The sequence below is a fragment of the Acidovorax sp. GW823-FHT02H02 genome (genome assembly GCF_058797075.1).
Window position 1 is genome coordinate 54,914 of record NZ_JBXAJH010000011.1, and the last position, 108,155, is coordinate 163,068.

A 108,155-nucleotide genomic window follows, 5' to 3' on the forward strand; every position below is an offset into this window, starting at 1 on the left:
AGCTCGTTGCGCCGGGCTTCATTGATCTTGCGCTCAAGGTCTTCACGCTGCTTCAGGAGTTCTTTGTAGCTGGACATGGTGTGTGATTAAAGGTAATTGCGAAGGAGCCTGCATTATAGGAATAATGCGCGGATTTGTGCACGCCGATTCGCATTGGGGCTGATTTCACCCGTACTTTCCAACACGGGCACGGCACTGGATATTCAATTCCGTTCCAACTGTTGATCGGGTTGCGCGAGCACCTTATCAATACGCTTGCCATCCAGGTCCAGGATTTCGAATATCCACCCGGCGCAGGCAATACGCTCTGCAACCGCCGGCAAATGGCCTGATTCGGCCATCAAAAGACCTGCCAGGGTGTTATAGCGGCCGCGGTCTTCTTCCGGCAAATCCCGAATATCGAGCCGTGCCTTGAGTTCCGTCACGGGCATCAAACCATCCAGGAGCCACGTACCATCGTCGCGCAGGGTTGCCCAGGCATCGGCCGATGCGCCCGGCTGCAGCTCACCGGTAATGGCTTCCAGCAAATCACGCGGCGTCATGATGCCCTGCACCACGCCATATTCATCCACCACAAAGACCATGCGGCCCGACCGGGCGCGGAACTGTTCGAGCAACTCCATGCCGCTCAGGGTCTCGGGCACGAAGGATGCAGGCTGCGCATAAGACTCCACGGTTCCGGACGCCTCGGGGCCCAGTTCCAGCATGCGCGCCACGCTGATCACGCCCACCACCTCGTCGAGGGAGGCGCGGCACACCGGGTACCAGGAATGGGCGCCATGCTCGCCGCCCGTGCCCGCCATGCGCAGGCCTTCGAGCACTGTCAGACCGGCATCGAGCCATTGCACATCGGTGCGCGGCACCATCAGCGAGGTCAGAGGCCGGTCGTCGAGACGGAACACGTTCTGCACCATCTGGTGCTCGTGGTGCTCGATCACCCCCGCATCGCGCCCCTCCTCCAGGCTGGCGGCAATTTCCTCCTCGGTCACCATCCGGCCGGCATCGTTGTTCACCCGCAGCAGCTTGAGCACCCCCTGGGTGGACAGCGACAGCAGCCGCACGAAAGGCTTGGCGCCCTGGGCCACCCAGGTCATGGGACGCGCCACGAAACGCGCAACGGTTTCAGGGTAAAGCTGGCCAATGCGCTTGGGCACCAGCTCACCAAACACAATGGTGATGAAGGTGATCACCGTCACCACGATGGCCGTGGCACTCACGCTGGCAGCGCTTTCCGGCACCCCCAGCGTCTGCAGCCACAGGCCCAGGTCGTAGCTGAAAGCGGCCTCGCCAATAATGCCGTTGAGCATGCCGATGGAGGTAATGCCCACCTGCACCGAAGACAGGAACTGCGTGGGGTTGTCGAGCAAGGTCAGGGCCGCGTGCGCGCCCTTGTCGCCGCCTTCTGCCATGGCAACGAGCCGGGATTTGCGACTGGACGCCAAGGCCAGTTCCGACATGGCGAACACGCCATTGAGCAGTGTCAGCAGCGCGATCAGCAGAAAATCCATGAATCAAAAGGTAAGAAGAACACCATGGCACTTTACTGTATTGGCGATATCCAGGGTTGCGACCGCGCATTGGGGCGCCTGCTGGATCTGATCGATTTTTCGGCGAGCCGCGACACCGCCTTCCTGCTGGGCGATCTCGTCAACCGCGGCCCCGACTCTGCAGCCGTGCTGCGCCGCTGCATGATGCACGGCGATGCCCTGCGCCCCCTGCTGGGCAACCATGACCTGCACCTGCTGGCGACCGCCCATGGCGCCCGCAAACCCTCGCGGCGCGACACACTGGCCAATGTGCTCGATGCCCCGGACCGGGATGCGCTGCTGCAATGGCTGCGTCTGCAACCGCTGGCCCGCCAGCATGACCACGGGGGCAAGCCTTTGCTGATGGTGCACGCCGGAGTGCTGCCCTCCTGGACAGCGGCGCAAACCCTGGATCTGGCCGACGAAGTGCACCGCGTCTTGCGGAGCGCCGATCTGCCCGCATTCCTGCAGCAGATGTACGGCAATACCCCGGACCACTGGGACGATTCCCTGACCGGACCGGACCGCCTGCGCGTGGTCGTGAATGCACTCACACGACTGCGGTTCTGTTCGGAACAGGGGGTGATGGATTTCGAAAGCACCGAGAGCGCCAGTGCGGCGCCCCCCGGGCTGATGCCCTGGTTTGACGTGCCCGGTCGTGGCACGGCCCAGACCCTGGTCGCGTTCGGACATTGGTCCACCCTGGGCTGGCTGAACCGCCCCCACTGCCTGGGCCTGGACACGGGCTGCGTGTGGGGTGGCTGCCTGAGCGCGGTGCACTTTGGCAGCTCCCTGGAGGAGCGCGAACTGCTGCAGGTGCACTGCGAGCAGTCGCAGGCCCCTGGCGCCTGAAGCAATCGCCCTCAGGCAGCTCCACGCGCCAGTGCGGCCGCCATGCCCGCGGAATACCACGCGCTGCCATCGCCCGCGACCATCAGCGCCTCCACCCCCGGCTGGCGCGCTACCAGTGCCTGCCCGGCCTGCGCGCCCTGCACCATCAGGGCAGCGCCCAGTCCATTGACTTGCGCCACATCGCGCGCCAGCAGGCTGACACCATGCACACCGACGGTAGGGTATCCCGTGCGGGGATCCAGAATATGGTGCACCCGCTTGCCGGCCGCGAAGAAATAGCGCTCGTAGTCACCGGACGATGCCACCACCGCCGGCCCCTGCACAGAAAGCGCCCCCAGCAGGCGCTCGGGTGCGCGCGGATCACGCAGGCCTACGCGCCATGGCCGCCCCTGCAACTGCCCCATCACCAGGACATCGCCACCACCGTTGATGAGCGCATTGCCCACGCCCTGCTGGCGCAACACCCGCATGCCGGCGTCGAGGATGGGCAGCTTGGCAATGCCCCCGAGGTCCAGGGCCATGCCTTGCCGGGCCAGATAGGCCGTGCCCGCTGACTCGTCCAGCACCAGGCGGCGCGCGTCCACCAGTTGCCGTTGTCGGGCCACCACACCCGCCGCAGGCACCGTCTGGTGGCCTTCTTCAAAGTTCCAGCCCTTGAGGGAGCCCACCGTGATGTCAAAGGCGCCGCCGCTGAGCCGGAACATCTGCTGCGCCGTTTTCAGCACGCCCATCACTTCGCTCGGAACCGCGACGGGCTGGATGCCTGCAGCACGGCTGATGCGGCTGACTACGCTGTCAGGCCGGTAGCGGCTGAAAAGCGCCTGCAGCCGCTCCATCTCGGCATATGCCAGGTCGATGGCATGGCGCAGCACGGGCGCTTCGCCACCGTCGGCCACGATATCGACCTGCGTGCCCATGAGGGCCCGCGATCCCCGTTGCGGCGCCCCGAAAACCGGGGCCGCCGAAGCCCACGACACACACCCCAGCAAGGGCAGTGCCATGGCCATCCGGCGCCTGGTCGGGCTGAACACCGTCGATTCAGCGGATGTCATGGCGCGTCGCGGTCAGATGGACTGATCGGCCATGTAGTCCACAGCGGCCTTCACTTCGTCGTCGGTCAGGGTGGAGCCGCCGCCGCGCGCAGGCATCATGCCCTTGGCACCCGTGAAGCCCTCGATCGCGTGCTTGTACAGCGTGTCCTTGCCCTGGGCAATGCGCGGACCCCAGTCGGCCTTGTCGCCGGGCTTGGGAGCACCTGCCACGCCTGCGGCATGGCACAAGGCACAGGTTTTTCCAAACACGCTCTTGCCGACCGTGTTCTCGGCCACCGGTGCGGGCGCTGCGGCGGGAGCCGGCGCAGGAGCAGCAGCCGGGGCGGGTGCGGGAGCCGGCGCAGCCGCTTCCGTCGATTTCTTGTCGCCGCAGGCACCGAGCGCCAAAGAGATTGCCGCGATGGCGAGCAGGCCAGATAGTTTTTGCATGGGGTTGTTCCTGTTCTGAAGGTCAATAAAAGAAGAAGCGGGAAGGTTCTGCACGGGCTGTGGTGCGCCCTGCATACCGAGGTACCAAAGCGCCGCCTTGGCCCGCAGACCAACGGCTTGGTTCGCTCACACTTTCCAAGGCACCCGATCCTCATTCACACCCACGGAAACGGTGTGCCTGGCAGGCATCATAAGAAGGATGCAATGGTTCATGCAATATGCGTAATATAGACCCGAAGGCTTGACAGCAGCTGCTCTTTCGGTTGTCATCATGTGACATAGATCAATTTGATTCATTTTGAATGAATCTATATTCGGCCTCCATGTGCACTTTTCATCCAGCCTTGATCCGATCCCGTTGGTGGGTCTTGGCGTGGTTTCTGATGTCGCTCGGCGTGGCCACTGCAGCGCCCATGGTCCAGCCCCGGCTGATGGATACCGTCTGCTCCGCTTCCGGAGCCCCGAAGGTCATCATCCACACCGACGACGGCGCTGTCGAGCAAACCGCAGCTGACGCACTGCATTGCCCCCTGTGCCTTGTGGGCGGGGCACCTCCCAACACCGTGCTTGCGCTGCCGCCCGCAACTCCTGCGGCAGCCGCCCAGCCTGTTTCCCCTCCTTTTGCCCGCGCTCCTGCCGCCACGGCAGCGCCGCCACCGGCGCGGGCCCCCCCGTTTTTTCTGAGCCAATCCTAAAGAGGTGAACCATGAGCGATAAGAGAGAAGTGAATCCAGAAACCGTCGGCATGGGCCGTCGTCGTTTCATCAATACCGCGGCACTGGCCGGTCTGACGGTCGGCGTGGCAGCTTGCAACGACAAGCCAGCCAATGCGCCCGCAGCAGCTGCATCGGGCCCTGTCGCGGCACCTGCTGCAGCCTCGTCCGGTGGAGCGAATGCAACGCACCTCAAACCCGGTGAACTCGATACCTACTACGGCCTGTGGAGCGGCGGTCACAACGGCGACGTTCGCGTGCTGGGCCTGCCTTCCGGCCGCGAGCTTCTGCGCATCCCCTGCTTCGTGCCCGATGCGCTGGTGGGCTGGGGCATCACCAATGAATCCAAGGCCGTCATGGGCACCAAACCCGATGGCAGCCTGCGCTACACGGTGGCCGACACCCACCACCTGCATGGTTCCTACAAGGACGGCAACTACGACGGCCGCTACGCCTGGGTCAACGACAAGATCAACAGCCGCATCGCGCGCATCCGCCTCGATTACTTCATCTGCGACAAGATCACCGAGCTGCCCAACGTGCAGGGCTTCCACGGCATCTTCCCCGACAAGCGCGACCCGGTTGATCCGGCCATCAACTACACCACGCGTGTGTTCTGCGGCGCTGAATTCGCCATTCCCCTGCCCAACGACGGCAAGGATGTGAACGCCCCCGAGAAGTACCGCTCGATGTTCAGCTGCGTGGATGCCGAGACCATGGAAATGCGCTGGCAGGTGCTGATCGACGGCAACTGCGACCTGACCGCCACGTCCTATGATGGCAAGCTGGCAGCCACCAACCAGTACAACGTCGAAAACGGCGTGCACTACGAAGACATGATGTCGGCCGAGCGCGATGCCTGCCTGTTCTTCAACATCGCACGCATCGAAGAGGCCGTGAAGGCCGGCAAGTTCAAGACCGTCGGCTCGTCCAAGGTGCCGGTGGTGGATGGCACACGCGAGGCCAACAAGGACCCGAAGACGGCCCTCACCGCCTATGTGAGCGTTCCCAAGAACCCCCACGGCGTGAACGCCAGCCCCGATCAGAAGTACTTCATCTGCGCCGGCAAGCTGTCGCCCACGGCCACCGTGATCGAATTGGCGAAGGTACTGGACTGGTTCGACGGCAAGATGGAAAAAGTCGACGGCGCCATCGTCGCCGAGGTCGAAATCGGCCTGGGCCCGCTGCACACCGCCTTCGACGGCCGCGGCAATGCCTACACCACGCTGTTCCTGGACAGCCAGGTGGTCAAGTGGAACGTGGAAGCGGCCATCAAGTTCCACGCGGGCGACAAGAACGCCAAGTACGTGGTGGACCGCCTGGACGTGCACTACCAGCCTGGCCACATCAACGCCACGCACTCCGAGACCGTCGCCGCCGATGGCAAGTACCTCGCCGTGGGCTGCAAGTTTTCCAAGGACCGTTTCCTGCCGGTGGGTCCCTTCCACCCCGAGAACGAGCAGCTGGTCGACATCTCAGGCGACAAGATGGTGCTGATGGCCGACCACCCCGTGCGCGGCGAGCCCCACGACTTCATCATCTTCAAGCGCGACATCGTCAAGCCCAAGCAGGTGTATGACCTGAACGAGTTCCCCCTGGCCGTCAAAGACACCAAGGAATCGGGCGTCTTCCGCAACGGCAAGAAGGTCACGGTGAAGCTCACCTCCCAGGCGCCTGCCTTCAGCCTGCGTGAATTCACGGTGAAGAAGGGCGATGAAGTCACGCTGATCCTGACCAATCTCGACAAGATCGAAGACCTGACGCACGGCTTCGCTGTGCCCAAGTACAACATCCAGTTCGTGATCAACCCGCTGGAGACCAAGTCGGTAACCTTCATTGCCGACAAGCCCGGCGTGTTCTGGGCCTACTGCTCCACGTTCTGCCATGCGCTGCACCTGGAGATGCGCACGCGCATGATCGTCGAGGCCTGAGGAAAAACACCCCTGTGTGGCCATGCCCGTGGCATGGGCGCCACCCAGGGGTTTTTAACCAGATAGGCCTGTAACGCAGGTACAACCATCGGTACCTGCTATTGTTTGGATAGTATTTATGCCTTCCCTCGGTCCACGGTTCGCGGCCTTCTGTCTTGCAGTGTTCATGGCGCTGGCCCTGCTGGCGCCGCGCGCCCATGCCAGCGCCTACGAGGCGGAGCTGCCTGCCAACCTGGCGAGCACGCCCGCCATGTGCTCGCTGCTGCCTTGTACCGAGGTCTTTCCGGGTGCCACGCATTTTTCCGACCGCAAGGGCCAGCCGCCCTACGTCGAGGCCTACGACAACGACTCAGCCCAGAAAAAACTGCTGGGCTATGTGATGCTGTCCACCGACATCACCGACACCCCCGCGTATTCGGGCAAGCCGGTGGTCACTCTGATCGGCATGGACACCCAGGGCCATTTCGTCGGCGTGAAAGTGCTCAAGCATTCGGAGCCCATCCTGCTGCTGGGCATTCCCGAATCGGCCCTCATCAACTTCAACAACCAGTACATCGGCAAGTCGGTCATCGACACCATCGAGGTCGGCCCCTCGCGCCCCGACGAGAACGTGATCGGCCTGGACGCCATCTCGGGCGCCACCGTCACCGTGGTGGCGCAAAACCAGGTGGTCATGGCCGCGGGCTCTGCCGTAGCGCGCCAGACCGGCATCATTGCACCCACGGTGCGCGAGCCCGCACACTTTGTCATCACCGGCCAGAAGTACGACTGGGCGCAGCTCGTGAAAATGGGCGCGGTGCAGCAGTTGCTCGTCAAACCCGAGCAGGTGGGCCTGCCGCGCGGCCCCGAGCCCTTCATCGAACTGTGGTTTGGCGACCTGAACCACCCCGACATGGCCCGCAGCCTGCTGGGTGACCGCGGCTTTGACAACCTGCGCTCGCGCCTGAAGGAGGGCGAGAACGCGCTGTTCATCCTCAAGACGGGTGGCCAGGAATCCTTCAAGGGCTCGGGCTTCGTGCGCGGCGGCATCTACGATCGCGTGCAGGTCAAGCAGGGGGCGGATTCCTTCACCTTCCGTGACCTGGACTCGTACAACCTCTACGGCCTGGAGGCAGAGGGCGCGCCGCGCTATTCCGAATCGGCCATCTTCATCATCCGCTCGCATTCGTTCTCTGCCGCCTACCCCTGGAAGCTGGCCTTCCTGGGCAACCGGGTGGATCGCGCCACGGGCCACCGCAGCTTTGCGGTGTTCGAGTCCAAGTACTGGCTGCCCGCCAGCAGCCTGGAAGGCGGTCGCCCCAAGGTCGAGGAACCGGCGGCTCCCTGGGTGCGCATCTGGAAGTCACAGGCGCTGCCCATTTCCCTGTTCATCCTGCTGCTGGTGGCCGTCACGGTGGTTTATGCATTGCGCGAAAAGCTCACGCGCCTGTCAACGCACAAGAACAAGTGGCCGGTCAACGGCTTCAAGTACACGTTCTGGGCCATCAGCATCTTCTGGGTGGGCTTTGGCTACATGGCCCAGCCCTCCATCACGCAGGTGCTGACCTGGTTCCACTCGCTGCTGTTCCAGTGGACCTGGTCGCTGTTCCTGTCCGACCCGTTCATCTTCCTGTTCTGGATCTTCATCATCGTCACGGCGTTCCTGTTTGGCCGCGGCCTGTTCTGCGGCTGGATGTGCCCGTTCGGCTCGCTGCAGGAAGCCGTCTACAAGATCGCCCGGGCGCTGGGCCTCAAGCGCTTCCAGACCCAGCTGCCGCAGAAGTGGCATGACCGCCTGAAGTGGATCAAGTACGCCGTTTTCTTCTTCCTGCTGACCGTGTCCATGTTCTCCATGGGCCTGGCCGAAAAACTGTCCGAGGTCGAACCCTTCAAGACCACCTTCCTGGTCGGCGTGATGAACCGCGCCTGGCCCTACGGCCTGTTCGTGGCCGCCATCCTGGGCGTGTCCCTCTTCATCGAGCGGCCGTACTGCAAATACATCTGCCCGCTGGGGGCATCGCTGGCCATGCCCAGCACCTTCCGCTGGTTTGGCCTCAAGCGCAAGCAGGACTGCAACAGCTGCAAGGCCTGCGCCGTGGGCTGCGGCGCACAGGCCATTGATGCCGACGGCCGCATCGACCACCGCGAGTGCCTGCACTGCCTCGATTGCATGATTTTGTACACCGACACCAAGGGCTGCCCGCCCCTGGCCAAGGAGCGCAAGCGCCGTGAAAAAGACGGCCTGGAGATCACGCCCATTGGCGCCAACGGCTACTTCATCCCGATCCACCCGGCCACGGTGCAAGACCAGATATCCCCCAAGGCCAGGGACGGCGTCGATCCGCGCATGCCTACCGACCGCACCCTGCCTGCGCACAAGCGGGATGTGGGCCTGATCGCCTGGCTGTGGCTGGAGCTGCGCGACCACCTGTGGCCCTGGAGCCGCGAGGGCTGGAACAGCCAGCGCGCGCTGCAGGTCGCCGGTCTGGCGCTGGCCATTGCCGCCACCTTCGCCTGGGTGCAGGGGGCGCTGGGCCATCTGTCCTCGGGTGCCATCATCGGCTGGTGGTTTGGCTGGAGCGTCTACGAGGTGCTGATCCGCCTGTCCGGCCGCCGCTACGTGAAAGACGGCCCCTGGTGGCGTGACCAATACCGCGTCGCCGGTGTGATGGATATGATGAGCTACGTGGGATTCAAGAACCTGATGATTGGCGCTGCGCTGTTCCTGGTGCTCAAGGCCCTGGGCTGGCTCATCGCATGAAGATATTGACCCATTTAAGCCTGGCCCTGGCACTGCTCATCGCCGGGGCCTGCCAGGCCGCCACCCTGAGCGTGCGCCCCGGCGACGACCTGGCCGCCACGGTGGCCAAGGCACAGCCGGGTGACGTGATCGAGGTGGCGCGCGGCCTGTACCGCGCCAACCTGCGGATCGACAAACCCCTGACCCTGCGCGGCCTGGACCGGCCCACCATCAGCGGGGGCGCCCAGGGCGACACCATCCGCGTCACCGCCCCCGACGTGGTGATCGAGGGTCTCATCGTGCGCGACTCGGGCACCAACCTCAAGGACCAGAACGCCGGCATCTACATCTATCCCGGCGCGCACCGTGCCGTGGTGCGCCACTGCGATCTCACCTACAACCTGTTCGGCCTGTGGATCGAGAAGTCCAACGACGTGCAGGTGCTGTCCAACACCATCACGGGGCTGCGCGATGTCAACTCGTCGCAGCGCGGCAATGGCGTGCAGCTGTACAACACCAAGGGCGCACGCATCGAGAACAACCAGATCAGCTTCGTGCGCGATGCCCTCTACATCGATGTGTCGCACCACGCCATCTTCCGGGGCAACAAGCTGCACCACAGCCGCTACGGCACGCACTACATGAACTCCTACTACAACCTGTGGGAAGACAACGATACCTACCTGAACCGGGGCGGCCTGGCGCTGATGGAGGTGCGCGACCAGGTGGTGCGCAACAACCGCGCCTGGGGCAACTCGGACCATGGAATCATGCTGCGCACCATGCAGGACTCGGTGATCGAAAACAATGTCGTGGCGGACAACGGCCGTGGCTTCTTCATCTACGACGTCGAATACATCCAGCTCAAGGACAACCTGGTGACAGGCAATGCCGTGGGCGTGCACCTGTCGGCGGGCTCCACCCGCAATGCGGTGGAGGGCAACGACTTCGTCGGCAATCGCGAGCAGGTCCGCTACGTGGGTGCCCGCGATGAGCGCTGGGGCACGCAACGCGGCAACTACTGGAGCAACTACCTGGGCTGGGACCGCGACGGCAACGGCGTGGGCGACGTGCCCTACGAAGCCAATGACATGGTGGACCGCCTGACCTGGCGCCATCCCACCATCAAGCTGCTGCTGGCCAGCCCCGCCGTGCAGGCCCTGCGCCTGGTGGGCCAGCAATTCCCCGTGCTGCGCGTGCCCACCGTGGTGGACCCCAAACCCCGCATGCAGCCCAACCACCCCCAACGGAACCACTGGCGTGACACGCAACCCTCACAACGCTGACCCCTCCGACCTTCCGGCGATCGAAGTGCGCGGTGCCCACAAGCACTACGGTGCGCTGCACGCCGTGGACGGCATCGACCTGCGCGTGGAGCGCGGCGAGATTTTTGGCCTGATCGGCCACAACGGCGCCGGCAAGAGCACGCTGTTCAAGATGATCCTGGGCCTGGTGCCCGCCACCCGGGGCGAAATCCTCGTGAGCGGCGCCTCGGTGCACGGACGCGGCTTTCGCGCCGCACGCCGCCACCTGGGTTACCTGCCGGAAAACGTGGTGCTGTATGACAACCTGAGCGGCCTGGAGACGCTGCATTTCTTCGCCCGGCTCAAGGGCGCGCCGCTGCAGCAATGCCCGGTGCTGCTGGACCGCGTGGGCCTGGCACAGGCCGCACACCGGGCCGTGCGCGAATACTCCAAGGGCATGCGCCAGCGCCTGGGGTTTGCCCAGGCACTGCTCGGCACCCCGCGCGTATTGCTGCTCGACGAGCCCACCAACGGCCTGGACCCGCAGGCCATCCGCGATTTTTATGCCACGCTGCGCAAACTGCAGACCGAGGGCGTGACCATCATCATCACCTCGCACATCCTCGCCGAGCTGCAGGAACGCGTGGACCGGCTGGCCATTCTGGCCACGGGCAAGCTGCAGGCGCTGGGCAGCGTGCAGGCCCTGCGCGAGCAGACGCAGATGCCGCTGACCTTTGCGCTGACGCTGGCAGAGGCCGACCGCGCGCCCGTGGCCCAGGCCCTGGCGCAACTGCCCGGCATTACCACGACCCCCTCCCCCGTCGGGTTGGACCTGGGTTGCCCGCGCGACGCCAAGATGGCCGTGCTGGGTGCGCTGGCGCCATTTGGCGCACGCGTGCGGGACCTGCACATCCATGAGCCCTCGCTCGAAGACGTTTTCTTCGGTTTCTCCGGCTGACCGGGCACCGCACCGACTCAAGACTCCCCCATGGAACTGACACAGATCTTCACCATCGCCGCGAAAGAGTTTCGCGACCGCATGCGCAACCGCTGGGTGCTGGCGGTGGCCCTCGTGTTCACCGTGTTCTCGCTGGCCATCGCCTACTTTGGCGGTGCACAGCAGGGCACGGTGGGTTTTCGCTCCATCGAATTCACCATTGCCAGCCTGGTCAGCCTGGTGATCTACCTGATCCCGCTGATTGCGCTGCTGCTGGGCTTTGACGCCATCGTGGGCGAGCGCGAGCGCGGCTCGCTCGACCTGCTGCTGTCGCTGCCCATCACGCGGCTGGAGCTGCTGCTGGGCAAGTACCTGGGCCTGGCCGCAGCGCTCACACTCTCCACCCTGGCGGGCTTCGGGCTGGTGGCCGTGCTGCTGTACCGGCAGTTCAGCTGGGCGGGCATGTTCCACTATGGCGGCTTCATGCTCAGCTCGGTGCTGCTGGGCCTGGCATTCCTGAGCATGGCCGTGCTGCTGTCGGTGCTGGCGCGCGAGCGCACGCGGGCCTCGGGCCTGGCCATCGCCACCTGGTTCTTCTTTGTGCTGGTGTTCGATCTGCTGCTGCTGGGCGCCCTGGTGGCCACCGGCGGCGCCTATGGCGGCGCGACCCTGGCCTATCTGTTGCTGCTCAACCCCGCTGACGTGTTCCGCATCCTCAACGTGTTCTCGCTGGAAGACGTGCGCACCCTGTACGGCCTGACCACCATCGTCCCCGAAGCATTGGCCAAGCCCTGGCTCATGGGGACCGTGATGCTCGGCTGGATCGTGGTGCCACTGGGCCTGGCAAGCTGGAGATTCAAACCATGACCACTTATCTGTGCTCCTGCCGCCGCCACGCCGGTGCCGGCACCGCCGATGGCGTGCGGCGCCAACTGCTCGGCTGGGTCGCCCTGGCATCGCTGGGTGCGCTGGGCCTGGGCGCCCTCTCCGGCTGCAAGGACCCGTCCAGCACCGCACAGGCCCTGGCTCCGGTGGAGATCGATCGGTCCACCAGCTGCGAGCTCGACGGCATGCTGCTGGCCGACTACCCGGGCCCCAAGGCCCAGGTGCGCTTTGCGGGACAGGAAAAACCCTCTTTCTTCTGCGACACCGTCGAACTCTTCAGCACCTTGCTGGCGGGCGAGCAGGTGCGTACCGTGCAGGCGGTGTATGTACAGGACATGGGCCAGGCCGACTGGAATGCGCCCCAGGGCCACTGGATCGACGCCAAAACCGCTGTTTACGTGGTGGGCGGCAAGCGCCATGGCTCGATGGGGCCCACCATCGGCAGCTTTGCCCTGGAGGCCGACGCCCAGAAATTCGCGGCCGAATATGGTGGCAAGGTGCTGCGTTTTGCCGAGGTCACGGCCGACATGGTGGACCTGAGCGGCGGTGCGCAGCACGACACCCGCATGTAGGAACCTGTTCAAAATCTTTTCGAAAAGATCTTGAACAGGTTCTAGGCCCATGCACGCGCTGCAACAGCCTCCCACACGCCGCCAGGCCCTGTTGGCCGGGTTGGCAGGCATGGGCGCACTGGTGGCAGCAGCTGCCTGGAAGCTCTCTCCACCGGATGCAGCTCCGGTTGCAACCGGACAGCCGCTGCCCGACGATGTCTGCGTGGTGGCACCGCCCACGCCCTTCGACCCCACCTCCGGCCTGCCGCTGGACGCGCCCCGAGCCATCCCTCCGGATGCACGCTGCCCGGTGTGCGGTATGTACCCGGCACGATCGGCCCAATGGGCGGCCCAGGCCATCTTCGCCAATGGGGATGCGCATTTTTTTGATTCCCCACTGAGCCTGTTCCAGTACCTGGCCAACGTGGGGCAATACAGCCCGGGGCGCACGGCGCAGGACCTGGTGGCCCGCTATGTCACCGACACGGAGACGGGCGCCTGGATTGCCGCCAACACAGCAACGTATGTGGACGGCTCCTCCGCCCGGGGGCCCATGCGCGCGGGCAACCTGTCCGCATTCGCCTCGGCCGAGGCGGCGCGGCGCTTTGCCGGCCAGCGGGGCGGGCGTGTGATCGCCTTTGGAAATGTCGATGGCGCCGTGCTGGAGCGGCTGGCACCCGGGCGCAGTCTGGCCCACAGTGCGCACCCACCACCGTTGGCAAAGTAATTGATAGCGTGCAACGCTTGCTGCGCAAGCGCCACTGGCCTATTCGCTTCAAAACGGCCAAGCCGGTTCGCGGTGCATCCCACGCCTGCAACGCGGCCCGGCCAGGGGATTACTGGTCGGAGGTTTCCGGCTGAACGGCTTTGAACAGCGCCGCCACCTTGCGCTTGGGCTTGATGTTGGCCGACACGCTGCTGCGTGTGGGTGATTTGGCTGCGGCCTCCCAGGCGGGTGCTGCGGTGGCACTGCTCGCCTCGTACGGTTTCTCGAAAAACGGATCGCGCGGGGCCACCGCTGGACGAAAGCCGCGGTAGCTTTCACGCGGCTCACGAGGTCCGCGGCGCTCACTGCGCTCGCGCAGCGTTGGCGGGGGAATCCCGTCGCGCGGATCGCCCGTTTCGCCCGCTTCACGCCAGGCGCGGCGGCCATCATTGATGCGGCCCTTGGGCCGGTCTTCGTCGTATTCGAGGGCCTCGATATCGAGCTTGGTCTTGAGCAGCTTCTCGATGTCGGCCACCAGGCGGGCATCGCTGCCCGACACCAGGGTGACCGCCAGACCCGATGCGCCCGCACGGCCCGTGCGGCCGATGCGGTGCACATAGTCTTCGGCGTTGAACGGCACATCGAAGTTGAACACCGCCGGCACATCCTTGATGTCCAGGCCGCGCGCCGCCACGTCGGTACACACCAGCAGATCGACCTCGCCGCTCTTGAAGGCTTCGAGGGCCTTCAGGCGCTCGTCCTGGCTCTTGTCACCGTGCAGGGCGGCGGTCTTGAGGCCTTCGCGCTCCAGGCTGCGGGCCAGGCGTGCGCAGCCAAGCTTGCTGTTCACGAAGATGAACGCCTGCTTGATGCCACGCGTCTTGAGCACCTGGTGGATGGCGCGGCGCTTGTCGTCGTCAGTGGCGCTGTAAAAGCGCTGCTCCACCGTGGAGGCCGTTTCGTTGGGGCGGGCCACCTCGATGGTGATGGGGTTTTGCAGGTAGCTGCCGGCCAGGCGCTTGATCTCGGGCGAGAAGGTGGCGCTGAACAGCAGCGTGGTGCGCTGCTTGGGCAGGTAGCTCAGGATGCGCTGCAGGTCGGGCAGGAAGCCGATGTCCAGCATGCGGTCGGCCTCGTCGAGCACCACGTACTCGACCTGGTTGAGCACCGCGTTCTTGGCCTCGATGTGGTCGAGCAGGCGACCCGGCGTGGCCACCAGCACCTCGACGCCCTTTTTCAGCTCGATGGTCTGGGGCTTCATGTCCATGCCACCAAACACCACGGTGCTGCGCAGCTTGGTGTATTTGGCATACAGCGCAATCTGCTGGGCCACCTGGTCGGCCAGTTCGCGCGTGGGCAGCAGCACCAGGGCGCGCACCGGGTGGCGGGCGGGAGAGGTGGAACTGCTCTCGTGCTTGAGCAGGCGCTGCAGCAGGGGCAGCGAGAACGCCGCCGTCTTGCCGGTACCGGTCTGGGCGGCACCCATCACGTCCTGGCCGGTGAGCACCACCGGAATGGCCTGCGCCTGGATGGGCGTCATGGACTCGTAGCCCATTTCGGCCACGGCGCGCGCCAGCGGCTCGGCCAGCGATAGATTGGAAAAAGAACTTGTCATTTAGCCCGCTATTGTCGCACCGGTGGCCAAAGCGGCGTAATTTTGCTCTTTGCCCGTGCACGGCGGCTGCCACGCGTGGTCATCGGTATCCATCAATAGCTATATTTTCAATAGCTACCTGCGCTGCACCCATAAGCGTTACCGCCCATTTCTCAAAATTTTCACGCCCGCATGCAGGCACGGCGGGCGTCCACATGGCACCCACACCGTGCCCCAGGGGATCAGAGGTTGCGGCTGGAAAACGTGTCGCAGCCCTTGACGCTGCCATTCTGCAATCCATTGTGGAACCAGCGCTGGCGCTGGGCGCTGCTGCCGTGCGTGAAACTCTCGGGCACCACGGCACCACCGCTGGAACGCTGCAGGGCATCGTCGCCGATCTTGGCGGCGGCGTTCATGGCCTCTTCCACGTCGCCCTGCTCCAGAATCTGGCGGGCATTCTGTGCGTGGTGCGCCCACACGCCGGCAAAGCAGTCGGCCTGCAACTCCAGCCGCACCGACAGGGCGTTGTATTCGGCCTGGCTCACGCGGCCGCGCATCTGGTCCACCTTGGCGCTGATGCCCAGTTGGTTCTGCACATGGTGGCCCACCTCATGGGCAATGACATAGGCCTGGGCGAAATCGCCCGGCGCACCCAGGCGGTTCTTCAGCGTTTCGTAAAACCCGAGATCGATGTAGACCTTCTGGTCGGCCGGGCAATAAAAAGGCCCCATGGCGGCCTGGCCCGTGCCACACGCCGTGGGCGTGGCCCCCCGGAACAGCACCAGGCGTGGCTCCTGGTAGGTGCCGCCGCCCTGGCGAAAGAGCGCCTGCCAGACATCCTCGGTGTCGGCCAGCACGGTCGAGACAAAACGCCCCATGGTGTCATCGGCGGGCGGGCGCTGGGCGGGGCCCTGCTGCACCTGCGCCGTGGGCACGCCGCCACCACTGAGCAGGCTCAGGATGGTGAGCGGGTTGATGCCCAGTGCCCAGCCCCCCAGCAAGGCGATGACGATGGTGCCAATGCCGATGCCGCGCCCCCCGAACACGGGCATCCCGCCGCCACCGCTGCGGCGGTCTTCCACGTTGTCGGATTCGCGATTGCCTTCCCATTTCATGGCTGTTCTCCGTACCCCCTGTGCGCAAGAGGCCTATCCATCACATGGTACGCGCAGCGCCGGCCGGCACACCGGCTTTCAGGCCCTGGGCAGCGTCACGCCCACCTGGCCCTGGTATTTGCCGCCCCGGTCCTTGTAGGAGACTTCGCAGACGTCGTCCTTGTCGCTCTCGAAGAACAGCACCTGCGCACAGCCCTCGCCCGCGTAGATGCGCGCGGGCAGCGGCGTGGTGTTGGAGAACTCCAGCGTCACATAGCCTTCCCACTCGGGCTCGAACGGCGTGACGTTGACGATGATGCCGCAGCGCGCGTAGGTGCTTTTGCCCAGGCAGATGGTGAGCACGTTGCGCGGGATGCGAAAGTATTCGACCGTGCGCGCCAGGGCAAAGCTGTTGGGCGGAATGATGCAGCTGTCGCCATGAAAATCGACGAAGCTTTTCTCGTCGAAATGCTTGGGGTCCACCACTGTGCTGTGGATGTTGGTGAAGACCTTGAATTCGGGGGCGCAGCGGATGTCGTAGCCATAGCTGCTGGTGCCATAGCTGATGATCTTGCGGCCCTCGACCTCACGCACCTGGCCGGGCTCGAAGGGCTCGATCATGCCGTGTTCGGCCGCCATGCGGCGGATCCATTTGTCGCTTTTGATGCTCATGGTGCGGGACTCCTCGCCATTACTACGTTTTTGATAGCTGTCAGCGCTTGATCATCCAGCGCAAGAACCGTATTTTGCTTGAGAAATGACGGTTTTTTCCACCAGCCGGTCATCGCCCAGCACGATCATGGCGAACAGCAGCTCGTCGAGGCTGCCGGCCTGGGCCGTGCGGCGCGCCAGCAGCGGCGTGGCCTGGGGGTTGAGCACCACGAAGTCGGCCTCGCAGCCGGGCTGCAGGTTGCCCACCACGCCCGCCAGGCCCAGCGCCCGGGCGGCACCGGCCGTGTGCTGCCACCACAGGTGCTGGGGCGACAGGCTCAGGCCGCGCTTGCCCTGCAGCCCTTCCACAGTGGCTCGGCCCACGCAATAGGCGGCCAGCATGGTGTGGAACGGGCTGAAGCTGGTGCCGCCGCCCACGTCGCTGGCCAGCCCGTAGCGCATACCCACGCGGTCGGCCTCGGCGTAGTCGAAAAAACCGCTGCCCAGAAAGAGGTTGCTGGTGGGGCTGACGGCCGCCACCGCGCCAGTGTCGCGCAGCAGGGCACGGTCGAGCTCGTCCAGGTGGATGCAGTGGGCATACACGGCGCGCTCGCGCAGCAGGCCGAAGTCGCCATACACCGAAAGATAGCTGCGCGACGCCGGGAAGAGCTCGCGTGCCCAGCGGATCTCGTCGAGGTTCTCGGCCACATGCGACTGGATCCACACATCGGGAAAGCGGGCGGCCAGTTCGCCGGCACCGCGCAATTGCGCGGGCGTGCTGGTGGGGGCAAAGCGCGGCGTGATGGCATAGCCCAGGCGGTCCACGCCGTGCCAGCGCCGGATGAGGGCCTCGGTGTCGATCAGGCTCTGCGCGGTGTCGTCGCGCACGCCATCGGGCGAATGGCGGTCCTGCAGCACCTTGCCGGTGATCAGGCGCATCTGGTGGCGCTGCGCCTCGCGGAACAAGGCCTCCACCGAGGCGGGGTGCGATGTGGCAAACGCCAGCGCGGTGGTCACACCGTTGCGCAGCAGCTCTGCCACGAAAAACTGGGCCACTTGCGCACTGTATTCGGGCGCTGCAAAGCGTTTTTCATGCGGGAAGGTGTAATTCTCCAGCCAGGGCAGCAGCCCATCGGCCGGCGAACCGATCACATCGGTCTGCGGAAAGTGGATGTGCATGTCCACAAACCCGGGGGCAATGATGCGGCCCGGCAGGTGCTCGACCGGCCCACTGCCAAAGCGGGGCGCCAGGTCCGACCAGGCACCGGCGGCCAGCACGCGCTGGCGGCCCTGGGCGTCGGGGCCGACGGCCAGCAGGCCATCGGCGTCGTACAGGGCCGTGCCGTCGTCGGCGAAGCGCAAGAGGGCGGAGCGAAATACAGGCATGGCCGCTAGCTTAGCGGCAGCCCGCGCCGCCCCGCCCAACGCGGTTCATACGGGTTTGCAATCCATGAGAGGACAGGCGCGAAGCCGCAGACAGTGCTGCAGCACGGCAAGGTGAAGCAACGCCGTAATCTCCTGGATTGCGAAGCCGTATCAGCGCGGCAGCTTGCCTTGCACGCCTTCGGCCAGCCAGTTCATCTGCAGGATCTGCGCATCCGAAAGCGTTGTGCCGGCGGGGATGACCTCATGCCCCTCGTTGTCGCGCACCACGGCCTTGCCCGCTCGGAAGGGGTGCACCCTGCCCGCCCCCACCGCCTTCTGCGCGGCCAGCACCTCCTGCTGCACGGCGGGGGGCACACGGCTGCCAAAGTCGCCCACGCGGATCATGCCCTCGCGCACGCCGCCCCATACATTGCCGCTTTTCCAGCTGCCGTTCTGCACGGCGCGCACGCGCCCGGTGTAGTAGGCGCCCCACTGGTGGGTGACGGCCACGATCTGTGCATCGGGCCCGGTCTTGCGCATGTCCGAGTGGTAGGCCACCGCCATCTTGCCGCGCTCCTGCGCGGCCGCCATCACCGCCGTGGAGCCGGTGTGAAAGGCGATCACGTCCACGTCCTGGTTGAACAGCGCCATGGCGGCATCGCGCTCCCTGGGCGGATCGAACCACACGTTGAGCCACACCACCTTGACGGTGGCCTGCGGGTTGACCGAGCGCAGCCCCAGGGTGAACGCATTGATGCCCTGCAGCACCTCGGGGATGGGAAAGCCCGCCACATAGCCGGCCACGCCCGTCTTGCTCATGCGGCCTGCCGCAATGCCTGCCAGGTAGCGCCCCTCGTAGTAGCGCGCATTGGCGGTGGCCACGTTGGGCGCCTGCTTGTAGCCGGTGATGGACTCGAACTTCACATTCGGAAAGTCCTGCGCCACCTTGAGCGTGGGCTCCATGTAGCCAAAGCTGGGCGTGAAGATGATCTGGTGGCCGGTGGCCGCCAGGTCGCGGATCACGCGCTCGGCGTCGGCCCCTTCGGGCACGTTGTCGACAAAGGTGGTCTGGACCCGGCTGCCCAGCGCGGCCTCGACGGCCTTGCGGCCTTCGTCGTGCTGGCGCGTCCAGCCTGCATCGGTGACCGGCGTGACATAGACGAAACCCGCCTTCACGACCGCGGCGGCAGGCGACTGGGGCGGGGTGGGGGTCTGGGAAAAAACGGGGGCGAAAAAACAGGCGGCCGCGAGCGCGGCAGCGAGGTTTTTGTACATGGTGTTCCTCTACATGGTCCCGGAGACAAAAAGCAAAAGACCGCCGGGACAGCGGTCTTTGCGCCGAATTTTACCGCAGCCCTTGCAGCACCCGTGCGGGCTACCATGGCAGCTTCCATCCACCACGCCAAGGAATTACCGCATGCCCATGTTTGCCGATACGTCCCCTCCCGGCCAATGCATCTTCTGCCGCCTGGTGGCCGGCGAGATTCCATCGGCCCGGGTGCATGAGGATGCGCTGACCATCGCCTTCATGGACCTGGGCCAGGTCAATCCCGGTCATGTGCTGGTGGCCACCAAACGCCACGCGGCCACCTTGCTGGACATCACCGCCGAGGAGGCCGCCGCCGTGATGCAGACGGCCCGGCTGGTTGCCCATGCCGTGCAGGCCGCCTTCCACCCGCCAGGGCTGACACTGCTGCAGGCCAATGGCCGCGAGGGCGACCAGACGGTGTTTCACTTTCACCTGCATGTGGTGCCGCGCCATGCGGACGATGGCATTGCGCTGTCGTGGCCGCGCAAAAATCCATCGACCGAGGTGCTGTTGGACCACGCGGCAAAACTGCGCGAAGCCCTTGCCGCCTGCTGAGGGGGCACCCGCGCCGGAGCTGCACGGCGACCTCGGTTGTGTGGTCAGTCGTGCTCGACGAAGCGCTCAAAGGCTTCCTTCAGGCGGTGCTCCCACACGCGCTTGTCAGCCTGGCTGGCAAAGCTGGCTTCGAAGCTGTTGAACGCCAGCTGGTAGGCGTGGCGCGCGGTCATGGCCGTTGCGGCAAATACCTGGGTGAAGTTCTCGTTGATGTAGCCGCCAAAGTAGGCCGGGTCGTCGGAGTTGACGGTGGCGCACAGGCCGGCGTCCAGCAACTGGCGCAGGTTGTGGTCTTTCAGATCGGGAAACACGCACAGTTTCTGGTTCGACAGCGGACACACCGTGAGCGGTATGCGGTCTTGCGCCAGGCGCTGCATCAGGGCCGCATCGTGCACGGCCTGCACGCCATGGTCGATGCGCTCTACCTTGAGCACGTCGAGGGCACTCCAGATATAGGCCGGCGGGCCCTCTTCACCCGCATGGGCCACCAGGTGCAGGCCCAGTTCGCGGCAGCGGGCAAAGACGCGGGCGAACTTCTCGGGCGGATGCCCCACTTCGCTGCTGTCCAGCCCCACGCCGACGATCTTGCCGAGCAGGGGCTGCGCCTGCTCCAGCGTTTCAAAGGCCGACGCTTCGCTCAGGTGGCGCAGGAAGCACAGGATCAGCGTGGCGCTGATGCCCAGCTCGGCGCGCGCATCCTCGCAGGCGCGGTGCAGGCCGTTGATGACGGTCTCCATGGCCACGCCGCGTGCCGTGTGGGTCTGCGGGTCGAAGAAGATTTCTGCATGCGCTACGTTATCCATAGCAGCTCGCGCAAGATAGGCGCGAGCCATATCGTAGAAATCCTGCTCGTGCAACAACACGCTGGCCCCCGCGTAGTAGATGTCGAGAAAGCTCTGCAGGTTGGTGAAGGCATAGGCCTGCCGCAACGCCTCGACGCTGGCATAGGGCAGCGGCACACCGTTGCGCTGCGCCAGGGCAAAGATCAGCTCGGGTTCGAGCGAGCCCTCGATGTGGATATGCAGTTCGGCCTTGGGCATCGCGCGCAGCAGTTTTTGCAGGCGCTGTGGAGCAAGGGGGGGCACTTTAAACATCAGCAGACTCCAGAATTGGCGTCCGGGGTGGCGCAACGGTGCACCGAATCAGTTGAACCGACCACCCAGACTGAACCGGCCCGCGCCCAGAAGGGCGACGGCCACCGCCGTGAACAAGAAGAAGCCCTGCAGTTCAAGGGCCCAGCCGCCGGACTTGCCCAACTGCCCCAGCTGCCCCATGTGCGCCAGCGCGATGGCCACGACCATATTGATGGCCACCACCAGTGCCGCCGGACGCGTCCACAGGCCGGCGATGAGCAGCAGAGGTGCCAGCACTTCGCCAACATAGACCAGGTAGCCCAGCACGCCCGGCAGGCCATGGCTGGCCACCATGCCGGCGATGTGATCGGCGCCCGACGAGAGTTTGGCGATGCCGTGCAGCAGCATCAGTATCCCCAAGGTCAGGCGGAGAACCAGTTTTCCGAGGTCATTGGACATTTTTTAGTGGCTCAAGGGTCAAGGTCATCACAAAGCGGTCGGGGTTTACTTCCTGTCGCCACCGGGGATCTTGCCTTCCACGCCCTTGACGTAGAAGTTGATGCCACCCAGAAACTTGTCGTCGGCCACCACGTCTTTTTCCAGCACGGGCTTGCCGTCCTGGCCGACGATGGGGCCCTTCCAGATCTGGAAGCTGCCGTCCTTCAGGCCCGCCTTCACGGCTTCGACCTTGGCCTTGGTGTCGCCAGGCACGTCTTCGGCAATGGAAACGATGTCGATCGCGCCTTCCTTCACGCCCCACCAGGCCTGGCCCGTGGCCCAGGTGCCATCCAGCGCATCCTTGGTGGCCTTGATGTAGTAAGGACCCCAGTTGATGACGGCCGACGCCAGGTGGGCCTTGGGGCCGTAGGCGGTCATGTCGCTGTCCCAGCCGAAGGCGCGCTTGCCCTTTTCCTGGGCGGTCTTGAGCACGGCGGGCGAGTCGGTGTTCTGGAAGAGCACGTCGGCGCCGCCGTTGATCAGGCTGGTGGCGGCTTCGGTTTCCTTCGGCGGGCTGAACCACTCGTTCACCCAGACCACCTTGGTCTTGATCTTCGGATTGACCGACTGCGCGCCCAGCGTGAAGCTGTTGATGTTGCGGATCACTTCAGGAATCGGCACCGAGCCCACCACGCCCAGCGTGTTGGTCTTGGTCATGGCGCCAGCGATCACGCCAGCCATGTAGGCGCCTTCGTAGGTGCGGCTGTCGTAGGTGCGCATGTTCTCGGCGGTCTTGTAGCCGGTGGCGTGCTCGAACTTCAGGCCCGGGTTGTCGGCCGCCACCTTGAGCATGGACTCCATGTAGCCGAAGGTGGTGCCGAAGATCAGCTTGTTGCCCTGGCCTGCCAGATCGCGCAGCACGCGCTCGGCGTCGGCCGACTCGGGCACGCTTTCCACAAAGCTGGTCACGACCTTGTCGCCGAATTCCTTTTCCAGGGCCTTGCGGCCGTTGTCATGCGCATAAGACCAGCCGCCATCACCCACGGGGCCGACGTAGGCAAACGCGATCTTCAGAGGCTCGGGCTTGGATGCGGGCGCTTCGGCCGCAGGGGACGGTGCGGGCGCAGGCGCCGGGGCCGACTCTTCCTTCTTACCGCAGCCCGCAAGCGCGGCGGCAGCCACGGCAGAGAGCGCGGCCACCTTGAGCAAAGAGCGTTTCTGCAGATCAGTCATGTGGTTTCCTTATGAAAAAGAGGGTGGCAACAATGTAAGCAAAATTTCAGGAGCCAGGATAAAACGGTTTACCCAGCGATGCCGGCATGTTCACCCGGATCCATGCCGGATTGCGTGAAATCAGCGCCAGCACCACGATGGTGGCCACATACGGCAGCATGCTCAGCAACTGGCTGGCCACCTGCACGCCCGTGGCCTGCAGATGGAACTGGAGCATGGTCACGCCACCAAACAGGTAAGCACCGAGCAAGACACGCGCCGGGCGCCAGGTGGCAAAGGTGGTAAGGGCCAGCGCGATCCAGCCGCGCCCGGCCACCATGCCCTCCACCCACAGCGGCGTGTACACGGTGGAAATGTAGGCCCCCGCCAGGCCGCACAGCGCGCCGCCGGCCATCACCGCCGCCAGCCGGATGCGGCGCACGGGGTAGCCCAGCGCATGGGCCGACCCGGGTGACTCGCCCACCGAACGCAGCACCAGCCCTGCGCGCGAGCGGTACAGGAACCAGACCAGGGCCGCCGCCAGCAGCATGGTGAGGTACACCAGCGGGTGCTGCCGGAACAGCGCGGGCCCGAGCAGCGGCACATCGCCGAGCACGGGAATGGCGTACTGGGGCAGCTCGGGCAGCTTGGCCTGCACGTAGCTGATGCCCGCAAAGGCCGAGAACCCCACGCCAAACAGGCTGAGCGCCAGCCCCGTGGCGTACTGGTTGGTGTTGAGCCAGATCACCAGCACGCCAAAGATGGCGGCCAGCAAGGCCCCCGCCGCCATGCCGGCGGCAAAGCCCAGCCAGGTGTTGCCGGTGTGCACCACCGTGGCAAACCCCGCGATGGCGGCACACAGCATCAGGCCTTCGGCGCCCAGGTTGACGATGCCGGCCTTCTCGTTGATGAGCAGGCCCAGGGCTGCAATGGCCAGCACGGTGCCCGCGCTGAGCGTGGCACCAATCAGCAGTGCATAGGCTTCCATCACTGGCCTCCCGTGGAAATATTGCGGTTGCCGGCCCAGCGCACACGGAAGGCAATCAGCGTGTCGCAGGCCAGCAGCGTGAACAGCAGCAGGCCCTGGAATACGCCCGTGAGCGACTTGGGCAGGCCCATGCGCGACTGCGCCAGCTCGCCGCCGATGTAGAACATGCTCATCAGGATGGCCGAAAACACCATGCCCACCGGATGCAGCCGCCCCACGAAGGCCACGATGATGGCGGCAAACCCATAGCCGGCCGGCACGTAGGGGGTGAGCTGGCCAATCGGCCCCGCCACTTCCAGCGCACCCGCCAGGCCGGCGGCTCCGCCCGACACCAGCAGCGCCGTCCACAGCGCGCGGCGCGACGAAAACCCGGCATAGCGCGCCGCCGCCGGCGCCAGCCCGCCCACCTGCTGGGCAAAGCCCGCCCGCGTGCGAAACAGGAACACCCACAACGCACCCGCACCCGCCAGCGCCAGCAGCAACCCGATGTTCACGCGCGAGCCCTGCATCAGCCGCGGGATCTGCGTGACCTTCTCGAAGGTCTTGGTCTGCGGAAAGTTGTAGCCCATGGGGTCTTTCCAGGGCCCATAGACCAGGTAGCCCAGCACCAGCGTGGCCACATACACCAGCATCAGGCTGACCAAAATTTCGTTGGCATTGAACCTGTCGCGCAGCAGCGCCGTGAGTCCCGCCCAGGCCATGCCGCCCAGCACGCCGGCCAGCAGGATGGCGGGCACGATCCAGGGGCCTGTGGCCTTGTCGGCCAGCAGCGCCACGCCACCGGCCACTACCGCGCCGATGACGAACTGCCCCTCGGCGCCGATGTTCCAGACGTTGGAGCGAAAGCACACGGCCAGCCCCAGTGCAATCAGCAGCAGGGGCGTGGCCTTGACCATGAGCTCGCCCAGTGCGTATTGCGAACGGATGGGCTCCCAGAAAAACACCTGCAGGCCGCGCACCGGGTCCTTGCCCAGCGCGGCGAACAGCGCAATGCCGATCAGCACCGTGACGGCCAGGGCCAGCAGCGGCGAGCCGTAGCTCCACCAGCGCGATGCCTGCGGGCGGGGTTCAAGACGGAACATGCTGCGCCTCCTGGGTGCGCTGCGCGAGCTGTTCGCGGTTGCTGGCCAGATGCGCCTGCACGTCGGCATGCCACAGGCCGCTCATCCATTCGCCGATGCGCTCCACGGTGGCTTCGGAGCGGGGCACCGAGGGTGACAGGTGCCCCTTGGCCACCACATGCAGGCGGTCACAGATTTCAAACAATTCGTCCAGCTCCTCGCTCACGACCAGCACGGCACAGCCGGCATCGCGCAGCGCCAGTATTTCACCGCGGATCTGCGCGGCCGCGCCCACGTCCACGCCCCAGGTGGGTTGCGAGACGATCAGCAATGCGGGGTTGGCATCGATTTCGCGCCCCACGATGAACTTTTGCAGGTTGCCCCCCGACAGCGATTGGGCCGCCGAGTGGGGACCACCCGCCTTCACGTTGAAGCGCTCGATGAGGGCCTGGGCATGTTTTTGCAGCGCCCCCATCCGGATCCAGCCGCTGCCCGAGACCGCGTTGGTGCGCGTGAGCAGCAGGTTGTGCGCCAGGCTCATGGTGGGCACGGCACCGCGGCCCAGGCGTTCCTCGGGCACGAAGTGCAGGCCCAGCGCCCGGCGCTGGCGGGGGCCCATGCGGCCCGCGTTCTGCCCCGCCACCTGGATGCTGGCCGGCTCGGCGCGCTGGTCTTCGCCCGACAGGGCATAGAGCAGCTCCTTTTGCCCATTGCCCGAGACACCGGCGATGCCCACCACCTCGCCCGCCTTCACCTCGAAGGACAGGTCCACCAGGTCCACGCCGAACTGGTCGGCGCGCGGCAGCGACAGGCCCTGAACGCTGAGCACGGTGGCGCCGGCCTGCACATCTCGGTGCTCCAGGGCCGGCGGCTCGGCGCCGATCATCAGGCGCGAGAGCGAGGCATTCGATTCCTCGGCCGGATTGCAGACGCCGGTGACCTTGCCGCCACGCAGCACAGTGCAGGCCGTGCACAGCGCACGGATCTCATGCAGCTTGTGGCTGATGTAGAGAATGCTGCAGCCCTCGGAGGCGAGCTTGCGCAGCACCACGAACAGCTTCTCGACCGCCTGGGGCGTGAGCACCGAGGTGGGCTCGTCCAGGATCAGCACCTTGGGGTTGGTGAGCAGCGCACGGATGATCTCCACGCGCTGCATCTCGCCCACGCTCAGCGTGTGCACCGGGCGCAGGGGGTCGATACCCAGGCCGTATTCGGTGGCCTTGGCCGCAATGCGGGCGGTCACTTCGGCCAGGGCGTAGCGCTTGTCCAGGCCCAACCACACGTTCTCGGCCACCGTGAGGGTATCGAACAGGCTGAAATGCTGGAACACCATGGCAATGCCCAGCGCGCGGGCCTCTTGCGGGTTGCGCACCTGCACGGCCTGGCCGTTGAAATGCAGGCTGCCTTCATCGGGCTTGACCGCACCGTAGATGATCTTCATCAGCGTGGACTTGCCCGCGCCGTTTTCGCCCAGCACGGCATGGATCTCGCCGGGCTGCACCGTCAGCGAGACACCGCTGTTGGCCACCACGGCCGGGTAGCGCTTGGTAATGCCCACCAGCTGCAGCCGGGGCGGCACCGCACCGGAACCGCCCGGTTTGCCCGGCTGGAGGGGAATGGGGGTGGAACTCATGCGGGCGATTGTCGCTCAGTTTTCACGAACGGAAATTGGGTTAAAAACAAGGTTTGCTCTTATTCCACATAAGTTAGCAGCTATATTTTTAGAAGCAGATACCCGCTTGCATCGGGTGTGGAAATTGCGATGCGTGCCTGGGCGGCATAAGCTTGAGCCGGCGCCAGCGCCGGGTGCGTGCTGGCGCTCTGCCGGTCATCAACCTCTTTACGGTCGTCTTTCGAATCGAAGTGGCATTTTCCCCATGACAACCCGACCCTTGCAATTCTTGCGCCGTGGCCAGCCCGTGGCGCTGGGCAATGTACCACCCGACCGCACGCTGCTGCAGGTGCTGCGCGAGGATCTGGGTTGCACCGGCACCAAGGAGGGCTGCGGCGAAGGCGACTGCGGCGCCTGCACCGTGGTGCTGGGCGAGGCCCGCGATGGCCGGGTGCACTACAGCGCCGTGAACAGTTGCATCCGCCTGGCGCATTCCGTCAACGGCATGGCACTGTGGACGGTGGAAGACCTGGCGGAAGACCCGCTGATCCAGCCGGTAGCCTCGGCCCACAAACCGTCGCGAGCGGACGGCGGGCTAGGCGCACGGAGCGCAGGAACCGGAATGGACATGCAGGTCCATGAGGATTCCGAGCACCGCGCAACGACGCACCCCGTTCGCGCAGTAGGTTTGCATCCTGCACAAGAGGCCATGGTGCAGTGCCACGGCTCCCAGTGCGGCTTCTGCACGCCCGGCTTCGTCATGAGCCTGTTCGGCATGTACCAGAACCATGTCTGCCACGGTGCGCCCATCACCCGCGAACTGGCGCAGGAAGAACTCTCGGGCAACCTGTGCCGCTGCACCGGCTACCGCCCCATCCTGGACGCCGCGCAGCAGATGGCCGCCCTGCCCGCCATGGCCGTGAACGAAGCTCTGCTGCTGCAAGAATTGGAGCTAATGGCGCATACCCATCCATCGCCAGAGGCAGATTCTTCGTATATTTCCCCCACCACGCTGCCCGCCCTGCTGGCCGCGCGCGCGGCCCACCCCGGCGCCCAGGTGGTGGCCGGCTGCACCGATGTCGGGCTGTGGGTGACCAAGCTGCACCAGCAGTACGCACAGGTTCTGGACGTGACGCGCGTGGCCGAGCTGCGCGCGGTGCAGCTGGACGCGCACCACATCCGCATCGGCGCAGCCGTCACGCTGACCGACGCCTTTGCCGCCCTTACCGCGCAGTGGCCGCAGCTGCACCGCTTCGCCAGCCGCTTTGCCGGACTGCCCGTGCGCAACGCAGGCACGCTGGGCGGCAACGTGGCCAACGGCTCGCCCATCGGTGACTCGATGCCGCTCCTGGTAGCCCTGCGCGCCCAGGTGGTGCTGGCCAGCATGCGCGGTGAACGCACACTCGCGCTGGAAGAGCTTTACACCGGCTACCGCCAGAACGTGATGGCGGCCGACGAGCTGCTGGTGCGCATCGTGGTGCCCCGCCCCTCGGCGCAAGAACAACTGCGGGCGTACAAGATCTCCAAGCGCTTTGACGACGACATCTCCGCCGTCTGCCTGGTGCTGAACCTCGACATCGTGAACGGCACGGTACAACGCGCCAGCATCGGCGCGGGCGGCGTGGCCGCCACACCGGCGCGCGCGCTGCAGACCGAAGCCGCCCTGGCGGGCCAGCCCTGGACCGAGGCCACCGTGCAGCGCGCTGCCGCCGTGCTGCAGGCCGAGTTCAGCCCCATCTCCGACATGCGCGCCAGCGGCGCCTACCGCCGCCAGGTGCTGGGCAGCCTGCTGCAGCGTTACTGGCTGGAGAGCCAGGGCCCGAAGACGGTGAGCCTGGAGTCCTTCACGCTGGAGGCTGCGCCATGAAGACCCCCGAGATCCCTCGACAGGCGCTGCCTTCACCAGACCGCGCCGCCATGGGGCAGCCACACATCCACGAAAGCGCCCGCGCCCAGGTGGCCGGGGCCGCCCACTACATCGACGACCTGCCCGAGGTGAAAGGCACGCTGTACGCCGCGCCCATTCTCTCGACCGTGGCGCACGGCCGCCTGAACGGCGTGGATGCCAGCGCAGCGCTGTCCTTGCCCGGTGTGCACGGCGTGGTGCTGGCGGCCGATGTGCCGGGCGACAAGATCCTGGCCGCGTTCGCACATGACGAGCCCGTGTTTGCCATCGAGACCGTGCAGTTTGTCGGCCAGGTCATCGGCCTGGTGGTGGCCGATTCGGTGATGCAGGCGCGCCGCGCGGTGCGCGCCGTGAAGCCCGACATCACGCCCCTGCCCGCCGTGCTCACGGTGCAGGAGGCACTGAAGGCCGAGAGCCATGTGCTGCCGCCCGTTTTCGTGCGCCGGGGCGACGCGGCCACGGGCCTGGCGCAATCACGGCACCGGCTGAGCGGCGCGTTGGAAGTGGGCGGCCAGGAGCATTTCTACCTGGAGGGCCAGATTGCCTACGCGCTGCCGCTGGAGCAAAAGCAGTGGTGGATCTACTCCAGCACCCAGCACCCCGGCGAAGTGCAGCACTGGGTGGCGCACGCCTTGGGGCTAGACAACCACGCCGTGCGCGTGGAATGCCGCCGCATGGGCGGCGGCTTTGGCGGCAAGGAGACGCAGGCCGGGCACCTGGCCGTGTGGGCCGCCGTGGCCGCGAACAAGCTGGGCCGCCCCGTCAAGCTGCGCCTGGACCGGGACGAGGACTTCATGCTCACCGGCAAGCGCCACCCGTTTGCGTATGCATATGACGTGGGCTTTGACGACACGGGCCGCATCACGGGCCTGCAACTGCAGATGGCGGCCAACTGCGGCTTCAGCGCCGACCTGTCGGGTCCCGTGGCCGACCGGGCGGTGTTCCACGCCGACAACGCCTATTTTCTCGAAAACGTGGAAATTGCCTCGTACCGCTGCAGGACGAACACGCAAAGCCACACGGCGTTTCGCGGCTTTGGCGGCCCGCAGGGCGTGATCGTGATCGAGGCCATCCTGGGCGACATCGCGCGCGCCCTAGGGCGGGACGCGCAGGATGTGCGCCTGGCCAACCTCTACGGCACCACGGAACGCAACGTCACCCACTACCAGATGGCGGTGGAGGACAACATCCTGCACGAGCTGCTGCCCACGCTGGAGCAGACCTCGGGCTACCGCCAGCGCCAGGCCGAGATCGCCGCCTGGAACGCAAAGAGCCCCGTGCTCAAGCGCGGCATCGCCATCACGCCAGTCAAGTTCGGCATCAGCTTCACGGCCACGCTGTTCAACCAGGCGGGTGCACTGGTGCACGTGTACACCGACGGCAGCGTGCAGGTGAACCACGGCGGCACCGAGATGGGCCAGGGCCTGCACACCAAGGTGGCGCAGATCGTGGCCGACGAGCTGGGCGTTCCGCTGGCGCGCGTGCTGGTGACGGCCAGCGACACCGGCAAGGTGCCCAACGCCAGCGCCACCGCGGCCAGCAGCGGCACCGACCTGAACGGCCGCGCGGCGCAATACGCGGCGCGCCATGTGCGCGACAACCTGGCCGCATTCGTCTGCGGGCTCGATGGCTGCGGCGCGGGCGCCATCCGGTTTGCGGGCGGGCAGGTCATCTCGCCCAAGGCCGTGCGCAGCTTCGAAACGGTGGTCAAGGAGGCCTATGCCAACCGCATCCAGCTGTGGAGCGACGGCTTTTACCGCACGCCCAAGATCCACTACGACAAGGCCACGCTCACGGGCCGGCCGTTCTACTATTTCAGCTACGGCGCGGCCTGCACCGAAGTGGTGATTGACACCCTCACCGGCGAGAACCGCGTGCTGGCCGTGGACATCCTGCACGACGTGGGCCACAGCATCAACCCGGCCATCGACCTGGGCCAGATCGAGGGCGGTTTTGTGCAAGGCATGGGCTGGCTCACCACCGAGCAGCTGGTGTGGAACGACAAGGGCACCCTGGCCACCCACGCGCCCAGCACCTACAAGATCCCGGCCACGGGCGACATCCCGGCGCACTTCAAGGTTCAGCTTTGGCCCGAGGCCAACCGCGAGGACAACGTGGGCGGCAGCAAGGCCGTGGGCGAGCCGCCGTTGATGCTGGCAATCAGCGTGTACGAGGCGCTGCGCAATGCGGTGGCGGCGGGGCGCGAAGGGGATGCTGCAGCACCGGTGGTGTTGACGGCGCCGGCGACGGCGGAGAATGTGCTCAAGGCGTTGGGGCGGTTGGGAGAGTGATGTTTTTGGATGCTGGCGATAGTGGGATATGCGCTGGTAGCTATTGATTTTGTAGTGTTGGGTTGTGGGCGCTGATTGGGCCGCATGCCTTTGCTGAGGGCGGAGGCCGGGAGTCGCCCGGCATGCGAGTCCCTTTCTTTCGCGTCGCCGAAAGAAAGGAACCAAAGAAAGGGCGACCCCGCTGTCTGCGTCCCCGCCGCTGCGCGCCGGGGCAACCTGCGGTGCTCGGGTTTGGCGGGGTCTCGCTCGAACTCGCTGCGCTCAGACAATCGCGAGCCCTGATCCGCCAAACCCTGCGCTCCTCGGCGCATCCAGAGGGGCAAAGGGAGCCAAACAGCCACACGGGCCATCGCTGCGCTCGGCCCCACCTCGCGGGCGCAAGCGCCACGCGCTGCGCAACCTGGGCCTAGCGCAGCGATGGCCCGAATGGATGTCCGGCTGTTTGGCTGTTCGGCTGTCCCACCCCTGCTGGCTGCGCCTGCGGCGGGGCGGTTGTGGGGTGGCACGCGCGTCGCAGCGCGCGTGCTTCGTGAACTGACTCGCCGCAGTTGTTTGAACGGAGCGCGCCAGCGCGCAGTGAGTTCTGCGGCGCACCCCGCAACCGACATGCCGCAGGTTTGCCCCTTCGCATCGCGAAGGGGTCGCAGACTGGGGGTCGCCTTTTCTTTGGTGACTTTCTTTTGGCGAAGCAAAAGAAAGTTACTCGCACGCCGGGCGACTCCCGGCCTCCGCCCTCAGCAAAGGCATGCGGCTCAGTCAGCGCACGAAAACAAATACTACAAAATCAATAGCAACCACCGCATATCCCACTATCGCATCCAGCCCCAAACCCCTCAAACAGGCCCCAAAGCCATCCGCCCCGACGAAGTCACCGACGCATCCCTCGCATGCCGCGTTTCCACCCGATTGCGCCCCGCCCGCTTGGCGTCATAACAAGCCATGTCTGCCGCATTCAGCAACGAAGGCACGTCCTGCAAGCTGGCATCCAGCGCCACCAGGCCAATGCTTACCCCCAGCGTGAAACTGCGGCCCTGGTATGAAGGTTCCCAGGTCTGCACCGCGGCGCGCAACTGCTCGGCCAGCGCCCGCCCCCGCGCCAGGGAGCAACCGGGCAGCACCACGGCAAACTCGTCGCCGCCCAGCCGCGCTGCCCAGCCGATCTGGCGCACCTGCGACTCCAGCAGGCGTGCCACATGGCGCAGCACGTCATCGCCCGCATCGTGGCCGGCCACATCGTTCACCACGGTGAAATGGTCCAAGTCGAGAAACAGCATCACGCCATCGCCCTCAGTTTCCGCGGCATCCATGGCCGCCAAGGCCGATGTATGTGCCCGCGACGACCGTTCGGCCAGCAGCACGGCCATGCGCTGGACAAACGCTTCGCGGTTGCACAGTTGCGTCAGCGGATCGTGGGTAGCGCCCCAGTCCTGCTGCTGCTGCGCCTCGCGCGCGGCCGTCATGTCCTCCAGAATCCAGACGGTGCCACCCTCGATATCGTGTGCCTGTATCCCCCGACCCTGCACCCGTGCCCAGACGGGGCTGCCATCCTTGTGCATGAAACACACGTCCCCGTCAAACGCCCCATGGGCCACGAATTCGGCCTGCACCCTTGCGCCTAGCCGGGCGTAATCTTCATCCGATGCATAAAGAATGCGCGCCGGGCGGCCCTGCAGCTCCCTGGCGCCATAGCCGAGCATCTGGCAGGCCTGCCGCCCCACCACTTCCAGAAGGCCCTGGCGGGTGATCACGATACCCACCGAGGCGTTGTCCAGGATGGCCTGGAACTGCCCCTCCAGCTGGGCGCGCTGTGCTGCACCTGCCCTTCAAACACCTGCACCAGCACCCCCACCTCGCCCGTGGCCCGGGGCCACACGATGGAGTCGGTGCGCCCCCCCTGTGCCAGCTGCAGTGCACTCTGGCACAACCGGGCCAGCGGCTGCGCCATCCACAGCGTGAACACCGCCAGCAGGGCCATGCTGGCGCCCATCACCGCGGCGGCCAGCCACCAGACCTTGCGCTGCGCACCTTCCAGCGGTGCCAGCATGGCGCTGGAATCCGTCACGCGCGCCACCAGCCACTGCGGCAGAGGCATTCCGGCCATGCTCACAATGTGCGCCGGCTGCACCACGGTGGTGCCCCGCCCTGCCACAGGCTGCGCCTGCTGCAGCCATTGGGCATAGACCGGCCCCAGCCCCGGCTCATCGCGCACGCTCCCCAGAATGCGCTGCGCATCGGGGTGCGCGAGGATGGTGCCATCGCGGGTAAAGACAATCAGGCGCGAATCGTCCCGCGCCGGCGAGGTCATGGAAGGAGGCAGCAACCCTTGCGAATGCAGTTTCAGCGCCCCCGCCACCACCCCCAGAACCGGCCCCTCCTCGCGGCGCAGCGGCATGGTGAACACGACGCGTGCGCCGGTGGTGCGCGCCCCCACCAGTTCGGACACCAGGGGTTTGCCATCGCTGAGCGTGCGCCGCAGGGCATCGCGTTCGGCGGGGTCGAGGTTGGCCGCATCCTCCAGCCGCCCCGAATGCAGGTTGACACGCAACTCACCGTCCTGGCGGGCCACCTGCATGGAATCGAAGAATTGCACGGCTGGCAGGCCCTGCTGCAACAGCCAATGCAGCGATGACGGCGAACTGAGCATCTGCGGCGTGATGCCCTCGGCCACGGTGCGCAGCACTTTCTGGCTTTGCTCGATCTTGCTGGCCAGCAGCCGCGCCATCACCTCGACTTCTTCCGTCTGCTGGTCCACCAGGCGGCGGACGGCTTCGCGCTCCGAAGCACGCGAGGCCAGCCATGCCGACAGCCCCCCCGACACGGCCACGGCCAGCAGGGCTGCCAGCATCAGGCGCAGCACCAGCGGCCCGGGCAGCAACCAGCCGGGCGCATCCATTTGTGCCTGGGCGCGCTCCAAGGGCGTCATGGGCACCCCGCAGGCGATAGGCCCAGGACAGAAAGATCGTGATGGGGCAACATACAAGCAGGCTTTGCCAGAGAGTTCTCTGGCCAATATACGCAGCCCGCCGCCCCCCGCGCTTGGGTGGAACCCTCGCTTCAACCCAAGGAAAAACCCTGAGCCCGAGGGCCGGCCAGCCCGTCAGCAACCTGCCACGGACTGCAGCGCGTGCGGCTGCGGCAGATTGAGCACGTTGCCGGTGCCGGCGATCAGCCCGTGCTCGCGCAGGTGGCGCAGCACCCGCGAGAACGTTTCGGGCGCAATGCCCAGCTGCGCGGCAATCAGGCGCTTGCGCTGGTGCAGCGTGACGCTCATGGCGCCGCTGTGGTCAGGCTGTGCATGGTTGAGCAGCCACTGGGCGCAGCGTGCCTCGGCGTCCTGGGCCAGTCGGCTCACCGCCAGTTCGGACTGCGCCCGATACCCGGTGGCCAGGTCCCGCAGCAGCCCCTGCGCCACGGCAGGCAGCGATGCGCACCCGCGCCGGAACTCTTCGATGGGCAGGCGGCGCACCTGCACGCGCGTCTCCGCCACCATGTCCACCGGAAAAGGCCGTTCCAGCAAGGCAGAGGCCGCGTCCAGCCAGAAAGGCCCTTCCACCACACCCAGCTGGTGGCGCATGCGCCCATCTTCATAAACGCCGCGCAGCACCCGCCCGTTTTCAAGGTGCAGCACCGAAGTCAGGGTTTCGTTGCGCCGGCGAAGCACTTCGCCGGCAGCAATCACTTCGATCTGGGCGGGGAGTAAGAAGAATGTAGATGGCAACATGTGGGCCACTTTGCCGTGCGTTAGCACTGCGCGTTTTGAGGAAGATCAAAAGGAAGCCGGGGCTTCTGGGAGGCTGTGCCCGCTCTCTGCGTCCGGTCAAAAGCGCGGAAAACAACATCTGGCGCCTCTTTGGGGCATGGAACTTGCGGCAGATTGTTGAGGGCACGATCATGGAGCCCGCTGTGCACTGTCATGACGGTGTCATGCCCTCTACTGCCGGAAACACCGGCACTTTCAATCTCTGCAGGAGTTTCAATGCAAAAAAACCTGATCGCCTTGAGCGCCGCGTTGCTGTGTGCCGCCGGGGCCCATGCCCAAAGTTCTGTCCAGGTCACTGGTCTGGTGGACGTGTTTGCCGGCTCCATGAAAATGGCGGGCGATGCCAAGAGCAAGTCCGTGGTCGACAGCGGCGGCCTGACCACCTCGTGGTTTGGCATCAATGGCACCGAAGACCTGGGCGGCGGCCTGAAGGCCCATTTCAACCTGACCTCGTTCTTCCAGGCGGATACCGGCACGCAAGGCCGTTTCGCGAACGACACGTTCTTCTCGCGCGATGCCAACGTCAGCCTCTCGGGCGGCTTCGGCTCGGTGCTGCTGGGCCGCTGGATGGCGCCCAACTTCCTGCCTTCGGTGGTGGGCAACCCGCTGGGTGATTCGTTCGTCTTCTCGCCGCTGATCCTGCACAAGGATGTGCCGCTGTTCAACGGCACCGGCTGGCGTTCCATGACCCCCGCCGACACGGGCTGGAGCAACCAGATCGTGTATTCCACGCCCGACATCGGCGGCTTCAAGGCCAACCTGCAATACCAGTTTGGCGAACAGGCGGGCAAAGGCGGAAAGAACAACATCGGCGCCAATTTCTTTTACTTTGGCGGCCCGCTGACCCTGACCGGTTTCTATGAAAACGCCGACCTCAACAACCCGGTTAACACGCTGCTGGCCAATAACCAGAAATACTGGATGCTGCTGGGCGCCTACGACTTCGGCATGGTCAAGCCCTACCTGAGCTATGGCGAAAAGAAGATCGACGACACCGCCTCCACCAAGGGCAAGACCTACCAGCTGGGCGCCTCTGCGCCCCTGGGCGGTGGCAAGCTGCTCGCCGAGTGGGTCAAGACCGAGTGGTCCACCCCCGACGTGAGCCGCAAGACCTTCACGCTGGGCTATGACTACAACCTGTCCAAGCGCACCGATGTGTATGCCATGTACATGAACGACAAGATCACCAGCCAGACCAATGGCAACAGCTTCGGCCTGGGCATCCGCCACCGTTTCTGATGATCGCGCCCCCGGGGCGCAGGCAAGGCACGGCAGAGCCCTCTGCCGTGCCTTTTTTCATGCCGTGGCGGTTCAGCCGTCACCGCAAGGAATTGAGCCAACACCGTCTCAAGCGTTTGTCAATAAAGCGCCAATAGCTATAAAACCAGGAGCACCCTGAAGTCATTCACATTGGTATGGGTGGGGCCGGTGATGACCAGATCGCCCAGCGCCTCGAAGTAGCCATAGGCATCGTGGCGGTCCAGGTGGTCGGCCACCCGCAATTGCGCGGCTGCGGCGCGGGCCAGCGTGTCGGGGGTCACCAGCGCGCCCGCGTTGTCTTCGATGCCGTCGATGCCATCGGTGTCGGCCGCCAGCGCCCACACGCCATCGATGCCCTGCAGCGCTTGCGCCAGCCCCAGGCAAAATTCGCCGGCACGCCCGCCGCGACCGGGGGCTGCACCCTCGCGGCGCGGGCCCACCGTGACCGTGGTTTCGCCTCCGCTCAGGATCACGCAGGGCCGCGCAAACGGCTGGCCGCGCAGCGCCACGCCACGCGCCAGTGCCGCATGCACCCGCCCGACATCGCGGGACTCGCCTTCGATCTCGTCCGACAGGATGTAGGCCGCCAGGCCCACACCGCACGCTGCCGCTGCCGCCGCCTCCAGTGCCTGCCAGGGCGTGGCCACCAGGTGCACGGAATGCCCTGCAAACACGCCGTCCGCGGGCTTGGGTGTCTCCAGCACGCCGTTTTGCAGGGCCTGGCGCACGGGCAGCGGCACGTCGATGCGGTAGCGCGCCAGAATCTCCAGGGCGTCGGCACAGGTGGTGGCGTCCGGCACCGTGGGGCCGCTGGCGATGACGGAGGGGTCATCACCGGGCACGTCGCTGATGGTGAGCGTGACCACCCGCGCCGGCGCGCAGGCAGCGGCCAGGCGGCCGCCCTTGATGCGGGACAGGTGCTTGCGCACGCAATTCATCTCGCCAATGCTTGCACCGCTTTCCAGCAGGGCGCGGTTGATGTGCTGTTTGTCTGCCAGCGCCAGGCCATCGGCGGGCAGCGTGAGCAAGGAGGAGCCGCCACCCGAAATCAGGCACAAGACCAGGTCATCGGCCGTCAAGCCGGCGGTGAGCCCCAGCATGCGCTCTGCCGCCGCCATGCCCGCCGCATCGGGCACGGGGTGCGCGGCCTCGACCACCTCGATGCGCTGCGCCAGCCCCTGCGGCCGGGGCGGCAGGTGGCCGTAGCGCGTCACCACCAGGCCCGACAGAGGTGCGTCGGCAGGCCACAGGGCCTCCAGCGCCTGGGCCATGGACCCCCCCGCCTTGCCAGCGCCCAGCACCAGCGTGCGTCCGCGCGGCGGCGCGGGCAGCCAGGCCCGCATGCCGTGCAGTGGCTGGGCACTGCGCACGGCGGTGTGGAAGAGCGCTTGCAAAAATGCGCGCGGCTGGGAACGAAAGTCCGGCAGGCTCGCGCCCGAAACGTCAGAAGGTGCTGGCATGGCAGGCATTGTCGCCGCAGTCGCGCGCTGCGCGAAGCGGCAGCCTACGCCCGGCCCGGCCAGCCCCCTCAGTTTTGCGCGCCCGTGCTTGCGGCGCTGGCAAGCGCATCGCGCCAGCCGCCGCCCAGCGCCTTGTACAGCGCCACCTGGTTCTGCCGCTGGGCCAGCTGGGTCTGTGCCAGCGCCTGCTGCGTGGCAAACAGGGCGCGCTGGGCATCGAGCACATCGAGGTAGCTGGCCACGCCGTTGCGGTAGCGCAGATCGGCCAGGCGGAAACGGTCGGCCTCGGCGGTGGCCTGCTCCTGCTGGGCCCGCACCTGCTCGCCCAGGGTGGCGCGACCCGCCAGGGCGTCGGCCACTTCACGGAACGCGCTCTGAATGGCCTTGTCGTACTGTGCCACTGCAATCTCGCGCCCGGCACGGGCCGAGTCGAGCCCGGCCTGGTTGCGCCCGGCATCAAAAATGGGCAGCACGGCCTGAGGGGCCAGCGTCCAGCCCCACGAGCCGCTCTTGAACAGGCCTGACAGCGCATTGCTGGCGGTGCCTGCGCTGGCCGTGAGGGCGATGCGCGGAAAGAACGCGGCCCGCGCCGCACCGATGTTGGCGTTGGCCGCGATCAGCTGCTGCTCGGCCTGGCGGATGTCGGGGCGGCGTTCCAGCAGATCGGACGGCATGCCTTCGGGCACGTCGCGCAGGGCCACGGCGCGCTCATCGCCCTGCGGCGTGGGCAGCAGCCGCTCGGGCAGGGCCTGCCCCACCAGCAGCGTGAGCGCGTTCACATCGAGCGCGCGCAGGCGTTGCTGCTGGGCCAGGGTGGAACGCGCGGCAGCCGTCAGGGATTCGGCCTGCCGCAGGTCCAGGGCCGAGGTCACGCCCTGGTCAAAGCGCAAGCGGTTGAGCCGCAAGGAGTCGTCCCGGGTGGCCAGGGTGCGCTGCGTCAGGGCCAGCAGTTCTTCGTTGGTCTGCAGGCTCAGCCAGGTGCTGACCACCGAGGCGACCAGACTGGTCTGCACCGCACTGCGCGCCTCCTGCGTGGCCAGGAACTGCGCCAGGGCCGCTTCCTTCAGGCTGGCCACGCGGCCAAAGAAGTCGATTTCCCAGGATGCCATGGCCAGGCCGGCGGTGTAGGTGCTGCTGATCCTGCCGCTGCCATCGGTGGCCGGCTGGCGGTTGCCCGTGGCGGCGGCGTTGATGGTGGGCAACTGGTCGGCCCGGCGGATCTGGTACTGGGCGCGGGCCTGCTCGATGGAGAGCATCGCCACGCGCAGGTCGCGGTTGTTTTGCAGCGCCAGCGCCACCAGCTCGCGCAGGCGCGCGTCACCCACGAAGTCCTGCCAGGGCAGATCGGCCGCCGCGGTGGCGCCTGTGGCGGCTGCGGCGGCCGTGGTGCCTTGTGCGGCGCCCACGGCGGGCCATTGCGCCGCCACGGGGGCCGCGGGCCGCTCGTAGGTGGGCATCATGGAGCAGCCGGCCAGCAGCGCCGCGGCGGCAAGCACCGTGGCAGCAGGCAGGCGGGCCGCACAAGCGCCGGCAGTCCGGCGGGGCGTGAAAACATTAAGCATGGGAGTCCCCTGTGCCAGCCTGGTGGGAATGCTGGGCATCAAATTGCCGCTGGCGCTGGCTGCCCTTGAACAGGCTGCGCACCACCACGAAGAAGATCGGCACGAAAAACACGGCCAGGAAGGTGCCCACCACCATGCCGGAGATCACGCCCGTGCCAATGGCGCGCTGGCTCGCCGAGCTGGCGCCCGAGGCGATGGCCAGTGGCACCACGCCCAGGATGAAGGCCAGCGAGGTCATGACGATCGGGCGAAAGCGCAGATGGGCCGCGGCCAGCGCCGACTCGATGACGCCCTTGCCCTGCGCCTGCAGGTCTTTCGCGAACTCGATGATCAGAATGGCGTTCTTGGCCGACAGGCCGATGATGGTGATCAGCCCCACCTGGAAGTACACGTCATTGGTCATGCCCCGCAGGCTGATGCCCAGCAGCACGCCCAGCACCCCCAGCGGAACCACCAGAATCACCGACAGCGGAATCGACCAGCTCTCGTACAGCGCCGCCAGGCACAGGAACACCGCCAGGATGGCAAAACCGTACAGCACGATGGCCTGCGAGCCGGCGAGCTTTTCTTCGCGCGACTGCCCCGTCCATTCAAAGCCGAAGCCGGCCGGCAGCTGTGCGGCCATGCGCTCCATCTCGGCCATGGCCTCGCCGGTGCTGTAGCCAGGGGCCGCGCCACCGGCAATGCGCATGGCGGGGTAGCCGTTGTAGCGCACGGTCTGCATGGCACCGCTGACCCAGCGTGTGGTGGCAAACGATGACAGCGGCACGGCCTTGCCCTGGCTGTTCAGTGCCGTGAGCTGGAGGATGTCCTCGGGCTGCATGCGGGCCTCGGCCTCGGCCTGCACCACCACCCGCTGCAGACGCCCGGCGTTCGGGAAGTCGTTGATGTAGGCCGAGCCCAGAGCGGTAGAAATGGCATTGTTGATGGCGGCAAAGCCCACGCCCTGGGCGCTGGCCTTGTCACGGTCGATGTCCACCTGCAGTTGCGGCGCGTCTTCCAGGCCGTCGGGTCGCACGCCCGCGAGCACCTTGCTCTTGGAGGCCATGCCCAGCATCTGGTTGCGGGCCGCCACCAGCGCATCATGGCCGTTGCTGCCGCGGTCCTGCAGGCGGAAGGTGAAGCCTGAACTCACGCCCAGCTCGGGAATGGGCGGCGGGCTCAGCGCAAAGATGAACGCATCGCGCACGCCCGACAGCGCACCCATGGCACGCCCTGCAATGGCTTCGGCCGTGTGCGCGGCACCGGTGCGCTCGGACCAGTCCTTGAGCGTCACGAACGAAAGACCGGCGTTCTGCCCCTGGCCGGAGAAGCTGAAGCCCAGCACGGCGACGATGTTCCTGACTTCCGGCTGCTGCAGCATGAAGCCCTCGACCTTTTCCACCACGGCCTGGGTGCGCTCGAGCGTGGCGCCAGGCGGCAGCTGGATGTTGACCAGCAGGTTGCCCTGGTCTTCGTTGGGCAGGAACGAGGTGGGCAGGCGCATGTACAGCACGCCCACGGCGGCGATCAACGCCACATAGATGACCATCATGCGGCCGCCGCGGCGCAGCAGCTTGGCCACCCAGCCTTCATAGCCCTTGGCACCGCGGGCGAAGCTGCGGTTGAACCACCCGAAAAAGCCCGTCTTCGAGTGCCCATGCCCGGCCTCGACCGGCTTGAGCAGCGTGGCGCACAGCGCGGGCGTGAGCGACAGCGCCATGAAGGCAGAAAAGGCGATGGACACCGCCATCACCGCCGAGAACTGGCGGTAGATGTTGCCCACCGAGCCGGCAAAGAAGGCCAGCGGCAAAAACACCGAGATCAGCACCACGGTGATACCGATGATGGCGCCCGAGATCTGGCCCATGGCCTTGCGCGTGGCCTCCAGCGGCGGCAGGCCTTCCTCGTTCATGATGCGTTCGACGTTTTCCACCACCACGATGGCGTCGTCCACCACGATGCCGATCACCAGCACCATGCCGAACATGGTCAGCACGTTGATCGAAAAACCCATGGCCAGCAATGCACCGAAAGTGCCCAGCAGTGCCACCGGCACCACGATGGTCGGGATGACGGTATAGCGGAAGTTCTGCAGGAACAGGAACATCACCAGAAACACCAGCGCGATGGCTTCCAGCAGGGTCTGAGCCACCTGCTTGATGGAAATCTTGACGAAGTCGGAGCTGTCGTAAGGGATGGTCCAGCTCACGCCCGGCGGAAAGTATTTTTCCAGCTCGGCCATGCGGGTCTTGACCGCCGTGGCTGCGGCCAGCGCATTGCCCGAAGGCGACAACTGCAGTCCCATGCCGGTGGCCGGCTTGCCGTTCAGGCGCGCAGTGGTGGCATACGACTGGGCACCGAGCTCGATGCGCGCCACATCCTTGAGGCGCACCGTGGAACCGTCGGCATTGGCGCGCAGCACGATGTCGCCAAACTCCTTCGTCGAGCTGATCTGCCCCGGCACCACCACGGTGGCCGAGATGCTCTGGCCGCTCAGGTTGGGCAATTCGCCCAGGCTGCCGGCCGAGACCTGTGCGTTCTGCGCCTGGATGGCGCTGGCCACATCGGCGGCCGACAGGTTGTAGCCTTGCAGCTTGGCCGGATCGACCCAGACGCGCATGGCGCGCTCGGCACCGAACAGCTGCACCTGGCCGATGCCGGGCACGCGCTGCAGTTCCGGCACCACGTTGCGTGCGGCGTAATCACTCAGTGCATTGACGTCGAACTTGGGGTCCGACGAAGACAGCATGGTGAACAGCAGGAAGTTGCTGCGCGACTTGTCCACGCGCACGCCCTGCTGGGTCACCACGGCAGGCAACCGCGGCGTGGCGCGCGACAGGCGGTTTTGCACCTCGACCTGGGCCAGATCGGGATTCGTGCCCGGCTCGAAGCTCAGCGTCAGGGTGCCGGTGCCGTTGGCCTGGCTCACCGCTTCCATATAAGCGAGGCCGGGCGCGCCATTCATTTCGCGCTCGATCACGGCCAACACGCTGTCTTCCAGCGTCTGTGCCGAAGCGCCCGGATAGGCGGCGGTGACCACGATGCTCGGAGGCGCCACGGAGGGATACTGCGACACCGGCAGCCGGGTGATCGACACGGCGCCCAGCACCATGATGAACAGGGCAATCACCCACGCAAAGATGGGACGGTCAATAAAGAACTTGGCCATGGGGATGGCTCCTTATTTCTGGCCGGCGCTGGCGGCCGCAGCGGGAGCGCTGGCAGTCACAGCGGGGGCGCTAGCCGCTGACGCAGCCGCCGGAGCAGCGGCGCTGCCAGGGGCCTGCCACGGCACCGCCTTCACCGGCGTGCCAGGCGGCATCATCTGCAGCTTCTGGAAGCCATCGACCATGACCTGCTCGCCTTCTTTCAGGCCTTCGAGCACGATCCACTGGTTGTTGCGCGCGGCACCCACCTTCACCGTGCGCTGGCTGGGCTTGCCGTCGGCGCCCACCACCGTGATGCGGTCGCCCTGCTGGGTGCGCGTCACGGCCTGTTGCGGCAGCGTGATGGCGTTGGCCACCTCGGCCTGCTCCAGCCGCACGCGCACATACAGGCCCGGCAGCAAATCGCCCTGGGGGTTGGGCACCTCGGCGCGCAGCGTGATCTGGCCCGTGCTGGCGTCCACCGTCAGGTCCGAAAACAGCAGCTTGCCGGGGCGCGAGTACTCGCTGCCATCTTCCAGCACCACGCGCACGCTGGCCGCATCGCTGCCCCCGGCGCGCTGAAGCTGGCCGTCGGCCATGGCGCGGCGCAGCTTCATCACCTCGCCTGCCGACTGGGTGAAATTGACATACACCGGATCGATCTGCTGGATCACGGCCAGTTGCGTGGCCTCGCCTTGCCCCACCAGCGCGCCTTCGGTGACCAGGGCGCGGCCGATGCGGCCCGAAATCGGCGCCGTGACGCTGGCGTAATTCAGGTTGATGCGCCCCGTCTGCACCGCGGCCTTGCCGGCGGCGACATCGGCCTCGGCCTGCTTGTGCGCGGCCACGGCGTTGGCGTATTCCTGCTGGCTGACCGCGTTGGCGGCCAGCAGCGGCTTGTAGCGCTCTGCCAGCGCGGCGGCCTGGGTCAGGTTGGCCTGGGCCCGTGCCAGCGTGGCCTCGGCACTTTGCAGGGCTGCCGCGTAGGGGGCGGGGTCAATTGCAAAAAGTGGCTGACCGGCCTTCACGTCACTGCCTTCACGGAACAGCCGCTTTTGCAGAATGCCGGCCGCCCGGGCCCGCACCTGGGCCACGCGCGAGGCTTCCAGGCGCCCGGGCAGTTCGGTGACCAGGCCCACATTGCCCGGCGTTGCCACGACCACACCCACTTCGGGTGCTGGCATGCCGCCACCGGCCGCTGCCGCTGGCGCCTCGGACTTGCCACAGGCTGCCAACAGCAATACAACGGACAGGCCACCCGCCGCAACGCCCAGGCGCACCAGCGCAGGGGACGAAGCAGAGGCAACAACGGGGGCAGTCTTGACATGGCGCAAGGCAGACATGGTGTTCCTTGGAGAAAAAGGCGCGGTGAATCCGCAGATGGAGTCAGTCTAGTGTGGCTCGGCGTTCAGCGCACAGGACCGCAGCACGGTAACGAAGTGCTGCATTAAAACATACATACATTCAAGAATGTATGTATAGTGGCAAAAGCACCCCTACCAGTGAAAGGTATTCCATGGCCCGCCGCACCAAGGCAGACGCACAGACCACGCGCAACAACCTGCTCGATGCTGCGGAACAATTGTTTCAATCGCGTGGCGTTTCACACACCTCCCTCAATGACATTGCGGTGGCGGCAGGTACCACGCGGGGAGCGATCTATTGGCATTTCAAGGACAAGGCCGACCTGTTCAACGCCATGATGGAGCGCGTGACCCTGCCGCTGGAGCAGACCCTGGTGGCGGCCTATGTGGAGCAATCGCCCCACCCCGTGGCCGAGATCCGCAGCGCCATGCTGGATGCGCTGCACCTGATCGCCACCGACGCGCAGACACAGCGCGTGCTGCAAATCGCCACCCACCAGGTTGAATACACCGCCGACATGGGTGCCGTGCTGGAGCGCCATCTGAGCGTGCACGACGGCTGCGTGGCGCGCAACCATGTCGCGCTGCAAAGGGCCTTCGCCGCCCGCAGCCAGCCCCCGCCGGTGCCGCTGGACTGCGCGGCCCGGGGCCTGCAGGTGCTGATCGAGGGGCTGGTGCACCAGTGGCTGCTCAACCCCGCCGCGTTTGACCTGCAGGCCAACGGCCGGGCTGCGCTGGACGTCTACCTGACGGGTCTGGGCCTGCAGACCAGCACCCCCACCTGATCACTGCGCGGGGGCACCCGCCGCGTACCAGCGCCCGATCAGTGCGCGTTCAGCGTCGGTCATCTGCGTGGCATTGTTCATGGGCATGAGCTTTTGCACCACCACCTGCTGGTAAATGGCCTGGGCGTGCTGCTTCGCGCTGCCCGGCGAATCCAGGCGCAGGTTCTTCATCTGCACCTGGGCGCCATGGCACTGGGTGCAGCGCTGCTCCAGCACCGTTTGCACGGATATATAGCCATTTTGGCCTCCAGAGATTATTCCACCCGCGCCAGAAGCTTCTGCCACAGGAGCAACACCGGCTGCCGGGCGCATCCACACGATAGCGCCCACGATCACGGCCACGCCCACCAGCGCATACGGCAGCGGATTGCCGCTCTTGCCCAGCTTGTAGCCATGGCGCATCACGAAGAACTGGCGGATGGCCGCGCCTGCCAACATCATGAGGATGAGCACCAGCCAGTTCTGCGGATGGCTCCAGGTAAAGCTGTAGTGGTTGCTCAGCATGGCGAACAGCACCGGCAGCGTGAAGTAGGTGTTGTGCACGCTGCGCTGCTTGCCGCGCTTGCCGTGGATGGGGTCCACCGGCTGGCCGGCCTTGATCTGGGCCACCACCGTGCGCTGGCCGGGGATGATCCAGAAGAACACGTTGGCACTCATGGCGGTGGCGAGCATGGCGCCCACCAGCAAAAAGGCGGCACGCCCGGCAAACCAGTCGCAGGCCAGCCAGGAGGCCACGCACACCAACACGAACACCAAGGCGCCCACGATGGCGTCGCCGTTCTTCTTCTGGCCAAAGATGCGGCAGATGGCGTCGTACAGCAGCCAGAACACCACGAAGAACGCCAGCGCCACCACGATGGCCGTGGCGGGCGCCCAGTCCATGCGCGACTTGTCGATGAGGTAGGTGCTGGCGCTGTAGAGGTAGGACATGGTGAACAGCGCAAACCCGCTCATCCAGGTGCTGTAGCTCTCCCAGAAGAACCAGTGCAGGTGGCTGGGCAACCGGGGCGGCGACACCGCGAACTTGACCGGGTGGTAGAAGCCGCCACCGTGCACGGCCCACAGCTCGCCGCTGACTCCCTGCTTTTTCAGCCCATCGTCCTCGGGCGGCGTGAGGCTGCTGTCCAGAAAGACGAAGTAGAACGACGAACCGATCCAGGCAATGGCGGTAATGACATGGACCCAGCGCAGCAACAGGTTGGCCCAGTCGAGAAGATAGCTTTCCATGTCTCAACCCTGGCAGCGCCGGCGCGCTGCGTTGCAAACCTGCTCACCACTGCGGGCGCTCTGAGCAGACAAAAGGGGCCGCGCACCGTGGCAGACATCTGCCGGGGCACCGCTGCGACCCAGACACCTTGCGGTTCGGCACAAAGTGTAAGCAGGAATTTTTCCCGGCTGCGCCCAAACCCGCTTCATCGACCGCTGGAATGGCGCCTGAAAGCTGTTCGCGCCCCCTGCAAGGTCTGCAGCAGCTGCGCGGCCACGGCCACCGCAATCACCTCGGGCTCCTTGCCCACGATGCCCGGCACCCCGATGGGGCAAGCCACCTGCGCCAGCTCCTGCGGCGTGAAGCCCCGCCCGTGCAGCCGGCTCGCAAACGTGGCCCATTTGGTCTGGCTGCCGATCAGCCCGATGAAGGGCAGATCACCCTGGGTGCGCTGGCGCTGCAGGCACGCCGCCACCACGTCCAGGTCTTCGGCATGGCTGAAGCTCATGACCAGCACGCGGCTGCCCGCTGCCAGACGCGGCACCGCCAGATGCACCGGCTCGGAATGCTCGCACACCACATCGCCCGGCGGATGGGCAGGAAAGACACCATCGCGGCTGTCGATCCAGGTCAGCGCAAACGGCAGCGGCGCCAGCACACGCGCCAGCGCATGGCCCACATGCCCGCCGCCAAACAGGGCCACCGGGTGGCGCACGCCCGCCAGGCGCTGCTGCAGGCCTGCCCCATCCTGCGCCCCCACCAACGCAAATCGCAGGTGCATCACGCCGCCACAGCACTGACCGAGGGCAGGCCCCAGTGCGTAACGCAGCTGCGGCGCCCCCAGCCCCCCGCGCAGCCTGCGCCGGGCCTCGGCAATGGCCTGGTGCTCGATATGCCCGCCACCGACCGTGCCCACCAGCTTGTCTTCAAAAACCGACATCCACGCCCCCACTTCCCGCGGGGTAGAGCCTTGTGTAGACTCCACGGTCACCAAACAGGCCGGGGCAGCCTTCAGGCCCTCCAGCAGCAACAGCAGATCAGCCACGGCAAACTTCCCACAGGTTCATTGCACTCCCATGCACAGCGCGCATGCATCGTGCCCACCAGCATAGCGACAACACCATGCCCCCCACCTCGCTCCAACGCTCTTCCCGAACGGGTCGTCACTGGCTCCTGGCCGGCCTTATGGCGGCCGTTGGCGCCATCCTTGCCGCCTGCAAGTCCACCCCTGTCAACGTGCCCCCGCCTCCCGAAAGCCGCTTGCCCAGCGACGATGCTGCGGCGCATTCACTGGGCAAATCGGTAACACCCGGCCCCTCAGCGGCCAGCACCGCGCGGGCCTATCGCCGCGATGCGGCAACCCACCTCTACAACCAGAACAACCAGCGGGTTTTCAAGGGCAAGCTCCCGCCCCTGCTGTACGCCATTGGGGTGCTGGAAGTGGACATCGACCGCAGCGGCCGCATCACCAAATTGCACTGGATGCGCGCCCCGCGCCATGCCCCCGAAGTGGTGGCCGAGATCGAGCGCACCGTGCGTGCCGCCGCACCGTTCCCGGTACCCGCCCGCATGGGCCGCGTCACCTATACCGACACCTGGCTGTGGGACAAGAGCGGGCATTTCCAGCTGGATACCCTGACCGAAGGTCAGCTTTAAGGACAGCGCTACGCGCCTTCCGTGGGGCGTGCCAGCTTCGGCGGATAGTTTCCCATTCCACCGCACAGTCATACCCTCATCACGACCCCCGGTAGGTCGAATAGCTCCAGGGGCTTACCAGCAACGGCACGTGGTAATGCTGGTCGGCATGGGCGATACCGAAGTCCAGGTTCACCTGGTTCAAGAAATTGGGTTCGGGCAGTGCCACGCCCCGGGCCTTGAAGTACCCCGCCACGTCAAAACGCAGCCGGTAGGTGCCAGCGCGCAGGCTGGCGTTGTCCAACAGCGGCGCATCGGTGCGGCCATCGTGGTTGAGCACCAGCCGCCGGATCAGCGTGGCCTCGTCACCCCGGGTGGAAAACAGCGACACCTCCATGCCGGCCGCGGGGCAGCCATGCATGGTGTCCAGAACGTGGGTGCTCAAGCCCATGGGGAAATCTCCTGAAGGTGGGAAGCCGGCACGGGATACCACAGCCGGCGCCCAAAGTGTAGGCACTGCGGGTCGCGCCGCTTCGCATAGGGCCCATGGAATTTTCGCCGACCAGCCCCAGCGCCAAGGCATGGATGCCTGCCGGCGCAGCCCACTGCTTCAACCCGACGCCCGGCTGGCCGGTGATTTGCTTGCCTCGGGACACGGGTATCCCGCCCGCCATTCGGCGGCGATACTGCCAGGCAACGCATGATTTCCCAGCCCTTTGCCCCCGTCCATGATCTACGACTCCACCCAGCCTTACCCGCGTGACCTGATCGGCTACGGCAAGAACCCGCCCCACCCGCGTTGGCCCGGCGGCGCCCGCATTGCGGTGCAGTTTGTGCTGAACTACGAGGAAGGCGGCGAGAACGCCGTGCTGCACGGCGATGCGGGCAGCGAGCAGTTCCTGTCGGAAATGTTCAACCCCGCCAGCTACCCCGAGCGGCACATGAGCATGGAAGGCATCTACGAATACGGTTCGCGTGCCGGGGTGTGGCGCATCCTGCGCGCGTTTGAAAAGCGCAAGCTGCCGCTCACGGTGTTCGGCGTATCGACGGCGCTGCAGCGCCACCCCGGGCTCACGGCCGCTTTCGTGGAGCTGGGCCACGAGATCGCCTGCCATGGCCTCAAGTGGATCCACTACCAGCACATGCCCGAGGAAATCGAGCGCGCTCACATGCAGCAGGCCATGGAAATCATCGAACGCCTGACTGGAGAGCGGGCCCTGGGCTGGTACACCGGCCGCGACAGCCCCAACACCCGCCGCCTGGTGGCCGACCATGGCGGCTTTGCCTACGACAGCGACTACTACGGCGACGACCTGCCCTTCTGGATGAAGGTGCGGCGCACCGACGGCACGGCGGTGCCCCAGCTCATCGTGCCCTACACGCTGGATTGCAACGACATGCGCTTTGCCCTGCCCCAGGGCTACTCGCACGCCGACCCGTTTTTCCAGTACCTCAGGGACACATTCGATGCCCTGTATGCCGAGGGCGACCCGGCCGGCGACGACGCCCCCAAGATGATGAGCGTCGGCATGCACTGCCGCCTGCTGGGCCGCCCCGGGCGCATCACGGCGCTGCAGCGTTTTCTGGACCACATCGCGCAGCACGACAAGGTGTGGGTGGCCCGGCGCATCGACATTGCGCGCCACTGGGCGCAGCACCACCCAGCGCCTGCGCCATGAACCCAATTGACATCCAGCGCTTACCTCATAAGCGAAAGCAGATCACTTTGTAAAAGCCAACACCATGCCCCTGACTCTGGAACAACTCAACACCGCCAGCACGGCTGATGCCCTGCAGTGGCTGAACGGACTGTACGAACACTCGCCCTGGATTGCCGAGCAGGCGCTGGCGCGGCGGCCTTTTCGCTCGCTGGCCCACCTGAAGCACGCCATGGCGCAAGCCGTGCGCACCGCCCATGCTGACGCGCAGCTGGAACTGATCCGTGCCCACCCCGAACTCGCAGGCAAGGCCATGGTGGCCCAAAGCCTCACGGCAGAATCCACCCACGAGCAGAGCAAGGCGGGCCTGACGCAGTGCACGCCCGAGGAGTTGGAGCGCATCCAGCAGCTCAATGCCGCGTACAACGCGCGCTTCGGCTTCCCCTTCATCCTGGCCGTGCGCGGGCCGCGCGGCACGGGCCTGGCCCAGCGCGAGATCATCGACACCTTTGCCCGGCGGCTCGATAACCACCCCGAGTTCGAGCGGGCCGAGGCCCTGCGCAACATCCACCGCATTGCCGAGATCCGCCTGAACGACAAGTTCGGCGCCGAGCCCCTGCTGGGCGGCGACGTGTGGGACTGGCAAGAGCAACTGGCCGAACACTCCGACCCCGGCTTTGCCGAAAAGGGCCAGCTCACCGTCACCTACCTCACCGACGCGCACCGCGCCTGCGCGCAGCGCATCGGCCAATGGATGCGCGCGTGCGGCTTTGACAGCGTGGAGACCGATGCCGTGGGCAATGTAGTGGGCCGCTACCACGGCGCGCAGCCCGCAGCCAAGTACCTCCTGACCGGATCGCACTACGACACGGTGCGCAACGGCGGCAAGTACGACGGGCGCCTGGGCATCTTTGTGCCCATGGCCTGCGTGCGCGAACTGCACCGCGCGGGCCGGCGCCTGCCGTTTGGCATCGAGGTGGTGGCGTTTGCGGAGGAAGAAGGCCAGCGCTACAAGGCCACCTTCCTCGGCTCGGGTGCGCTCATCGGGCACTTCAACCCCGCCTGGCTGGACCAGAAGGATGCCGACGGCATCACCATGCGCGAGGCCATGCAGCATGCAGGCCTGTGCATCGACGACATAGCACAGCTCCAGCGCGACCCGGCGCAGTACCTGGGCTTCATCGAAGTGCACATCGAGCAGGGTCCCGTGCTCAACGGGCTGGACCTGCCCCTGGGCGTGGTCACCTCCATCAACGGCGGTGTGCGCTTTGTGGCCGAGATGATCGGCACCGCCAGCCACGCTGGCACCACCCCCATGGACAGCCGCCGCGACGCCGCCGTGGCCGTGGCCGAACTGGCGCTGTATGTGGAGCAGCGCGCCGCGCAGGATGGCGACGCGGTGGGCACCATCGGCCTGCTGAATGTGCCCGGAGGCTCCATCAACGTGGTGCCGGGGCGCTGCAGCTTTTCACTGGACTTGCGCGCCCCTACCGACGCCCAGCGTGACGCCCTGGTGCGCGACGTGCTCGATGCGCTGGCGCGCATTGCCCAGCGGCGCGGCCTGCGCTACACGCTGGAAGAATCCATGCGCGCCGCCGCAGCGCCCAGCGCCCCTGCCCTGCAGCACCACTGGGAACGCGCCGTGGATGCCTTGGGACTGCCCGTCTTCCGCATGCCCAGCGGCGCCGGGCATGACGCCATGAAACTGCATGAAATCATGCCGCAGGCCATGCTGTTCGTGCGCGGGCAAAACTCCGGCATCAGCCACAACCCGCTCGAATCCACCACCCACAACGACATGCAGCTGGCCGTGGAGGCCTTCACCCAGGTGCTGCACCAGCTTGCCGAGGAACACCAGCCATGACCACCGACTACACCGCGCTCGACGCCTGGATCGACCAGCACTTCGACGAGGAAGTGCGCTTTTTGCAGGCCCTGGTGCGCGTGCCCACCGACACCCCGCCGGGCAACAACGCGCCGCATGCCGAGCGCACGGCCGAGCTGCTCAAAGACTTTGGCTACGAGGCTGAAAAGCACGCCGTACCCGCTGCCGATGTGCTGGCCTACGGCATGGAGTCCATCACCAACCTGATCGTGCGCCGGCCCTACGGCGCACCCGGTTCGGGCAGGACCATTGCCCTGAACGCCCATGGCGACGTGGTGCCTCCCGGCGAAGGCTGGACACACGACCCCTATGGCGCCGAGATCGTGGACGGCAAGATGTACGGCCGCGCCACCGCCGTGAGCAAAAGCGACTTTGCCAGTTTCACCTTTGCCGTGCGCGCGCTCGAAGCCATGGCCAGGCCCACGAAAGGCGCAGTAGAGCTGCACTTCACCTACGACGAAGAGTTTGGCGGCGAACTCGGCCCCGGCTGGCTGCTCAAGCATGGCCTCACCAAGCCCGACCTGCTGATCGCCGCAGGCTTCAGCTACGAGGTAGTGACCGCCCACAACGGCTGCCTGCAGATGGAAGTGACCGTGCACGGCAAGATGGCCCACGCCGCCGTGCCCCACACCGGCGTGGACGCCCTGCAGGGCGCGGTGCACATCCTGAACGCGCTGTATGCGCAAAACGATGCGTACAAGAAGGTCACCTCCAACGTCGCGGGCATCCAGCACCCTTACCTCAACGTGGGCCGCATCGAAGGCGGCACCAACACCAACGTGGTGCCCGGCAAGGTCACGTTCAGGCTCGACCGCCGCATGGTCCCCGAAGAAAACCCGGTGGAGGTGGAAGCCACGATCCGCCGCGTGATCGAGCAAGCTGCGGCCGAGCGCGCCGGCATCAGCGTGGACATCAAGCGCCTGCTGCTGGCCAATGCGATGACGCCGCTGGCGGGCAATGCCCCATTGGTACAGGCCATCCAAAAGCACGCCCAGGCCGTGCTAGGCGAACCAGTACCCGCCGTGGGCACGCCGCTTTACACCGATGTGCGCCTGTATGGGGAGCGCGGCATTCCGGGCGTGATCTATGGCGCCGGCCCGCGCACCGTGCTCGAATCGCATGCCAAGCGGGCCGACGAGCGGCTGGATCTGGACGACCTGCGCCGCGCCACCCAGGTGATTGCCCGGGCACTGAGCGACCTGCTTACCTGAGCGCTGCGGCAGCGTTCACGCACGCCCAAAGCAATCCTCGGCTGTCAGGATTCATTCAGCCAGAACCGTAACCCGGTTATCCTGTCAGCCAGCTCCATCCCGGGGACATTCCAGTGCCCTGCACCGACCCGGTCGCGACACCTGCGCGACTGTGTGCTCGCCCACCTGGCCGCCGCGCACCCGCGTTCGGCAGGGTGGCGACAGATGCAGGAAAGGAAGGTCCGGCCCATCTGCGCACGGCGGCGCATCCTTTCGCCTGCGCACGAACCGACACATGGGTCCCGTGCCCCCCGGGTGCGCTGGTTTTGCATTCCGCCGACGATTTCCAGGATTTCCGCATGACACAGAACATTTCCGCCGCCGAACAGGCTTTGCGCGACGCTGCGCGCGAATACCACCGCAACCCCACGCGGGGCAAGATTTCGGTCACCCCTACCAAGCCCTTGTCCAACCAGCGCGACCTGTCGCTGGCCTACTCGCCCGGCGTGGCCTACCCCTGCCTCGATATCCAGGCCGACCCCAGCAAGGCCTTCGACTACACCTCGCGCGGCAACCTGGTGGGCGTGATCACCAACGGCACGGCCGTGCTGGGCCTCGGCGACATCGGCCCGCTGGCCGGCAAGCCGGTGATGGAGGGCAAGGGCTGCCTGTTCAAGAAGTTTGCGGGCGTGGACGTGTTCGACATCGAACTGGCCGAGCGCGACCCCGACAAGCTCATCGACATCATTGCCGCGCTGGAGCCCACGCTGGGCGGCATCAACCTCGAAGACATCAAGGCGCCCGAGTGCTTCTACATCGAGCAGGAGCTGAGCAAGCGCATGAACATCCCGGTGTTCCATGACGACCAGCACGGCACGGCCATCATCAGCAGCGCGGCGCTGCTCAATGGCCTGGAACTGGTGGGCAAGGACATTGGCGCCGTGAGGATCGCGGTGTCGGGCGCCGGCGCCGCCGCCATTGCCTGCGTGGGTGTGATGGTGGGCCTGGGCGTGAAGGTGGAAAACATCTTCATGTGCGACTCCAAGGGCGTGATCTATGAAGGCCGCCCCGGCGGCTACGACGAATCCAAGGCCCGTTACGCGCAAAAAACCGAAGCGCGCACGCTGGCCGATGCGGTCCACGGCGCCGACGTGTTCCTGGGCTGCTCGGCCCCGGGCGTGCTCACGGCCGAGATGGTCAAGACCATGGCGGCCCAGCCCATCATTCTGGCGCTGGCCAACCCCGAGCCCGAGATCCGCCCCGAGCTGGCCAAGGCCATCCGCCCCGACTGCATCATCGCCACGGGCCGCTCGGACTACCCGAACCAGGTCAACAACGTCCTCTGTTTCCCCTACATCTTCCGCGGCGCGCTGGACTGCGGCGCCACCAAGATCACCGAGGCCATGAAGCTGGCCTGCGTGCGCCAGATCGCCGACCTGGCCAAGGCCGACATCAGCGAGGAAGTGGCCAGCGCCTATGCGGGCAAGGAGCTGACCTTCGGCCCCGACTACCTCATCCCCACGCCGTTCGACTCGCGCCTGATCCTCAAGATCGCGCCCGCCGTGGCCAAGGCCGCGGCGGAATCCGGTGTGGCCACGCGCCCCATCACCGACATGGAGGCCTACAAGGAAACGCTGTCGCGCTTTGTGTACCAGACCGGCATGCTGATGCGCCCCGTGATCAACGCGGCAAAGGCCCTGCCCGATGTGCAAAAACGCGTGGCCTATGCCGACGGCGAGGACGAGCGCGCCCTGCGCGCGGCGCAACTGGCCATCGACGACCACATCGCCCAGCCCATCCTGATCGGCCGCCCCGCCGTGATCGCGGCGCGCATCGCCAAGGCCGGCCTGCGCATGGTGCCGGGCAAGGACGTGGAAATCTGCGACCCCTCGGACGACCCGCGCTTCCGCCAGTACTGGGAGCACTACCACCAGCTCATGAAGCGCAACGGCGCCACGCCCGAAGTGGCCAAGGCCGCCGTGCGCCGCTCCAACACCATCATTGCTTCGCTGATGGTGTCGCTGGGCGACGCCGACGCCATGATCTGCGGCCTCGTGGGCACCTACGAAACACACCTGGAGCGCATCCACAGCATCCTGGGCCGGCAGGCCGGTGTGAACGACTACGCCGCGCTCAACGCCCTGATGACCAACCGCGGCACGCTCTTCATCGCCGACACCTATGTGAACGAAGACCCCACGGCGCAGCAGCTCGCCGACATCGCCTGGATGTCGGTGCAGGAGGTGCAGCGCTTTGGCCTGCCGCCCAAGGTGGCCTTCCTGTCGCATTCGAGCTACGGCTCGTCCAAACGCGCCTCGGCCCGCAAGATGCGCGAGGCGCGCGACCTGTTTGTGGCGGCCCACCCCGAGATCGAGTGCGACGGCGAGCTGCACGGCGACGCCGCGCTGGAGCCGAACATCCGCAACGCCTACATGGCGGACTCCACGCTCACTGATGCGGCCAACCTGCTGATCTGCCCCAACCTGGATGCCGCCAACATCCTCTACAACGTGCTGAAAACCACCACCAGCGGTGGTGTGACCGTGGGCCCCATCCTGATGGGCGTTGCGGCCACGGCCTGCATCCTGACGCCTGCATCCACCGTGCGCCGGGTGTTCAACATGACGGCACTGGCCGTGGCCAGCGCGGCGGCAAGGCCCAGGTAAGGGCAAGGCGCTCTGCCGCCCGAGGCCCGCAGAGGGCGTAACGGTGCGCGGGCGTGCAGTCCGGTGAAATTCAGCCCAAAAGCCTTCCAGTGCAATCAGGCCAAGCGCCAAAAGCTCCTTTTCCAGGAGCGAATACACCACCCACGGTGCCAGGGGAATGCCACCGCTATACTGCCCGCCCCGTTGGACTGCAGGATTGCCTGGCATGCGCTTGACCGCTTTTTTCCACCCACTGGCCACCCGCGGTGCAGTGACCGTTCTGGCAACCCTGGCACTGGCGGCCTGTGGTGGCACCAGCCCCACCCGGCCCGAAACGTCGGCGCAGCCCCCTCTTGCGTCCTCCACCAGTCCCATCCGTGTGGGCATTGCCCTGGGCGGCGGCGCGGCCAAGGGCTTTGCGCACATTGGCGTGATCAAGATGCTGGAGGCCAATGGCCTGGCGCCCGCTGTCATCTCCGGCACCAGCGCGGGCAGCGTGGTCGGAGCGCTGTATGCCAGCGGCATGAATGCCTTCGAGATGCAGGAGAAAGCCGTGGCACTCGACGAAACCCGGATCCGCGACCTGCAGCTGTCTTCGGGCGGTCTGGTGCTGGGCCAGAAGCTCGAAGACTATGTGAACGAGCAGGTGCGCCGCAAGCCCATGGAGCAGATGGCCAAGCCCTTCGTGGCCGTGGCCACAAGGCTCGAAGACGGCGAGCGCACCGTGTTCGCGCGCGGCAACACGGGCCAGGCCGTGCGCGCCTCCAGCAGCGTGCCGGGCGTGTTCCAGCCCGTGACCATCGGCAAATACCATTTTGTGGATGGCGGCGTCGTGAGCCCCGTGCCGGTGGATGCTGCGCGCCAGCTGGGCGCGGACATCGTGATCGCCGTGGACATCTCCAGCAAGGCCCGGGGCAAATCGCCCGGCGACATGCTGGGCACGCTGGGCCAGTCGATTGCCATCATGGGCCAGAAACTGGGCCAGGCCGAACTGGCGCGTGCCGACGTGATCATCCGCCCCCAGGTGCTGGACATCGGTTCGACGGACTTCAGCCAGCGCGCCAATGCCATCGTGGAAGGCGAAAAAGCGGCCCTGGCCGCCATGCCGCAGATCCGCGAGCGAATGGCCCAGCTGCAGGCCGAACGCGCCAACGCTGCGCAGCTGGCCCAGCAGAAAGCCGCCGAGGCGCATTACCAGACCTGCATGAACAGCCGTTCCCGCCTGCAAAAAATTGCGGACCTGGCACGGCTGGACGATTCCTGCACCGCGCCAAAGTAGCCGGGCGGCGGGTGGCACGCCGGGCCATGCGCCCTTGTGCTCCCGCCATGGCCCCTTCGCTGCGCCGGTGTGCGCGCAGACGCTTGGGGTACATTCAGCCGGGCTTGCCTCTCCCGCGCTGCCGCCGTCATCCCTGAGCCCGCTTTACCCATGTCGTCACCTTTTTCCGCCATCAAACCCGGCATCAAGCTGTCCGATCAGGTCGCCAGCGCGCTGGAGGCGGAAATCCGCGCAGGCCGCATCCAGGCGGCGCAGAAGCTGCCCACCGAGGCCGCGCTGGCCCAGCAGTTCCAGGTCAGCCGCACGGTGGTGCGCGAAGCCGTTTCGCGCCTGAAATCACTGGGACTGGTGGATTCGCGCCAGGGCAGTGGCGTGTATGTGCAGGCCCCGGGCATCGAACCGCTCCACTTTGACCTGCCGCACTCGGCATCGCGCGAGGCCGTGATGCAGATCGTGGAAGTGCGCAAGGCCCTCGAATCCGAAGTGGCCGAACTGGCCGCGCAGCGCCGCAACCCCGGCGACGTGGCCGCCATCCGCCACGCCATGCGGCAGATTGCCCAGGCCGTGCAGACCGGGCGCGACGGCGTGGAAGAAGATGTGCTGTTTCACCGCGCCATCGCCCGGGCCGCGGGCAATCCCTTCATGATCAGCACGCTGGACTACCTGGCCCAGTTCCTCAAGGGCGCCACGCGCGTGACCCGCGCCAACGAAGCGCGGCGCGCCGACTTTGCCCAGGCCGTGACGCAGGAGCATGAGCGCATCGTGCAGGCCATAGAGGCGGGTGACGCCCCCGCAGCCCGGCATGCCGCTGCCGAGCACATGCGCAACGCCCTGTCACGCATCGCGCAGGCCGATCCCGCCTTCTGGGCGCAGGACGGCGAGCGGCTGGCCCAGCCGCTGGTACAGGCCTCGCCGCCGCTGCTGTTTTAACCTTCGCGGCAGTACGCCAACCCACATCAGGGTTAACCCGGAACAGGGTCGTTCCGATAAATTTGTATGATAACCATATAAACACACCAACAGAGGTGCGACGCATCGCGCTCGCCCCTCCATTCAGAGAACCCTCGCATGTCCACCCTCGCACTCCTCGGCATTGGCGCCGGCAGCATCGCCCTGCTTCTTTTGCTCATCATCCGCTGGCAGGTCCACGCCTTCGTGGCCATGATGCTGGTGAGCTTTCTGGTGGCATTTGCCACCGGCATGCCCATTGGCGACATCATCAGCACGCTGATAGCGGGCATGGGCGGCACCCTGGGTTCAGTGGCCATCCTGGTGGCACTGGGCTCCATGCTGGGCCGCATGATCGAGGTCTCGGGCGGCGCGGCCAGCCTGGCCAACCGCTTCACACAGCTGCTGGGCCCCACGCGCGTGCCCATGGCCCTCACGGCGGCGGCGCTGGTGCTGGCCATCCCCGTGTTTTTTGACGTGGGCTTCATCATCCTGGTGCCCATCGTCTATGGCTTTTGCAAAGCCGCAGGCGTCAACCCCATCAAGTTCGGGCTGCCCGTGGCGGGCATCATGCTGGCCGCACACGTGGTGGTGCCGCCGCACCCCGGCATCGTGGGCGGTGCGGCCATCGTCAAGGGCGACATCGGCTGGATCACCATCATCGGCCTGTCCATCTGCATTCCGCTGGCGGCGCTGTCGCAGTACGTGGCGGGCTGGCTCAATCGCAAGGGCTACCCCCTGCTGCCCACCACGGCAGAACAGTTTGCCGCCTTTGGCAACAGCGACGAAACCGCTGCATCCAAAGCCCGCAGTGCCCCGGGCGTGGGCACCATCCTGGCGCTGATCCTGATCCCGCTGGCCCTCATCATGGCCGGCACCACCGGCGCCACGCTGCTGCCCAAGGGCGACAGCCTGCGCAATGTGCTGGGCTTCATCGGCTCGCCCATCTTTGCGCTGATGGTGGCCGTGGGCCTGGCCATGTTTCTGCTGGGCCGCAGCCAGGGCTGGAACCGCGAACGCACCAACGCCATCATGGAGTCCGCCCTGCCCCCCGCCGCCACCGTGATCCTGGTGACGGGCGCGGGTGGCGTGTTTGCCAAGGTGCTCACCGCCAGCGGCATTGGCGCGGCGCTGTCGCAAAGCCTCACGGCCACGCACCTGCCGCTGATCCTGCTGGCGTTCATCATCGCGCTGGCGCTACGCGCCGCCCAGGGCTCGGCCACCGTGGCCATCATCACCACCTGCGGCCTGCTGGCCGATGCGATGGCGGGTGGCGGGTATTCGCCCTTGCAAGTGGCGCTGCTCACCGTGGCCATTGGCTTTGGCAGCCTGGGGCTGTCGCACGTCAACGATTCAGGCTTCTGGATCGTGACCCGCTACCTGGGCCTGAGCGTGGGCGATGGCCTGCGCACCTGGACGGTGCTGACCACCGTGCTGGGCCTGGCGGGCTTTGCACTGACCGCCCTGCTGTGGGCCCTGGTGGCCTGAGCCGCATTGATCGATTTTCTGAAGGACTGACAACATGACCCAACCCATCGTAGGCATCATCGGCCTGGGCGCCATGGGCGCCGGCATTGCCAAAACCCTGCGCAACAACGGCTTTGCCATCCATGTGTGCGACGTGCGCCCCGGTGTGGCCGAGGCCTTTGTGGCCGACGGTGGCACCGCCCACGCCACGACAGCCGCCCTGGCGGCGGTGAGCGATGTGGTGGTGTCGGTGGTGGTGAACGCCGCACAGACCGAAAGCGTGCTCTTTGGCGAGAACGGTGCCGCCGCAGCGATGCGCCCCGGCAGCACCTTTGTGATGTGCTCCACGGTGGACCCCAACTGGTCCGTGGCGCTCGAAGCGCGCCTGAACGCCCTGGGTCTCCACTACGTGGACGCCCCCATCTCCGGCGGCGCCGCCAAGGCCGCGTCGGGCCAGATGACCATGATGACCTCCGCCAAACCCGAGGCCTATGCGGCCGCCAATGCAGTGCTCGACGGCATGGCAGGCAAGGTGTACCGCCTGGGTGACAAGGCGGGCGCGGGCAGCAAGGTCAAGATCATCAACCAGTTGCTGGCCGGCGTGCACATTGCGGTGGCGGCCGAAGCCATGGCCCTGGGCCTGCGCGAAGGCGTGGACGCCGCAGCGCTGTACGAGGTCATCACCCACAGCGCGGGCAACAGCTGGATGTTCGAGAACCGCATGGCCCATGTGCTGGCGGGCGATTACACGCCGCTGTCGGCCGTCGATATCTTCGTGAAAGACCTGGGCCTGGTGCTGGACACCGCACGCGCCAGCAAATTCCCCCTGCCGCTGGCCGCCACGGCGCACCAGATGTTCATGCAGGCATCCACTGCAGGCTTTGCCAAGGAAGATGACAGTGCTGTGATCAAGATCTTCCCCGGCATCACGCTGCCAAATAGTGAAGGTCCAGGGAAGGACAAGGCATGACGCGCGCACGTGCACTGCTGGGCTGCATTGCCGACGACTTCACCGGCGCCACCGACCTCGCCAACAACCTGGTGCGCGCAGGCATGCGCGTGGTGCAGGCCATGGGTGTGCCCACAGCACCTTTGGATACCGAGGCCGATGCCATCGTGGTGGCGCTCAAGTCGCGCACCATCCCCAAGGACGAAGCCATCGCCCAGTCGCTGGCCGCACTGCAGTGGCTCAAGGCGCAGGGCGCCGAGCAAATCTATTTCAAATACTGCTCCACCTTTGACAGCACGGCCGAAGGCAACATCGGCCCCGTGACCGATGCACTGATGCAGGCCCTGGGCACCGACTTCACCATCGCCACGCCCGCCTTCCCCGACAACAAGCGCACGGTGTTCAAGGGCTACCTGTTTGTGGGCGATGTGCTGCTGAACGAGAGCGGCATGCAGAACCACCCGCTCACGCCCATGACCGACCCCAACCTGGTGCGCGTGCTACAGGCGCAAACACCCAGCCGCGTGGGCCTGATCGACCACAGCGTGGTCGCACAGGGCGAGGCCGCCATCCGCGCGCGCATCGACCAACTGAAGGCCGAGGGCGTGCGCATGGCCGTGGTGGATGCGGTGTCCAACGCCGACCTGCTGCGCCTGGGCCCTGCCCTCAAGGGCATGCCGTTGGTCACAGCGGGCTCGGGCGTAGCGATTGGCCTGCCGGGCAACTTTGGCGTGGCCCCCAGCAACGAGGCAGCCCGCCTGCCCGCCGCGCAAGGCCTGCAGGCCATCGTGTCGGGCAGCTGCTCGGTGGCCACCAACCAGCAGGTGATGGATTTCATCAAGGCGGGCCAACCCGCCCTCGCCATCGACCCGCTGCGCATCGCCGCAGGCGTGGACGTGGCCGCCGAAGCGCTGGCCTGGGCCGAAGGCCACATAGGCCAAGGCCCGGTGCTGGTGTATTCCACCGCCGAGCCCTCGGCCGTGCGCGCCATCCAGGGCAAGCTCGGTTCCGAGAAAGCCGGGGCCATGGTGGAAGAGACCATTGCCGCCATTGCCCGCGGCCTGGTGCAGCGCGGTGTGCGCCAGCTCATCGTGGCGGGTGGTGAAACATCCGGTGCCTGCGTGCAGGCCCTGGGCATTACGCAAATGCGCATCGGCGCGCAGATTGACCCCGGCGTGCCGTGGTGCCATGCGGTGGCGCCTGATGCCAAGGACGGGCTGCACATCACGCTGAAGTCGGGCAACTTCGGCAGCACCGACTTTTTCACCAAGGCTTTTGCACAATTACAGGCATGACCTCTACCCCCGCCTTCATGGATGAGCCCCAAGCCCGCGCCGAGATCTGCCGCGTGGGCCGCAGCCTGTTTGAGCGGGGCTACGTGCACGCCACCGCTGGCAACATCAGCGTGCGCCTGGCCGATGGCTACCTCATCACACCCACCGATGCCTGCCTGGGCACACTGCAGCCCGAGCGGCTGGCGCGGCTGGACGCACAGGGCCAGCAGGTGGCGGGCGACCGGGCCAGCAAGACCATTGCGCTGCACCGGCAGATCTACGAGGCCTCGGCATCCACAGCCGCACCCGCGCGCTGCGTGATCCACACCCACAGCACGCACCTGGTGGCGTGCTCGCTGCAGACCGATACCGCTGCAGGCGGCCAGCTGGCGCCCGATGCGTCATTGCTGCCCCCCATCACGCCCTACTTTGTGATGAAGGTGGGCCGCGTGCCGCACATCCCCTACCACCGCCCCGGCGACGCTGCGGCGGCAACCCTGGTGGCGCAAGCCATCACCCGCTACGCCGCCCAGGGCAGCCCCGTGCGCGCCGTGATGCTGGCGCGGCTGGGACCCAATGTGTGGCACGACACGCCGGCTGCCGCCATGGCCGTGCTCGAAGAGCTGGAAGAGACTGCCCGTCTGTGGCTGTTGTGCCAGCCCCGCCCCACGCCGCTGACCGAACCCCAGATCGAAGAACTGCGCCAGACCTTTGGCGCGCAGTGGTAAGGCCAAGCCTTCACCCCAGACTGAAAGAAACCCATGCCCCGTTTTGCCGCCAATCTGTCCATGCTCTACAACGACGTGGACTTCCTCGACCGCTTTGCCGCCGCCGCCCGCGATGGTTTCAAGGCCGTGGAATACCTCTTTCCCTACGCCTACCCGGCCCCGGAGTTGGCTGCGCGCCTGCAGGCCAACGGTTTGCAGCAGGTGCTGTTCAACGCCCCGCCCGGCGACTGGGACGCGGGCGAGCGCGGCCTGGCCTGCCTGCCCGGGCGCGAGGCCGAGTTCCGCGACGGCATGGCCAAGGCCATTGAGTACGCCAAGGCGTTGCAGTGCCCGCGCATCCACGTGATGGCTGGCCTGGTGCCCGCCGGAGCCGACGCGGCCACCGTGCGCGCCACCTACATCGCCAATGTGCGCCACGCCGCCGAACAGGCCGCACCCCACGGCATCCAGATCCTGCTGGAACCCATCAACGGCCGCGACATGCCCGGCTTCTTTCTGAGCCGCCAGGACCAGGCCCACGCGCTGATTGCCGAGATCGACGCCGCCAACGTCAAGGTGCAGATGGACCTGTACCACGCCCAGATCGTGGAAGGCGACCTGGCCATGAAGATCCGCCAGTACCTGCCCACCGGCCATGTGGGCCACCTGCAGATCGCGGGCGTGCCGGAGCGCCACGAGCCTGATGTGGGCGAGGTGAACTACACCTACCTGTTCCAGCTGCTGGACAGCCTGGGCTACGACGGCTGGATTGGCTGCGAGTACCGCCCTGCGCGCGGTGCAGCGCCCCACGCCACGTCGGACGGCCTGGGCTGGCTCAAGCCCTGGCTGTGAGGCGCGTCCTGGAGCCTGCAGCGTAAAGCCCCCGCACGTTTGCCGGGTGGCAGGAGACCGGTACTGCTGCAACGCATCACACATGCGCTGCCAGCAAAGATGTCATGGTGCCTGAGCATCAGGAACCCAGTGACACAGGGACCAGGTCATCCAAAGGGACGCTGTCATGCCCATGGATTCACAGGCGAGCGAACGGATCGACCAGCGAGGCCAGCGTGACGGCGCCAGGCGCCACGGTGCCCGTGCGGCGGGCGGTCTCGGGAGGTTCGTTGACCGGTGTGAGCGGCAGCGGCTGCATGCTGCGGCCGTAGATGCGCTGCACACGTTCTGTCAGCGTGGGGTGCGCGTCGAGCCAGCGCTCCATGGTGCCAGCGCCCTCCAGGTCCACCAGCAGCATGTGCTGCACCGCGGGGTGCGCCAGGCCCTGGTGGGTGGTGTGCCCGTAGCCTGCGGGGGTGGCGCGCCGCTGCGCCATCACCTTGCGCAGCACGCCGCCCAGGCCATCGCGGCTGCGCGTCCATTGCACGGCGCGGGCATCGGCCAGGTACTCGCGCTGGCGTGACACGGCGGCCTTGAGCATGCGGCCCGCCAGCCAGCCGGCAAAGCCCGCCAGCATGATGGCCGAGCCGAACAGCCACGCCAGGCCACGGCGCTCGCGCACTTCGTCGCCAAAGTTGTAGACCAGCTCCAGCCCGTACACCATGCCCGCCAGGCGCATCTTCAGGCGCGTGTCGCCCTCGTGCAGATGGCTCAGTTCGTGGGCCACCATGCCCTGCAGTTCTTCGCGCGTGAGATGGTCGAGCGCGCCCTGGGTGACGGCCACCACGGCATCGCTCGCGTCCCAGCCGGCGGCAAAGGCGTTGATGGCATCGCTGCGCGGCAGCACCATCATCTGCGGCTGCGGCATGTGGGCCGCAATGCACAGCTCAGCAACGATGTTGCACAGGCGCTGCTCGGCATGCGACACGGAGGGTCGGGCCTCGCGCGCGCCGATGCGCTGCGCCAGCTTCACGCCGCCGGCGCGCAGGTTGGAGGTTTCCACCCACCAGCCACCGAGCACCAGCATCAGCGACACCCCCACGTTCACCGCCAGAAAACCCTCCGGGAACGGCAGATGCACTGGCAGCACCGCCACCATCAGCAGCCAGGCCACCACCAGCGCGCCATGCACGGCTGCCACCAGCACGGCCACGGCCAGCGCAAAGGCCAGCAGCAGCCGGCGCGTTTCGCTGCGGGCGCTGTGCTGGTGTTCCCAGAACCTCATGGGGACAACTCAGGCAGGCAGTCCGTCAGAACTGCACGCGGGGCGCGGCACGCTCTTCCTCGCTGCGCGTGGCGTCAAGCATGGGTGCCGTGGGAAAGCCCAGCAGCCGTGCCACCACGATGGCCGGAAACTGCACCGCCTGGTCATTGAAGTCCAGCACCTGGTCGTTGTAGGCCTGGCGCGCAAAACCCAGGCGGTTCTCGGTGCTGGTGAGCTCTTCGCTGAGCGACTGCATGGTGGCATCCGCCTTGAGTTCGGGGTAGTTTTCGGCCACCACCATCAGGCGCCCCAGGCTGCCGCCCAGGGCCTGCTCGGCCACTGCCAGCGCACCCATGGCGCTGGCACTGGCGGGGGCCGCCCGCGCAGCGGCCGCCGCACCCTGCGCCTGGCCGCGCGCCTTGGTCACGGCCTCCAGCGTGGCCGCTTCGTGGGCCAGGTAACCGCGCGCCACTTCTACCAGGTTGGGCACCAGATCGTAGCGGCGCTTGAGCTGCACGTCGATCTGCGCGAAGGCATTGGCAATGCGGTTGCGCAACTGCACCAGCCGGTTGTAAACAGCAATGGCCCACACCACCAACGCAGCGACCAACGCCACAACAATCCATGCAGTTGCCGACATGTCCCACCCTCCGTTTGCTTGAATGGGGGCATCTTAACGGCCGAAGATGGCTTGGCGGAACCCTCAAACGCCCTTGTTGCGCATCCAGTCGGCCGTCCCCATGAAGCTCTCTTTCAGCCGGGCACGCAGATCCTGCGGCACACCGGTTTCGCCCATGGCCTGGTCCATGCAGGCCACCCACTGGTCGCGCTCCTTGATGCCGATGGCAAACGGCATGTGGCGCGCACGCAGGCGGGGGTGGCCAAACTGGTCGGTGTAGTACGACGGCCCGCCCAGCCAGCCGCACAGGAACATGAAGAGCTTTTGCCGGGCATCGGCCAGGTCACTGCCGTGGGCAGCGCGCAGTTCGGCGTAGCCTGGCTCCAGGTCCATCAGGTCGTAAAAGCGCTCGGTGAGCGCGTGCACACGGCTTTCGCCACCGATCCATTCAAAGGGCGTCTGGGTGACTGCGGGTTCGGAGCTGTTCCGGTGCGCATCAGGGGTTGAAGAATTCATATAAAACCGGCTCTGGCGCAATGGAACCATGCGCTGACAACTGTCAAATCCATATCAAAATAAAACCATCTCGCGGCAGTGGCCCGCATCGCCTATTCCGCTGCGCGCCGCAGCGTATCCACCACAGGGCGGTTGAGCACATCGCGCAGCCCCCACCAGCCAGCCGCCAGCGCCAGCAAGGCGCCGACCAAGGCCCCCGCCAGTGGCACCCACGGCGCGGCGGTCCAGGCGAAATCGAATACATAGCGCGCCAGGGCCCAGCCCACGGCCACGGCCACGCAGCTGGCAAGAAAGCCAGCCAGCAGGCCCACGCCCATCAGCTCGGCGCGCTGCACCTGGCGCAGCAGGCTGGCGCGGGCCCCCACGGCGCGCATGATGGCGAACTCGCGCGCCCGCTCCTCGCGCGTGGCCGTGACGGCGGCAAACAGCACCACCAGACCGGCCGCCAGCGTGAAGGCGAACAAAAACTCCACCGCCTGGATCACCTGTTCCAGCACGCGCTGCACCTGGGCAATGGTGGCGCCCATGTCTACGTTGGTGATGTTGGGAAACTGCCGCACCAGCGCGTTGTCGAAGCCCGCCTTGCCGGGCGCTCGGTAGGCGGCAAGATAGGTCACCGGCACATCCTGGAGGCTGGCCACGGGATACATCACGAAGAAATTGGCGCGCATGGAACCCCAGTCCACCTTGCGCAGGCTGGTGATACGGGCTTCGTTCTGCACGCCGCCCATGTCGAACCGCAGGCGGTCGCCCAGCTTCAGACCCAGGGTTTGTGCAATGCCTTCTTCCACGCTGATCGCACCCTCTTCGCCAGGCGTCCACTGGCCGGCCACCACCTGGTTGTGGCTGGGCTGGTCCACCGCGGTGGAAAGGTTGAACTCACGGTCCACCAGGCGCTTGGCGCGGTCTTCGGTGTAGCTGTCGGGGCCCACGGACTGGCCGTTCACGGCCAGCAGGCGGCCGCGAATCATGGGGTACCAGTCGTAGCGGGCCACACCCGCATCTTTCAGCACCTGCTGGAAGGCTTCGGCCTGATCGGGCATGACGTTGATGACGAAACGGTTGGGCGCATCGGGCGGCGTGGCCTTGCGCCAGCTGGCAATCAGGTCGGTGCGCAGCAGCACCAGCAGCACCAGCGCCAGCAGCCCCACGGCCAGGCTGCTGACCTGCACCACCGCGTAGCCCGGGCGGGCCGAGATCTGACGCGTGGCCAGCACCAGCCAGCGCGGCGCGGTGGATTCATTGACGCTCTTGCGCAGCAGCTTCACCGCCACCCAGCTCAGCAGCGCAAACAGCGCCACGGCGCCGGCAAAGCCGCCCACGGCAATCAGGCCCAGCACCAGATCGCTGCTGACGGCCAGCAGCAATGCCGCAAAACCTGCCACGCCCACCGCCAGCACCGCCAGCGATACAGGCTTGAGCCCGCCCATGTCGCGCCGGATCACGCGCAGCGGCGGCACCTGGGCCAGTTGCAGCACCGGCGGCAGCCCGAAAGCCAGCAGCAGCATCAGGCCCATGCCCAGGCCAAATGCCACGGGCCACAGGCTGGGCGCGGGCAAAGCCGACTCCACCAGCCCTGCCAGCAGCAGCACGAAAACGTTGTGGACCAGATAACCGAGCGCCACGCCCAGGGCGCTGGCAAACAGCCCGATCAGCGCGAACTCGGTGGTGTAGGCGCCAGCGATGGTGCGCTGGCTCTGGCCCAGCACGCGCAGCATGGCCGACGCATCGAGATGGTCGGCCGCAAAGCCCCTGGCCGCCAGCGCCACGGCCACGGCCGACAGCAGGGCCGCCAGCAGGGCCACCAGGTTGAGGAATTTCTGGGCGCGGTCCAGCGTCTGGCGCATCTCGGGGCGGCCGCTTTCGAGCGACTCCACGCGCACGCCGTGCACCTCGGGTTTCTTTGCCTCGGCGGCAGCCCATTCGGCGAAGGCCTTGACGGCAGCGGGCGAACCGGCCACGGCAAAACGGTAGGTGAGGCGGCTGGCCGGCTGCACCAGGCCGGTGGCCGGCACGTCGGCCTGGTTGATCATGGCGCGCGGCGCAAAGCTCATGAAGCCGGCACCCCGGTCGGGCTCCACCACGATGATGCGCGCAATGCGCAGTTGCGCATCGCCCAGCAGCAGCATGTCGCCCATGGCGAGGTTCAGCGCTTCCAGCAAGGGCGCATCGACCCAGACCTCGCCCGGCGCAGGAATATCGCGGGTGACCTCACCCAGGGCATCGAGCGAGTCGGCCACCTGCAGATTGCCGCGCAAGGGATAGCCCGGCTCCACGCTCTTGAGGGCCACCAGCTTGGTGGCACCGCCCTGCAGATCGCTGGCCCGGCCCATGGTGGGAAAGCCCATGGTCGTCACGGCCTGCAGGCCCAGCGCCCGGGCGCGCTCGGCAAAGGCGGGGGGCGTGGGGTTGTCGCTGGCCACCACGGCATCGCCACCCAGCAACTGCAGGGCGTCGCGCTCCAGCCCCCCCTGCAGCCGGTCGGCAAAAAAACCCACCGACGTCAGCGCCGCCACCGCCAGCGTGACGGCCACCATGAGCAGGCGCAACTCTCCGGCGCGCAGATCACGTGCCAGGGTACGCAGCCCCAGGCGGAAAAAAGACAGATTCATGGGGATGAACCTTAGCGCAATTGCGCTGCCGAAGCGGCTTTAGGGATTTGCCGCAGCCAGTTCGGTTTGCAGCAGCAGGCGGTCGGCACCGCTGTAGCAGACGAAGCGCCGGTTGGTTGCGCGGCCAATGGTGCACAGGCCGAGCTGCTGCGCCACGGCATGGCCCATCTGCGTCATGCCGCTGCGCGAGACCACGATGGGCACGCCCATCTGCGCCGACTTGATGACCATCTCGCTGGTCAGCCGGCCCGTGGTGTAGAAGACCTTGTCGCCGCCCGCCATGTCGCCTGCCTGCATCCACATCCAGCCGGCGATGGTGTCGATGGCGTTGTGCCGGCCCACGTCTTCCACGAACGTGAGCAGTTCCTCGCCGCGAAACAGCGCGCAGCCATGCACCGAGCCGGCGGACTTGTAGGTGCTTTCCTTGAGGCGAATCGCGTTGACGATGCCGTAAAGCTGCGCCTGCGTGAGCTGCGCTGCCGGCAGCGCGATACGGTCCACCTCGTCCATCAGCCCACCGAACACGCTGCCCTGCCCACAGCCGGTGGTGATCACCCTGGCCGCCGTGCGTTCTTCGATGCGCTCGATGCCGCTGCGGGTCTTGACGGCTGCAGCGTTGACCTCCCAGTCGACGGTGATGGATTCGATGTCGTGCACCGATTGCACCAGCCGCTGGTTGCGCAGGTAGCCCAGCACCAGCAGCTCGGGCAGCGCACCCAGTGTCATCAGCGTGACGAGCTCGCGCTTGTCCACATACACGGTCAACGGGCGTTCGGCGGGAATATGCACCTGCTCGCGTTCACCGCGCTCGTTCACCACCTCCACGGCGTGGGTCAGGGGGGCTTGTGCCTGGGTCAGGCGCGGCAAGGCGGGGGCCGCAAGATCGGGTACGTCAGTCATGCGATCAGCGTGCACGCATTCCTCGCCAGTCCGTCGCAGGACTGGGGGAATATCGACACGAACTCAGGGCTTGGGCGCCGACGCTGCAGGCATGAGCGTGCTGGGCGGGCTGCTGGCGGTACCGGGTGGCGAATGGGCACCCGAAGCTTCGAGCGGTTTGGCGGCCGGCGGGGTGTAGGCAAAAGGACCCGGATCGGTGCACCCGCTGGTGGCCACGGCGGGCTTGGCATCCTTGGCCGTGCGCCGGTAGTGCGCAGCCACCTTGTCCTGCGACTGGCAGAGCTTGTAGCTGTCCACCTTGCCGCTCCAGGCGGCCTTGGCAGCAGTCTCGGCGGCCTTGGCCTGTGCTTCAGGCGTGGGCGCTGGCAGCTTGGCAAGTGCCATGGAAGATGCGCCGGCCACCAGGAAGGCCAGCAGGGAATGGTGCATGCTCATTTTCATGTAGGCCTCGCTGCCTGCGCCGCACGGGCGGCACTTTCGGTGGGTACGGCAACGCCGCTGCGCTGCGCTGGAATCTTGCCGGCACGGACATCATCGGCCCAGAGCTCGTGGTGCTCGCGGGCCCAGCCCTCGCTGACATAGCCGGTTTTCATGGCCTTGTAGGCGCCCCGCATGCCGACGGTTCCCATGTAGATGTGACCGCAGATCAAGGCCATCATCCAGATCGCCAGCACGGCATGGACCATGTGGGCGATCTGCATGTCACTGCGCACGTCGCCAAAGCCGGGGATCAGCTTGTCCAGCACCAGCCCCGTGGCCACCACGAAGATGCCGGGGATGGTGATACCCCACCAGAACAAGCCCTTTTCACCCGCGTTGAAGCGGTGTGAAGGCACCTGGTGGTCACCGCCACCGAGCAGGCCGCCGCCCTTGCTGAGCCAGATGAAATCAGCGCGGTTGGCGATGTTGTCCTTCACGAAGGTGAGGATGATGACCAGCAGCGAAACCGCAAACAGCGGGCCCATGAAGTTGTGCACATTCTTGAGCGCATAGGCCAGCCAGCCAAACAGCGTGCTGCCGATGACCGGCAGCAGAAAGAACTTGCCAAACGCCATGACGATGCCCGAAATCGCCAGCGCGATGAAGGCACCGGCATTGGCCCAGTGCGCTGCCCGCTCAAAAGGCGTGAAACGCTCGATCCGGCGATCTGATTCGGGGTGCTCGTGCCCCATGGGGCCCTTGGTGAAATAGAAAATCGCCAAGGCCAGCAACACCAGGCCCAGCAAGGCAGCACCGTAGGGAATGATCCACTGGTTGCGCACCTGGCGCCAGCCCTCACCCGCGTTGGTCACCCGGGCCCCGGGGTATGCCACCATCGGCTGGATCAGGTTGCCGGCCTCAGGCGCTTGGGTCCGGGGCAGGCTGCTGTAGCCCGTCACACCCTGCCCCACCTGGCGCCACATGGGGGCGTTGTTGCCAGGCTGTACCTTGGCGCGCTCGCCGTTCGTCTGATCGGCGTATTGGGGGTCGGCGCTGGCGTCTGGCTTGATTTCAAAAATGTTCTGGCTCTGAATGCCACCGGGCGCTGCAGCAGGCGCGGGCGCCACCGCAGCTGGAGCCGCGGACGCATCCGTGGCGGCAGCCGGTGCCTGCGCATGGGCAGGCACCCATGCCAGGCCCGCCGCCAAGGCCAGGGACCACATGATGTGTTTCATGGTGGGCCTCACTTGGATGGGGTGCGGGTGTATTCGTTCTGGCCGTACTGCTGGCGCGCCTTCAGCTGCTGCTCCCAGCTGGTCTTGTCGCCCACCTTCCAGCCCGGCTGGGTGAAGTTGCTGCCTGTGCCGGCGTACGGTACAGCGTCGCTCTTGATGCCGCCACCGGTCTGCGGTTTTTCGGTGCAGGCGGCCAGGCCGGCAAGGGCCAGCACCGCCGTCATAGTGATGGAAATGCGCTTCATGACTTGGCTCCTGCGGGTGGCTGTGCACCCTTTTGCGTGCCGTAGGCTGTGCCCCAGCCCCACACTTCGGCCCCCTTGCCGCGCTGCACCACGCGGTTGCGGAAGATGTCTGCCACCACATCGCCATCGCCGGCCAGCAGCGCCTTGGTCGAGCACATTTCGGCACAGGCGGGCAGCTTGCCTTCTGCCAGGCGGTTGCGCCCATATTTCTCGAACTCTGCCTGGCTGCCATTGGCCTCGGGGCCGCCGGCGCAGAAAGTGCATTTGTCCATCTTGCCGCGCACGCCGAACGTGCCTTGCGACGGAAACTGGGGGGCGCCAAACGGGCAGGCATAGCTGCAGTAACCGCAACCGATGCAGACATCCTTGTCGTGCAGCACCACACCTTCGTCGGTGCGGTAGAAGCAGTTCACGGGGCAGACAGCCATGCAGGGTGCATCGCTGCAGTGCATGCAGGCCACCGAGATGGATTTTTCGCCGGGGACGCCGTCGTTGAGCGTGACCACGCGACGGCGGTTCACGCCCCACGGTACCTCATGCTCGTTCTTGCAGGCGGTGACGCAGCCATTGCATTCGATGCAGCGCTCTGCATCGCAGATGAATTTCATTCGTGCCATTGTTCTGTCTCCTGATCAGTGCCGCGCGCTCACGCCCGTTCCACGTTGCAGATCGTGGTCTTGGTTTCCTGCATCATGGTCACGCTGTCGTAGCCATAGGTGGTGGCCGTGTTCACTGCCTCACCCCGCACGACGGGTGCGGCCCCCTTCGGGTAGTGCGCCAGCATGTCGGCACCTTGCCACCGGCCAGAGAAGTGAAAGGGCATCCAGACCGTGTCGGGCGCAACGCGCTCGGTGACCAGCGCCTGCACATTCAGGCGCGCACCCGTGGGGGAGCTCAGCCACACGCGCTCACCATTGCGGATACCCCGGTCGGCAGCCGTCTTGGGGTTGATTTCCACAAACGCCTCTTGCTGCAACTCGGCCAACCAGGGGTTGGAGCGGGTTTCCTCGCCGCCGCCTTCGTATTCGACCAAGCGGCCGGAAGTCAGGATGAGCGGGAATTTCTCGTAGACCTTGTCGGCCACGTTCTTGTCCTGCAGGGACTTGTAGAGCGTGGGCAGGCGCCAGAAAGCCTTCTTGTCGTCGTGCGTGGGGTACTTGGCCACCAGGTCGGGACGCGTGCCGTAAATGGGCTCGCGGTGCTGCGGAATCGCATCGGGGAAATTCCACACCACGGCCCGGGCCTTGGCGTTGCCAAACGGATGGCAACCATGCTTCATGGCCACGCGGATGATGGCGCCCGTGGGGTCGGTCTTCCAGTTCTTGCCTTCGGCCTTGGCCTTCTCGGCGTCAGACAGGTCGTCCCACCAACCCAGCTTCTTGAGCAGCACATGGTCGAACTCGGGGTAGCCCGTGGTGATTTCCGCACCCAGCGAATGCGATCCGTCTTCGGCCAACAGGTTCTGGCCGTCCTTTTCGACACCGAAATTGGCGCGGAAGTTGCCGCCACCATCCATCACATGCTTGGAAGTGTCGTACAGATTGGACGAGCCTGGGTGCTTGAGTTCGGGCGTGCCATAACAGGGCCAGGGCAAACCAAAGTAGTCACCGGTGAAGTCGTAGCCGGTCTCCTTGTCCTTGCCGCCCTTGGCCTTGAGGGTTTTCACATCGAACACATGCATGTTCTTCATGTGGGCCTTCAGGCGCTCGGGGCTCTGGCCGGTGTAGCCAATGGTCCAGACACTGCGGTTGATCTCCCGCAGGATGTCCTCGGGCATGGGCTCGTCCATGCCCTTGACCTTCTGCATCTTGTAGTTCTTGGACAGCTCGTTGGCAAAACCGAGCTTTTCAGCGAACTGGTGCATGATCATGTGGTCGCTGCGACTCTCCCACAGCGGCTCGATCACTTTCTCGCGCCACTGCAACGAGCGGTTGGATGCCGTGCAGGAGCCACTCGTCTCGAACTGCGTAGCCGCCGGCAGAAGGTACACCGCGCGGTTGGGGTTGAGGTCTTCGGTTTTGCCGGGCATGGCCGCCATGGCAGCGGTGGCCGATGGGTAAGGGTCCACCACCACCAGCAGATCCAGCTTGTCCATGGCCCGCTTCATCTCCAGACCACGGGTCTGCGAATTGGGAGCATGGCCCCAATAGAACACGCCGCGCAGGTTGGAGTCCTGGTCGATCAGTTCATTTTTCTCCAGCACGCCGTCGATCCAGCGCGACACGGTGATGCCGTTCTTGGACATCATCGCGGGCGAGGCGTACTGCTTCTTGATCCATTCGAAATCCACACCCCACACGGCCGCGAAGTGCTTCCACGAGCCTTCGGCCAGGCCGTAGTAGCCGGGCAGTGAGTCGGGGTTGGGGCCCACGTCGGTGGCGCCCTGTACGTTGTCGTGGCCGCGGAAGATGTTGGTGCCACCACCGCTCTTGCCCACGTTGCCCAGTGCCAGCTGCAGGATGCACGAGGCGCGCACCATGGCATTGCCGATGCTGTGCTGTGTCTGGCCCATGCACCAGACGATGGTGCCAGGGTTGTTGTCGTGCAGCATCTTGGCGACCTTGAACATCTGGTCTTCCTTGACGCCGCAGGCCTCTTCCACCTTGTCGGGCGACCACTTGGCCAGCACATCCTCGCGCACCTTGTCCATGCCGTAGACACGGTCGTTGATGTACTTCTTGTCTTCCCAGCCGTTCTTGAAGATGTGGTACAGCAGGCCGAACAGGAAGGGGATGTCGGTGCCCGAGCGGATGCGCACATACTCGTCGGCCTTGGCCGCGGTGCGGGTGAAGCGCGGGTCCACCACGATCATCTTGCAGCCGGTTTCCTTGGCGTGCAGCATGTGCAGCATGCTCACCGGGTGGGCTTCGGCGGCGTTGGAGCCGATGTACAGAGCGACCTTGCTGTTCTGCATGTCGTTGTACGAGTTGGTCATGGCGCCATAGCCCCATGTGTTGGCCACGCCCGCCACGGTGGTGGAGTGGCAAATGCGGGCCTGGTGGTCGCAATTGTTGGTGCCCCAGAAGCTCACGAACTTGCGCAGCAGATAGGCCTGCTCGTTGTTGTGCTTGGACGAGCCGATGAAGTACACGCTGTCAGGGCCGCTGGCCTTGCGCAGTTCCTGCATCTTGGCGGTGATTTCGTTCAGGGCCGTGTCCCAGCTGATGCGCTCGTACTTGCCGTTGACCAGCTTCATGGGGTAACGCAGGCGGTACTCGCCGTGGCCGTGTTCGCGCAGGGCCGCACCCTTGGCACAGTGCGCACCCAGGTTGATGGGCGAGTCGAACACCGGCTCCTGGCGTACCCACACGCCGTTTTCCACCACGGCGTCGACCGCACAGCCCACCGAACAGTGGGAGCAGACAGTGCGGCGCACTTCGATCTTGCTGTCGCCGATGCCGACCTTGGCACCTTCGGCGGCGTTGGATTTCTTGACCAGCGTGAGCTGCGACGCGGCAATGCCGACGCCCACCCCCAGACCGGAGCGGCGCAGGAACGAGCGGCGGTCCATGGTGGGCAGCGCCTGCGACAGGCCACGGCGCAGGCTGTGCACAAAAGGAGACGCCGAGGACGATGCGACCTGCGCGGCGTGGGAAGACTTCTTGGTAAGCAACATGGTGCGCCCCGCTGTCAGAGTTGGGTGGTTTTGTAGTACTGCTTGACGTGGGCAGACAGGTGGTAGCCACCGCCCTTTTCAGGGGCCACGCGGGCAGGCTCGGACACCGTGGCGTCAGAGGGAATCACCTGGGGAAGCGCCACGACGGCTGCTGCTGCAGCCCCTACGGTGGCGGCACCGGAAAAGAAACTCCGGCGTGAGGAATGGGGCTGGCGGTTCTGCATGCTTGTCTCCAGAATGGCTGGCAGCTATGAAACGGAATTCATACGAGTCTATGTCAGTGTGTAAAACCCTGCAATCGCGCTTTCCACCCCCCACTAATGCGCTCATCTTTTATAGCGTCCGCATCAGGGTTTCTGCGGACTCCAAGACTCACTCCAGCATATCGAAGCCCTGGGCCTCCACCGCCACGAAAGCCCGCGTGAACTGGGCCAGTGCGGCATAAAACCGGGCCGCAGGCTGCCCCTGCAGGGCATCGCACAACTGCAGGATCCAGGGTTGCAGATGTGTCGCAAAAAAATCACGTTGCGCCGTCAGGTTGCAGACAGCCATGTCGTCGCCCGCGATCAGGTAGCGCATCACCTCGCACAGGTAGGCCACATGGTCTTCGGTTTCCGGCATCGCTTCTGTGCGCGCCAGGCCCAGCGCCGCCAGGTCGCTGCGCAAGCGCACCAGCGGCTTTTCGTTCAAGAATCCGCTCAGGTAGAGCGAACCATACAAGAACACCTCGGGCTTGCCCACACCGCCGAACAGGCGATCGAACTCTGCGGCAATGTCCGCATCGCTGTGGGCCCGCGCGGCACCCACCAGCTGCTGCCAGGGCTCCTGCAGAAAGCCGCCCTCCATGGGGGCTTCGGTGACGGCCACGCGCAGCGCGGCCAGGGTTTCCGGCGTGGGCCTGGCGTAGTAGAGCTGCGCCAGCAGCCCATACACCTCGGCGCGCGCGGTTTCTTCGTCCAGCGCCGAGCTGCCGGCCGCGTTCAGGGAAAGGGAATCGCTCACAGATCGGTCACTTTCGTTTCGCTTTGGGAGGAATACAGATCGATCACGCGGCAGTCGCTGCACATCTTCAGCCGCTCCAGCGCCTCGCCCTGGAACATGGGGTGGCCCGACAGCTTGCCCAGCATGGCCTCGATGGCCTTGACGGTGCCAAAGGGCTTGCCGCAGCGCACGCAGGCCCAGGGCTTGGCTTCGTTGAGCACGCGCAGCTGCGCGCGCTCGGGCGTGAGCAGCAGGCGCGGCTGCAGGGTGATGGCGTTTTCGGGGCAGGTGGTGGCGCACAGGCCACACTGCACGCAGTTCTTTTCAATGAAGCGCAGCTGCGGCAGCTGCGGGTTGTCCTGCAGCGCACTCGCCGGGCAGGCGCTCACGCAGCTCAGGCACAAGGTGCAGCGGCCCTTGTTGACTTCGATGGTGCCCAGCAGCGATCCCACGGCCGGCAAGGCGATGGCCTCTGGGCGCTCTGCCACGGGCATCGGAGCCTGCTCGATGAGGTGGTCGAGCGCCATCTCCAGCGTGCTGCGCTTTTCCTGCGCCACCGCAAAACGTGCAGCCACGGCCGGGATCTTCTGGCGCGTCTGGCCCAGGGCCTGCAATGCGGCGTCCAGCTCGGTGGGGTGCGTGGCGCGCAGCAGCTGCACGTGCGTGCCTGTGTAGCCCAGCCCACGCAGAATGGCTTGCGCCACATCCATCTGTGCCTGCAGGCCATCGAGGTACTGCGGCGCCTCCTCCTGCGTCGTCAGCACCACCACCTGCGAGGCACCGTAGGCAATGGCGCTGAGCCACAGGTCCACGCCGGTGCTGGCCGTGTGCCACAGCGCCACCGGGATCACGTGGACGGGCACGCCCTGCGCCAGTTTCAGTTGCGCCGCACGGCCCAGTTCTTCCACCAGCGCCTGGCCGCGCTCCTGGCTGTGCAGCAGCAGCACGGCGTCCTTGCCGCCTGCGGCGGTGTAGGTGGACAGCAGCGTCTTGAGCTTGGTGCCCTGCTCCGTGGCACTGGGGTAGGCATAGGTCAGCGCACCCGTGGGGCAGACGGTGGTGCAGGCGCCGCAGCCCACGCACAGGTTGGGGTTCACCTTGATTTGCTGGCGGCCCTTGTCACTGCTGATGGCCTCGGCCGAGCAGATGTCCACACAGGCGTTGCAGCCCACGGTTTCGTTGCGGCTGTGGGCGCAGAGCTTTTGTTTGTAGGCAAAGAATCGGGGCTTCTCGAATTCCCCCACCAGTTCGCGCAGTTGGAGCAGGGCCGACAGGTCGCGCCCATCCCAACGGAAATAGCCCTGCGGCAGCGCGTGCTGCAGGAAGGTGGGCGTGGCAGTGGCCGAGCGCAGGTCCAGCACCAGGTCAAAACGCTCGGTCTGCACGGCAGCGTCGCGCGTGAAGTCGATGGCACCGGCCACCTGGCACACCTTCACGCAGGCGCGGTGCGACTGGCAGGCGGCCAGGTCGATCTGGTAATCGAGGCCAATGGCGTTCTCGGGACAGGCCGCCACGCAGGCATTGCAGCGCGTGCACAGGTCGAGGTCGATGGGGTTGTCGGCCTTCCACTGCAATTCGAACGCGCCCAGCCAGCCGGCAAGGCCCGTGATGCGCCCGCCCAGCACCGGAAAGCGCCGTGCCTGTGCGCCCCCGGCGTTGCCAGGGCCCTGCGTGAACAGGGTCACATCCAGCACGTCCGACACCAGGGCTGCAGCCTGCTCGGCCTGGTCGAGCGGTCCGATGATGAGCAGGCGGCCCGTGCTCTTGTAGGTGACCGTGGGCACGGGCGGTGGATCAGGCAACCGGGCCGCCGCCAGCAGCGCTGCGATCTTGGGACTGGCCTTGGCGGCATCGCGGCTCCAGCCACCGGTTTCGCGGATGTTCACAAACCGGATGGGGGACACCGCCCCCTCGGTCTGCTGGCCCAGGTCGCCAAACAGGCGCTGCTCTTGCGTGCAGGCCACCACCACATCGTCACCCGACTGGATGGCCTTTTGGAACGCCCCCGCATCGCGGCGGCACAGGGTGGAGTGAAGGGTCAGGTCTTCATGCAGCGCCGCGCCCAACGCCTTTGCGTTGAGGGGCATCGTCTGGTTGCAGTCGCAGAGGAGCGTCGTGGTCATGTTCTGTGTGGCTGGCTGGCATGGCCACCGCATCCTGTGCGGAGTCGGTGGCAAGCGCAAGCTCGCTGGAGGGGTCGCTAGGAATGGCGTTGCAGACCCCGGACTGTGCCACGTCTGGGGATGTTTGCCCCTCCGCATCATCCCGAGGCTGAGCAATGGCAGGGGCTATTGCATCTGCTTGCGTGTCTGCGATTGCCTCTGCGGTGGCACCGTCCACCAACGCATCGGGCGATGCCTCGGCGTTGGCCTTCTTCTCATGGTCAAAGAAGCCCATCGCATGGGCACTGGTCAACTTGCGCAGCATCCCGGCAGGCAGCGGATCGGGCTGGGTGTAATCGCCAACGTAAATATCGAGGCCATCCATCACATTGAAGTGCGGATCGGCAAACAACTTCTTCATGGCCAGGTTGCGCACTTCGGGCGAGACGGCACGGTCCACAAAGGGCTTGAAGTCAGAGGCGGGGGTGAGGGCCTCGGCATCCGACAAGGTGGGCGGTGGTGGCGCATCCGGGGTGGGGGCTGCGGGTACGGCGGTGGCTGCTCCAGCAGCAGCCGGAGCGGGCACGGGTGCGGGATTGGCCACCTGCGAGGCTGGCGCGGGCGGCGGCGGGTCCTGCACGGGCTTGCCCGCCAGCACATCCTGCTTGCGGCGCGACCAGCGTCCGAGAAATCCGTCAGCCATGGCCTCCTCCTCCACCGCCGCCACGCTGCTTTTCGGTGGTCACGGAGGCCGGATTACCAAACCGGTCCTGCAAGGAACGGAAGCTGTCGGGGCGCTTGCGGCGCTTGGGCTCGGGCTGGTAGTGCTCGGCCACGAAGGCGCGCAGTGCCTCCACCACCTCGGGCGCCGCAGGCACCTGTTCCACGGTTTCCTGCGCGTCCAGCCAGCGGCCCGCATCGTGGTAACTCAGGCTCACTTCGACCGGGCGGGCCAGCGGGATCTCGCCGGTGCCGGGGTCTTCATCGCGGCGCCACATCACAAACCAGCAGGGGGCTGGCGAAGTGAGATTCAGGTGGTAGCCCTCGGCATCATCACGGAACAGCTCCACGCGAAAGCCCGGGAACAGCCAGCGCTGCTCGCGCTCGTCCTGAAGGATCTGGCGCGGCTCGGTGCCAAAGGCGGGCTCGTGGATCACCACCTCGGCCAGCGACCACCGCCAGGGCTGCCAGCGGTTGGCGATGTGCTCGCAGCGCATGATCACGGCAACATCGGTGTAGGGGCGCTCAGTCATGGGCGCAGACTTTACCCCGGCGCGCGGCCTGGGTCAGCACGGCCTGCAAAGCCCCTTGAGTGGCCTCAGAGGGTGTGAATGAATCCGGCGTGCCCGAGCAGGCCGCCAAAACGCGCCCGATCTAGACGCAAAGCGCAGCCATAGCTCGGGCTATGGCGAGCATTTGTAACGACGAGCGGGTGTGTTTTGGCGGGATGAGCGGGTATGGCGGGTTCGTTCACACCTTCTCAGCTTGCAGCCCCTTCCAGCCGCTCCACGGCCACCGCGCAGTACTTGAACTCCGGAATCTTGCCGAACGGGTCCAGCGCCGCGTTGGTCAGCAGATTGGCCGCCGCCTCCACATACGCGAACGGCATGAACACCGTGCCGCGCGGCGTGCCGTCGTCGCGGCGCACGCGCACCTGTACCATGCCGCGCCGCGATCGGATGCCCACCAGCGCACCCGGCGCCACGCCCAGCCGCGCCAGTTCGTCGCCATGCAGCGACGCGGTGGCCATGGGCTCGATGGCATCGAGCACGGTGCTGCGCCGCGTCATGCTGCCCGTGTGCCAATGCTCCAGCTGGCGGCCGGTGATAAGCACCAGGGGATAGTCGGCGTTGGGCGTTTCGGCCGCCGGGATCAAGCTGGCGGGCACGAGTTGGAGGCGCCCCGTGGGCGTGGGGAACTGGTCTTTGAAAACAATGGGCTGGCCGGGGTCATCCGGCGTGAGGCAGGGGTAGGTCACGCTGGAGTCACGCTCCAGCCGACCCCAGGTGATGCCCTCGATGCTCGCGTGCATGGCCTGGCGCATTTCGTCGTACACGGCGGCCACGCCGGATTCGTCGCCTTCGTAATTCCAGCCGAGGCCCACCCTTTTGGCGATCTGCTGAATGATCCAGAGATCGGGCCGCGCATCGCCCGGCGGGTTGAGCGCGCGGCGGCCCATCTGCACCATGCGATCGGTGTTGCTGGCCGTGCCGGTCTTCTCTGGCCAGGCGCTGGCGGGCAGCACCACGTCGGCCAGCCAGGCGGTTTCGGTCAGGAAGATGTCCTGCACCACCAGGTGCTGCAGGCTGGCCAGCGCGTGGCGCGCGTGGTTCAGGTCGGGATCGCTCATGGCGGGGTTCTCGCCCATGATGTACATGCCGCGCACCTTGTGCGGGTCGGTGTCAGGCGCCAGGGCCTTGTGCATGATCTCGACAACGGTGTATCCCGGCGCCTCGTCCAGCGGGGTGCCCCAGAAATTCTCGAACCACGCGTGCGCTTCGGCGTTGTCCACGCGTTGGTAGTTGGGGAACATCATGGGGATCAGCCCCGCGTCGCTCGCACCCTGCACGTTGTTCTGGCCGCGCAGCGGATGCAGACCCGAGCCTGGCTTGCCGATCTGGCCGGTGACGGCGCACAGCGCAATCAGGCAACGCGCGTTGTCGGTGCCGTGCACATGCTGGCTCACGCCCATGCCCCACAGAATCATCGCGGCCTTGGCCCGCGCGAAGGCACGCGCCACCTCGCGCAGCGTCTCGGCCGGGATGCCGCACACGGGTGCCATGGCCTCGGGGCTGCAGCCCATCACGTTGGCCTTGAGCGCCTCGAAATCGGTGGTGCGGTCGTGGACAAAGGCCTCATCCACCAGACCTTCGTCGATCACGGTGTGGATCAATGCGTTGAGCATGGCCACGTCGGTGTCGGCCTTGAACTGCAGCGTGCGCCACGCGTGGCGGCCGATGTCGGTCACGCGCGGGTCGGCCAATACAATCTTGGCGCCACGCTTGGCCGCATTCTTCATCCAGGTCGCCGCCACCGGGTGGTTGGCCGTGGGGTTGGAGCCGATCACGAAGATCAGCCCGGCATGCTCCACGTCGTTCACCGGGTTGCTCACCGCCCCCGAGCCCACGCCTTCGAGCAGCGCGGCCACGCTGGAGGCGTGGCACAGCCGCGTGCAGTGGTCCACGTTATTGCTGCCAAAGCCGGTGCGCACCAGCTTCTGGAACAGGTAGGCCTCTTCGTTGCTGCCCTTGGCCGAGCCAAAGCCCGCCAGGGCCTTGGTGCCGTGCGTGTCGCGCAGGCTCTTGAGCTGGCCTGCTGCGAGGTCCAGCGCCTCGTCCCAGGTCGCTTCGCGGAAGGTATCGCGCCAGTCAGCACCGTAGGGCCGCACCTCCTTGGGCACGCCGGGCTTGCGGATCAACGGCACCGTCAGGCGGTCGGGGTGGTGGGCGTAGTCAAAGCCGAAGCGTCCCTTCACACACAGGCGGCCGTGGTTGGCGGGGCCGTCGCGGCCTTCGACGCTGATGATCTTTTCATTGCGCACGTTGTAGGTGATGAGGCAGCCCACGCCGCAGAACGGGCAGACCGAATCGACCTTGCGGTCCACTTTTTGCGAGCCGATGTGCGTCTTGGGGCTGAGCGCACCCGTGGGGCAGGCCTGCACACATTCGCCGCAGGCCACGCAGGTGCTCTCGGCCATGGGGTCGTCAAGGTCGAAGATGATCTTGCTGTGGGCTCCGCGCAGGGCGTAGCCGATCACGTCGTTGACCTGTTCCTCGCGGCAGGCGCGCACGCAGCGGTTGCACTGGATGCAGGCGTCGAGGTGGACGGCCATGGCCGGGTGGCTCAAGTCGGGCGCAGGCTGCTCGCGGTGCAGCGCCTTGAGCGCGGGGCGCACGGCCACACCCAGGCGGTCGGCCCAGGCGCTCAGTTCGCCGTGCTGGCCTGCTGCTGGGGCAGTTTTTGAATCCAATTCGCCTGTAGCGCCAGATGCGCATGCGCTACCAGCTATCAATTCAGGAGTATCTGGTTGGTCATCATTCCATTGGTAGCCCACGTCCGGCATGTCGGACAGCAGCATCTCCACCACCATCTGCTGGCTCTTGCGCGCGCGCGGGCTGGCGGCCTGCACTTTCATCCCTTCGGTCGGCGCTCGGCAACAGCTGGGGGCCAGCGTGCGCTCGCCCGCGATCTCCACCACGCAAGCGCGGCAGTTGCCGTCGGGGCGGAGGCCGTCGGTGTAGCAGAGGTGCGGGATCTCCACGCCGTGGCGCTGCGCGGCTTTGAGGATGGTGTCACCGGGCTGGGCGGTGACGGGCCGGCCGTCCAGCTCGAACGCCACGCCGGGCAGCGCAGCGGCAGAGGTGAACACGGCGCTCATGGCTTCACCCCTGCGGGCAGTTGCTCGGCCAGCGGGCTGTTGCGCGGCTTGGGCAGGTCACCCGGCCACGGCCCCTCGCCCACTTCGTGCGCAAAGTATTTGTGGATGCAGCGGATGGGATTGGGCGCCGCCTGGCCCAGGCCGCAGATGGACGCATCGGCCATGACCTGCGCCAGGTCGTCCAGCAATTCTTCATCCCACTGCGGCGCTTCCATCAGCGTGGCCGCCTTGGCCGTGCCTACGCGGCAGGGCGTGCACTGGCCGCAGCTCTCGTGTTCAAAAAAGCGCATCACGTTCAGCGCCGCCTCGCGCGCGCTGTCGTGCTGGCTGAGCACGATGACGGCGGCCGAGCCGATGAAGCAGCCATAGGGCTGCAGCGTGTCGAAGTCCAGCGGTATCTGGTTCAGGCGGGCGGGCAGGATGCCGCCCGAGGCGCCGCCCGGCAAATAGGCGTAGAGCTGGTGGCCATCCAACATGCCGCCGCAGTATTCGTCGATGAGTTCCTGCACGGTGATGCCCGCCGGCGCGAGCTTGACGCCGGGGTGCTTCACGCGGCCGCTCACGCTGAAACTGCGCAGGCCCTTGCGGCCGTGGCGGCCAAAGCTGGCAAACCACTGCGGGCCGCGCTCCACGATGTCACGCACCCAGTACAGGGTTTCAAAGTTGTGCTCCAGCGTGGGCCGGCCGAACAGGCCCACCTGCGCGATGTAGGGCGGGCGCATGCGGGGTTCGCCGCGTTTGCCTTCGATGCTCTCGATCATCGCGGACTCTTCGCCGCAGATGTAGGCACCCGCGCCCCGGCGCAGCTCGATGTGCGGCAGCGGGCATGGGGGCTGCGCGCGCAGGTCGTCCAGCGCGGCCTGCAGCAGCGCGCGGCAGCCGTGGTATTCGTCGCGCAGGTAGATGTAGACGGACTCGGTGCCCACCACCTGAGCGGCGATGAGCACGCCTTCCAGAAAGCGGTGCGGGTCGCGCTCCAGGTAGGTGCGGTCCTTGAAGGTGCCGGGCTCACCTTCGTCGATGTTCACCGCCATCAGGCGAGGAGCAGCTTGCTCGCGCACGATGCGCCACTTGCGGCCCGCCGGAAAACCCGCGCCGCCCAGGCCACGCAGGCCCGAGTCTTCCATGGCTGAAAGCACGGCCTCGGCGTCCATTTCGCCATTCACCAGTGCAGCGGCCGTCTGGTAACCGCCGTGCGCGCGGTAGGTGGCGAGGTCGGTATGGGCGGGGCTGACGCCTTCTGGCGGCGCAGGCACGCTGCGCCCGGCCAGCGCTGCAACATCAAAATTGACAGCCCCCTGTGCATAGGGATGTAGCGCTACCGACCGATAGGGCTTCAAATCGATGATTTCCAACACCCCATCGACCGTGGCGTGTGGCACCGGGCACTGGTGCACCACGGCCACGGGCGCCTGTTCGCAGCGGCCCACGCAGGGCACGGCCTGCACCTGCACATCGCCCTGCCCGGCCGCACGCAGGCGCTCGGGCAGCGCGGCCAGCAGCGCGCGCGCGCCGGCCATGCTGCAGCTCAGACTGTCGCACACGCGCAGCACCAGGCGCGGTGCCTGGGCCTGGTCGCCGCGAACGATCTCGAAGTGGTGGTAGAAGCTGGCCACCTCGTACACCTCGGCCATGGGCAAGTTCATCTGCCGGGCCAAGGCCACCAGGTGCCGGCCGTGCAGCACGCCAAAGTGGTCGTTGAGGCGGTGCAGGTATTCGATCAGCAGGTCGCGCCGAAAGCCCTCGGCCGGTCGAGAACCCAGCAAAGCGGCCACCTCGACCATCGCGGCGCCTTCAGGCTGGCGGCCCTTGAGCTGGCTGGCGCGGCGAAGGCTGGCGCGCAGGTCATCGGGGGTGGCGAGCGTTGCGACCGAGGCTGCGGCAGGCGGGACAGGTGATGGCTGCATGAGTGTTGTCTCGGTTGAGCAGGCCTCGGCAAAGGGGCCCCATCTTTCAGAATTTCAAAATGGATGGCAGGGTACCGGGACAGACCACAGATCATATCCATCGGTAACATACTGTCACCATACTGACATCAATTAACAATAAACATGCCCCGGCACCGTAGAGTGGGTTTCTCACACTTATGACAGGAAGATGCCATGGCTCGATTCCCGTTGCAAAAGGCCGCTTCGCGGCGCAGTGCGTCCTGGTGCAAGCTCGCCCTCACCCTGCTGACCCTGGTGTTCGGCGCAAGCTTCGGCGCCGCGCAGGCCAAGCCAGTCAAAACGGCTTATGAGTACTACGCCGAGGGCAACCCCGATGTGGTGCCCACGGTCAGCCAGTCACAACCCCACCCGTCGTATGTACTGATGGGCGGTGGGCCCGATGTGGACGATGCCTTTCGGTGGATGATCCAGCGCGCCGGGGTGGCGCCGGGCACTGGTGGCCGCCTTGTGGTGATCCGTGCCTCGGGCGATGACGGCTACAACCCTTACATCTACTACAGCGGCCGCAAGTCGGCCATGGACTCCGTGGTCCGGGACGGCTGGGTTGGCGGGGCTTCGCTGGGCCTGAGTTCGGTCGAAACGCTGGTGATTCCCAGCACCGCGGCCGCCAACGACCCTTTTGTCAACACCGTGCTGGCCCGGGCCAATGCAGTGTGGATTGCCGGTGGTGACCAGGCCAACTACATCCGCTACTGGAAGGGCCAGGCGCTGGAGGCGACCTTGAACGGCCTGATGCAAAAGAACGTGCCTATTGGCGGCACCAGTGCGGGGCTGGCCGTGCTGGGCGGGTTTGACTTTGCCGCGCTCAATGGCACCGTCACCTCCACGCAAGCGCTAAGCAATCCCTACAACAGCTACGTGACGCTGGACCCCAACCCCTTGAGCACGGTGGGCGGCTTCATCGCACCGCCGGCGCTGGCCAATACCATCACCGATTCGCACCTGGATTCACGCGATCGCATGGGCCGACTGATCACCTTTGTGTCCCGCCTGATCGGCACCTATTCCGGCGCGGGCCAGCAAGAGTTCGGCTGCCCTGGCGGCGTGCTGGGCAACAACACCGCCCGGGGCATCGGCATTGGCGTGGAAGCCGCCCTGCTGGTGCAGCGCAACCCTGACCTCACCTACAGCGGCAGTCGGGTGACCAATATCTCCACCACCACGGAAAGCGCGGTGTACTTCATCAACGTAACGCTGGGGCCGACCGTGTGCGCTGCGGGCAAGCCCCTGGAAGTGCCCACGTCATCGGTGGTGATTCGCAAACTCGCCAATTCCGCTGCGTCAATCAACCTGACCGACTGGTCGGGCTTCCCCATCTACCAGTCGGTGGGCGTGATGAACGGCACATTGCTGCCGGCCAACCCCTACTGATGCACCATGGCGATCAGGTGTTCTTGCTGATCGAGATCGTTGGGAACTTGCTGGAGAAGTCTTTCGCCTGCCGGGCGATCTTCACCGCCACATCGCGCGCCACCTTCTTGTAGATCCTGGCCACGTCGCCATCGGGATCGGCCACCACCGTGGGCTTGCCACTGTCGGCCTGCAGGCGGATGCTCATGTCGAGCGGCAGCGCGCCCAGGTAATCCATGCCGTACTCGGCCGCCATCTTCTTGCCGCCGTCGGCGCCAAAGATGTGCTCGACCTGGCCGCAGTTGCTGCACACATGCACGGCCATGTTCTCGACGATGCCCAGGATGGGCACACCCACCTTCTCGAACATCTTGATGCCCTTCTTGGCATCGAGCAGCGCGATGTCCTGCGGCGTGGTCACGATCACGGCGCCTGTCATGGGCACGCGCTGGGAGAGCGTGAGCTGGATGTCGCCGGTGCCGGGGGGCATGTCGATGATGAGGTAGTCGAGGTCTTTCCAGTTGGTCTGCCGCAGCAGCTGCTCCAGCGCCTGCGTGGCCATGGGGCCGCGCCAGATCATGGCCTCATCCTGGTCCACCAGGAAGCCGATGGACATGACCTGCACGCCGTAGTTCTCCAGCGGTTCCATGGTCTTGCCATCGTCGCTTTCGGGGCGGCGGTTGATGCCCAGCATCATGGGCTGGCTGGGGCCGTAGATGTCGGCGTCGAGCACGCCCACGCTGGCGCCCTCGGCGGCCAGGGCCAGGGCCAGGTTGGCGGCCGTGGTGCTCTTGCCCACGCCGCCCTTGCCCGAAGCCACGGCAATGATGTTCTTGACCTGCGGCAGCAGCTGCACACCGCGCTGCACCGCATGGGCCACCACTTTGGTGGTGATGTTGACCGACACGTTTTCGACCCCGGCCACGCCCTTGGCGGCGGCCACCAGGCTGCGGCGCAACTCGGGCACCAGGCTCTTGGCGGGGTAACCCAGCTCCACATCAAAGGCCACATCGCCGCCAGTGATCTGCACATTGCGCAGGGCGCGGGTGCTGACGAAATCCTGGGCTGTGTGGGGGTCCAGCACGCTGGAAAGTGCGGCCAAGAGGCCCTGTTCGGTGACTGCCATTCAATAAACTCCAGAAGAGGCCGGTAGTCTATCCAAGCGCTGTTCCCCCGTTGTCTGAAGGACAATGCGCACGCCCCACCGCAGGCGACATCCCGTGAAACCGAATGAAAAGGACCTCCGTGAAATTCAAGATGGCCGAGAAATCCCTGTTTGCCATGCTGCTGCGCTCGCCGTGGTGGGTCAGCTTCGTGGTGGTGGGCGTCATCGTCCTGGCGGCAGGTGCGCTGCTGCCCAGGGAGTATTTCGTGGTGGGTGCGCTGGCCGGATTTCCCATCTTCGTGGTGGGCTGCATTGCCGCCTGGAAGCAGCTGCGCGCACCCAGCCCCGCCCACCTGTCCGGAATGCTCGACGCAGCGGCCCGCATGCCCTGGCGTGACTTTGCCAATGCGCTCGTGGCCGCCTGGACGCGCGCGGGCTACACCGTGGAGCGCCTGCCGGGCAACGGTGCTGCCGATTTCTGCCTGGCGAAGAACGGCAGCACCACGCTGGCCAGCGCCCGCCGCTGGAAAGCCGCCACCCATGGCGTGGAGCCGCTGCGCGAACTGCGCGCCGCCATGGACCAGCGCGGCGCTCCCACGGGCCTGTATGTGCTGGCACAGGGCGGCCTGAGCGACAACGCCCGGCTGTATGCGCGCGACAACGGCATCACCATCGTGCAGGACGCCGCCCTGGCCGCGCTGCTGCTCGCCAAGGCCTGATCCAGCGCCCCGCACAAGCCGGCCCGCCGCACCGTGCCGACCGCCACCCCATCGCCCCGCACAGGCCTGCTCCTCACCGGGGGCGGCGCCCGGGCCGCTTACCAGATGGGCGTGCTCGAAGCCATTGCCGACCTGCGCCACGCCTGCGGCGCCAGCCGCCAGCCCAATCCGTTTCCCATCATCACGGGCACCTCGGCGGGGGCCATCAACGCCGCCGCGCTGGCCTGCGGCGCCGACGATTTCGACCGCACCGTGCGCCGCATCGCCCGCGTGTGGCGCCAGTTCCACGCGGGCCAGGTATACGGTGCAGATCCGTTCAGCGTGATGCGCAGCGGTGCCCGCTGGCTCACCCTGGTGTCGCTGGGCTGGGCGCTGGCCCGCTGGCGCCGCATGCGCCCGCGCTCGCTGCTGGACAATGCACCGCTCGAAAAACTGCTGGGCAAGATGGTGCCGCTCATGCGCCTGCCCCGGCTGATGCACAAAGGCCACCTCACGGCACTGGCGGTCACGGCATCGAGCTACAGCTCGGGCGAGCATGTCACTTTTTTCGAGGTGGCCGACGGTGAACAGCCCTGGGTGCGCTCGCAGCGCAAGGCGGTGCGCGCCCGCATCACGCACGAGCACCTGCTGGCGTCTTCGGCCATTCCCTTCGTCTTTCCGGCCAAGGGGCTCGCCATCGATGGCCACACCGAATACTTTGGCGACGGCTCCATGCGCCAGTCGGCCCCCATCGCCGCAGCGATCCACCTGGGGGCCGAGCGCGTGCTGGTCATCGGCGCGGGCCGCATGCACGAGCCCCAAGGCGACAGCGCCGCCACGCCCTCGCCCGGGTACCCATCGCTGGCGCAGATTGCCGGGCATGCGCTGTCCAACATCTTTCTGGATGCGCTGTCGGTCGATGTGGAGCGGGTCAAACGCATCAACCAGACGCTGTCGCTCATCTCCGAGGACAAACGCTCCCACAGTGCGCTGCGGCCCATCGAGCTGCTGGTGATCGCCCCCTCGCAGCGGCTCGACGCCATAGCGGCCCGCCATGTGGGCGACCTGCCCGGCCCCGTGCGCGCCATGCTGGGCGCCCTGGGCGTGACATCGAACATGGCCGATGTGCGCGGCGCGGCGCTGGCCAGCTACCTGCTGTTCGAACGGGGCTACACCCAGGAACTGATGGCCCTGGGCCGCAAGGACACCCTGGCCCGGCGGGCCGAGGTGTGCCACTTCTTTGGCTGGAAGGACACGGGCGCCGAACTGCGCACCCGGCCATACACCTGACGCCGGGTCTGCACCCCCACCGCAGAGCGCCTAAAATTGCGGGTTCCGCCCGAGAAAGCCGCTTCCATGACGTCCTCCGCACGCAAACTCTTCGTCACCACCGCCCTGCCTTATGCCAACGGCAACTTCCACATCGGCCACATCATGGAATACATCCAGGCCGACATCTGGGTGCGCACGCAGCGGCTGCTGGGCAACGCGGTCAACTTCGTCGGCGCCGACGACACCCACGGCGCGCCCATCATGATCGCCGCCGAGAAGGCCGGCAAGTCGCCGCAGCAATTCGTGGCCGACATCGCCGCCGGGCGCCAGCAGTACCTGGACGGTTTTCACATCGAATTCGACAACTGGCACAGCACGGACGCACCCGAAAACCACCAGCTCGCGCAAGACATCTACCGCGACCTCAAGTCCAACGGCCTGATCGAGACGCGCACCATCGAGCAGTTCTTCGACCCCGAGAAGAACATGTTCCTGCCCGACCGCTTCATCAAGGGCGAATGCCCCAAGTGCCACGCCAAGGACCAGTACGGCGACAACTGCGAGGTCTGCGGCGCCGTGTATGCGCCCACCGATCTGATCAACCCCTACTCGGCACTGTCGGGCGCCAAGCCGGTGCTCAAAAGCTCGGAGCATTTCTTCTTCAAGCTATCCGACCCGCGCTGCGTGGCCTTTCTGGAAGACTGGACGCAAAACGGCCGCCTGCAACCCGAAGTGGCCAACAAGGTGCGCGAATGGTTCACCGTGCGCACCAACCCCGACGGCACGACCAGCGAGGGCCTGGGCGACTGGGACATCTCGCGCGATGCGCCCTACTTCGGCATCGAGATCCCCGATGCACCGGGCAAATACTTCTACGTATGGCTCGACGCCCCCATCGGCTATCTGGCCTCGCTGAAGAACCTGCTCGATAAGCGCGGCCAGGACTACGAGGCCTACATGGCCGACCCGGCGCTGGAGCAGTACCACTTCATCGGCAAGGACATCGTCACCTTCCACACCCTGTTCTGGCCCGCCACGCTGAAGTTCAGCGGCCGCAAGGTGCCCGACTCGGTGTTCGTGCACGGATTCCTCACGGTGAACAACGGCGAGAAGATGAGCAAAAGCCGCGGCACCGGCCTGGACCCGCTCAAGTACCTGGGCCTGGGCATGAACGCCGAATGGCTACGCTACTACCTGGCCACCAAGCTGAGCAGCCGCAACGAAGACATCGACTTCAACGCCGACGACTTCATGGCCCGCGTCAACAGCGACCTGATCGGCAAGTACATCAACATCGCCAGCCGGGCGGCCGGCTTCATCGCCAAGCGCTTTGGCGGCCAGCTCGGCGAAGTGTCGGCCGACGGCGATGCGCTGCTGGACCACCTGCGCACCTTGGCCCCGTCCATCATCGAGCTGCTGGCCGAGCGCGAATACGGCAAGGCCCTGCGCGAGACCATGCTGCTGACCGATCGCGTCAATGCCTACGTGGACCAGAACAAGCCCTGGGAGCTGGCCAAGCAGGACGGCATGGAAGGCCGCCTGCAGGACGTGTGCACCACCTGCATCGAGGCCTTCCGCCTGCTCACCATCCTGCTCAAGCCCGTGCTGCCCGCGCTGGCCGCGCAGGTCGAGGCCTTCCTCAAGGTGCCGCCCTTCTCCTTTGCCGACGCCACCACCATGCTGGGCAAGGGCCATGCGATCGGCGAGTACAAGCACCTGATGCAGCGCGTGGATGCCAAGCAGCTGGAAGCATTGTTTGAGCCTCCAGCACAGGCAACGATTGAAACCGCAGCCCCCGGCGGCGAGGAGCTGGCCCCCACCATCACCATCGACGATTTCACGAAGATCGACCTGCGCATTGCGCTGATCGTGAACTGCGAGGCCGTGGAGGGCTCGACCAAGCTGCTGCGCCTGACGCTGGACGTGGGCGAAGGCACTGACCCGCAGGGCAATCCCGTCACGCGCAATGTCTTCAGCGGCATTGCCAGCGCCTACCAGCCCGCCGACCTGATCGGCAAGCACACCGTGATGGTGGCCAACCTGGCGCCGCGCAAGATGAAGTTTGGCGTGTCGGAAGGCATGGTGCTGGCCGCCAGCCATGGCGACGAAAAGGCCAACCCCGGCATCTACGTGCTCAATCCCTGGCCCGGCGCCACGCCCGGCATGCGCGTGCGCTGACACGGTCACCCCAGAACCGGACACGGCGATCCCGGACACGCCTCCTTGGGGCGCGCACGGGTGGCAACATTTCGCCCGCGCCCTTCATGCAGGTTCAACCCCGCACAAACGCAGCGGCTTCTGCCCAGGTGGTGCGGCCGGAGCACAAGCCTCAGCGGAACATGCCCGCGGCCTCCTGCCTGCCCCAGCGTGCACACCCGGCGTTCAGGGCAATACGACCTGGGCCTTGGCTCGGGCGATCTGCAAATTCGCATCGCGCTGCAGCAGCAGGCGCTGCGCCACCAGCGCGTTGGCCGCTTCGGTCACGGCCGCCACGTAGCCCTCTTGCGTTCCATACAGTTCCTCCAGCGAGGGCCGCGCATCGCCCGCCGCCAGCCGCGCGGCGCGCGTCTTGTGGAAGGGGATGAAGCTGCCCGTGAGGTTGGCCAGATCGGTGATGCCGGGTGTGGCCACGTAGTTGAACTCGATGCTGGTGCCCAGCGGCGCACGCGCCTCCACGCTGCGGATGCCGGCGCGGGTGAGGCCCGTGGAGGCATCGACCTGCGGAACAAGGATGGCGTAGTCGCGGCCCAGGTTGCGCGGAGGCAGCACGGTGGCGATGCCCGCCTCGTCCTGCGGGATGTACTGCGGGCCAAAGTCGAACAGCGGGAAGTTGTTATACAGACCGCGATAGCTGAAGTCCGGGATAGGCGTCTGCACGCCGCCCACCGCCCAGGTCAGCCCCTTCATGGCCGGGAAGCTCAGCGCCTCGGGCCGCACCAGCGTGCCGTCAGCCAGCTTGGGCACCTGGCTGGCGGGCGGCTGCGTGCCGCGCACCACCCAGTCTTCCAGGTTCAGGAACAGCGCGCGGAAGGTGTCGTTGAACTGCACCACCGTGCCCGTGGGGTACGTGGCGCGCGTGGGCGCATAGGCAATGCTGGCCGTGCCCCCTGCCCCGCCGTGCTGGGTGCTGGCGTAGTAGTAGATGCGGGCGTTGTCGGGCTGCGGCAGGTCCTTGGTGCCGTTGGCGTCGGTCAGCACGGGCGAGCCCTGCAGTTGCCAGAACTCCGTGCCCGACAGGCCCAGGAAGAACTTGGGGCAGGTGTTGGTGGCGGCGCAGCGCTTCATCACGCCACCCTGGCGGCCACTGATGTCGTCCATGTAGTCCTTGTCCAGCCCACGCGGCGCGGTCTGGCCAAAGGCCGTGTGGTCGGTGCGCAGGCCACCACCACCGCCGGGCACGGCAAAGCGGGTGTTGATGTGGGTCTGCCGCGCGGCCACGTGGGCGTACATGCCGTCGAACACCTTGCCCCCATCCAGCGCCTGGTTGAAGCCCAGGTGCAAAAAGGTCTTCATCGCGTTGCCCGACTGCGAAGTGCCCTGCCCCAGCGTGTACTGGATGCGGCCTGCGAGCGGGTTGGGGGTGCCCGCCGAGTCCGCCGCCTTGCTGCGGAAGAAGCTCACGGTGTCGCGCAGCGCAGCCAGGCCCACGCCCATCACTTTGGGGTCCTTGGCGACGTAGACCAGTTCATACAGGTAGGCGGGGTCGAACCCGCCCTTCAGGCACACGCTGGTGGGACTGGCCGTGCCGGGGAAGGCGTTGGTGCCCGTGTCGCAAGTGGCGAACTTCCAGTCGCTCGCGGGCACAGGGATGCGCGCATCCGTCTCGTTGGCGCGGCGGGTGAGCGAGTAGCCGGGCTGCGTGTTGTCCAGGCTGGCGGGCTCGTACGGAATCATGGTGCCATTGAACACGCCGCCGGGCAGCGTCATCGCGGGGCTGGCCGCAGCAGGCACCAGCTCGGCGCGGTAGGGACCGGTGATGCTGCTGCCGTCCTTGTTCTTGGCCACGGGCACGCTCACCGTGAGGCGCGCAGGTGTGCTCTTGGGCACGTCGCCCTGCCAGGCCGAGTACAGCATCACGTACCCCCGCTCCAGGTAGACCGCATCGCTGGGCGAGGCCGTGGGGTTGAGCAGCGTGAGGATGTTGCCGCGGTTGGGCGCGTCGTAGCGCAGCACGCCGCTGGCCTTGGCCATGTTCTTGGGCTTGAGCATGACGAAGTCGGCCTTGTACTCGACCATGCCGTTGGCATTGGTGGGCGCCAGCGCCAGGTCCTGGATGGTGGCGTTCTTGGGGTCCTTCGGATCCACCTCGCCGCTGAGCGTGCCGGTCAGGCGCTCGTATTCGCCCACGTCGCCATAGGTGCCGGGGAAGGCTTCGGTGGCGGTGATGGCCAGCTTGAGAGCCGGGCCCTTGGGCGCGTCGTTGCTGGAGCCCCCGCAGGCGGTGATGGCGGCTGCGGCGGCGGCTGTCAGCGCGAGTTTGGTGAATGCATGAAGCGGTTTCATGGTGTCTGTCTCCTTGGATGGATGGTGGTGCGGGCCGCTTGGGCGGCTCTGGAACAAAACGGCAGCGTCTGTTGCGCTGCGCGCGGGCAAGGCTTCGCCCAGACCTGCCGGTAAAGGCAGGCTGCGAGAAGCAAAACGGGAATGAAACGGCCCGGTGGGTGGGTCGGTGGCTTATTCGGCCTCGATACCTGCGGCCTTGATCACCTTGCCCCACTTCTGGGTTTCGGCAGCCTGGAACTTGGCGAGTTCATCGGGCGTTGTGGTCCAGGCTTCGGAGCCTGCGTTGTCGTAGAAGCTCTTGGCCGCAGCGCTCTTGGTGGCGGCGGTCAGCAGCTCGTTCAGGCGCGCCACCACTGGCGCGGGAGTGTTGGCCGGCACGTAGGCCGCAAACCAGTAGCCCATGTCGTAGCCCTTCACGCCCGCCTCGTCGAGCGTGGGCACGTCGGGCAATTGCGCGCTGCGCTTTTGCGTGGAATAACCCAGCGCACGCAGTTTGCCCGCCTTGACCTGCGGCACGCCGGTGGAGGTGTCGGTGATCATCAGATCGATCTGCCCGCCCAGCAGGTCGGTGATGGCCAGCGGGTTGCTCTTGTAGGGCACATGCAGGATGTCCACGCTAGCCAGTTGCTTGAGCATTTCGCCCGCCATGCGGCTCGATGAGCTGCCGCTGCCAAAGCTGAGCTTGCCGGGGTTCTTCCTGGCAAAGGCCAGCAGCTCGCCCACGTTCTTGTACGGCGCGCTGGCGTTGACCACCAGCACCTGCCCGCCCTTGCCCAGCCCGGTGACGGGTGCGAAGTCCTTCACCGGGTCATACGAGAGCTTCTTGTACAGGTGCTCGTTGGCCGCGTGCGTGGTGTTGGTGGTGATGAGCACGCTGTAGCCATCTGCCGCCGCCTTGGCCACGGCAGACGCAGCAATCATGCCGCTGGCACCGGCCTTGTTGTCGATGACCACGGGCTGCTTGGTGTCGTTGGTGATGGACTGGCCCAGCGCACGGGCCAGCTGGTCAGTGGCGCTGCCTGCGGCAAAGGGCACGACGAAAGTGATGGCCTTCGAGGGGTAGGCGCCAGCAGCCTGGGCGACGGCTGCGGGGGCGTGCAATGTGCCGAGCGCCAGCACGGCGGCTGTGGCGAGCAGAGCGCGGCAGCAGCCTGCGCGGGGGGATGGATGGGTCATGTTGTCTCCTTGTGTTGGTATGGATGGGAAAGGAAGGGAAAGAAACCAGAGGACTTACACGGCGGGGCCACCGAAGTACGGCGCCAGGTGCGTTGGCACGGTGACGGGCATGTCCAGCAGCAGGTAGCTCAGTGCCTTGCCGTGGCTGTCGAGGTTGAGCGAATCGTTCACGCCGCCGTCGAGCACGTCGTCCAGCACGATGTTCATGGCCTGCAACTGGGGCAGCAGGTAGCGCGTGACCTGGCGCGGGCGGCGCTGCGCGAACTGGCGCGCCACGGCGGCCTCGGTGACCTGATCGACCAGCACATCCCACAGCGCGGGGTGCCAGGCGATGACGCTGATGTTGGAACGGTTGCCTTTGTCGCCGGTGCGGCTGTGGGCCAGGCGGTAGAGGGGAACGGTGATGGGGTGGTCTGTTGTGGTCATACCTTGAATCCTCAACTCACCATCTCGAAACGCACGGCCACCGCATCGCGCGGCACCAGGCACGACACGGTGCCCAGGCGCGGCCGCATGGCAGTGCGCACGCCGCCGCCGCCTGCGGGACCGCAGGTGTAGAGCGCGGTCATCTCGCGCAGCAGGCGCTGGGCGCTGGCGCGGTCGCGGTGCTGCAGGGCGACGCGCAGGCGCACGTCTCGGGCTTCGTCGTTGCCGTGGGCGGCTGCGTCCAGCCAGCGGCTGGTGTCGTCGCCAAAGATGCTGGTCACGCCGATCAGGTCGATGCGCAGCGGGCCCAGGCCCTGCAGGCGCTGGCGCAGCACCTCGCCCGCCAGCCGCGCACGGGCCTCGGCGCGCGGGCCGGCGTAGGAGATTTCGCCCTCGGCAAACCAGCCGGATTCAAAACACACATTGACCTTGAGCGTGGCGGGCCGGGCGTGGCCCTGCACACCTTCCAGCCTCACGGCGTCGGAGCCCACGGTGGCCACGCGGGCGGCGGTGATGTCGGCCACCACATCGGGCGTGAGGTACGCCGCCGGGTCGTGCAGCTCGTACAGCAGTTGCTCCTTCACCGTGCGCTCGTCGATGCGGCCGCCGGTACCGGGGGGTTTGGTGATAGTGCAGTGGCCGTCGGCATCGATCTCGGCGATGGGGTAACCCAGCTGGGCCAGACCCGGCACGTCCTTGTAACCGGGGTCGGCAAAGTAGCCGCCCGTGACCTGCGCGCCGCATTCCAGCAGGTGGCCTGCCATGGTGGCGCGGGCCAGCCGGTCCCAGTCGTCCAGCGCCCAGCCGTAGTGCGCCAGCGCGGGGCCCAGCACCAGCGATGGGTCGGCCACGCGGCCGCAGACCACGATGTCGGCGCCCGCGCGCAGCGCATCGGCAATGGCCTGCGCGCCGATATAGGCGTTGGCGCTGACGATGGGCTCGGTGGGCATCGCGGTGCCCAGGGCACCCTGCAGCAGCGCGCGGTGCTCAGGGCCGCTCAGGTCGTCGCCCTGCAGCACGGCAATGCGCGGGCGGGCAAGGCCCAGCTCGGCCGCCAGCGCGTGGATGCGGCGCGCAGCGCCGTGCGGGTTGGCCGCGCCAAAGTTGCTGACAATGCGCACGCCGTGCGCCAGGCACTGCGCCAGCACGGGGCGCAGCAGGTCCACCAGCAGGGGTTCGTAGCCGGCATCGGGATCGGTGCGACGGGCCAGCTGGGCCAGGGCCAGCGTGCGCTCGGCCAGGGTCTCGAAGATGAGCACCGAGGGCTGGCCGCTGGCAATGAGCGCCTGCACCACGGGTGCAGCAGCGTCGGTGCGGTCGCCCGAAAAGCCGGCGGCGCAGCCGACCAGCAGAGTGGTGTTGTTCGCCATGGGTTTGTTGTCTCCTGGGGCCACTGTAAATAGTGTGCGGTATTCTGTTAAATCGATTGTTACGATGAATCTATCTGAATTTCAGATAAATTAATGAGCCGCCGATTTACCATCCACAGCACCAGCCATGAGCACCGCCCACCTCTCCAGCCGCCAGCTCGACGCCTTCATTGCGCTGGCCGCGCAGCGCAGCTTCACGCGCGCCGCCACGCTGTGTCATTTGTCGCAGCCTGCGTTCAGCGCCCTCATCCGCGCACTGGAAGATGACCTGGGCCTGCGCCTGTTCGACCGCAGCACGCGGCATGTGGACCTGACGCCCGAAGGGCAGAACTTTCTGGAATCGGCCCGCCGCATCCGCACCGAGATAACCAACGCGCTATCTGCCGTGCGCGATGCAGCCACCCTGCAGCGCGGCCGCGTGGCCGTGGCGTTGCTGCCTTCTCTGGCGGCGGGCTGGCTGCCGGGCGTGCTTGCGCAGTACAGCGCTGCGCACCCGGGCATCGAGATCGACATCGCCGATGTGCTGTCAGAACCCTGCATCGACCGCGTAGCCAGCGGCCATGCCGACTTCGCGCTCGCCGCCATCCGCGCCGACACCCCGGCGCTGCAGGCCGACCCCTTTTGCAGTGACGACTTCTACCTGGTGTGCCCCACCGACCACCCGCTGTCCCGCCAGCGCAAGGCCGTCACCGCACAGGACCTGGCGGCCTGGCCGTTCATCCACCTCGCGCGCACCAGCAGCGTGCGCCAGTACCTGGAGGCCGCGCTGCACCCGCAAGCCATGCACACGTTGATGGAGGTCGAGCAGCTGGCCACCGTGATGGGCATGGTGCGCGCGGGACTGGGCATCAGCGTGGTGCCTGCGCTCACACTGTTTCATTTCGAGCAGCCGGGGCTGGTAACGCGGCCGCTGTCGTTGCCAGGCCTCACGCGGCAGATCTATCTGGTGCGGCGGCGGGACGAAAGCCTGTCGGTAGCGGCGCAAGCGCTGTATGCTCTGGTCATGAAGAAGCGGCCATGAGCACCATCCAGAGCACAGCCATTCCTTCGGCATCTACACGCTCCATTGGCCGGGTACAAAGCCCGGCAGCGCGTGCGCTGAATGCGGCCCGACTTGTGCGCAGTCTGGCCTGTGCCTTGGTGGGCACCTTGCTGCTGCCACAGTTGCTGGCCGGCTGCACGGTGGTGGCGGTAACCACCACGGCCGTCAGCGTCACAGCCACCGCCGTGGGCTTGGCAGCGGATGCGGCCGTGGGCACGGCCAAGGTGGTGGGCAAGGGCGTGGGAATAGCCGTCGATGCCATGTCCAGTGACGAGGCAGCGGCCGACAACAGCGGCATCCAGATCAGGGAATCCATCCGCCCGGCGCCCGGAGCGCAATCCGCACCGCCCGCACTGCCGGACCCACTGTCCCCGTCAAATCCGCCCCCGCTCACTCCCCGGTATAGCGCCCCGGCCGGTGGCTGATCCACAAAAAACCGCTCATCACCAGCACCGCCAGCACCGAATACGCCACCCGCTCCACCGGCACGACGAACAGCGCCAGCAGCACCACGGTGCCGTCGATCATCATCTGCACCTTGCCGGCGCGCATGCCGTAGCGGCTTTGCAGGTACAGCGACACCACCGTGGCCCCACCCAGGCTGGAGCGGTGGCGCGCCAGAAACAGGCAGCCCGTACCCAGCAGCAGCCCGCCCAGCAATGATGCGAACAACGGATTCAGGTAGTCCACATGCATCACATGCGGAAACAGCTCGGCCAGCAGCGACAGCAGGGCCACGCAGACAAAAGTCTTGATCGTGAATTCGCGCCCCATGCGCGTCCAGGCGAACCAGTAAAACGGCAGGTTCACCACAAAGAACAGTTTGCCGAACGAGATGCCCGTGACGTAGTGCAGCAAGAACGCCACCCCCGCCGTGCCGCCCACCAGCAGGCCTGCCTGGTTGAACAGCATGAGCGCCATGGCCACGAACAGCGTGCCGGCAAACAGTGCCTGCACGTCTTCGAACGTGCCGTGGCGCAGGGAGGAAGGCGAAGGGGAGTTGTCAGGCATGGAAGAGTTCACGAGAGGAGTGCAGGCAAGCAACGCGCCAGGCCATGGAGCGGCTGACCGCGGCGCCGGCAAAGCCCGCCATGGCATCTTGGAAAAAATGCCTGTATCGCTTATGCAAAGATCGTATTATGCTATTAATTAAATAGCATCAACAAAAAACACGCGCCAGCAGGGTACGACCGCAGCGGTTGTGCTTTGTTACCGGCTCACTACACTGGGCCACCGGCTTTTGCCTTCGCTGGCCACCCGCGCCCTGTCCATCCATGCGTTTCTCGCCCGCCTTTCGCCCCCGCCTGCTCGATGCCCTGCGCGGTTACAGCCGCAGCCGCTGGCTGGCCGACCTGGGTGCGGGCGTTACCGTGGGCATCGTGGCACTGCCACTGGCCATGGCGTTTGCGATCGCCAGCGGGCTCAAGCCCGAAGCCGGACTCTGGACGGCCATCATTGGCGGCTTTCTGATTGCGCTGCTGGGCGGCACCAACGTGCAGATCGGCGGGCCGGCTGGTGCCTTCATCGTCATCGTCTATGGCATCGTCGAGCGTTACGGCGTGGCCAACCTGCTGATCTCCACGGCCTGCGCGGGCGTGCTGCTGTTCCTGCTCGGGATGTTCAAGCTGGGCAGCCTGGTGCGCTTCGTGCCGGTGAGCATCGTCATCGGCTTCACCAACGGCATCGCGGTGCTGATTGCGCTGTCGCAGCTCAAGGACTGGCTGGGACTGGCCATCGACAAGATGCCCGGCAACTTCTTCTCGCAGGTGCACACACTGGCCCTGCACATGGGCAGCATCAACCCCTACGCGCTGGCGCTGGGCGCTGCCTGCCTGAGCGGGCTGTTTGTGTGGCCGCGCCTGTTCGCGCACGGCTCACCGGTGCTGCGCGTGGCCGAGGGCCACACCGTGCGCCGCTTTGCCCGCATTCCGGCGCCCGTGGTGGCGCTGGTCACGCTCACGGCGCTGGCGCGCTGGCTGGAGATGCCGGTGGAGACCATCGGCAGCCGGTTCGGTGGCATTCCGCAGCAGCCGCCGGCCTTTGCGCTGCCCGATTTTTCGTGGGAGACGGTGCGCCTGCTGGTCACGCCCACCGTCACCATTGCGCTGCTGGGCGCCATCGAATCGCTGCTGTGCGCGCGCGTGGCCGACCAGGTGGCCACTGACCCGCACTACCGCAAGCACGACCCCAATCAGGAACTCATGGCCCAGGGCGTGGCCAATTTCGTGGTGCCGTTCTTCGGCGGCATGCCGGCCACCGGCACCATTGCCCGCACCGTCACCAACCTGCGGGCGGGCGCCAGCAGCCCCATTGCCGGCATGGTGCATGCAGCCACGCTGGCGGTGATCGTGCTGGTGGCTGCGCCGCTGGCGCTGCATATTCCGCTGGCGGTGCTGGCCGGCATCCTGCTGCATGTAGCGTGGAACATGGGCGAATGGCACGAGTTTGTGCGCCTGCGGCATTTCAGCAACCACTACCGCTTGCTGATGCTGGGCACGTTTTTCCTCACTGTGGTGTTCGACCTCACGGTGGCCGTGGAGGTGGGGCTGGGGCTGGCCTGCGTGCTGTTTGTGCGGCGCATGAGCGCGCTGTTCCGCGCCGAACCCAAGTCCGCGTCCACCCCCGGTACCGATGGCCTCGCCCTGGAGACTGGCCCCCGCCCCCGCATGGCCTGGCGCCTGCACGGCGCGCTGTTCTTTGGCGCAGCGGCCAAGATCGACCCCATCGTGCAGGCCATCGAAGCCGGCCCCGACAACCCCGAAGTGCTGCTGGACGCACGCGACCTGTTCGCGCTCGACACCACCGGCCTCGAAGGCCTGGAACAGATCCTCAAGGCCGTGGGCCAGCGCGGCGGCGTGCTGAGCGTGCTGGATGCGCAGGAGCAGCCGCGCTCGCTGATGGAGCGATCGGGCTTCAGCGCCCGGCTGGCCGAGCAGAATGCGGCGCAGGCGGCCGGCACCGATGCCCACCACAAGGACCGGGAGGAGACACCCCATGCAGGCACGGCACCATGATGTGGTGATCGTCGGCGGCGGGCTGGCCGGCATCGTCACCGCACTGGAGTGCCTGCGTGCCGGCCAGTCGGTCGCCCTGATCGACCGCGACACGCCCGAGCGCCTGGGTGGCCTGGCCCTGTGGGCCTTTGGCGGCATGGCGCTGGTGGGCACGCCACTGCAGGCGCGCATGAAGATCCCCGACACGCCCGAACGCGCGCTGGCCGACTGGCTGCGCTTTGGCGAACTGGGCACCGAAGAGGTGTTCCCCCGCCAGTGGGCCGCGCATTACGTGCAGCATTCGCGCACCGAGGTCTATGACTGGCTGCTGGCCAAGGGCCTGAAGTTCATGCCCGCCGTGAACTGGGTGGAGCGCGGCATGCACGGCGACGGCAACAGCGTGCCGCGCTACCACATCGTCTGGGGCACGTCGCGCGAGCTCACCCGCCGCATGATTGCCGCGATGCAAGCGGCGGGCGAATCGGGCAAAGGGCGGCTCACCTTGCTGCACCGCCACCGCGCCACCGCGCTCGACCTGCAGCAGGGCCGGCCCACCGGCGTGCTGGCGGTGAACGAAGACACCGGCGCCGAGCGGCTGCTGAAGGCCCCCGTGGTGGTGCTGGCCATGGGCGGCATCAACGGCGGCCACGCGCAGACCCACGCCAACTGGCCCAAGGACCGCCCCCTGCCCGCCACGATGCTCAACGGCGCCTACCCGTTCGCTGACGGCCAGATGCACCACTGGGTGGCAGACAGCCTGGGTGCGTGCATCACCCATGCGGGCGAGATGTGGAACTACGCCGCCGGCTTTCCGCACCCCTTCCCGCATTTCGAGGGGCATGGCCTGTCCGCCATTCCGTGCAAATCGGCGCTGTGGCTCGACCACAGCGGCCGGCGCATCGGCCCCGAGCCGCTGGTGACGGGCTTTGACACCCACTGGCTGTGCCAGCGCGTGGCGCAGCAAGAGAAACCCTGGACCTGGCACCTGCTGAACTGGCGCATCGCGGCCAAGGAGTTCGCCATCTCGGGCGCCGAGCACAACCAGCGCATCCGCGACATGCAGTTCCCCCAGTTCCTCAAGGAAACGCTGCGGGGCAACCACCGGCTGGTGAAACAGATGGCCGCCGAGAGCCGGCACTTCCTGGTGGACGACACGCTGGCCGGCCTGGCCGCCAAGATGAACGCGCTGACCGGCACCCAGGACGTGCAGCCCGGCGTGCTGCAGGCCACGGCCGACGCCTTCGACGCCAACTTTTCCAATGGCGCCAGGCTGCACAACGACGACCAGATCCGCCGCATCCTGCACGCGCGCCAGTGGGGGCCCGACAAGCTGCGCACCTGCGCGCCCGCGCCGCTGCAAAAACCCGGCGCGGGGCCCTACATCGCCGTGCAGATGCAGCTCATCACGCGCAAGAGCCTGGGCGGCCTGCAGACCGATCTGCTCAGCCGCGTGCTGGATGGTTCCGGCCAGCCCATCGACGGCCTGTACGGCGTGGGCGAGGCCGCGGGCTTTGGCGGCGGTGGCGCCAGTGGCAAGCGCTCGCTCGACGGCACTTTTTTGCCCGGCTGCATCCTCACCGGCCGCGCCGCCGCGCGTTCCATCACCACGGGCCACGGCCTCTGCTGACCCAACCCCAGGAGACTTCCATGCCCAACGGCGCCCAAGCCCTGATGAAGACCCTGGCCGATGCCGGCGTCGAGGTCTGCTTCACCAACCCCGGCACCAGCGAAATGCACTTCGTCGCCGCCCTCGACAGCGAACCGCGCATGCGCGCCGTGCTGGCCCTGTTCGAGGGCGTGGCCACGGGCGCGGCCGACGGCTACGCGCGCATGGCCGGCAAGCCCGCCGCCACGCTCCTGCACCTGGGCTGTGGCCTGGGCAACGGCCTGGCCAACCTGCACAACGCGCGCAAGGGCAAGGTGCCGGTGGTCAACATCGTGGGCGACCATGCCAGCTACCACGTGCCCTACGACGCGCAGCTGCAGTCCGACATCGAGACCGTGGCGCGCAATGTCTCGCCCGGCTTCGTGCGCACATCGCAGAGTACGGCGCAGCTCTGCCAGGATGCCGTGGACGCCGTCGCCGCCGCGCGCGGCCTGCCCGGCCAGGTGGCCACGCTGATCCTGCCCGCAGACGTGTCGTGGGGCGAGGGTGGCGTGCCCTGCGCGCCCCCGCCGCCGCCGCGCCCCGCAGCGGCAGACGACGCCACGGTGCAGGCCATCGCCCAGACGCTGCGCGCGGGCCCCAAGGCCGCGCTGCTGCTGGGCGGCCAGGCACTGCGCGCGCCCGGCCTGCTGGCGGCCGCGCGCATCGCCGCGCACAGCGGCGTGAAGGTGTTCGCCGAGGTGTTCCCGACCCGGCTGGAGCGCGGTGCGGGCCTGCCTGCCGTGGAGCGCATCGCCTACCTGGCCGAGCTGGCCGGGGTGCAACTCGCCGGTATCGAGCACCTGGTGCTGGTGGACGCCAAGGCACCGGTGTCCTTCTTCGCCTACCCGGGCAAAAAGAGCGACCTCGTGCCCGACAGCTGCACCGTGCACACGCTCTCCACCCCGGCGCAGGATGCGGCCGCCAGCCTGGGCCAGCTGGCCGATGCGCTGGGCGCCGCACAGGCCCCACCCGCGCTGCAGATCGCCAGCCGCCCGGGCCGCCCGCGCGGCAAGCTCACCGCCGAGAAGGTGTGCAAGGCCGTGGGCCACCTGCTGCCCGAGAACGCCATCGTCATCGACGAGGCCATCACCTCGGGGCTGATGCTCGCCCCCTTCACCGCCGGCGCGCCGCGCCACGACCTCATCACGCTCACGGGCGGCGCCATCGGCCAGGGCCTGCCGGGCGCCGTCGGCGCGGCCATCGCCTGCCCCGATCGCCAGGTGCTGGCACTGATTGGCGATGGCAGCGCGATGTACACCGTCCAGGCGTTGTGGACCATGGCGCGCGAGCAGCTCAAGGTCGTTTCCATCATCTTCAACAACGCCTCCTACTCGGTGCTCAACGTGGAGCTGGAGCGCGTGGGCGCCGAGGAAGTGGGCGCCAAGGCCAGATCCCAGCTGGACCTGGCCGGACCGGTGCTGAACTTCGCCCAGCTCGCCCAGGGCATGGGCGTGCACAGCGTGCGCACCACCACGGCCGAGGAGTTTGTGCGGGCGCTGGAGCAGGCCCTGGCCACGCCGGGGCCGCACCTGATCGAGGCCATGGTGCCGCAGTCGCTCAGCGGCCTCAAGCGCAGGCTGCTGCCGTGGCTGCTGCGCTCGCTGCCGAGCTTGCCGCCGGCGGTGGCGCGGGCGCTGAAACGGAAGATTGCGCCTTGACGGTTTTTGGGCTCTGGCGCTTTGTGGGATTGCGGTAGCGGCTATTGTTTTTGTAGTTTATGGCTTGCTTGGCTTGCTTGGGCTGAGGGCAGAGGCCGGGTCTCGCCCCGGCGGGCGAGGTACTTTTCTTTGCTTCGCCAAAGAAACGTACCCAAAAGAAAGGCGACCCACAGTCTGCGACCCCTTCGGGGCAGACCTGCGGCGGGGCGGTTGTGGGGTGCGCCGTGGAACTCGCTACGCGCTGGCGCGCTGCGCTCGGACAGCCACGGCGAGTCAGTGGACGAAGCATGCGCGCACTAGCGCGCATGCCACCCCGCAACCGCCCCGCCGCAGGCGCAGCCAGATGAGGTGGAACGGCCCAACAGCCGAACATCCATTCGGGCCATCGCGTTGCTCGGCCCCATCTCGCGGGCGTAAGCGCCACGCGCTGCACAGGCTGGGCCGAGCGCAGCGATGGCCCGAATGGATGTTTCGCTTTCCCTTCCCTTCTGGCTGCGCCTGCGGCGCGCAGGGGATGGTGGATCAGGGCTCGCGATTGTCTGAGCGCCGCAGGCGCGAGTTCGAGCGAGACCCCGCCAGCACCGAGCACCGCAGGCTGCCCGAAGCGCAGCGCAGGGTCGCAGACAGCAGGGTCGCCTTTTCTTTGCTTACTTTCTTTTGGCGAAGCAAAGAAAAGTAAGTCGGCCGCCGGGCCGAGACCCGGCCTCCGCCTTCAACCCAAGCAAATCATCAACTATAAAAACAATAGCTACCAGCGCCCACTAAATAAGCGCAAAAACCCAAAAAACTCAACTCCCCCCCTTGTTCTCCGGCGCATCCATATCCGGCCCCACCATCGTGCGCAGCACCGTGCTGCCATCCTTGGTCACCACCGTAAACACCTTGGGAATATTGGGCGGCTCGGCAAAGCGCCAGTCGTGGTGGGTTTCACCGCTCAACCGGTACGGCGTGACCTTGGCCGGCTTGCCTAGGCTGCGGCGCACCAGCGCCATGTCCATGCCGGGGGTGATGCGGGCAAAGTTCTCTGGCGTGAGCACCTGGCGCACGGCCACCAGCCGGCCGTCGGCGCCCACGGTGATCATGTAATTGATCTGGCCGGCGGGCTGGCGGTTGTATTCGAGGGTGCGTGCGCCATCGGCCTCGTCCCAGATGGTTTCGGGTGCGCCGAAGCGGTCGCGCACGTCGGCCTCGGTGGAAACACCGGGCTGCAACTCACTGATGCGCTGGGCATCGCATCCGGCAAGGGCCACCAGGCCGAGGGCTGCCGCCGCAACGGCCAGGGCACTGAAATGAAAGGACATGAAAGGCTCCCGGTAAAATCAAGGAAGAGAGGTTATCAGTTCATGTCCATTTTCCGCCGCCCCGACTACCAGTCCGAAGCCACCCAGTTCATCAACCAGCTCAAGGTGCAAAAGCCCGAGCTTGATGCGCAGCAAAGCGCCGGCCGTGCCCTGCTGTGGGACAAGCAGGTGGACCGCAAGATCTGGGGCGAGTACCGCGAAGCCCAGGTGGCGCAAAAGCCCTACGTCTACCAGACCAACGCGGATTGAGCATCACAATGGCTTCCAACGCTTTACCATCAAGCGTTGAAAGCTATTGATTGCATAGCAATTCATGCACAGCGCCAGCCCCGCAGAAGCCACTGCCGTCGCACCGGGCGCCATGCCCGACGTGGTGGACCAGGTGGCGCTGGCCCGCCTGTATGGCGAGCCGCTGTTTGCGCTGCCGCAAGACCTGTACATCCCGCCCGACGCGCTTGAAGTCTTCCTCGAAGCCTTTGAAGGCCCGCTCGATCTGCTGCTGTACCTGATCCGCAAGCAGAACTTCAACATCCTCGACATTCCCATGGCCGGCCTCACCCGCCAGTACCTGGTGTATGTGGACGAGATCCGCAGCCGCAACCTGGAGCTGGCCGCCGAATACCTGCTGATGGCGGCCATGCTCATCGAGATCAAGTCGCGCATGCTGCTGCCGCCCAAGAAGCAGGAGGGTGGTGAAGAGGCCGAAGACCCGCGCGCCGAGCTGGTGCGCCGCCTGCTCGAATACGAACAGATGAAGACGGCGGCCATGCGCCTGGCGCAACTGCCGCAATACGGACGTGACTTTGTGAAGGCGCAGGTGTACATCGAGCAAAGCATGCAACCGCGCTTTCCGGATGTGCATGTGGTGGATCTGCAGGAAGCCTGGCACGACATCCTCAAACGCGCCCGGCTGGTGCAGCACCACAAGATCACCCGCGAAGAGCTGAGCGTGCGCGAGTACATGAGCATGGTGCTCAGAACCCTGCAGGGGCGCCGCTTTGTCGAGTTTGAAGAACTGTTCGAGCCCGCCAACGGCAGCACCGTGCTGGTGGTGACCTTCATCGCCCTGCTGGAGCTGGCCAAGGAGACCCTGATCGAGATCACCCAGGCCGAGGCCTTTGCCCCCATTTACGTCCGGCTGGCCTATACACCGGCATGACCCCTCTGCGCCGCTCCGCGTCTTCCCCCCAGGGGGACACCACCCGTGGCCTGGCAAAGCCAGTTCCACTGGTGGCACTGGCATAGTGCAGCGCCGATTGCGCAGATCCCAGAAAACCACCATGCAGTCCCATGAATTCGACGTTCTCATCGTAGGCAGCGGCCTCGCCGGTCTTTCGGCGGCCCTGCACCTGGCGCCCACGCACCGCGTGGCCGTCATCACCAAGCGCCAGCTGCAGGACGGCTCCAGCGGCTGGGCCCAGGGCGGCATTGCCGCCGTGCTGGCCGACGACGACAGCTTTGCCGCCCACATCGAAGACACGCTGGTGGCCGGCGCGGGCCTGTGCGACCTGGCCACCACCCGCTTCGTGGTGGAGAACGCGCCCGAATCCATTGCCTGGCTGCGCCGCCTGGGCGTGCCCTTCACGCTCGAAGGCGACCAGCTGCACCTCACGCGCGAGGGCGGCCACAGCGCGCGCCGCATTGCGCATGTGACCGATGCCACCGGTGCCGCCGTGCAGCGCACGCTGATCGACGTGGTGCGCGCCACGCCCGGCATCACCCTGTTCGAGCAGCACACGCTGGTGGACCTGATCACCACGCGCAAGCTCGGCCTGCCCGGCAACCGCTGCCTGGGCCTGTATGCGCTGGACAGTGGCACGGACGATGTCGTCACTTTCCGCGCACCACAGACCATCCTGGCCACGGGCGGCGCGGGCAAGGTGTACCTGTACACCACCAACCCCGACACCGCCACCGGCGACGGCATTGCCGCCGCCTGGCGCGCGGGCTGCCGCGTGGCCAACATGGAGTTCATCCAGTTCCACCCCACGGGGCTGTACCACCCGCACGAAAAGTCCTTCCTCATCAGCGAAGCCGTGCGTGGCGAGGGCGGCAGGCTGCTGCTGCCCCCCTCGGCGGGTGGCACGCGCTTCATGCTGGACCACGACCCGCGCGCCGAACTGGCCCCGCGCGACGTGGTGGCCCGAGCCATCGACTTCGAGATGAAAAAACACGGCCTCGATTGCGTGCACCTCGATATCTCGCACCAGAGCCCGGCGTTCCTGCAAGAGCACTTTCCCAACATCCTGGCCCACTGCGCATCGCTCGGCATCGACATCACCAAGGAGCCCATCCCCGTGGTGCCCACGGCGCACTTCACCTGCGGCGGCGTGCTGACCGACCTGGCCGGCCGCACCGACCTGCCCGGCCTGTACGCCGTGGGCGAGGTCGCCTGCACCGGCCTGCACGGCGCCAACCGCCTGGCCAGCAACTCGCTGCTGGAATGCATGGTGTTTGCCCGCGCCGCCGCCCATGCCATTGCCGCAGCCCCCACCGCCGCGCTGCCCGCCGTGCCCGCATGGGACGACAGCCGCGTGACCGACGCCGACGAGTCCGTCGTCATCTCCCACAACTGGGACGAGCTGCGCCGCTTCATGTGGGACTATGTGGGCATCGTGCGCACCAACAAGCGCCTGGAGCGCGCCGCCCACCGCATTGCCATGCTGCAGGGCGAGATCCAGGAGTTCTACGCGCACTTCCATGTCACGCGCGACCTGCTGGAGCTGCGCAACCTGGTGCAGGTGGCCGACCTGATCGTGAAAAGCGCCCAGCTGCGCCGCGAAAGCCGGGGCCTGCATTTCAGCCGCGATTACCCCGAGGTGGCCGCGCCAGCCGCGCCTACGCTCCTCGTTCCACCGGTGCCCCGATGACTTACAGCGTCAAGGAAATCTTCTACACCCTGCAAGGCGAAGGCGGCCAGGCGGGCACGCCCGCCGTGTTCTGCCGCTTTGCAGGCTGCAACCTCTGGACGGGCCGCGAGCAGGACCGGGCGCAGGCCGTCTGCCAGTTCTGCGATACCGACTTTGTGGGCACCGATGGCACGCTGGGTGGCAAATTCGAGACGGCCACCGCACTGGCCGGGCTGATCGCCGCCCAATGGCCCGCAGGCGCGGGCCACCGCCTGGTCGTGCTGACGGGCGGCGAGCCCCTGCTGCAGGTGGACAGCGAACTCATCGACGCACTGCATGCGCAGCAATTCCGCATCGCGGTCGAAAGCAACGGCACCGTGGCTGCACCGAATGGCATCGACTGGCTGTGCATCAGTCCCAAGGCAGGCGCCCCCTGGGTGCAGCGTAGCGGGCAGGAACTGAAACTCGTCTGGCCCCAGCCAGGGTTTGACCTGCAGGCGCTGGAGCAGGACACGCATTTCACCCACCGTTTTCTGCAGCCCATGGACGGCCTGCTGCAGCGCCAGAACACCGCCGCCTGCATCGATGCCTGCCTGGCCCACCCGGCCTGGCGATTGAGCCTGCAGACGCACAAGCTCACCGGCATCCGCTAAGCCCTTTTCGCCCTATGTTGTTCACCATCTCCCAGCGCTTTTTCTTCGACGCCGCCCACACCCTGCGCCGCGAGATCGAGGCCGAAGGCAGCCGCCGTGTGCACGGCCACACCTACCATGCCGAAGTGTTCCTGACCGGAGCGCGCGACCCCGCCACGGGCATGGTGCTGGACCTGGGCCTGCTGCGGCAGGGCCTGGCCGTGGTGCGCGAGCAGCTGGACCACCACATGCTCGACGACGTGCCCGGCCTGGGCACGCCCACGCTCGAAAACCTGTGCGTCTTCATCGCCCAGGCGCTGCCCGCCGACCTGCGCGCCAGCGTAAGCCGCGTGCGCGTGTGGCGCGAGGCGCTGGGCGACAGCTGCATGCTGGACTTCTCCACGCACTGACGCGCCAACCGCCTTCGCAGCAGCGCATCCGTTCCGCCAGGCCCCGTTCCTTTCGCTTTCACCGACTTCATTGCCAGGAAACCCCCATGTTCCGCACCTTGCTCAAATCCAAGATCCACCGCGCCACCACCACGCACTCCGAATTGCACTACGAAGGCTCGTGCGCCATCGATGAAGACCTGCTGGATGCCGCCAACCTCGTGGAAAACGAACAGGTCCACATCTGGAACATCAACAACGGCGAACGCTTCATCACCTACGCCATCAAGGGCCAGCGCGGCAGCGGCATGATCTCCGTCAACGGTTCGGCCGCGCGCCGCGCCGCCGTGGGCGACCTGCTCATCATTGCGGCGTTTGCCCAGGTGCCCGAAGACAAGGTGGCCACGCACGAACCGCAGCTCGTGTTCGTCGATGACCGCAACCGCCAGACCGCCCTGCGCCACGCCGTGCCCACGCAGGCGCTCTGACAACAATCTGAAAGAATCCCCTGGTTCCGCCCAGACCGCGCAGGATGGCCCGCGCTCCGATCCTTCCTTGCCCTACCCCCAACCCGAGAACACGCCATGCCCCACCTGATCGTTGAATACTCGCAAAACCTCGCCGGCTTCCCCGAAGCGCAGGCCCTCACCGAACTGAACCAGGCCGTCACCAGCAGCCCCGAAGTGCTGGACGAGGCCGACCTCAAAAGCCGCTTCGTGCTGGTGGACAGCTTTGCAGTGGGCACCGCCCCCGCCAACCGCGCCTTTGTGCACGCCCAGTTGCGCCTGCTCTCTGGCCGCACGCCCGAGGCCAAGAAAGACCTGTCCGAGCGCGTGGCCGAGGTGCTGCGCCGCCTCACGCCCAAGCCGGCCGGCGTGATGGTGCAGCTCAGCGTGGAAATCGTGGACATGGACCGGGGCTCCTACGTCAAAGAGCGGCTGTAATTCCATTGCCAAACCATCCGTGTCGTTGTTGCTTCGCCTTGCCGTGCTACAGCACTGTCTGCGGCTTCGCGCCTAGACACGAATGGTTTGGCAACGGAATAAGCCACTTCACCACTATTTTTTGATCAGCCAAGGCTGCAGCGCTTATTGATAAAGCGCCTGCGGCTCTTTTTTTGATAGTGCACCAGCATCCCGCCCAGGGCAATCGCATCTAAATAGTGATACCCAAGACGCGCTCCAGATAGCCCAGATTCCACCCCGCACGCTTGCGCTT

Annotated in this window: 89 protein-coding genes, 1 other RNA gene and 2 pseudogenes (1 of these 92 cut by a window edge); 43 read left to right on the forward strand and 49 right to left on the reverse strand. The window is 66.4% G+C overall.

The features are described 5' to 3' along the window. Both AC1RDS_RS13000 and AC1RDS_RS13005 read right to left on the reverse strand, forming a co-directional pair. Positions 1-77, reverse strand: partial view of an H-NS histone family protein gene (locus AC1RDS_RS13000; RefSeq protein ID WP_026434602.1) — the 5' end (the start) only. It extends 211 nt beyond the left edge of the window; the window shows 77 of its 288 coding nt (coding positions 1-77); its start codon is at positions 75-77; its stop codon lies off the left edge, out of view. Positions 78-203: 126 nt separating this feature from the next. Beyond that, positions 204-1,508: a hemolysin family protein gene (locus AC1RDS_RS13005; protein ID WP_092696762.1), complete on the reverse strand. Its 1,305-nt coding sequence runs from the start codon at positions 1,506-1,508 to the stop codon at positions 204-206. A 24-nt stretch (positions 1,509-1,532) separates the two neighbouring features. On the opposite strand from AC1RDS_RS13005, the gene AC1RDS_RS13010 reads away from it, so the two are divergent. Beyond that, complete coding sequence (locus AC1RDS_RS13010) at positions 1,533-2,378, forward strand: symmetrical bis(5'-nucleosyl)-tetraphosphatase (RefSeq protein WP_287878134.1); 846 nt, start codon at positions 1,533-1,535, stop codon at positions 2,376-2,378. Positions 2,379-2,389: 11 nt separating this feature from the next. Here AC1RDS_RS13010 and AC1RDS_RS13015 read toward each other — a convergent pair whose 3' ends face one another. Beyond that, positions 2,390-3,379: an FAD:protein FMN transferase gene (locus tag AC1RDS_RS13015; protein ID WP_492227083.1), complete on the reverse strand. Its 990-nt coding sequence runs from the start codon at positions 3,377-3,379 to the stop codon at positions 2,390-2,392. 63 nt (positions 3,380-3,442) lie between these two features. Further along, a complete protein-coding gene (locus tag AC1RDS_RS13020) occupies positions 3,443-3,859 on the reverse strand; it encodes a c-type cytochrome (protein WP_092696765.1) in 417 nt (138 codons plus the stop codon). 383 nt (positions 3,860-4,242) lie between these two features. Here AC1RDS_RS13020 and AC1RDS_RS13025 point away from each other — a divergent pair, with 383 nt between their 5' ends. From AC1RDS_RS13025 to AC1RDS_RS13060, 8 genes are all read left to right on the forward strand, one after another. Further along, the gene (locus AC1RDS_RS13025; RefSeq protein WP_492227096.1) at positions 4,243-4,554 is read left to right on the forward strand and encodes a DUF2946 family protein; all 312 of its coding nucleotides are present in this window, start codon (positions 4,243-4,245) and stop codon (positions 4,552-4,554) included. A gap of 11 nt (positions 4,555-4,565) precedes the next feature. Further along, the gene (gene nosZ / locus AC1RDS_RS13030) at positions 4,566-6,503 is read left to right on the forward strand and encodes a TAT-dependent nitrous-oxide reductase (RefSeq protein WP_287878129.1); all 1,938 of its coding nucleotides are present in this window, start codon (positions 4,566-4,568) and stop codon (positions 6,501-6,503) included. Positions 6,504-6,621: 118 nt separating this feature from the next. Beyond that, positions 6,622-9,243 (forward strand): 4Fe-4S binding protein, encoded by a 2,622-nt coding sequence (locus tag AC1RDS_RS13035; protein ID WP_492227084.1) that lies wholly within the window; start codon positions 6,622-6,624, stop codon positions 9,241-9,243. Next, positions 9,240-10,508 (forward strand): nitrous oxide reductase family maturation protein NosD, encoded by a 1,269-nt coding sequence (locus AC1RDS_RS13040; RefSeq protein ID WP_287878125.1) that lies wholly within the window; start codon positions 9,240-9,242, stop codon positions 10,506-10,508. Before AC1RDS_RS13035 ends, AC1RDS_RS13040 begins: the two co-directional genes overlap by 4 nt. Next, a complete protein-coding gene (locus tag AC1RDS_RS13045; protein WP_092696769.1) occupies positions 10,483-11,424 on the forward strand; it encodes an ABC transporter ATP-binding protein in 942 nt (313 codons plus the stop codon). Before AC1RDS_RS13040 ends, AC1RDS_RS13045 begins: the two co-directional genes overlap by 26 nt. Before the next feature lie 30 nt (positions 11,425-11,454). After that, positions 11,455-12,270 (forward strand): ABC transporter permease, encoded by an 816-nt coding sequence (locus tag AC1RDS_RS13050; RefSeq protein ID WP_092696770.1) that lies wholly within the window; start codon positions 11,455-11,457, stop codon positions 12,268-12,270. Continuing rightward, positions 12,267-12,860 (forward strand): nitrous oxide reductase accessory protein NosL, encoded by a 594-nt coding sequence (locus tag AC1RDS_RS13055; RefSeq protein WP_092696771.1) that lies wholly within the window; start codon positions 12,267-12,269, stop codon positions 12,858-12,860. The genes AC1RDS_RS13050 and AC1RDS_RS13055 overlap by 4 nt, the downstream gene beginning before the upstream one ends. A 49-nt stretch (positions 12,861-12,909) precedes the next feature. Beyond that, complete coding sequence (locus AC1RDS_RS13060; RefSeq protein WP_287878121.1) at positions 12,910-13,566, forward strand: nitrous oxide reductase accessory protein NosL; 657 nt, start codon at positions 12,910-12,912, stop codon at positions 13,564-13,566. A gap of 109 nt (positions 13,567-13,675) precedes the next feature. On the opposite strand, the gene AC1RDS_RS13065 is transcribed toward AC1RDS_RS13060, so the two are convergent. The 5 genes from AC1RDS_RS13065 to AC1RDS_RS13085 all read right to left on the reverse strand — a co-directional run bounded on the left by AC1RDS_RS13065 (position 13,676) and on the right by AC1RDS_RS13085 (position 19,524). Next, positions 13,676-15,160 (reverse strand): DEAD/DEAH box helicase, encoded by a 1,485-nt coding sequence (locus tag AC1RDS_RS13065; protein WP_092696772.1) that lies wholly within the window; start codon positions 15,158-15,160, stop codon positions 13,676-13,678. 221 nt (positions 15,161-15,381) lie between these two features. Further along, positions 15,382-16,254, reverse strand: a complete 873-nt coding sequence (gene ypfJ / locus AC1RDS_RS13070) for a KPN_02809 family neutral zinc metallopeptidase (protein WP_092696773.1) — start codon at positions 16,252-16,254, stop codon at positions 15,382-15,384. 78 nt (positions 16,255-16,332) lie between these two features. Beyond that, positions 16,333-16,905 (reverse strand): dCTP deaminase, encoded by a 573-nt coding sequence (gene dcd, locus AC1RDS_RS13075; protein WP_026434615.1) that lies wholly within the window; start codon positions 16,903-16,905, stop codon positions 16,333-16,335. Positions 16,906-16,956: 51 nt separating this feature from the next. Next, positions 16,957-18,270, reverse strand: a complete 1,314-nt coding sequence (guaD, locus tag AC1RDS_RS13080) for a guanine deaminase (protein ID WP_287878116.1) — start codon at positions 18,268-18,270, stop codon at positions 16,957-16,959. A 150-nt stretch (positions 18,271-18,420) separates the two neighbouring features. Continuing rightward, positions 18,421-19,524 (reverse strand): BMP family ABC transporter substrate-binding protein, encoded by a 1,104-nt coding sequence (locus AC1RDS_RS13085; RefSeq protein WP_092696775.1) that lies wholly within the window; start codon positions 19,522-19,524, stop codon positions 18,421-18,423. A gap of 142 nt (positions 19,525-19,666) precedes the next feature. On the opposite strand from AC1RDS_RS13085, the gene AC1RDS_RS13090 reads away from it, so the two are divergent. Then, positions 19,667-20,113: an HIT family protein gene (locus AC1RDS_RS13090; protein WP_092696776.1), complete on the forward strand. Its 447-nt coding sequence runs from the start codon at positions 19,667-19,669 to the stop codon at positions 20,111-20,113. 44 nt (positions 20,114-20,157) lie between these two features. Here the strand turns inward: AC1RDS_RS13090 and AC1RDS_RS13095 are convergent, their stop codons facing one another. From AC1RDS_RS13095 to AC1RDS_RS13120, 6 genes are read right to left on the reverse strand one after another with little or no spacing between them, the layout of a single operon-like run. Beyond that, complete coding sequence (locus AC1RDS_RS13095; protein WP_287878113.1) at positions 20,158-21,207, reverse strand: adenosine deaminase; 1,050 nt, start codon at positions 21,205-21,207, stop codon at positions 20,158-20,160. A 48-nt stretch (positions 21,208-21,255) separates the two neighbouring features. Next, positions 21,256-21,645, reverse strand: a complete 390-nt coding sequence (locus AC1RDS_RS13100; RefSeq protein ID WP_287878111.1) for a DoxX family protein — start codon at positions 21,643-21,645, stop codon at positions 21,256-21,258. A 45-nt stretch (positions 21,646-21,690) separates the two neighbouring features. Beyond that, positions 21,691-22,857 (reverse strand): BMP family ABC transporter substrate-binding protein, encoded by a 1,167-nt coding sequence (locus AC1RDS_RS13105; protein ID WP_092696779.1) that lies wholly within the window; start codon positions 22,855-22,857, stop codon positions 21,691-21,693. 46 nt (positions 22,858-22,903) lie between these two features. Continuing rightward, on the reverse strand, positions 22,904-23,824 hold the full coding sequence (locus AC1RDS_RS13110) for an ABC transporter permease (protein ID WP_092696780.1): 921 nt from the start codon (positions 23,822-23,824) through the stop codon (positions 22,904-22,906). Then, positions 23,824-24,906, reverse strand: a complete 1,083-nt coding sequence (locus tag AC1RDS_RS13115) for an ABC transporter permease (protein ID WP_092696781.1) — start codon at positions 24,904-24,906, stop codon at positions 23,824-23,826. Before AC1RDS_RS13115 ends, AC1RDS_RS13110 begins: the two co-directional genes overlap by 1 nt. Then, complete coding sequence (locus AC1RDS_RS13120) at positions 24,893-26,518, reverse strand: ABC transporter ATP-binding protein (protein ID WP_092696782.1); 1,626 nt, start codon at positions 26,516-26,518, stop codon at positions 24,893-24,895. Before AC1RDS_RS13120 ends, AC1RDS_RS13115 begins: the two co-directional genes overlap by 14 nt. 244 nt (positions 26,519-26,762) lie before the next feature. On the opposite strand from AC1RDS_RS13120, the pseudogene AC1RDS_RS13125 reads away from it, so the two are divergent. Next, a pseudogene (locus tag AC1RDS_RS13125) lies at positions 26,763-26,879 on the forward strand (hypothetical protein); the annotation flags it as partial. Between the two features lie 182 nt (positions 26,880-27,061). On the opposite strand, the gene AC1RDS_RS13130 reads toward AC1RDS_RS13125, so the two are convergent. Further along, positions 27,062-27,137, reverse strand: a non-coding RNA gene (locus tag AC1RDS_RS13130) — sX9 sRNA. Between AC1RDS_RS13130 and AC1RDS_RS13135 the strand changes: the two genes are divergently transcribed. Together AC1RDS_RS13135 and xdhB are read left to right on the forward strand one after the other, a co-directional pair. Further along, positions 27,126-28,364 carry a xanthine dehydrogenase small subunit gene (locus AC1RDS_RS13135; RefSeq protein WP_492227097.1) on the forward strand — a complete coding sequence of 413 codons (1,239 nt, stop codon included), beginning with the start codon at positions 27,126-27,128 and terminating at the stop codon, positions 28,362-28,364. The genes AC1RDS_RS13130 and AC1RDS_RS13135 overlap by 12 nt on opposite strands. Beyond that, positions 28,361-30,694, forward strand: coding sequence for a xanthine dehydrogenase molybdopterin binding subunit (gene xdhB / locus AC1RDS_RS13140; RefSeq protein WP_492227085.1), 2,334 nt, complete (start codon positions 28,361-28,363; stop codon positions 30,692-30,694). Before AC1RDS_RS13135 ends, xdhB begins: the two co-directional genes overlap by 4 nt. Before the next feature lie 833 nt (positions 30,695-31,527). Here the strand turns inward: xdhB and AC1RDS_RS13145 are convergent. Next, positions 31,528-33,617: pseudogene (locus AC1RDS_RS13145) on the reverse strand (sensor domain-containing diguanylate cyclase). A gap of 174 nt (positions 33,618-33,791) precedes the next feature. Continuing rightward, the gene (locus AC1RDS_RS13150; protein ID WP_092696987.1) at positions 33,792-34,415 is read right to left on the reverse strand and encodes a Crp/Fnr family transcriptional regulator; all 624 of its coding nucleotides are present in this window, start codon (positions 34,413-34,415) and stop codon (positions 33,792-33,794) included. A 255-nt stretch (positions 34,416-34,670) separates the two neighbouring features. On the opposite strand from AC1RDS_RS13150, the gene AC1RDS_RS13155 reads away from it, so the two are divergent. After that, entirely contained in the window at positions 34,671-35,693 is a 1,023-nt protein-coding gene (locus tag AC1RDS_RS13155; RefSeq protein ID WP_287876554.1) for a porin, read from the forward strand. 137 nt (positions 35,694-35,830) lie between these two features. On the opposite strand, the gene AC1RDS_RS13160 is transcribed toward AC1RDS_RS13155, so the two are convergent. The 4 genes from AC1RDS_RS13160 to AC1RDS_RS13175 are packed head-to-tail and all read right to left on the reverse strand — an operon-like array spanning position 35,831 to position 43,207. Further along, entirely contained in the window at positions 35,831-37,183 is a 1,353-nt protein-coding gene (locus tag AC1RDS_RS13160; RefSeq protein ID WP_492227086.1) for a glycerate kinase type-2 family protein, read from the reverse strand. A gap of 59 nt (positions 37,184-37,242) precedes the next feature. Then, positions 37,243-38,736 carry an efflux transporter outer membrane subunit gene (locus AC1RDS_RS13165; protein ID WP_492227087.1) on the reverse strand — a complete coding sequence of 498 codons (1,494 nt, stop codon included), beginning with the start codon at positions 38,734-38,736 and terminating at the stop codon, positions 37,243-37,245. Beyond that, positions 38,729-41,887: an efflux RND transporter permease subunit gene (locus tag AC1RDS_RS13170; protein WP_492227088.1), complete on the reverse strand. Its 3,159-nt coding sequence runs from the start codon at positions 41,885-41,887 to the stop codon at positions 38,729-38,731. The genes AC1RDS_RS13165 and AC1RDS_RS13170 overlap by 8 nt, the downstream gene beginning before the upstream one ends. A 12-nt stretch (positions 41,888-41,899) precedes the next feature. Beyond that, complete coding sequence (locus tag AC1RDS_RS13175; protein WP_092696790.1) at positions 41,900-43,207, reverse strand: efflux RND transporter periplasmic adaptor subunit; 1,308 nt, start codon at positions 43,205-43,207, stop codon at positions 41,900-41,902. A gap of 173 nt (positions 43,208-43,380) precedes the next feature. Here AC1RDS_RS13175 and AC1RDS_RS13180 point away from each other — a divergent pair, with 173 nt between their 5' ends. Beyond that, positions 43,381-44,013 (forward strand): TetR family transcriptional regulator, encoded by a 633-nt coding sequence (locus tag AC1RDS_RS13180; RefSeq protein WP_092696791.1) that lies wholly within the window; start codon positions 43,381-43,383, stop codon positions 44,011-44,013. Here the strand turns inward: AC1RDS_RS13180 and AC1RDS_RS13185 are convergent, their stop codons facing one another. Both AC1RDS_RS13185 and xdhC read right to left on the reverse strand, forming a co-directional pair. Further along, complete coding sequence (locus AC1RDS_RS13185) at positions 44,014-45,240, reverse strand: urate hydroxylase PuuD (RefSeq protein ID WP_287876548.1); 1,227 nt, start codon at positions 45,238-45,240, stop codon at positions 44,014-44,016. A gap of 185 nt (positions 45,241-45,425) precedes the next feature. Beyond that, positions 45,426-46,265 carry a xanthine dehydrogenase accessory protein XdhC gene (gene xdhC, locus AC1RDS_RS13190; protein WP_287876546.1) on the reverse strand — a complete coding sequence of 280 codons (840 nt, stop codon included), beginning with the start codon at positions 46,263-46,265 and terminating at the stop codon, positions 45,426-45,428. A gap of 140 nt (positions 46,266-46,405) precedes the next feature. On the opposite strand from xdhC, the gene AC1RDS_RS13195 reads away from it, so the two are divergent. Continuing rightward, positions 46,406-46,876, forward strand: coding sequence for a hypothetical protein (locus AC1RDS_RS13195; RefSeq protein WP_092696794.1), 471 nt, complete (start codon positions 46,406-46,408; stop codon positions 46,874-46,876). 79 nt (positions 46,877-46,955) lie between these two features. Here AC1RDS_RS13195 and uraH read toward each other — a convergent pair whose 3' ends face one another. Further along, entirely contained in the window at positions 46,956-47,306 is a 351-nt protein-coding gene (gene uraH, locus AC1RDS_RS13200) for a hydroxyisourate hydrolase (RefSeq protein ID WP_492227089.1), read from the reverse strand. Between the two features lie 277 nt (positions 47,307-47,583). On the opposite strand from uraH, the gene puuE reads away from it, so the two are divergent. The 11 genes from puuE to otnI all read left to right on the forward strand — a co-directional run bounded on the left by puuE (position 47,584) and on the right by otnI (position 61,709). Continuing rightward, positions 47,584-48,534 (forward strand): allantoinase PuuE, encoded by a 951-nt coding sequence (gene puuE / locus AC1RDS_RS13205; protein ID WP_287876542.1) that lies wholly within the window; start codon positions 47,584-47,586, stop codon positions 48,532-48,534. A gap of 64 nt (positions 48,535-48,598) precedes the next feature. Further along, positions 48,599-50,377: a 2-oxo-4-hydroxy-4-carboxy-5-ureidoimidazoline decarboxylase gene (gene uraD / locus AC1RDS_RS13210; RefSeq protein ID WP_287876540.1), complete on the forward strand. Its 1,779-nt coding sequence runs from the start codon at positions 48,599-48,601 to the stop codon at positions 50,375-50,377. Next, the gene (locus AC1RDS_RS13215) at positions 50,374-51,609 is read left to right on the forward strand and encodes a M20 family metallopeptidase (protein WP_287876538.1); all 1,236 of its coding nucleotides are present in this window, start codon (positions 50,374-50,376) and stop codon (positions 51,607-51,609) included. The genes uraD and AC1RDS_RS13215 overlap by 4 nt, the downstream gene beginning before the upstream one ends. 338 nt (positions 51,610-51,947) lie before the next feature. Further along, positions 51,948-54,254 (forward strand): NADP-dependent malic enzyme, encoded by a 2,307-nt coding sequence (locus AC1RDS_RS13220; protein WP_287876536.1) that lies wholly within the window; start codon positions 51,948-51,950, stop codon positions 54,252-54,254. Between the two features lie 205 nt (positions 54,255-54,459). Further along, positions 54,460-55,512, forward strand: a complete 1,053-nt coding sequence (locus AC1RDS_RS13225; protein WP_287876534.1) for a patatin-like phospholipase family protein — start codon at positions 54,460-54,462, stop codon at positions 55,510-55,512. A gap of 150 nt (positions 55,513-55,662) precedes the next feature. Next, positions 55,663-56,442, forward strand: a complete 780-nt coding sequence (locus AC1RDS_RS13230; protein ID WP_287876532.1) for a FadR/GntR family transcriptional regulator — start codon at positions 55,663-55,665, stop codon at positions 56,440-56,442. Positions 56,443-56,580: 138 nt separating this feature from the next. Next, positions 56,581-57,948 carry a GntP family transporter gene (locus AC1RDS_RS13235; protein WP_287876530.1) on the forward strand — a complete coding sequence of 456 codons (1,368 nt, stop codon included), beginning with the start codon at positions 56,581-56,583 and terminating at the stop codon, positions 57,946-57,948. A 34-nt stretch (positions 57,949-57,982) separates the two neighbouring features. Further along, on the forward strand, positions 57,983-58,897 hold the full coding sequence (gene ltnD, locus AC1RDS_RS13240) for an L-threonate dehydrogenase (protein ID WP_287876528.1): 915 nt from the start codon (positions 57,983-57,985) through the stop codon (positions 58,895-58,897). Next, positions 58,894-60,171: a 3-oxo-tetronate kinase gene (otnK, locus tag AC1RDS_RS13245; protein ID WP_287876526.1), complete on the forward strand. Its 1,278-nt coding sequence runs from the start codon at positions 58,894-58,896 to the stop codon at positions 60,169-60,171. The genes ltnD and otnK overlap by 4 nt, the downstream gene beginning before the upstream one ends. 17 nt (positions 60,172-60,188) lie before the next feature. After that, a complete protein-coding gene (locus AC1RDS_RS13250; RefSeq protein ID WP_287876563.1) occupies positions 60,189-60,878 on the forward strand; it encodes a class II aldolase/adducin family protein in 690 nt (229 codons plus the stop codon). A 33-nt stretch (positions 60,879-60,911) separates the two neighbouring features. Next, positions 60,912-61,709, forward strand: coding sequence for a 2-oxo-tetronate isomerase (gene otnI, locus AC1RDS_RS13255; RefSeq protein ID WP_287876524.1), 798 nt, complete (start codon positions 60,912-60,914; stop codon positions 61,707-61,709). Positions 61,710-61,887: 178 nt separating this feature from the next. Here otnI and AC1RDS_RS13260 read toward each other — a convergent pair whose 3' ends face one another. The 17 genes from AC1RDS_RS13260 to AC1RDS_RS13340 form a co-directional block, all read right to left on the reverse strand. Continuing rightward, the gene (locus AC1RDS_RS13260; RefSeq protein WP_287876522.1) at positions 61,888-62,973 is read right to left on the reverse strand and encodes a M48 family metalloprotease; all 1,086 of its coding nucleotides are present in this window, start codon (positions 62,971-62,973) and stop codon (positions 61,888-61,890) included. Positions 62,974-62,998: 25 nt separating this feature from the next. Further along, positions 62,999-63,592, reverse strand: a complete 594-nt coding sequence (locus AC1RDS_RS13265; RefSeq protein ID WP_287876520.1) for a LemA family protein — start codon at positions 63,590-63,592, stop codon at positions 62,999-63,001. A gap of 63 nt (positions 63,593-63,655) precedes the next feature. Continuing rightward, entirely contained in the window at positions 63,656-64,087 is a 432-nt protein-coding gene (locus tag AC1RDS_RS13270; RefSeq protein ID WP_287876518.1) for a group II truncated hemoglobin, read from the reverse strand. 92 nt (positions 64,088-64,179) lie between these two features. Next, positions 64,180-66,699, reverse strand: a complete 2,520-nt coding sequence (locus tag AC1RDS_RS13275) for an ABC transporter permease (protein WP_287876516.1) — start codon at positions 66,697-66,699, stop codon at positions 64,180-64,182. Between the two features lie 39 nt (positions 66,700-66,738). Then, the gene (locus AC1RDS_RS13280) at positions 66,739-67,599 is read right to left on the reverse strand and encodes a formate dehydrogenase accessory sulfurtransferase FdhD (protein WP_092696819.1); all 861 of its coding nucleotides are present in this window, start codon (positions 67,597-67,599) and stop codon (positions 66,739-66,741) included. A gap of 63 nt (positions 67,600-67,662) precedes the next feature. Next, positions 67,663-68,034, reverse strand: coding sequence for a hypothetical protein (locus tag AC1RDS_RS13285; protein WP_244273595.1), 372 nt, complete (start codon positions 68,032-68,034; stop codon positions 67,663-67,665). Between the two features lie 2 nt (positions 68,035-68,036). After that, entirely contained in the window at positions 68,037-69,254 is a 1,218-nt protein-coding gene (locus AC1RDS_RS13290) for a formate dehydrogenase subunit gamma (protein WP_026434670.1), read from the reverse strand. A gap of 8 nt (positions 69,255-69,262) precedes the next feature. Beyond that, complete coding sequence (locus AC1RDS_RS13295) at positions 69,263-69,499, reverse strand: hypothetical protein (protein ID WP_092696821.1); 237 nt, start codon at positions 69,497-69,499, stop codon at positions 69,263-69,265. Further along, a complete protein-coding gene (gene fdh3B, locus AC1RDS_RS13300; RefSeq protein WP_086911539.1) occupies positions 69,496-70,116 on the reverse strand; it encodes a formate dehydrogenase FDH3 subunit beta in 621 nt (206 codons plus the stop codon). Before fdh3B ends, AC1RDS_RS13295 begins: the two co-directional genes overlap by 4 nt. A 29-nt stretch (positions 70,117-70,145) precedes the next feature. Further along, entirely contained in the window at positions 70,146-73,115 is a 2,970-nt protein-coding gene (locus tag AC1RDS_RS13305; RefSeq protein WP_287876506.1) for a formate dehydrogenase subunit alpha, read from the reverse strand. Between the two features lie 14 nt (positions 73,116-73,129). Beyond that, positions 73,130-73,339 carry a formate dehydrogenase gene (locus AC1RDS_RS13310; protein ID WP_092696823.1) on the reverse strand — a complete coding sequence of 70 codons (210 nt, stop codon included), beginning with the start codon at positions 73,337-73,339 and terminating at the stop codon, positions 73,130-73,132. Positions 73,340-73,487: 148 nt separating this feature from the next. Next, complete coding sequence (locus tag AC1RDS_RS13315) at positions 73,488-74,117, reverse strand: TorD/DmsD family molecular chaperone (RefSeq protein WP_092696824.1); 630 nt, start codon at positions 74,115-74,117, stop codon at positions 73,488-73,490. After that, the gene (locus AC1RDS_RS13320) at positions 74,114-76,183 is read right to left on the reverse strand and encodes a 4Fe-4S binding protein (RefSeq protein ID WP_287876502.1); all 2,070 of its coding nucleotides are present in this window, start codon (positions 76,181-76,183) and stop codon (positions 74,114-74,116) included. Before AC1RDS_RS13320 ends, AC1RDS_RS13315 begins: the two co-directional genes overlap by 4 nt. Then, positions 76,143-76,901 carry a DUF3306 domain-containing protein gene (locus tag AC1RDS_RS13325; RefSeq protein ID WP_287876500.1) on the reverse strand — a complete coding sequence of 253 codons (759 nt, stop codon included), beginning with the start codon at positions 76,899-76,901 and terminating at the stop codon, positions 76,143-76,145. The genes AC1RDS_RS13320 and AC1RDS_RS13325 overlap by 41 nt, the downstream gene beginning before the upstream one ends. Then, on the reverse strand, positions 76,894-77,451 hold the full coding sequence (locus AC1RDS_RS13330; RefSeq protein ID WP_287876498.1) for a DUF3305 domain-containing protein: 558 nt from the start codon (positions 77,449-77,451) through the stop codon (positions 76,894-76,896). The genes AC1RDS_RS13325 and AC1RDS_RS13330 overlap by 8 nt, the downstream gene beginning before the upstream one ends. A 227-nt stretch (positions 77,452-77,678) precedes the next feature. Then, on the reverse strand, positions 77,679-80,576 hold the full coding sequence (gene fdhF / locus AC1RDS_RS13335; RefSeq protein WP_208859674.1) for a formate dehydrogenase subunit alpha: 2,898 nt from the start codon (positions 80,574-80,576) through the stop codon (positions 77,679-77,681). Further along, a complete protein-coding gene (locus AC1RDS_RS13340; RefSeq protein ID WP_492227090.1) occupies positions 80,573-82,483 on the reverse strand; it encodes an NAD(P)H-dependent oxidoreductase subunit E in 1,911 nt (636 codons plus the stop codon). Before AC1RDS_RS13340 ends, fdhF begins: the two co-directional genes overlap by 4 nt. Before the next feature lie 195 nt (positions 82,484-82,678). Here AC1RDS_RS13340 and AC1RDS_RS13345 point away from each other — a divergent pair, with 195 nt between their 5' ends. Then, entirely contained in the window at positions 82,679-83,896 is a 1,218-nt protein-coding gene (locus AC1RDS_RS13345) for a cyanophycinase (protein WP_287876493.1), read from the forward strand. Positions 83,897-83,909: 13 nt separating this feature from the next. Here AC1RDS_RS13345 and apbC read toward each other — a convergent pair whose 3' ends face one another. After that, a complete protein-coding gene (gene apbC / locus AC1RDS_RS13350) occupies positions 83,910-85,001 on the reverse strand; it encodes an iron-sulfur cluster carrier protein ApbC (protein WP_092696829.1) in 1,092 nt (363 codons plus the stop codon). A 104-nt stretch (positions 85,002-85,105) separates the two neighbouring features. Between apbC and AC1RDS_RS13355 the strand changes: the two genes are divergently transcribed. The 3 genes from AC1RDS_RS13355 (at position 85,106) to metG (ending at position 89,128) form a co-directional block, all read left to right on the forward strand. Beyond that, positions 85,106-85,699, forward strand: coding sequence for a restriction endonuclease (locus tag AC1RDS_RS13355; RefSeq protein ID WP_287876491.1), 594 nt, complete (start codon positions 85,106-85,108; stop codon positions 85,697-85,699). Between the two features lie 33 nt (positions 85,700-85,732). Further along, positions 85,733-86,968 carry a patatin-like phospholipase family protein gene (locus AC1RDS_RS13360; protein WP_287876489.1) on the forward strand — a complete coding sequence of 412 codons (1,236 nt, stop codon included), beginning with the start codon at positions 85,733-85,735 and terminating at the stop codon, positions 86,966-86,968. A 66-nt stretch (positions 86,969-87,034) separates the two neighbouring features. After that, entirely contained in the window at positions 87,035-89,128 is a 2,094-nt protein-coding gene (gene metG / locus AC1RDS_RS13365; protein ID WP_092696831.1) for a methionine--tRNA ligase, read from the forward strand. A gap of 204 nt (positions 89,129-89,332) precedes the next feature. Here the strand turns inward: metG and AC1RDS_RS13370 are convergent, their stop codons facing one another. The 4 genes from AC1RDS_RS13370 to AC1RDS_RS13385 form a co-directional block, all read right to left on the reverse strand. Then, complete coding sequence (locus tag AC1RDS_RS13370; RefSeq protein WP_287876486.1) at positions 89,333-91,453, reverse strand: alpha/beta hydrolase domain-containing protein; 2,121 nt, start codon at positions 91,451-91,453, stop codon at positions 89,333-89,335. Positions 91,454-91,624: 171 nt separating this feature from the next. Beyond that, on the reverse strand, positions 91,625-92,629 hold the full coding sequence (locus AC1RDS_RS13375) for a Bug family tripartite tricarboxylate transporter substrate binding protein (protein ID WP_287876484.1): 1,005 nt from the start codon (positions 92,627-92,629) through the stop codon (positions 91,625-91,627). Positions 92,630-92,683: 54 nt separating this feature from the next. Beyond that, positions 92,684-93,055 (reverse strand): AtuA-related protein, encoded by a 372-nt coding sequence (locus tag AC1RDS_RS13380; protein WP_287876482.1) that lies wholly within the window; start codon positions 93,053-93,055, stop codon positions 92,684-92,686. A gap of 11 nt (positions 93,056-93,066) precedes the next feature. Beyond that, on the reverse strand, positions 93,067-94,425 hold the full coding sequence (locus AC1RDS_RS13385; protein WP_287876480.1) for an acyclic terpene utilization AtuA family protein: 1,359 nt from the start codon (positions 94,423-94,425) through the stop codon (positions 93,067-93,069). A gap of 127 nt (positions 94,426-94,552) precedes the next feature. Between AC1RDS_RS13385 and AC1RDS_RS13390 the strand changes: the two genes are divergently transcribed. Both AC1RDS_RS13390 and AC1RDS_RS13395 read left to right on the forward strand, forming a co-directional pair. Further along, positions 94,553-95,446 (forward strand): LysR family transcriptional regulator, encoded by an 894-nt coding sequence (locus AC1RDS_RS13390; protein WP_287876478.1) that lies wholly within the window; start codon positions 94,553-94,555, stop codon positions 95,444-95,446. Positions 95,447-95,541: 95 nt separating this feature from the next. Next, positions 95,542-95,892: a hypothetical protein gene (locus AC1RDS_RS13395; RefSeq protein ID WP_492227098.1), complete on the forward strand. Its 351-nt coding sequence runs from the start codon at positions 95,542-95,544 to the stop codon at positions 95,890-95,892. Here AC1RDS_RS13395 and AC1RDS_RS13400 read toward each other — a convergent pair. Further along, positions 95,858-96,478, reverse strand: a complete 621-nt coding sequence (locus tag AC1RDS_RS13400) for a YitT family protein (RefSeq protein WP_092696832.1) — start codon at positions 96,476-96,478, stop codon at positions 95,858-95,860. The genes AC1RDS_RS13395 and AC1RDS_RS13400 overlap by 35 nt on opposite strands. 263 nt (positions 96,479-96,741) lie before the next feature. Between AC1RDS_RS13400 and AC1RDS_RS13405 the strand changes: the two genes are divergently transcribed. From AC1RDS_RS13405 to AC1RDS_RS13415, 3 genes are read left to right on the forward strand one after another with little or no spacing between them, the layout of a single operon-like run. After that, the gene (locus AC1RDS_RS13405) at positions 96,742-98,481 is read left to right on the forward strand and encodes a SulP family inorganic anion transporter (protein ID WP_492227091.1); all 1,740 of its coding nucleotides are present in this window, start codon (positions 96,742-96,744) and stop codon (positions 98,479-98,481) included. Next, on the forward strand, positions 98,462-100,087 hold the full coding sequence (locus AC1RDS_RS13410) for an FAD-dependent oxidoreductase (RefSeq protein ID WP_492227092.1): 1,626 nt from the start codon (positions 98,462-98,464) through the stop codon (positions 100,085-100,087). The genes AC1RDS_RS13405 and AC1RDS_RS13410 overlap by 20 nt, the downstream gene beginning before the upstream one ends. Before the next feature lie 20 nt (positions 100,088-100,107). Beyond that, on the forward strand, positions 100,108-101,766 hold the full coding sequence (locus AC1RDS_RS13415) for an acetolactate synthase large subunit (protein ID WP_492227093.1): 1,659 nt from the start codon (positions 100,108-100,110) through the stop codon (positions 101,764-101,766). A 788-nt stretch (positions 101,767-102,554) separates the two neighbouring features. Here AC1RDS_RS13415 and AC1RDS_RS13420 read toward each other — a convergent pair. After that, positions 102,555-103,067 carry an outer membrane protein assembly factor BamE gene (locus AC1RDS_RS13420; RefSeq protein WP_092696837.1) on the reverse strand — a complete coding sequence of 171 codons (513 nt, stop codon included), beginning with the start codon at positions 103,065-103,067 and terminating at the stop codon, positions 102,555-102,557. A 42-nt stretch (positions 103,068-103,109) separates the two neighbouring features. Here AC1RDS_RS13420 and AC1RDS_RS13425 point away from each other — a divergent pair, with 42 nt between their 5' ends. The 7 genes from AC1RDS_RS13425 to AC1RDS_RS13455 all read left to right on the forward strand — a co-directional run bounded on the left by AC1RDS_RS13425 (position 103,110) and on the right by AC1RDS_RS13455 (position 107,881). Further along, positions 103,110-103,316 carry a DUF3460 family protein gene (locus AC1RDS_RS13425; protein ID WP_092696838.1) on the forward strand — a complete coding sequence of 69 codons (207 nt, stop codon included), beginning with the start codon at positions 103,110-103,112 and terminating at the stop codon, positions 103,314-103,316. 64 nt (positions 103,317-103,380) lie between these two features. After that, positions 103,381-104,226 carry a segregation and condensation protein A gene (locus AC1RDS_RS13430; protein ID WP_287876467.1) on the forward strand — a complete coding sequence of 282 codons (846 nt, stop codon included), beginning with the start codon at positions 103,381-103,383 and terminating at the stop codon, positions 104,224-104,226. A gap of 121 nt (positions 104,227-104,347) precedes the next feature. After that, positions 104,348-105,937 carry an L-aspartate oxidase gene (nadB, locus tag AC1RDS_RS13435; protein WP_287876465.1) on the forward strand — a complete coding sequence of 530 codons (1,590 nt, stop codon included), beginning with the start codon at positions 104,348-104,350 and terminating at the stop codon, positions 105,935-105,937. After that, positions 105,934-106,569, forward strand: a complete 636-nt coding sequence (gene queE / locus AC1RDS_RS13440) for a 7-carboxy-7-deazaguanine synthase (RefSeq protein ID WP_092696840.1) — start codon at positions 105,934-105,936, stop codon at positions 106,567-106,569. The genes nadB and queE overlap by 4 nt, the downstream gene beginning before the upstream one ends. Positions 106,570-106,583: 14 nt before the next feature. Further along, a complete protein-coding gene (locus AC1RDS_RS13445) occupies positions 106,584-106,958 on the forward strand; it encodes a 6-carboxytetrahydropterin synthase (RefSeq protein ID WP_492227094.1) in 375 nt (124 codons plus the stop codon). A gap of 86 nt (positions 106,959-107,044) precedes the next feature. Continuing rightward, positions 107,045-107,425 carry an aspartate 1-decarboxylase gene (panD, locus tag AC1RDS_RS13450; RefSeq protein ID WP_287876461.1) on the forward strand — a complete coding sequence of 127 codons (381 nt, stop codon included), beginning with the start codon at positions 107,045-107,047 and terminating at the stop codon, positions 107,423-107,425. A gap of 96 nt (positions 107,426-107,521) precedes the next feature. Beyond that, positions 107,522-107,881: a 5-carboxymethyl-2-hydroxymuconate Delta-isomerase gene (locus tag AC1RDS_RS13455; protein WP_092696842.1), complete on the forward strand. Its 360-nt coding sequence runs from the start codon at positions 107,522-107,524 to the stop codon at positions 107,879-107,881. The last annotated feature ends 274 nt before the right edge of the window (positions 107,882-108,155 follow it).

What these genes read in the sequence shown, in the direction of transcription:
- AC1RDS_RS13005 (WP_092696762.1), bottom strand. Translation starts at nt 1,508, where the DNA reads ATGGATTTTCTGCTGATCGCGCTGCTGACACTGCTCAATGGCGTGTTC.
- AC1RDS_RS13010 (WP_287878134.1), top strand. Translation starts at nt 1,533, where the DNA reads ATGGCACTTTACTGTATTGGCGATATCCAGGGTTGCGACCGCGCATTG.
- AC1RDS_RS13015 (WP_492227083.1), bottom strand. Translation starts at nt 3,379, where the DNA reads ATGGCACTGCCCTTGCTGGGGTGTGTGTCGTGGGCTTCGGCGGCCCCG.
- AC1RDS_RS13020 (WP_092696765.1), bottom strand. Translation starts at nt 3,859, where the DNA reads ATGCAAAAACTATCTGGCCTGCTCGCCATCGCGGCAATCTCTTTGGCG.
- AC1RDS_RS13025 (WP_492227096.1), top strand. Translation starts at nt 4,243, where the DNA reads ATGTCGCTCGGCGTGGCCACTGCAGCGCCCATGGTCCAGCCCCGGCTG.
- nosZ (WP_287878129.1), top strand. Translation starts at nt 4,566, where the DNA reads ATGAGCGATAAGAGAGAAGTGAATCCAGAAACCGTCGGCATGGGCCGT.
- AC1RDS_RS13035 (WP_492227084.1), top strand. Translation starts at nt 6,622, where the DNA reads ATGCCTTCCCTCGGTCCACGGTTCGCGGCCTTCTGTCTTGCAGTGTTC.
- AC1RDS_RS13040 (WP_287878125.1), top strand. Translation starts at nt 9,240, where the DNA reads ATGAAGATATTGACCCATTTAAGCCTGGCCCTGGCACTGCTCATCGCC.
- AC1RDS_RS13050 (WP_092696770.1), top strand. Translation starts at nt 11,455, where the DNA reads ATGGAACTGACACAGATCTTCACCATCGCCGCGAAAGAGTTTCGCGAC.
- AC1RDS_RS13055 (WP_092696771.1), top strand. Translation starts at nt 12,267, where the DNA reads ATGACCACTTATCTGTGCTCCTGCCGCCGCCACGCCGGTGCCGGCACC.
- AC1RDS_RS13060 (WP_287878121.1), top strand. Translation starts at nt 12,910, where the DNA reads ATGCACGCGCTGCAACAGCCTCCCACACGCCGCCAGGCCCTGTTGGCC.
- AC1RDS_RS13065 (WP_092696772.1), bottom strand. Translation starts at nt 15,160, where the DNA reads ATGACAAGTTCTTTTTCCAATCTATCGCTGGCCGAGCCGCTGGCGCGC.
- ypfJ (WP_092696773.1), bottom strand. Translation starts at nt 16,254, where the DNA reads ATGAAATGGGAAGGCAATCGCGAATCCGACAACGTGGAAGACCGCCGC.
- dcd (WP_026434615.1), bottom strand. Translation starts at nt 16,905, where the DNA reads ATGAGCATCAAAAGCGACAAATGGATCCGCCGCATGGCGGCCGAACAC.
- guaD (WP_287878116.1), bottom strand. Translation starts at nt 18,270, where the DNA reads ATGCCTGTATTTCGCTCCGCCCTCTTGCGCTTCGCCGACGACGGCACG.
- AC1RDS_RS13085 (WP_092696775.1), bottom strand. Translation starts at nt 19,524, where the DNA reads ATGTACAAAAACCTCGCTGCCGCGCTCGCGGCCGCCTGTTTTTTCGCC.
- AC1RDS_RS13090 (WP_092696776.1), top strand. Translation starts at nt 19,667, where the DNA reads ATGCCCATGTTTGCCGATACGTCCCCTCCCGGCCAATGCATCTTCTGC.
- AC1RDS_RS13095 (WP_287878113.1), bottom strand. Translation starts at nt 21,207, where the DNA reads ATGTTTAAAGTGCCCCCCCTTGCTCCACAGCGCCTGCAAAAACTGCTG.
- AC1RDS_RS13100 (WP_287878111.1), bottom strand. Translation starts at nt 21,645, where the DNA reads ATGTCCAATGACCTCGGAAAACTGGTTCTCCGCCTGACCTTGGGGATA.
- AC1RDS_RS13105 (WP_092696779.1), bottom strand. Translation starts at nt 22,857, where the DNA reads ATGACTGATCTGCAGAAACGCTCTTTGCTCAAGGTGGCCGCGCTCTCT.
- AC1RDS_RS13110 (WP_092696780.1), bottom strand. Translation starts at nt 23,824, where the DNA reads ATGGAAGCCTATGCACTGCTGATTGGTGCCACGCTCAGCGCGGGCACC.
- AC1RDS_RS13115 (WP_092696781.1), bottom strand. Translation starts at nt 24,906, where the DNA reads ATGTTCCGTCTTGAACCCCGCCCGCAGGCATCGCGCTGGTGGAGCTAC.
- AC1RDS_RS13120 (WP_092696782.1), bottom strand. Translation starts at nt 26,518, where the DNA reads ATGAGTTCCACCCCCATTCCCCTCCAGCCGGGCAAACCGGGCGGTTCC.
- AC1RDS_RS13135 (WP_492227097.1), top strand. Translation starts at nt 27,126, where the DNA reads ATGCAGGTCCATGAGGATTCCGAGCACCGCGCAACGACGCACCCCGTT.
- xdhB (WP_492227085.1), top strand. Translation starts at nt 28,361, where the DNA reads ATGAAGACCCCCGAGATCCCTCGACAGGCGCTGCCTTCACCAGACCGC.
- AC1RDS_RS13150 (WP_092696987.1), bottom strand. Translation starts at nt 34,415, where the DNA reads ATGTTGCCATCTACATTCTTCTTACTCCCCGCCCAGATCGAAGTGATT.
- AC1RDS_RS13155 (WP_287876554.1), top strand. Translation starts at nt 34,671, where the DNA reads ATGCAAAAAAACCTGATCGCCTTGAGCGCCGCGTTGCTGTGTGCCGCC.
- AC1RDS_RS13160 (WP_492227086.1), bottom strand. Translation starts at nt 37,183, where the DNA reads ATGCCTGCCATGCCAGCACCTTCTGACGTTTCGGGCGCGAGCCTGCCG.
- AC1RDS_RS13165 (WP_492227087.1), bottom strand. Translation starts at nt 38,736, where the DNA reads ATGCTTAATGTTTTCACGCCCCGCCGGACTGCCGGCGCTTGTGCGGCC.
- AC1RDS_RS13170 (WP_492227088.1), bottom strand. Translation starts at nt 41,887, where the DNA reads ATGGCCAAGTTCTTTATTGACCGTCCCATCTTTGCGTGGGTGATTGCC.
- AC1RDS_RS13175 (WP_092696790.1), bottom strand. Translation starts at nt 43,207, where the DNA reads ATGTCTGCCTTGCGCCATGTCAAGACTGCCCCCGTTGTTGCCTCTGCT.
- AC1RDS_RS13180 (WP_092696791.1), top strand. Translation starts at nt 43,381, where the DNA reads ATGGCCCGCCGCACCAAGGCAGACGCACAGACCACGCGCAACAACCTG.
- AC1RDS_RS13185 (WP_287876548.1), bottom strand. Translation starts at nt 45,240, where the DNA reads ATGGAAAGCTATCTTCTCGACTGGGCCAACCTGTTGCTGCGCTGGGTC.
- AC1RDS_RS13195 (WP_092696794.1), top strand. Translation starts at nt 46,406, where the DNA reads ATGGCGGCCGTTGGCGCCATCCTTGCCGCCTGCAAGTCCACCCCTGTC.
- uraH (WP_492227089.1), bottom strand. Translation starts at nt 47,306, where the DNA reads ATGGGCTTGAGCACCCACGTTCTGGACACCATGCATGGCTGCCCCGCG.
- puuE (WP_287876542.1), top strand. Translation starts at nt 47,584, where the DNA reads ATGATCTACGACTCCACCCAGCCTTACCCGCGTGACCTGATCGGCTAC.
- uraD (WP_287876540.1), top strand. Translation starts at nt 48,599, where the DNA reads ATGCCCCTGACTCTGGAACAACTCAACACCGCCAGCACGGCTGATGCC.
- AC1RDS_RS13215 (WP_287876538.1), top strand. Translation starts at nt 50,374, where the DNA reads ATGACCACCGACTACACCGCGCTCGACGCCTGGATCGACCAGCACTTC.
- AC1RDS_RS13220 (WP_287876536.1), top strand. Translation starts at nt 51,948, where the DNA reads ATGACACAGAACATTTCCGCCGCCGAACAGGCTTTGCGCGACGCTGCG.
- AC1RDS_RS13225 (WP_287876534.1), top strand. Translation starts at nt 54,460, where the DNA reads ATGCGCTTGACCGCTTTTTTCCACCCACTGGCCACCCGCGGTGCAGTG.
- AC1RDS_RS13230 (WP_287876532.1), top strand. Translation starts at nt 55,663, where the DNA reads ATGTCGTCACCTTTTTCCGCCATCAAACCCGGCATCAAGCTGTCCGAT.
- AC1RDS_RS13235 (WP_287876530.1), top strand. Translation starts at nt 56,581, where the DNA reads ATGTCCACCCTCGCACTCCTCGGCATTGGCGCCGGCAGCATCGCCCTG.
- ltnD (WP_287876528.1), top strand. Translation starts at nt 57,983, where the DNA reads ATGACCCAACCCATCGTAGGCATCATCGGCCTGGGCGCCATGGGCGCC.
- otnK (WP_287876526.1), top strand. Translation starts at nt 58,894, where the DNA reads ATGACGCGCGCACGTGCACTGCTGGGCTGCATTGCCGACGACTTCACC.
- AC1RDS_RS13250 (WP_287876563.1), top strand. Translation starts at nt 60,189, where the DNA reads ATGGATGAGCCCCAAGCCCGCGCCGAGATCTGCCGCGTGGGCCGCAGC.
- otnI (WP_287876524.1), top strand. Translation starts at nt 60,912, where the DNA reads ATGCCCCGTTTTGCCGCCAATCTGTCCATGCTCTACAACGACGTGGAC.
- AC1RDS_RS13260 (WP_287876522.1), bottom strand. Translation starts at nt 62,973, where the DNA reads ATGAGGTTCTGGGAACACCAGCACAGCGCCCGCAGCGAAACGCGCCGG.
- AC1RDS_RS13265 (WP_287876520.1), bottom strand. Translation starts at nt 63,592, where the DNA reads ATGTCGGCAACTGCATGGATTGTTGTGGCGTTGGTCGCTGCGTTGGTG.
- AC1RDS_RS13270 (WP_287876518.1), bottom strand. Translation starts at nt 64,087, where the DNA reads ATGAATTCTTCAACCCCTGATGCGCACCGGAACAGCTCCGAACCCGCA.
- AC1RDS_RS13275 (WP_287876516.1), bottom strand. Translation starts at nt 66,699, where the DNA reads ATGAATCTGTCTTTTTTCCGCCTGGGGCTGCGTACCCTGGCACGTGAT.
- AC1RDS_RS13280 (WP_092696819.1), bottom strand. Translation starts at nt 67,599, where the DNA reads ATGACTGACGTACCCGATCTTGCGGCCCCCGCCTTGCCGCGCCTGACC.
- AC1RDS_RS13285 (WP_244273595.1), bottom strand. Translation starts at nt 68,034, where the DNA reads ATGAGCATGCACCATTCCCTGCTGGCCTTCCTGGTGGCCGGCGCATCT.
- AC1RDS_RS13290 (WP_026434670.1), bottom strand. Translation starts at nt 69,254, where the DNA reads ATGAAACACATCATGTGGTCCCTGGCCTTGGCGGCGGGCCTGGCATGG.
- AC1RDS_RS13295 (WP_092696821.1), bottom strand. Translation starts at nt 69,499, where the DNA reads ATGAAGCGCATTTCCATCACTATGACGGCGGTGCTGGCCCTTGCCGGC.
- fdh3B (WP_086911539.1), bottom strand. Translation starts at nt 70,116, where the DNA reads ATGGCACGAATGAAATTCATCTGCGATGCAGAGCGCTGCATCGAATGC.
- AC1RDS_RS13305 (WP_287876506.1), bottom strand. Translation starts at nt 73,115, where the DNA reads ATGTTGCTTACCAAGAAGTCTTCCCACGCCGCGCAGGTCGCATCGTCC.
- AC1RDS_RS13310 (WP_092696823.1), bottom strand. Translation starts at nt 73,339, where the DNA reads ATGCAGAACCGCCAGCCCCATTCCTCACGCCGGAGTTTCTTTTCCGGT.
- AC1RDS_RS13320 (WP_287876502.1), bottom strand. Translation starts at nt 76,183, where the DNA reads ATGCCCCTCAACGCAAAGGCGTTGGGCGCGGCGCTGCATGAAGACCTG.
- AC1RDS_RS13325 (WP_287876500.1), bottom strand. Translation starts at nt 76,901, where the DNA reads ATGGCTGACGGATTTCTCGGACGCTGGTCGCGCCGCAAGCAGGATGTG.
- AC1RDS_RS13330 (WP_287876498.1), bottom strand. Translation starts at nt 77,451, where the DNA reads ATGACTGAGCGCCCCTACACCGATGTTGCCGTGATCATGCGCTGCGAG.
- fdhF (WP_208859674.1), bottom strand. Translation starts at nt 80,576, where the DNA reads ATGAGCGCCGTGTTCACCTCTGCCGCTGCGCTGCCCGGCGTGGCGTTC.
- AC1RDS_RS13340 (WP_492227090.1), bottom strand. Translation starts at nt 82,483, where the DNA reads ATGCAGCCATCACCTGTCCCGCCTGCCGCAGCCTCGGTCGCAACGCTC.
- AC1RDS_RS13345 (WP_287876493.1), top strand. Translation starts at nt 82,679, where the DNA reads ATGGCTCGATTCCCGTTGCAAAAGGCCGCTTCGCGGCGCAGTGCGTCC.
- apbC (WP_092696829.1), bottom strand. Translation starts at nt 85,001, where the DNA reads ATGGCAGTCACCGAACAGGGCCTCTTGGCCGCACTTTCCAGCGTGCTG.
- AC1RDS_RS13355 (WP_287876491.1), top strand. Translation starts at nt 85,106, where the DNA reads ATGAAAAGGACCTCCGTGAAATTCAAGATGGCCGAGAAATCCCTGTTT.
- metG (WP_092696831.1), top strand. Translation starts at nt 87,035, where the DNA reads ATGACGTCCTCCGCACGCAAACTCTTCGTCACCACCGCCCTGCCTTAT.
- AC1RDS_RS13370 (WP_287876486.1), bottom strand. Translation starts at nt 91,453, where the DNA reads ATGAAACCGCTTCATGCATTCACCAAACTCGCGCTGACAGCCGCCGCC.
- AC1RDS_RS13375 (WP_287876484.1), bottom strand. Translation starts at nt 92,629, where the DNA reads ATGACCCATCCATCCCCCCGCGCAGGCTGCTGCCGCGCTCTGCTCGCC.
- AC1RDS_RS13380 (WP_287876482.1), bottom strand. Translation starts at nt 93,055, where the DNA reads ATGACCACAACAGACCACCCCATCACCGTTCCCCTCTACCGCCTGGCC.
- AC1RDS_RS13385 (WP_287876480.1), bottom strand. Translation starts at nt 94,425, where the DNA reads ATGGCGAACAACACCACTCTGCTGGTCGGCTGCGCCGCCGGCTTTTCG.
- AC1RDS_RS13390 (WP_287876478.1), top strand. Translation starts at nt 94,553, where the DNA reads ATGAGCACCGCCCACCTCTCCAGCCGCCAGCTCGACGCCTTCATTGCG.
- AC1RDS_RS13400 (WP_092696832.1), bottom strand. Translation starts at nt 96,478, where the DNA reads ATGCCTGACAACTCCCCTTCGCCTTCCTCCCTGCGCCACGGCACGTTC.
- AC1RDS_RS13405 (WP_492227091.1), top strand. Translation starts at nt 96,742, where the DNA reads ATGCGTTTCTCGCCCGCCTTTCGCCCCCGCCTGCTCGATGCCCTGCGC.
- AC1RDS_RS13410 (WP_492227092.1), top strand. Translation starts at nt 98,462, where the DNA reads ATGCAGGCACGGCACCATGATGTGGTGATCGTCGGCGGCGGGCTGGCC.
- AC1RDS_RS13415 (WP_492227093.1), top strand. Translation starts at nt 100,108, where the DNA reads ATGCCCAACGGCGCCCAAGCCCTGATGAAGACCCTGGCCGATGCCGGC.
- AC1RDS_RS13420 (WP_092696837.1), bottom strand. Translation starts at nt 103,067, where the DNA reads ATGTCCTTTCATTTCAGTGCCCTGGCCGTTGCGGCGGCAGCCCTCGGC.
- AC1RDS_RS13425 (WP_092696838.1), top strand. Translation starts at nt 103,110, where the DNA reads ATGTCCATTTTCCGCCGCCCCGACTACCAGTCCGAAGCCACCCAGTTC.
- AC1RDS_RS13430 (WP_287876467.1), top strand. Translation starts at nt 103,381, where the DNA reads ATGCACAGCGCCAGCCCCGCAGAAGCCACTGCCGTCGCACCGGGCGCC.
- nadB (WP_287876465.1), top strand. Translation starts at nt 104,348, where the DNA reads ATGCAGTCCCATGAATTCGACGTTCTCATCGTAGGCAGCGGCCTCGCC.
- queE (WP_092696840.1), top strand. Translation starts at nt 105,934, where the DNA reads ATGACTTACAGCGTCAAGGAAATCTTCTACACCCTGCAAGGCGAAGGC.
- AC1RDS_RS13445 (WP_492227094.1), top strand. Translation starts at nt 106,584, where the DNA reads ATGTTGTTCACCATCTCCCAGCGCTTTTTCTTCGACGCCGCCCACACC.
- panD (WP_287876461.1), top strand. Translation starts at nt 107,045, where the DNA reads ATGTTCCGCACCTTGCTCAAATCCAAGATCCACCGCGCCACCACCACG.
- AC1RDS_RS13455 (WP_092696842.1), top strand. Translation starts at nt 107,522, where the DNA reads ATGCCCCACCTGATCGTTGAATACTCGCAAAACCTCGCCGGCTTCCCC.